We start from the raw sequence: 95,081 nt of genomic DNA on the forward strand, positions 1-95,081 counted from the left end.
TGGACACCGGAGAGCTGGTGACGGTGCTGCCGCAGTTCACGGCACCGGCGATGGGCATTTCAATCCTGTATGCGCGGCAACGGCATTTGCCGCTGCGGGTGCGGGTGTTCATGGAGTGGTTGGGGGAGGTGATTCGTTCGACGCTCTGACCGACTTCACCTGTAGGAGCTGCGGCACGCTGCGATCTTTTGATTTTGCTTGTAAAAAACAAGATCAAAAGATCGCAGCGTGCCGCAGCTCCTACAGAGGATTTGTGGGGATCAGAAGATCTGGGTGAACAGCCAGTACAGGCTGCCCGACAGCAGAATCGCCGCCGGCAAGGTCAGCACCCACGCCATCAGCAGATTGCGGATGGTCTTCATCTGCAAGCCACCGCCATTGGCGACCATGGTCCCGGCCACGCCCGATGACAGCACATGGGTGGTCGAGACCGGCAACCCGAACATGTCCGCCGCGCCAATGGTCAGCATCGCCACGGTTTCCGCCGAGGCGCCCTGGGCGTAGGTCAGGTGGGTCTTGCCGATCTTTTCGCCGACCGTCACCACAATCCGTTTCCAGCCGACCATGGTCCCCAGCCCCAAGGCGATGGCCACGGCGATCTTCACCCACAGTGGAATGAAGCGTGTGGCGTTGTCGATCTGCTGCTTGAACAGCTGCAGTTTGTCCGTGGTGTCGGCGTCGAAGTTGCCGACCTTGCTCTTCTCCATCAAGCGAATGCTTTCGCTGGCCAGGTACATGTCGTTGCGCACGTTGCCCATGGCTTCGGCCGGGACTTTCGACAGCGAACCATAGCCTTTGACCTCTTCGCCAATGTGCCCGGTCAGGGCGGCGAGGGCGGGGATCAGTTGCGGCGTGGCTTGCTTGCTGCGCACGTAATCCGACAGCACCGGACGCGGATCGACCGGGGCTGGCAGCGGGGTGTTTTTCACCAGCGCTTGCTGGGTGACTTCGGCGACAGCGGCAAACTGCAGCGCCTGATCGGCGGGCATGGTGCGGTTCAACGCGTAAGCCATGGGCAGGGTGCCGACCAGAATCAGCATGATCAGGCCCATGCCTTTCTGCCCGTCGTTGGAGCCGTGGGCGAAAGACACACCGGTGCAGGTGGCGATCAACAAACCGCGAATCCACCACGGTGGCGGGTTGTTGCCTTGCGGTGCCTTGTACAGCGCGCGGTTCTTGATGAAGGCGCGCATGGCCAGCAGCAACAGCGCCGCGCAGCCGAAGCCCACCAGTGGCGACAGCAACAGCGCGTAACCAATCTTGGTTGCCTGCGCCCAGTCCACGCCGCTGGTGCCGTCGCGCCCGTGCATCAGGGCATTGGCCACGCCGACGCCGATGATCGAGCCGATCAGCGTGTGGGAAGAGGAGGCCGGCAGGCCCAGCCACCAGGTGCCGAGGTTCCACAGAATTGCCGCGATCAGCAGGGCAAAGATCATCGCGAAACCGGCGGACGAACCGACCTGCAGAATCAGCTCCACCGGCAGCAGGGCGATGATGCCGAACGCCACCGCGCCGCTGGACAGCAGCACCCCGAGGAAATTGAAGAAGCCCGACCAGACCACCGCCACGTTCGGCGGCAGCGAGTGGGTGTAGATCACCGTCGCGACGGCGTTGGCGGTGTCGTGGAAGCCGTTGACGAACTCGAAGCCCAGCGCAATCAGCAACGCCACGCCGAGCAACAGGAACGGGGTCCAGGTGGTGACGGTGGTGCCCAGCTCATGCATGTCGTGCATCAGGCTGTAAGCGGTGAACAACATGCCCATGGCCAGAACCGCGAAGAACACCACGTAAGTAAACGGACCGGGTTTCTTATCAAGTGCCGGCCGGCCGCCGTGGGCGGACGCGGGGCGGGCGGCGGTCAGGGAGGGAGTAGCCATGAGCGGACAATCCTGAGCGAGGGAAGGTTTGTTCGTCATGATCGTTGCTAAATATTACAGAGAGACTGCGATAGATCAGTGTTTGGCTGAATAACCAGACCACCGATCTGAAGTTCAATGAGGTCCCCTGTGGGAGCGAGCCTGCTCGCGAAGACGGCGTGTCAGTCACCATCATTGTTGAATGACAGATCGCTTTCGCGAGCAGGCTCGCTCCCACAGGGGATCTGTGCTGGACATCAGGTTCGGTGGTCAGTAATCCCCACGCTTGCGAAACGCCCAGCGCCCGGCAATCACGGTAAACGTCGCCACCAGCGCCACCAGAATCCAGAACCCCTCGGGATCCGTCGCCAGCGGCACGCCGCCGACGTTCATGCCGAAGAAGCCGGCGATGATGTTGATCGGCAGCGCCAGCACCGTGACCACGGTCAGGGTGAAGAGCGTGCGGTTGCTCTGTTCGTTGAGGTTGGCGGCGATTTCTTCCTGGAGCAGTTTGATCCGCTCGCCGAGGGCGGTGAGGTCGTTGATGATCAGCGCAAATTCCTCGGTGGACTTGCGCAGCTCCTTGACGTCCTCCTTCTGCAGCCACGCCGGCGGCCGGTTGAGCAAGCGCAGCAAGGAGCCCGGCTCCAGCGCCAACAGGCGTTGCAGGCGCACCAGCACCCGACGGTTGGCACCGAGTTCGGCGCGGTTGGTCGACAGGCGCGAGGAGAGTAATTCGTCTTCGACCTGATCGACGCTCATGCTGGTCTTGCGCACGATCTGCGTCAGCACTTCGCCCTGATCGCGCAGCAGGTGCACCAGCAGTTCCGACGGTGAGCGAAAGCATTCGCCGGCCTTCACCGACGAACGCAGTTTGTCCACCGAGTGCAGCGGTTGCAGGCGTGCGCTGACGATCAGTTTGCTGCGCACGCAGACCCACAGCGTCGACACGTCCGAGGACACCATGCTGCTGAGGTTGAACACCACGTCGTTGACCACCGCCAGCAACGCCGAGTCCACGTGCTCGATGCGCGTCGAGCGCGAACCTTCGTGCAGCGCCTCGAAGAATTCTTCGGGCAATTGCAGATGACTTTTCATCCAGCGCTCACACGCGGCGTGCGCCAGGTTCAGGTGCAGCCAGAGGAATTCATCACGGTCGCTGTCGTCTTGCAAGCAACGCAGGGCGGTCGCCGAATCGACTTCGCGGCCACGCTCACCAGGACGAAAACGGAAGCCGTAAAGCAGACCGAACAAATCAGGATCGCGATGACTGAGGTCGAGGCTGTGGTTCATGGAGGCTCGCTGCGAGGAGGGCGTCTGGCGTGGAGTTTCAGATTCACCTGAGCCGCATCATCGCAACCGGATATGACACTTGTGTGACGACAAAATGACGCCAGATCAATGTCTTGCCGGTGGTCGGATGCTCTTCAAGAAGCGCTCTGGTGCGCCGATCACGCTTGGGTTACGTTGCGCGCGCTTGGCCATGAGCCAAGGCTCGCCGACACGGATGTCCGGCAAAATTCCACGCCTTATCGGGCGTGCCTCATCCCTGTCCTGAGTATCTCGCGATGCTGCAAAAATCCCTGAGAGCACAAATTCTCGCCCTGCTGAGCGGCAGCCTGCTGGCGATGCTGTTGATCGCACTGGCCTGCTTTCATTTCCTGTCCAATGGCGTGCAGAACTACAGCCAGTTGATCGCCGGCCCCTTGCACACCTCACAATTGATCGATGAGGCCAACCTGCAATTCAAGGTGCAGGTGCAGGAGTGGAAAAACGTCTTGCTGCGCGGCAAGCAACCGGCGGACCTGGCCAAATACTGGAGCCAGTTCGAAGATCGTCAGCGCGATGTGCAGAGCATTCTCGGTGAACTGGCCGGCCAGAAAGGCCTTGAGCCGGCGCTGAAAACCCGCATCGAACGCCTGCGTGAAGAGCACCGCCAACTCGGCAGCGCCTACCAGAAAGGTCGCGATGCCTACGTTGCTGCCGGTGCCGATCCAGCGGCTGGCGACAGTGCGGTCAAGGGCGTGGACCGCGCCACCAGCGATCAGATGAGCGAACTGGTCGCCGAGCTGCGCAAGCAGGGCACCGAACAGTCGGCGCAGATCAGCGCCAGTGCTGACAGCACCGTGCTGCTGGGGATTGTGGTGATGCTCGGTTCGGGTCTGCTGATCGGCTTGCTCAGCCTGTGGCTGGTCAACCGCAACCTGATCGAACCGATCCGCAAACTGATCGATTACGTCACCCAGTTGAGCCGTGGGCGCCTTGCCGAACGCGTCGCCAACGCCCGCCAGGACGAGTTGGGCAACCTTGCCTCGGCCGCCAATACCCTGCGCGATTTCCTCGCTGAAACCTTCACTCACCTGCAACGCAGTGCCAGTGATCTGGACAGCGCCAGCGGCGAACTGAATGCGATCGCCACGACCATGGCCGGCGGCACCAACGAGCAGTTCAACCGCACTGATCAGGTGGCCACGGCGATGAACGAAATGTCCGCCACCGCCCAGGAAGTCGCCCGGCATGCGGCGGATGCGGCGCGGGCTGCGGACGATGCCGACCAGTCCGCCCAGCAGGGTGAAAAGGTCATGCAGGGCACCATCCACACCATCACCCGGATGCGTGGCGAAATCGCCAACACCGCTGAAGTGATTCGTCGCCTGGAAAGCGACAGCGGGCGCATCGGCAAGGTGCTGGAAGTGATTCGCGGCATCGCCGAACAGACCAACCTGCTGGCGCTCAACGCAGCGATTGAAGCGGCACGGGCCGGGGAAGCCGGGCGTGGTTTTGCAGTGGTCGCCGACGAGGTGCGTAACCTTGCGCAGCGTACGGCCGAGTCGATCATTGAAATCAACCAGATCATTCAGAACGTGCAGACCGGCGCCGTGGATGCTGCGCAAGCGATCGAAAGCGGTCAGGCGCGCAGCGACGAAAGCGTCGAACAAGTGACTCAGGCCGGTGCGATGCTGGAGCGCATCACCCATGCGGTGGAAGCGATCCGCGACATGAACCGCCAGATCGCCACCGCCGCCGAAGAGCAGACCTCGGTGGCCGAAGACATCTCGCGCAACCTGACCGAGATCACGTCCATCGCCAGCACCAACCTCAACAGCGTGCAGCGCACCGAAAGTGCCAGCCAGAATCTGCATCGCCTGTCCGGGCAACTCAATGAGGTCACCGCGCGCCTGAGCGCCTGACGTCCGCCGACGTGTACCGGTTCGGTTACCGAGTCGGTACACAGTCGATCTCAAATCCGTGCGAGTGCGGCCGATGGCCGGTTATCTATAACCGGCATTGGAGCCAGCCCATGGTCAGCATCACCTCTGTTTCAATCAATCAGACCGTCAGCACCGCCACCAGCAAAACCAAAATCAGCGACGCCAGTGACGACACCTCGGCCACTGCAACCAGCAGCGCAAGCGTCAGCGCCGATACCAGCAAAGTGGCGGCCGGCGGGGGCGCGGCTCCGGCAGGCGACAGCAGTTCCGACAGCAGCGGTGAGTCGGATTCGGTGAAAGAATTGCGCAAGCAGATCGCCGAGCTGCAAAAGCAATTGCAGGAACAGCAGCAGGCGCTGCAAGCGGCTCAGGCCAAGCAGGAAGACGCTGATGCCAAGGCTGCCGACGTGGCGTCCGCCGAGTCGCAAATCTCCAGCACCTCGGCTTCGTTGCAGACCGCGACGGCGGCGTTGTTGCAGGCGTTGCAGGATTCCGGGTCGAGCAGCTCGGGCTCGTTGGTCAGCACGTCGGCCTGATTTCTCAAGAGCACTGAAGGTCCAATGTGGGAGCGAGCCTGCTCGCGAAGGCGCAGTGCCAGTCGCCTCAGATGTGGCAGACAGACCGCTTTCGCGAGCAGGCTCGCTCCCACAGGGATCTGTGGTGGATTTGAGTTTGTGGTGTTTCAGGCAGTGGGCAGGCTGAAGGTGAACAGCGTGCCGCTCTGCGCGGTCGACGCCACATGCAAATGCCCGCCATGGGACTGGGCGATCTGGCTGGCGATATACAGCCCCAGACCGAGCCCGGCCTGTGGCGTGCTGGCGCTTGGGCGCGAGTAAGGCTGGAACAGATGCGGCAAAACCGCCTCGGGAATATGCCCCTGATTCTTCACCGCCAGCATCAACACGTCGTGCTCGACTTGCGCAATGACCTCAATGTCACCCGCCGGGTCGCCATGGGCCACCGCATTGGCCAGCAGGTTCGACAGCAATTGAGCGATCCGCGCGCGGTCACAGGGCAAGCCCTGCAAGTCGCCGATGGACGCGTGAATGGTGCGTTGCGGATGCACGTTGCGAATCTCCGTCACCACTTGCTGCACGGCTTCGGTCAAATCTGCGCAGGGCTGGATATCCACCGGAATGCCCTTGCCCAAGCGTCCGCGAGCAAAGTCGAGTACGTCATCCACCAGCCGGGTTGCCCGTTGCGCACTGCCGAGGATATTGCGTACCCGAACGTCGATGGCCGGATCCGGATGCTTGCGCAGGAGCATCTCGGCGCCGGCGCTGATCGCGAACAACGGGTTACGCAAGTCGTGGCCGAGCACGGCAATGAACTGTTCGCGCAACTCGGCGGTTTCGCGCTCCTGCAACAACGCGGTTTCGGTGAGCTGCGCGTTTTCCTCGGCTTCGATCTGCAACGCAAGCATCCGCGCGAACGACTCCATGGTGCTCTGGATGCTGCTGGACTTGAGCTGTGCCGGGTTCGGATCGAGGGCGCAGATTGTGCCGAAAAAGCGCCCGTCGGTGCGGAACACCGGCACCGAGATATAACTCTCGAATTTGTACAGGCGCGGGGTGTGATGGTCGCGGTAGAGCGGGTCTTCGCTGGCCTTGTCGATCACCACCGAAGTGTGGGCAGCGCGGATTTCGTGGCACAGCGTGGTGACCACATCCAGTTCGCCACCGACCTGCAGGCCGAAATCCAGTTGGTCGAGGACGGCGCAGGCTGTCCACGACTCCTCGGTAACCCGCGCCACGGCGGCGAAGCGCAGGCCGGTCAGTTCGCGAATCACCTGAAGTATCGCCGGAACCGCGCTGATCCGTTTGATCGTTGCGATGTCTGCTGCCGCTGTCTGCCCCATGCCCATCGCTCTCGGCTGCAATCGTTTATCTGATGGTCGCCATACTAGCGGTCTGATGGCGGTTTTGGCATCCCTTCAGGCGGCATCCGCGTGATTCGCCGGGCAACGGACGCAAAAAAGCCGCAGGATCCGGGATCGTGCGGCTTTGCGTTGGCGGTGTATCAGGTGTCTTGCTTGTTGCTCAGCACCTTGCCGGTGGTGGCATCGAAGTCGACGTCATACTCTCTGCCGTCGGCGGTTTTCAGCTCGACTTCGTACTCGTAACCGTTGAAGTGGTTATCCAGATCGGTGTCGGTGATGGTCGCACCCGGGTGCAGTTTCAGCGCTTCGGCATTCATCGATTCCAGCGACTTGATCTTGCCGGATTTGACCAGCTCAGGGATCTGGTCGACACGCACATCGGCTTGGGCCAAGCCAGCAGTCAGGGTCAGGGCAGCGGCGGTAAACAGGGCAGTCAAAGTTTTCATCGGGTCATTCCTTGGGTTGTTCGTTGAAGTGGGTTCAGGTTAACCACCACAACTTAATTCACCCTTAAAACCCCACATCGCGTGCAGCGCTCTTGTGGGAGCGAGCCTGCTCGCGATGCGGACAACCCGGTCTGCTGATCAGAACCCGTTGTTCTTCAACACCTGATCGACACTGGCGCTGGCTGGACGCTTGTAGAACTTCAACAGTTCGCTGGCGCGGTTGGTGAAAATGCCATCAACCCCGGCCGCCATGACTTTCTCGAAGTCCACCGGCTCATCGACGGTGTACACGTGCACCAGCATGCCCTGATCGTGGGTGTATTGATTCATCCACGGTTGCACCAGATCCGAGTAGCTCTGATCGCCACCCTGGGTCAGTTTGGCCGAAGGGCCGGTGCCGATGGCGCCGTGAGCCTTGGCGAAATCCACCCATTGCTTGAATTCGGCTTCGGACTTCGGCTCCTGCTTGCCGTAGAACACGTTCTTGTCCTTCTCGCCGGACTCGGCAAAGGTCACCTTGGATTTTGGCTCGATGCTGCCTTCACCGACCCACAGAAGCAGGATCTTCGGTACTTGCGGCATTTCCTTTTGCAGCAGTTCGAGGCTGTTCTTCTCGAAAGTCTGCAGGATCACTTTGCCTTTGCCCTGGCCGACGCCCAGTTCGCTCTTGGCCAGTTTCGAACCGGCCGGGCTCAGCCAGCCGCGATCCTGCAGTTTCTCTTTGAGGTCATGCTCGATGCCGGGGAACAGTTGCGGTTCCTTGGTTTCGATGTACAGGCCCGGCTTGTGTTTCGGGTTGGCTTGGGCAATGTCGATGATTTCATCGAGGGTGAGGATTTTCAGCCCGGCGTAGGTCGGACGCGCGCGATCCGGGTAAGCCTTGTTGTACCAGCTGCCGGCGTCGAGGGTTTTCAGTTCGGCCATGGTGAAGGCGGTGGCCGGGCTGTCTTTGCGCTCCGGGAATTTGGTGGCGACGTCGGTGGTGCGTTGCAGGTTGTTGTCGTGCAGGGCGAACAGCACGCCGTCCTTGCTGCGCTGCAAGTCCATTTCCAGGTAGTCGGCGCCGAGGTCGCGGGCCAGTTTGTAGGAGGCGGCGGTGGATTCCGGAGCATCGAAGGACGCGCCACGGTGCGCGATCACGGCTGGATGCGGGATGCCATGGGCGGCGGCCAGCGCGTTGACGTCAGTCGCGGCGGCGTGGGCCTGGCCGAGACCGAGCATCAGGCTCAGCATGAGGGCGCTTTTGGTGAAAGTGGCGGGCATGTTCGAGTTCCTTTCGCAGGGCATTTTCAAAGACGTACCTTTTAACAACTGAATCGGTTGCGTGCTATCGCCAGACCGACATAAACGTATTAAAAGCGATTTTTCCTGCACTTTTGTGGCGCGGTTTGCAGTACGCTTGCCCTCGGCAGACGCTCCGGCAGAGGGCGCGCCGAGTCTGTTGCCCTGCGTGTAAACCATCGATGATTTTTCGTGAGGTTTACCATGCGCATCACTTCCCAACTCATCTGTCAGGCCGCCGATGACCTCAAGGGTTTTGTCGGCCTCAACCGCAAGACCGGTCAGTACATCGTGCGTTTCAGCGAGGATTCGTTCGGCATGGACGTGGCCGATGACGGCATCATTCCCACCAGCGAATTTGTCTGGGCGCCGGTTTCGGATACCACCATGACCTTGAAGCGCGAGCTGATTCAGTTGCTGCTGGATCAGAACATCGACGAGCGGATCAACATCAGCGAGCCGTTGCGGGTGTACATGAGCAAGGTTGAGGTGCCGGAGATTGTGGCGGTGCGCAGTCTGGTAAAGGCTGAAGTTTTGTAGTGGCTGTTGCGGCCTCTTCGCGAGCAGGCTCGCTCCCACAGTTGATCGCATTTTCCCTGTGGGAGCGAGCCTGCTCGCGAAAGGGGCAGTTCATGCGCCGCAATGGTCACTGCCCAAACCGATACTCGCGCTCCACCCGACACACCCGCGTCTGAAACTTCGAATACCACTGCGCCCGCCCACGCGCCTGAATCACCTGGTGCTCCGGATGCTCGCGCCAGGCCAGAATCGCCGCCTCGCTCTGCCAGTAGGAAATGGTGATGCCGACGCCATCTTCGCCGCGAATCGAATCAATCCCGAGAAACCCCGGTTGCTGGCTGACCAGCTCCATCATGCGCTCGGAGGCCGCGGCATAACCGTTGTCACCCTCGGTGCGGGTCGAGGTGAAAATCACCGCGAAGCAGGATTCGTTCGGCTTCATGGACGTTGCTCCGCACACGCTTCGACAAACGCCCGCACCAGCGGCGGGACATAGCCCCTGAGCGCCGCACGTTCCGGTTGAAACAACGTGGCGACAAAAAACACATGGTCAGTCAATTCGATTGCGCGCAAGTCGCCTGCCGAATCGTGCCCCACGGCACGTAGCGGAGGGGTCAGTAATTCCTTTTCGAACTGTGGGTTCACACCGAATCGGCAGCGATAACCTTCATGAATTTCAGACGTTTCGTACGCCTTGGCGATCAACGAACCGGCGACCAGATGAATGCTGTCTACCGCCTCCACCAACGAACAGGTCAGCGGTGTCAGTACCGCTCGCGGCGAATCCGGTGACGTTTCGCCATGTTCGGCATCGGCCCAGCCCAGCACATTGCGGGAAAATTCCAGCAGCGCATGCTGAAAACCGCCGCAGGTACCAAGGAACGGGCGCTGTTGTTCGCGGGCAAAGCGAATGGCCCTGAGTGCACCGGCCTCACTGTTGTAGGGACTGCCCGGCACGCACCAGAAGCCGTCGTAGTGATCCAGTGCAGCGTCGGCGTGAATCTGCTCGGTGGGCAGCCAGTCGAATTGCACATTGTGGCCGGACTGCTCGGCGATCATGCCGAGGGCAACGGGGATCGCCTGGTGGGCGGTGACTTGCGGGTCGTAATCGCCGATCAGGGCGATGGAAATGGCGTCCATGGGATTTCCTTGATTTGAGTAAGTGATGAACCTCTGTGGTGAGGGTGTGCAGTTGTCGATCACCGGGGCTCACTATAGATTGGCGTTCACGCACTCAATATTGGCGTTTTCCCAAGTGATCAATGCAGCGACGCACTATCGACTCGACTACCCGGATCTGGCGCTGATCCTTGCGTTGGTGCGCGGCGGCTCTCTGGCCCGGGCGTCGCAGTTGCTCAGGGTCGACGTGTCGACGGTGTTTCGCGCGGTACGTCGTCTGGAGTCGGCACTGGGCCAGCAGTTGTTCGAAAAGAGCCGCACCGGTTATTTGCCCACCACCCTCGCGCAGACGCTGGCCGAGCAGGCCGAGCGCGCCGAGCAGGCGCTGGAAGCGGCGCGAATCGGTGTCGAGCAGGGCGGGGAAGTGATCAGCGGTACGGTGCGCCTGACCTGTACCGATTCGGTGCTGCAAGGCCTGCTGTTGCCGGCGCTGGCGCAGTTCATGCCGAACTACCCGGCGTTGACTCTCGAGCTGAGCACCTCCAACGATTTCGCCAACCTCAGCCGGCGTGATGCCGACATCGCCCTGCGCCTGACGCGTACACCGCCGGAGCATCTGGTCGGACGGCAACTGGCGAAGGTTTCCTACCGGGTCTGCGCCAGTGCGCGGTATCTGCAGAATGTGGATGCGACGGATCTGGCAGCGCTGACCTGGATCGCCCCGGACGAGTTTCTGCCGGATCACCCGACCGTCGCCTGGCGCCGCCAACAGTTGCCCGGCGTGATCCCGAGTTATCGCTGTAACAGCATGCTCTCGGTGACGGAGCTGGTGCGCGGCGGTCTCGGCGTGGCGGCGTTGCCGGACTTTCTGATCACGGAAGGTTTGCAGCCCCTCAGCGCACCGCTGCACGGCTATGACACCGCGCTGTGGCTGCTGACCCGCGCGGACTGCCGCGCATTGCGCGCGGTGGTCACGCTGTTCGATGAACTGGGGCGGGCGCTGCGTCTGCCGTGATCAGCGTTTCGGGTCCTGGCAGATGTGCGCATGCAGTTCGCGGGTCAGGCCTTCGATGCGTTCAGTCAGGCTCTTGGTCATCTCGGTGAGTCGGGTGTTCTGTTCCAGCAATTCGAGCAGTTGCGCGGTGGTCTGTGCGGCCTGCGCCTGGCGCTCGCTGTTGGCCACCGCCAGCGCTTCACGGTGTTGCGCGTCGGCGTCCGACTGCGCCTTGTCCCGCGCGGCCTGTCGGGTCTGTGCCAGCAGAATCAACGGCGCGGCGTAGGCGGCTTGCAGGCTGAACGCGAGATTGAGCAGGATGAACGGGTAGACGTCGAACTGCGTCACGCCCGAGACGTTGAGGCCGATCCACACTGCGACGATCAGGGTTTGCGCGCCGAGAAACAGCGGCGTGCCGAAGAACCGCGCGAAGGCCTCGGCACGCAGGGCGAACGCGTCGTTGCCGAAGGTGGTGTTGAGGTGAGCGTGGGGGCGGTGGAAGCGCAGGTGATCGACCGGGGCGGGCGCGGGGAGGTCGGGTTTTTCTGTGGTCATGGTGGGCTCGGCAGGACTTGGGACTGGAGGTCACTATAGTCCTGCATCGAGGCTGATGGCCCTTTCGCGAGCAGGCTCGCTCCCACAGGTACTGGCTTGATCACAAGTCAAGTGATCGACTCAATCCCTGTGGGAGCGAGCCTGCTCGCGAAAGCCGCGACGCGGTCTCTTAGCCCGGCGCCCGCTCATTGGCAAACATGCTCACCGCCTGCACCGCTTCACTGGCGCCATCGCGGATCTGCAGAATCACACTGCCGGCCTGATCCGCCAGTTCAACGCCTTGCGCCGCCCGCCCGCGGGTGCCTTCCATGCTCTTGATCGCCTGACGGGTTTCGCTCTGGATCAGGCCGATCATGTTGGAAATCTCCGCCGTCGAGCCGCTGGTGCGCGCCGCCAGTTGCCGCACCTCGTCCGCCACCACGGCAAAACCGCGGCCCTGATCCCCGGCGCGCGCCGCTTCAATTGCCGCGTTGAGCGCCAGCAGATTGGTCTGGTCGGCAATCGCGCGGATGGTATTGACGATCGCGGTGATCTGCTCCGAGCGCTCGCCAAGTTGCGCGATCAGCGTTGATGACTGCGCGATGTCGTCAGCAATTTCACGCATTTCGCTGGCCGCCTGCTGGATCACCTGAGTGCCTTGCTCGGCGACTTTCCGGGTTTCCACGGAGATGTGATAAGCGGCGCTGGCGCTACGGGCATCGTGCTCGTGCTGCTCGACGCGGGCGGTGACGTCCGTGGCGAATTTCACCACTTTGCACAAACGCCCCGCAGCGTCGTACACCGGGTTGTAGTTGGCCTCCAGCCAAATACTCTGGCCGCGCTTGTCGACGCGTTCGAACTGGCCCTGGAACAGTTCACCCTGATTCAAGCGTCGCCAGAAGTCCTCGTAGGCACTGCTGTTGACCAGTTCCGCGCGGCAGAACAAACGGTGATGTTTACCCTTGAGTTCAGCGAGGGTGTAACCCATGCGTGTCAGAAAATTCTGATTGGCCGTGAGAATGCCACCGTCGAGGTCGAATTCGATCACCGCCATCGCCCGGTCGATTGCCTGCAGTTTGGCGTTGGCCTCGCTTTCCTGCTGCACCTTGGTCGTCACGTTCATGGCGAACTTGACCACTTTGACCACGCGTCCCGACGCATCCTTGATCGGGTTGTAATTGGCTTCCAGCCAGACCGGCTGGCCCTGGCTGTTGATCCGCTCGAAGGTGCCGGACTGGAACTGGCCGTCTTTCAGGCGCGACCACAATTCGGTGTATTGCGCGCTGCGGCCAAACTCCGGAGTGCAGAACAAGCGATGAGGCTGGCCGATCACCTGTTCGGCGCGGTAACCCATGGTTTTGAGGAAGTTGTCATTGGCCTTTAACACCACGCCTTCAAGATCGAACTCGATCACCGCCATGGAGCGATTGATCGCTTCAAGCAGGCCGTTCTGTTCGGTGATGGTGTGTTGAAGGTCGTTGAGTTCGGCCTGATGGCGTTTGAAAAACATAGAGGCAGTACCTGGAAGTAGGGAAAGACGAGGTTTGTGTCCCTGTTTCCGCGCTGGCAGAGCAAGTGCCGGGTCGGCATTTGTCATTGACTGCAAAGTGCCAGCATCCAGGCTGACGAGCCGATCTTATACAAACTGAGTTGAGTTGTACAAGAAATTGCGAATCAACCTGTTTGCAGTTTTTCAAGGCTGAGAGTGAGGGGCGTCTTCTTAGCCCGGACTGCTCAGCGCCACGCTGATGGTGTTACGTCCCGTGTGTTTGGCGGTGTACAGCGCTTTGTCGGCGTCATCCAGCCAGGCAACCGCGTCGCTGTACGACGGCTGAAACCGGGCCAGACCAATACTCAGGCTGACGCGCAGCTCTGGCACATCCGGGTGCCGATATTGATCCATCGCCTGACGCAATCGTTCCATTTGCGCCTCGGCTTTATTGAGGGGCTGGTCGGGCAGGATCAGGCAAAACTCGTCGCCGCCATAACGACCGGCCCGTTCACCTTCGGCCAGCAGCCCTTTGAGTGCCTGGCTCAACTCGCGCAGCACGGCGTCGCCAACGATGTGCCCATAGTTGTCGTTGATGGTCTTGAAATGATCGATGTCGATCAGCGCCAGAATGTCCTGGGTGTGGTTTTGCTGACATAGCGTGAAATGCGTGTGCAGCAGATCCTTCCAGGCGCCGTGATTGAGCAGCCCGGTGAGGCTGTCGGTGCGGCTCAGGTCTCGGAGGGCACGCTTGTGCTGCGCGAGTTTGATCGCCAGTTGGTAACAGACCATGCCCAGGGCCAAAGGGTACAAGGTCAGCATCGGCAGGCAGGCCCAAACCTCGACTTGCGTCATCGTCAGGCTGAACTTGAAGCCGAACAGTAACCAGCCCAGCGTCACGCCGGCGATTTGGGCGAGGGCGCCGAGCAGGAACAGACGTCGTCCACCGGCGGCAACATTGTTCATGGTCATCATCGACAGGATGGTTACCGTGGTCAGCGGATTGAACTGAAAGCACGCGGTCCAGAAGCCCCCGCACAACGAGTCGTACAACAGGTTGCGGCGTTCGGCGTGGTAGGGGAAGGTCGAGCGGGTCGAAACCTGATAGGCCAGATGCGGCCAGATAAAACCGTTGAACACCAGCAGCGCCCAGAGCCAGTTCGGCATCTGCAACGGATACAGCGCGGCCGCGACGCTGAAAAAGCCGACACCCAGACCGATGATCCTGGGCAGATAAATGCGTCTGGCGAATGACAAGCCTTTGCCGCGTTGATTTTCCATGATGTCCTGCGCCAGATTCATCCTGAAATACTTTGCAGTATCTTTTTCAGGCCGACCGTTCGTCGGTCTTTGTCGGACATTGTCATTTATTCCAACGGGAATAATCAGTGTCCTTTCGAGCCATTTAATCGTGGTGGGCGCAGGAGAGTAGCGGTCTAGAGCTGGTATCGGGCCAGAAACATCTCAAGTGCCGACTCGGCCACGGCTTTTTGCGTGTCTGCATCCAGCGGCGGCAAACCCATGGAAATCTGCGGCCAGAAACCGAACGACTTCAACAGTCCCTGCACCTGTTGCGCGGCGAAATCGGCATCCACGGTTTTCAACCGACCATCGGCCAGTGCGGCGCGAATCCACACTGTCAGGCCTTCTTCCCGCTCACCCATGCGCGCCACCATGTCTTGCGCGCGCTCCGGGGAATGGATGGTGGCAGCAATCGCCACCCGCGCCAGCCCGAGAAAATTGTCATCGGCCATCATCTGCAGTTTGGCCAGCAACATGGGCAGCAGTTGCTCGCGCAGCGGCTGATCGGCGCGGTAGCTCACCGTCTGCTCTTCGGTAATTCGTGCCCAGAGTTGGTTGAGAATTTCGGCGAACAGCTCTTCCTTGCTGGGGAAATGGTTGTACACCGTGCGCTTCGACACCCCGGCGGTAGCCGCGATCTTGTCCATGCTGGTGATCTCGAACCCGGTGGCCCGGAATTCGGCAATCGCCGCCTGGATGATGGCTTCGCGTTTGCGGTCGGTAAGGCGCTGTGCAGCTGTCATAAGTAAGCTTCGGCAGAGAAAGAGGGAAATTACACTTGGCAGTTTACTTGTCATTGGGTTTGATGCAACCTAGAAACTACACCGCCTAGTGTAATGTTGCGTTAATCCGCGCAACCTAAAAACCAGACAGTTCGGCTGATGCGTGCGTGCCTTGGCCATTTATCGTCCCACCGTGAAAAACCGTGAATTGCGCGGTTTTTCTGGAGTCTCTCAGTCATGGCCAATTCAGATATTTCTGCGGATCAAATTTCCACGCCTGAAGCCTCTCGCCAGGATCAAGGGCTATTCCGTAACCATGCGCCGGTGCAACGCGAAGGTGGGCGCAAGATGCTGCGGATCATGTGGAACATGATTTTCAATAAGCCGCGCAATACCCGTCCCGCCGCTGCGATCCCGGTGCAGTCGCTGACAACTGAAGACCTGCTGGCCGCGCCTGACCACAGCGTCTATCGCCTCGGCCACTCGACCCTGCTGCTGAAAATGCGCGGCAAATTCTGGGTCACCGACCCGGTCTTCGCCGAGCGCGCCTCGCCCGTGCAATGGGCCGGCCCGAAACGCTTTCATCAGCCGCCGATCAGTATCGACCAGTTGCCGCCGATCGAAGCGGTGATCCTGTCGCACAACCACTACGACCACCTCGATTACCAGGCGGTGCTGAAACTGGCTGCCAAGACCACTTACTTCCTGACCCCGCTGGGCGTCGGCGATACCTTGGTCAAATGGGGCATCGATGCCAGCAAAGTCCGCCAGTACGACTGGTGGCAGGGCACCGAAATCGCCGGCATCCGCTTCGTCGCCACGCCCTCGCAGCACTTCTCCGGCCGCGGCCTGTTCGACAGCAACAGCACGCTGTGGGCCTCGTGGGTGATGATCAATGGCGACACCCGCATCTTCTTCAGCGGAGACAGCGGCTACTTCGACGGCTTCAAACGCATCGGCGAACAGTACGGCCCGTTCGACCTGACCCTGATGGAAACCGGCGCCTACAACGTCGAATGGCCGCACGTGCACATGCAACCCGAAGAAACCCTGCAAGCGCACATCGACCTCAAGGGCCGCTGGCTGTTTCCGATCCACAACGGCACCTTCGACCTGGCCATGCACGCCTGGCACGAACCGTTTGATCGCATCCTGTCACTGGCCTGGGAGCGCAGTGTGGCGATCACCACGCCGCAAATGGGCGAGGCGTTCAACCTGATGCAGCCGCAGCGCGGGCGTGCGTGGTGGTTGGAGGTTGAAGGGGAGAGTGAGGGCGTGGTTCAGAACGCCTGACCCCCGTTAGTGAATGCTGATGTTTTGTGGTGAGGGGATTTAGCGAATGTCGCACCGCCCGGTGGGGCAGCGATGTTGCGCTAAATCCCTCACCACAAATGTTCATTCAGCCATCGCATAATCCCCACGCCCCACGGCTTCCGAAGGTGCGCCCATACTCGCACTGCGCCCCGGCGCAAACCCCGGAAAAAATACCAACCCCTGCGCCTCAAACCGGTAAGCCAACGCCAGCCGCGCTGCGTCCGCCACGTCCTGCTGCGCTTCAAACCGCTGAATGTCGTCCACCGCAACCTCCGCCTCGCGCGACAGTTGTTCCACGCTCCAGCCCAGCATCGCTCGGGCCTGGACGCAGTGCGTCGGGGTGAACTGGAAAAGGGCAATGCGTTCGAGGATGTGGTTCATCGCAAGAGAGGCCATGGTGTGCTCCGGGCTCAAGAGTGCTGATTGAAAATGTACTGGGTTTTTGTACAGTTGTTTTCGGCCAGGATCAAACGCATTTTTTGATTTGCCCTAGTTCGCCGCCTCCAACCAGACGGACGGTGCCTGGCCGAGGACGCGCCGGAACATCGTCGAGAACGCCGCCGGGCTTTCATAACCGAAGTCCAGAGCGATCCGCGTCACCGCATCACCGGCCGCCAGCCGCGCCAGTGCCAGCACCACGCAGGCCTGTTGCCGCCATTGACTGAAGCTCAACCCGGTCTGCTGCCGAAACAGTCTGTTGAAGGTGCGCAAGCTTATGTGCAACTGCTCGGCCCAGTGTTGCGGTGACTGACGGGCGTTCGGCTGATGCAGAAAGTTCTGACACAAAGCCAGGAGCTTTCCGTCAGTCGGCAGCGGAATGTGCAAGGGCAGGGGCGCACTGCGCGCCAGTTCATGCAGCAGCAAGTCGATCAGTACGCCATCGCGTCCTTCGAGGTCATAGGCCAGCGGCACTTCCACCGCCTCCATCAACAAGTGCCGCATCAACGGCGAAACGCTGATCACCTGGCAGCGCTGCCCCAAATCCACCGACCCCGGCTCGATGTACAGGCTGCGCGTGCTCACGCCCAGCATCAGCACCTCATGTGCCACTCCCGGCGGAATCCACACTGCCCGTTGCGGCGGCACCACCCAGTTGCCGTCATGGGTACGAACCTGCATTACCCCGGTCGCGCCGTACAACAACTGCGCCCGCCGATGCGTATGAAATGGCAACAGATGGCCGTGGGAATAATCCGTACCGACCGCCACCACCGGGCGCGGTGTGTCATCCAGCAGATTGATCGAAACATTCCGCATCGAGCGTTTCCCGGTAGTTGGCGTAAACGCAAACATTATTGGCTGAGTTGCTGAAGCAGGCCAAGCCGCGTCGCTCTATCGTTGTCCGCTCCCCATTACCGGAAGACGCGCCATGTTCTACCTCCTGCTGACCCTCTTCGGCTGTATGACCGGCATCACCGCCGTGCTCTTCGGCTTCGGCGGCGGCTTCGTCGTCGTGCCGCTGCTCTATCGCATGCTCAGCGCCAGTCACGACGCCATCGGCCAATCGGCCATGCACATCGCCGTCGCCACCTCGACCTGCGTGATGATCGTCAACGCCCTGATCGCCACCGATAAACACCGCCGCGCCGGCAACCTGATCCGCCACTACCTGTGGCCCCTCGGCGGCTTCATCGCCCTGGGCGCGATCATCGGCGCGATCGCCGCGGTGTGGGTCAGCGGCGAGGTCATCCGCTACGCCTTCATCGCCTACCTCGGCGTGACCATCATCGACTGCCTGCTCAGACGCGGCTTCCTCATCCGTGACGAAAGCGTCATCCCACGCCGATTAGATCGCAAGGAAATATCCGCCGGCGGTGTAGGCATCGGCGCCATCGCCACGTTCCTCGGCGTAGGAGGAAGCGTCATGACCGTGCCGCTCCTGCGCCGTTGCGGACTGAGCATGTCCCAGGCCACGTCCATGGCGAACCCGTTGAGCGTGCCGGTGGCGGTGGCCGGGACGCTGACCTACATGGCACTGGCCGGTTTCAGCAAGATGGATCTGGGCGCGTGGTTTGTCGGGTATGTGGATTTGCTGGCGTTTACGGTGCTGACGCTGGGGTCGTTGGTCGGGATTCGGCTGGCCACGCCGTGGATCGGGCGGATACCGGATCGGGTGCATGCGTGGGTATACATTGCACTGCTGATCGTCGTGATGCTGGGCATGTTGCTCAAGTAGAGCCTCGATTCCTGCACGCATCCTCTGCATACTTCGCAGCCTCATTCATTCAGGGATTGATCCATGCTCAAGGGACTGCTGCGCCTGGCGCCATACGCTGCGGCGCTGTTCACACTGATTTCCACCGCCCATGCCGAAGAGGGCCGGCGCGTGTTCACCGGCACGCTGGGCAAGATGCCGATTGTGGTGGAGCTCAACACCACGCAGCAGGACGAAGTTACCGGCCGCTACTTCTACGAGAAGTATCACCGCGACCTGGAGCTGAGCGGCTCGCTTCAAGACAGCACTTTGAATCTGGTTGAGGGTAACAACCGCTATGGCGACGACAAACCGCTACCAACCTTGAAGCTGGAAGAAACTGCCAATGGCTGGCAGGGTGAATGGCAAAGTCCGCAGGGAAAGAAACTGCCGGTTAAACTTGCAGAGGCCAGACTTCCCGCGCCAACGTCAGCAACTTTGCCGTTCATTGCCGCGCTGCCATACGACGAGCCTTACGAGTATCTGCGCCTGCAGGGAATCAAACTGAAACCGGCGAAGAAAGAAAACTTCATGGGCTACGACCTGCAATGGTGGACGGAGCCTGAGACAAAAATCTCGCTGTTCAGCGTGGAGTCCGGACTGTCGAAAGATGATCAGCAACGGGTAAACCAGCAGTTGCTCGGGCGACTCTGGAATGAGGTCATCAGTTACCACCGCTGCCAGCTGCGGGGCGGAGAAAACGTCGAATTCATGCAGCAGGCAGAACCGAAAATGATCTCGCCAGCCGTGGTCAGCCTGAACATCTCCACCAGCTACTACTGCGGCGGCGCGCATCCGGATTTCGGTGATTCCCCGCTCAACATCGACGTGAAAACCGGCCACCCACTGTCGCTTGAAGATGTGCTGTGGGTCGGTGAAGGCAAACCATTGCTACACGCCGAGCGCGACAGCCTGGGCGACAAACCGCTGAGCGAGGCCGAGAGTGACGCGCGTTATCGGTATGTCAGCAAAGAGCTGGTGCCTTGGGTCATCCAGCAATTCACCGCCCTGTACCCCACGGAAATGAAGAAACCGGCGCAAGATGACGACTGTGATTTCACAGATGAAAGCATCTGGGGAACTACGCCGTGGTACTTCACTGATAAGGGCCTCTACTTGGGCGCCTACTTCGCTCGAGTACAACGCTCTTGCGACAGGCCAGACTGGTCGATCCTGCCGTACTCCGTCGTCAACCAACACCCAGGCGCGGTCGAGCTTCAACTGCCCAAAGGCTAACCATCACGCCAACCCCGGCGCCTCCCGCACAATAAAGTGATCCAGGTTCTCGATGTTGGCACTGAACACCCCGAACGTCTGTTCGGGGTTCTTCTTGCTCGGCACCTGCTTCAACTCCGGCGTCACGCCATAGAAGAAACAGAACAACGCCTTGTCGCTGTCGATCGCGTGCTTGATCTCTTCCAGAAACGCCTTGCGCTTACGGTAGTTGTCGATCAACTTCTTGCTCAAGTAAACGTTCACCGAATACGGCTTCTTCTTCGCCTCATCCGCCTGCTTGAACCAGATCTTCTGCTCGAAATCGATGCGAAAACTCTGGGTGTAATCCTTGATCTCCTTGATCTTGCCCCAGTAAATCAGCCCCTTGTTGTCCGTCAGATACTCAATCTTCTTGAAGAACGAGCCATAAGGCGCCGTGTGCTCGCCGATCTTCAACGGCATGCGCTTGAGCAACTCCTTGTCGGCGAAGTTCGACACAAAACACTCCACCGGATGCGCAAACACACTGGTCTTGTCCGGCGCGGTCTCACGCCCCGGCGACTCCTTGGAACTCACCTGCGCCACCCGCACCGGATCATCCCGCAACACATCCGCCGCCCCCGCAGGCGCAGCTGGCTTGCGCACATACTCACGCCGCGTCAGCAACAACTCCGACGGAAAGTGCTCCTCCCGCCCGTCATCCACCTCACCCTCCGCCGCCTCAACTCCCGACGTCGACGCCTTCAAACTCACATACGGACAACCCGCTACATGCTGCGTACCGGGCAAGTTCTTGAAGTGCGGCGTGCGCACGTAATTCACGTTCTTGGCGTTGAACGTGCCCAGCTCGCTGGAGGCATCAAACGCCAAACGACAGGCATCGTTGGGGCACTGAAAGTGTTCCTTCGCGGAGTCAAACGCCACCGTCTCATCGAAATTGAGATCGCGAACGTCATAGATCGACAACTTGTCGTCGAGGCTGAGGCAGTAGGCGAGATCGAATTTCATGGCAGGGCTCGGGTCCTTGAGTGGGGGAGGGGTATTAATAGCGGGAGGCGCGGCGGGTTGCACTGATTGTTTTCAGGATGATGCGGAATCTGTGGGGGGCAGCCTGCTGGCGATTCCAGGCATCAACCAGATTTCAATCCTCACCCCGCCACTGCGGGCAGCACATCACCCCTGTGGCGAGGGAGCTTGCTCCCGCTGGGCTGCGAAGCAGCCCCAAGATCAGCCAATACGGTTAGTCAGATAAACCGCGATTATTCCTTTTCGAGTCTTCCAACGTTTTCATACAGCCAAGCAGTGAAAGCCTCTCTGTCGTCAGAATGGTGGCAACGTTGGTGACAGTTGGGACATAACGCCACAACATTCGTGTCAAGGTCCGAACCCTTTTGCGACAGGTGCTTGACGTGATGCACTTCTAAAAACGGTTTCCCATCCTTTTCAAATGGCGCTGCGTTGCCACAACCTTCGCACTTTCCGTTGGCCTGCTGACGAACCCAGCCCCTCAATTCAGGATCGCGAACGTAAGTCTTTCTGGTGGTCTCGGTCCAAACAGGATTTTTTATCCCTTTTGGGATGTATAGGAATGGCTGCAGCTCAAATTTGGCCGCTCGCTGTTCTAGTTTTTCTTCGTCCGCCGTGGGATCAGAGTCCTCAGGAGTAACAACACTAGAAGCGTCGAGTGCTGTACGAATGCTTCGCGCAACATTAGCGCCGACATTCTTGGCAGGTTTGTAACCCTTGATAGGTTCACGGCCCAACTCGACCATGACGGAAGAAATGTTCTGCATCCGAAATTCGATAGAGCTCTTGGTTCGGTCAGCCAGTACACCCTCGCGAAGTACGCGATTCTCGTGTGCCTTGTTGTATGCCTGTTCTTTCTGTTCACACGACCACATCCGGAGATAGGCATCGACCGCCGCCTGAATCTCTACGTCACTCCAGTCGCTGTTACTTTTTTCCATAACCATACAGTCGCCGAGGGTTGAAAACCCTCGGACGATACTAAGTGGCCATCACAGCTGTCTACGAAAATTCCTACAAAAAATAGCGTCGGATCTCGCATGTGATCCTACAAGCGCATCGCTTACCCCATCGAATGCTTCGACGACTGAAAAGCCTGAGCCACCCTTCGCCACCAAGGCTTCGTCGCCATCGCTTTTCGTGGTGTCTGATCACTCAACAGATAAGGCATGTCCCGCAGCCGAATCCAACTTTCGTTCTGCCAATGCAACAGGCTCAGCGACATCTCCGGCCAATCCAACAAACTCAACAGCGGCCGATCTGAATGTCCCAAATGTTCCGCATCGCGCAAGGCCGGCACCACCTGATGAGTCAGCCACTCACGCAACAACCGATTCCCCGGAACGTAGTGATACACCAATAGCGCGTACACACCGGACTCGCTGAGCATCAATTGTTTTTCGGGTTGCCGGAAATACTCGATCCACAAAACGCGACGCTGATCCTTGTCAAGTTTGTTGACCATGCGCTCGCTCAGATGGATACCCATCAGGCGACCGATATCGCGCGCGCAGAACCATGGTTGGTTTTCAAGGAGGAGGGCGTGGAGAGAGAGGTTGTGGCGGGTGAATAGTGTGGGATTGTGTGAATCAGACATGATCTACCTCCTGATGCGGAAGCAGAATTTCAGCAGTGAAGCTGTAGGTGATTTCCTCCAATAAGAAGGGAAAAGTCTTAGGCATATCCTTTACCTCTACTTGATAGCTTTCTTAGGGCTAAGGCGCCGGGAGTTAAGAAACCCCAAGTAGAAGGCCGGACATATTCCCCTTACGGGTCTTGTATTAGCCCACTCCCGACATAGCAAAGGTTTTTCACGCCCACGAGAAATCCATAGGCACAAAAAAGCCGCATCTTTCGGGAGCGGTCAGGCCGCTACTTGAGGCGTTTCTTAGGCGCCGGAGACCCATACTATGTGTTTGTTGTGGATAGGTCAATTTTAATATTTATAGTGGCCATTAATTGTGATGGTAATAATGTTTAACATGCTTGAAGAAATCACGCGCCTTGAACTACTTGTTCCGTACTCGCAGACAAGAACTCGGAAATAGATGCGGCATTCAATATCATGTTTTTTATTTTTTCTTTTGTTGTGTGTACCGCTGTTTCGTAATTTGCGAAATCAATCGCCGATACACCGCTTCTCTGTGCTCCATGCGCAATAGCATTTCGCCTATTTACTAATCTAGAAAGTTCTCCCTCTTCGTTTTGAAAAGCTTCGGTGTCCAGGCCGGATCGGTATAGTATTTTTTTTAGCACGTGCGGCCAAAGGTTGGACTCAACATCTGTAACTTTTTCTACATCAAGTTTTACTACGATGTTGTTAAAGTTTTCTAGGGAGTCAATGAACTCTGTTCTTCGGCACAGTCGGTGTAAATTTGAATCGTCTGGAAGAGATTTTTTAAATATCTTACCTTTTCGATCAAGTTGGTCGTAAGCATCGAATACAGATTGCAGAGACGAGGCTCTGATAGGATTGTTGACTTGATGGCATTTAAGATTCAGGCTGTTAATGCCCTCGATATAAATGGCAAATACGCTTTTGCAAAAGCCTTCGTAGTTTGAATATAGTAATAGTAGTAGCGATTTGTTGAAGTTTTCAGTTTGAGCTTCGGATGTGCTTTGAGCGTATAACGCATTTCTGATTTGTGTATATTCTGTATCGCGCCACCTTCCTTCCAATTCAATTTGAGATGCAATTTCATTGATGTCGAGCTTGCGAATATTCATACCATGTCGGCCACGATTTTGTTTTTGACAAAGTTTATTCTCTCTCTCAACTGTTTGTTGTAGTTCTTACCTCCTCCTGTTGTTAGAGTCATGAAGGTCTGGTCAGATTTGACTTCGTTTAATATTTTGTCCAGCTTTTCAAGAGGTAGTGGATCTAAAGCTAGTTCTTGAATTGCATTCAATGTCCCGAGTGTAATGGCCTCGAAGTGTAATGATTGAAAGCGCGATATCCAACTGCCCTTGTCATTTTTGGGGGAGAATGAATACTGGCCTAAAGTGGTGGCAAGAGTTGAGAAAGTTTCTTCAAATAATCTTTTTTCTTCTTTGTAATCAAATGTCGTTGAAGTGTCTGGGTCGGATACAGATTCCATGTATTCAGTTAGAAAGTCACCGATATCATGATTGTAATTGTCTAAATCATTCTTGAAGGCGAAATAGCGTAGTACTAACTCTTGATCGTATTTCTCGTCTTTTTTCTCGGTTGTTACTAGCTCTATACATTTTTTATAGTCATCGTTGCGACTCATTTCAATGATGAAATCGTTAAATGTTGGCGATAGTAGGCGGATTGTGCAGTTTCTCAGTTCTTGGGCGGAAAGATTTTCGCCTCCAGTGTTTAGGCGCTTGAACATGTAGTAGCGGAGACGTTGGTCGCTTTCCTTTCTAATTACTTCTACTCTAATAAAGTTGCGTTTAAGTTTTATTTTTAAGGCAGAAGGTAGGTCTTCATAAGAAAATCCATTCAGTTCTTTCACTACATCGCACTCGGAGAGTTTCAATGCATTTTCACCTTCGGGGCGATCTTTTAATGCGCCTCTAAAGTGCAGATAACTGGAGATTCGCTGTAGGCCATCGATAAGTTCATAAACGTTATCATCTCGCTCGATAACGAAGATTGGCGGTATAGGTAGTTCTAATAATAGAGATTCTATTAAGCGAGATTGATTTCCCTCTGACCATCGGAACAGGCGCTGATACTCTGGAGAGATAACTAATTCATCGCTCTCATACATGTCTAGAATTTCATTGAAAGACAGGTCTAATGTTCTTGTTCGAACACTAGCAATCTTGTTGTCTACAGAGATTATGAGGTCTGATCCGTCTTTTTTCATGATTCTCTCCTGAGTGTTAATACGCTTTCAGTGGCGATTTTGTTGGACTGATATTTATTTGATTTAGTATTTATAGCAGCTTTATTCCGGGTTGCAATAAAGTCGTTTTGTTCCACTAGAGACCACTTGTTGGTTATAAACATATCTGTGGTGATGGCCGCTAAGTCAATGAATATTTCTTTATAGTAAGAGTCTTGGACGACTATGTAGCATATTCCCCCATTTTTCGTTACACGTGAGATTTCAATGATTGACTTATAAAGTGAGTCAAAGTACCGCAAAAAGCTTTTTATGTAATATCCATTCGATGCTTTGCTTGGGTGCGCTCTGATTTTGTTCAGTGTTTCGCAGCAAAGTGATCCCCACTCGTTTGTTTGTGAAATTCCATTTTCAACTAGTGTTGAACCTATCAATTCGTTTCTCAAGCTTAGAAATTCAGCTTCTGAGCAAGAAAGTACTGCTAGTTCAATTGAAGTTGCAATCGCATAATCAATTCTAGTGCAGTAGGGGGGGGATGTAATTATTAAGTCGACTACATTGTCTTTGAGCGGCAAGAAACGAGAGTCTGCAGTAATAATGGTCGAGGTTGCTTGTGAGTGCAGGTTTTCGTCGCTTTGAGCACGCTTTATACAATTTTCGAGTTCAAGCTTAATTGATTGTTTTGTAGGGCGAATTCTGCTTCTTGTTTCAGGCTTTTTTATCCATGTAGGATTACTCGAAACATATTTTTTCAGAAGGTTTTTAGTAAGATTGAAAAGAAGTACATATCCGAGAGACCTGTCTTGTTCGGTCGAAAGGTTTCGGATTTTTTTCTCTATTGATCGTAGTATGGCAACACCGCTTGGGGCAATCCACGCTAAAAGAGGATCATCCTTTGCTGGAGGCGTAGCAAGTTCTTCGCAGAGAAGATTTAGATACTCGAAATTTCGATTGCGAGCTTCTCTTGCTTTAGCCACTACAGCCATGACAGGGTTTCGATCAATCCCAATCGATGGGATTCCAAGTTTGCTGCACGTATTGGTAGTCGTACCACTCCCGTTCCACGGATCAAGGACAACAATTTTGTTGCAAATTTCCATGTCGGAAAGTGTTTTATGTACTGCGCTTTCTACAAAATCAACTGCAAAGCCTGCATAGTATTTAAACAATTTTGGGGCTTTGCTTGATTTTAATTTTGGATTTTTAGTTGGCATAAAAAAAAGGCGAGCATTAACTCGCCTTCACTACTCCAGAAAAATTTAGTCCCAGCTCAACGCACCACCAGTCTGATACTCAATAACCCGCGTCTCAAAGAAATTCTTCTCTTTCTTCAAGTCCATAATCTCGCTCATCCAAGGGAACGGGTTAGTCGTCCCTGGGTATTCCTCTTTCAAACCAATCTGCGACAAACGACGGTTAGCGATGAACTTGAGGTAGTCCTCCATCATCGCCGCGTTCATGCCCAGTACGCCGCGAGGCATGGTGTCGCGGGCGTATTCGATTTCCAGTTGCGTACCCTGCAGGATCATCTGGGTCGCTTCTTCCTTCATTTCGGCGTCCCACAGGTGTGGGTTTTCGATTTTGATCTGGTTGATCACGTCGATGCCGAAGTTCAGGTGCATGGATTCGTCGCGCAGGATGTATTGGAACTGCTCGGCGACGCCGGTCATTTTGTTGCGGCGGCCCATGGAGAGGATCTGGGTGAAGCCGCAGTAGAAGAAGATGCCTTCCAGAACGCAATAGTAGGCGATCAGGTTGCGCAGCAGTTCTTTGTCGGTGTCCGGGGTGCCGGTTTCGAACTTCGGATCGGAGATCGAACGGGTGTATTTCAGGCCCCAGGCTGCCTTTTTCGCGACCGACGGGATCTCGTGGTACATGTTGAAGATCTCGCCTTCATCCATGGCCAGCGATTCGATGCAGTACTGGTAGGCGTGGGTGTGGATCGCCTCTTCGAAGGCCTGGCGCAGGATGTACTGGCGGCATTCCGGGTTGGTGATCAGGCGGTACACGGCCAGCACCAGGTTGTTGGCAACCAGGGAGTCGGCGGTGGAGAAGAAGCCGAGGTTGCGCATCACGATGCGGCGCTCGTCGTCGGTCAGGCCTTCCGGGTTTTTCCAGAGGGCGATGTCGGCGGTCATGTTGACTTCTTGCGGCATCCAGTGGTTTGCGCAGCCGTCCAGGTACTTCTGCCAGGCCCAGTCGTACTTGAATGGTACGAGTTGGTTGAGGTCGGCGCGGCAGTTGATCATGCGCTTTTCGTCAACGGCGACACGGGCGGAGGCGCCTTCGAGTTCGGCGAGGCCTTCGGCGACGTCGAGGGAATCCAGTGCTGCCTTGGCGCGGGCCACGGCGGCCGAGTCGTCGGCGGTCACGGCGCGGGCTTCGAGCGCTGCGGCACCGCCGGCGCTGTCGAGGCGGTCCATGTTGGCTTCAGTAGCGTGGCCGGCGTTGGCGCCTTTCACGGTTGCTACTTCACTGTCTTCTTTGTCGAATTCGTCCCAGCTCAGCATGACGTGTCGTCTCCTGCGTGAGGGCCTGTCGCCCCGTGTGAAACCTGATTGGTGGGTTTTTCACACGGTCGTACAGACCGCGTTGGATCTTAAGGAATCGTTTTTTGCGGCAGCCAAGGCAGGCAATAAAACAGAATTTTGTACGGGTTTCCGAGAGCCTCTGACGGGCGCAGATCAGCGTTGACGCTGCTGCGGGGCTTCAGAATGGCTTTTGCTCCCTGTAAGGGAATATTGCTGACCCGATTAGGGCGGCATTATAGGGAAAAAAACACGGCTGTGCTGAGGCGAATCCGCGCATGGAGCGGTCGAGGAGGCTGGTTTTTCGATGAGAGTGCGGGTTTACAGGGCTTTGCCGGGGATAGATTTTTTTTCGTAAAAATCTCGCGATTGTGGATTTGCTCAAAAAACGAACAAAAAAACCGGTTTTTCACTACATCTAGTGTTTTGCAAGCATTTTTGACGACTCCAGACACAACTGAGCCCGACCGAAGCCGGGCTGGAATCGACCCTCAAATGAGGCGCTGAGCGGTCCGATTCGGTGCAGTCTCAATCATCAATTGGTGCAGCCGTTGCCCATGACGCTGTAACGCAGGATGTGGCGCTGACCCTTGGAGTCGTCGTACTCCATTTTGGCCGGTACCACTTCGCAGACATTCGGCACTTCGCTCATCGATACAACTTTGGCGATATCCAGGTGAGTGGAATAAGTGTATTCCTCGATCACCGGTTGTTGCTGTGCGACATCAGTCGGGACCTCGTCTGCCATGGCGGTTGCGCACAGACTGCTGAGGGCCAGAACCAATAAAGCTTTCATTTCAGATTTACCTTTTTGAGGTCGAGTGGGGTCACGCAACCTTTTTAGGGTTGCGTGTGGAACTTCATCGTTTGCAGTTATTACTTGAGAGCTGGATTAACGGCCTTCGTGGGGGCTGTAACGTTGTTAATCGCGTTTGCCTTGTCGGCGGAGTGGATTTTAGGCAGGTGGGGTGGGGGTAAACAGATGGGGTTTTGATAAACACTTTTGGCGGTTTTGGTAACAATCCCGACAAAACACCGCCCAACCCTTGTAGGCGCTGCCGAAGGCTGCGATCTTTCGCCTTTGATTTTTGCAAAGCAAGATCAAAAGATCGCAGCCTGCGGCAGCTCCTACAACCATCGTCGAATGGTTCTATGGGGCCGGCCCGGCTACAACGGGGTCATACAAAAACAACTATTCCACCGAGGTAAGAAAGATGAGTGCGGCTTCTCTGTATCCCGTTCGTCCCGAGGTTCTGGCCAATACGCTGACTGACGAGGCGACCTACAAAGCCATGTACCAGCAGTCGGTCGTCAACCCTGACGGTTTCTGGCGCGAGCAGGCCAAGCGTCTTGACTGGATCAAGCCTTTCACCACGGTGAAGCAGACTTCCTTCGACGATCACCATGTCGACATCAAATGGTTCGCCGACGGCACCCTGAACGTTTCCTACAACTGCCTCGACCGTCATCTGGCCGAGCGCGGCGATCAAGTCGCAATCATCTGGGAAGGCGACGATCCTTCCGAAAGCCGCAACATCACCTATCGCGAACTGCACGAACAAGTGTGCAAACTGGCCAACGCCCTGCGTGGTCAGGACGTACACCGCGGCGACGTGGTGACTATCTATATGCCGATGATCCCTGAAGCCGTGGTCGCCATGCTGGCCTGTACCCGGATCGGTGCGATTCACTCGGTGGTGTTCGGTGGCTTCTCGCCGGAAGCGCTGGCGGGGCGGATCATCGACTGCAAATCGAAAGTGGTGATCACCGCTGACGAAGGCATTCGTGCCGGCAAGAAGATCTCGCTGAAGGCCAATGTCGACGACGCGCTGACCAACCCGGAAACCAGCAGCATCCAGAAAGTCATCGTGTGCAAGCGCACCGGTGGCGACATCAAGTGGAACCAGCATCGCGACATCTGGTACGAAGACCTGATGAAAGTGGCGGGCACCGTCTGCGCGCCGAAAGAGATGGGCGCTGAAGAAGCGCTGTTCATCCTTTACACCTCGGGTTCGACCGGTAAGCCGAAGGGCGTGCAGCACACCACTGGCGGTTATCTGCTGTATGCGGCAATGACCCACGAGCGCGTGTTCGACTACCGTCCGGGCGAAATCTACTGGTGCACCGCCGACGTCGGCTGGGTCACCGGTCACAGTTACATCGTCTACGGCCCGCTGGCCAATGGCGCGACCACGCTGCTGTTCGAAGGCGTGCCGAACTATCCGGACATCACCCGGGTGGCGAAGATCGTCGACAAGCACAAGGTCAACATCCTCTACACCGCGCCGACGGCGATCCGCGCAATGATGGCGTCGGGTACCGCTGCTGTTGAGGGTGCGGATGGCAGCAGCCTGCGTCTGCTCGGTTCGGTGGGCGAGCCGATCAATCCGGAAGCCTGGGACTGGTACTACAAGAATGTCGGCAAGTCGCGCTGCCCGATCGTCGATACCTGGTGGCAGACCGAAACCGGCGGCAACATGATGAGCCCGCTGCCCGGTGCGCATGCTCTGAAGCCGGGTTCGGCGGCACGTCCGTTCTTTGGTGTGGTACCGGCGCTGGTCGACAACCTCGGCAACATCATCGAAGGCGAGGCCGAGGGCAATCTGGTGATTCTCGATTCGTGGCCGGGTCAGGCGCGTACGCTGTATGGCGATCATGACCGCTTTGTCGACACCTACTTCAAGACCTTCCGTGGCATGTACTTCACCGGTGACGGTGCGCGGCGTGACGCTGATGGTTACTACTGGATCACCGGGCGTGTCGACGACGTGCTCAACGTCTCCGGCCACCGTATGGGTACCGCCGAGATCGAAAGCGCAATGGTCGCCCACCCGAAAGTCGCCGAAGCGGCGGTGGTCGGTGTGCCGCACGACATCAAGGGGCAGGGCATTTATGTCTACGTCACCCTGAAGAATGGCGAAGAGCCGAGCGAGCAACTGCGCCTGGAACTGAAGAACTGGGTGCGCAAAGAGATCGGCCCGATTGCTTCGCCGGATGTGATCCAGTGGGCGCCGGGGCTGCCGAAGACTCGTTCGGGCAAGATCATGCGGCGGATTCTGCGCAAGATCGCCACGGCGGAGTACGAAGGGCTGGGCGATATCTCGACCCTGGCGGACCCGAGTGTGGTGCAGCATTTGATTGATACGCACAAGACGATGAATGTGGCTTAAGTAGAACGTCTGAAAAGAACAAAGCCCCGTCCGGTGTATGCCGGGTGGGGCTTTTTTGTATCTGGAGTTTTTGTGGGGGGGGCGGGCTGGCCTCTTCGCGAGCAGGCTCGCTCCCACAGTTTGACTGAGTACCTTCAGACAAAATGCAGAACCCTGTGGGAGCGAGCCTGCTCGCGAAGGCAACTTGGCTGACGCCCGTGTAGCCCGCTGTCGGAACGCAGGCCCCACCCACCAATAATTATCGATCTCCCCCGCAAGCCATTTCCCGCTGTTACCGCCTGCCTTCCACGTAACCGAATGTGTAACCGCCCGCGTCAAACCGGGGCGAAGGGAAACGCATCGCCCCGTTTTAGAGCCTCAAAATCCCCGGTGAAAAATAAGACCCAACGCTGCGCTTGCCGGATTAGAAGGGTTTGCGAATAATAGGCCCGCAATTTGCAGCATAGATCGGTTCACTGTCTTTCGCTCTTGCATGAATTTGCAAGGCTGTCAATGCGCTCAAGCGGGTTTCTCTGTGCATCTGTAATTAGTTGTCGCATTGAAGAAATATCGGCTTCGGGCCTGTCGTTAGAATGCCGATCACTCGCTCATCGTGGCTGACGTTGAAACCCCTGGTGGTTTCACCGGGAAATTTCCCACCGATGCTGCACCGCTTTCCCGATTCACCCATTCGCATATTGGGCTGTCGCTCACTCTGCCGTTTTTGCCCTTTACCGATGGAGTCCCAAGATGAAGAAACTTGTGCTGCTTGGCGCCCTGGCACTGTCCGTGCTGTCGCTGAATTCCTTCGCTGATGAAAAACCTCTGAAGATCGGTATCGAAGCGGCTTACCCTCCGTTCGCTTCCAAAGCGCCGGATGGCAGCATCGTTGGTTTCGACTACGACATCGGCAATGCCCTGTGTGAAGAAATGAAGGTCAAGTGCCAGTGGGTCGAGCAAGAGTTCGACGGTCTGATCCCGGCACTGAAAGTGCGCAAGATCGACGCGATCCTGTCGTCCATGTCGATCACCGAAGACCGCAAGAAGTCCGTGGACTTCACCAACAAGTACTACAACACCCCGGCCCGTCTGGTCATGAAGCAAGGTACTGTTGTCAGCGACAACCTGTCTGAGCTCAAGGGCAAGAACATCGGCGTGCAACGTGGTTCGATCCATGAGCGTTTCGCCCGCGAAGTCCTGGCCCCGCTGGGCGCCGAGATCAAGCCATACGGTTCGCAGAACGAAATCTACCTCGACGTGGCCGCCGGTCGCCTCGACGGTACCGTCGCGGACGCCACCCTGCTGCAGGACGGCTTCCTGAACACTGACTCCGGCAAAGGCTTCGCCTTCGTCGGCCCGCAGTTCACCGACGTCAAATACTTCGGCGACGGCGTAGGCATCGCGGTGCGCAAGGGCGACGCGCTGAAAGACAAGATCAACGCTGCGATCGCGGCTATCCGTGAAAACGGTAAATACAAAGCTATCCAGGACAAGTACTTCGCCTTCGATATCTACGGCAAGTAACACGTCTCTGCGACAAGTCAGAAATGGCGCAAGCAACAGGATCTCTGCGGTTTGCGCCATTTTTTCATCCCAACTTTCGAGGACCTGAATCATGTTGAAAGGCTACGGGGCTGTCATCCTCGATGGCGCATGGCTGACGCTTCAGCTCGCCTTGTCGTCCATGGCCCTAGCCATCGTTCTCGGGCTGATCGGGGTCGCATTGCGCCTGTCGCCGATTCGCTGGCTGGCGTGGCTGGGCGATCTGTATTCCACGGTGATTCGCGGGATTCCCGACCTGGTGCTGATCCTGCTGATCTTCTACGGCGGTCAGGACCTGCTCAACCGCGTCGCGCCGATGCTTGGCTATGACGACTACATCGACCTGAACCCGCTGGCCGCCGGTATCGGCACCCTCGGTTTCATCTTCGGCGCCTACCTGTCGGAAACCTTCCGTGGTGCGTTCATGGCGATCCCCAAGGGCCAGGCCGAAGCGGGCATGGCGTACGGCATGAGCAGTTTTCAGGTGTTTTTCCGGGTGATGGTGCCGCAGATGATTCGCCTGGCGATTCCCGGCTTCACCAACAACTGGCTGGTGCTGACCAAGGCCACCGCGCTGATTTCTGTGGTCGGTCTGCAAGACATGATGTTCAAGGCCAAGCAGGCGGCAGATGCCACCCGCGAGCCTTTCACCTTCTTCCTCGCAGTGGCGGCGATGTACCTGGTGATCACCAGTGTCTCGTTGCTGGCGCTGCGTCACCTTGAGAAGCGCTACTCGGTAGGCGTAAGGGCGGCTGATCTATGATCTTCGACTACAACGTCATTTGGGAGGCCATGCCGCTGTACCTCGGCGGCCTGCTGACCACCCTCAAACTGCTCGCGCTGTCGCTGTTGTTTGGTCTGCTGGCGGCACTGCCGCTGGGCCTGATGCGCGTTTCCAAGAACACCGCGGTCAACGGCATTGCGTGGCTTTATACCTACGTGATTCGCGGCACGCCGATGCTGGTGCAGCTGTTCTTGATCTACTACGGTCTGGCCCAGTTCGAAGCCGTACGTGAAAGCTTCATGTGGCCGTGGCTGTCCAGCGCGACGTTCTGTGCGTGCCTGGCCTTCGCGATCAACACCAGCGCCTACACCGCCGAAATCATCGCCGGCAGCCTCAAGGCCACGCCGAACGGCGAGATCGAAGCCGCCAAGGCGATGGGCATGTCGCGCTTCAAGATGTACAAGCGCATCCTGTTGCCATCGGCCTTGCGTCGGGCGCTGCCGCAATACAGCAACGAAGTGATCATGATGCTGCAGACCACCAGTCTGGCGTCCATCGTGACCCTGATCGACATCACCGGCGCGGCCCGTACCGTCAACGCGCAGTACTACCTGCCGTTCGAGGCGTACATCACCGCTGGCCTGTTCTACCTGTGCCTGACCTTCATTCTGGTGAAGCTGTTCAAGCTGGCCGAGCGTCGCTGGCTGAGCTACCTGGCCCCGCGGAAGCACTGATATGGAACGCATCGACCACGTATTGCCGTGGAGCCATCTGGGCAGCGAGCGCAAGATCTCGGTCTTCCGTTTTGGCCAGGGCGAGCGCAAGGCCTACATTCAGGCCAGCCTGCACGCTGATGAACTGCCGGGCATGCGCACCGCCTGGGAGCTGAAAAAGCGCCTTGGCGAACTCGAAGCCCAAGGCCTGCTCAACGGCGTGATCGAGCTGGTGCCGGTCGCCAACCCGCTGGGCCTCGGCCAATTGCTGCAAGGCAATCATCAGGGACGGTTCGAGGCGGGTAGCGGCAAGAATTTCAACCGCGATTTCGTCGAGCTGAGCGCGCCGGTTGCGGCGGCGCTGGCCGAGCGTCTCGGTGACGATCCGCACGCCAACATTCGCCTGATCCGTCAGGCCATGGCTGATCATCTGACAGCATTGCCCGAGGCGGGCAGCCAGTTGCAAGGCATGCAGCGCGTGTTGCTCAGCCATGCCTGCACCGCTGACGTGGTGCTGGACTTGCACTGCGATGCCGAAGCCGCGCTGCACATGTATGCACTGCCGCAACATTGGCCGCAGTGGCGTTCGCTGGCCGCGCACCTGAATGTGAAGGTCGGTCTGCTTGCGGAAGATTCCGGCGGCAGCTCCTTCGATGAAGCGTGCTCGTTGCCGTGGCTGCGCCTGTCGCGGCAGTTCCCGGACGCGCAGATTCCGCTGGCGTGCCTGGCGACGACTGTCGAGCTGGGCGGTCAGGCCAATACCGACCGCGTCGATGCGCTGGCCTGGGCCGAAGGCATTCTGGCGTTCCTCGCCGAGCAAGGCCTGATCACTGGCGAGTGGCCGAAGCCGGCCAGCGAACCGTGCGAAGGCATGCCGTTCGAAGGCACTGAATTACTGTTGGCGCCGCACCCCGGTGTGGTGAGCTTTCTGCGTAAACCCGGCGAGTGGGTTGAAGCCGGGGATGAGATTTTCGAAGTGATCGATCCTGTGTCCGATCGGGTCAGCACGGTGTGTGCTGGTACCTCCGGGGTGCTGTTTGCCATTGAACGGCTGCGCTATGCCCAACCCGGTTTCTGGCTGGCCAAGGTGGCGGGGCGCGAAGCGCTGCGTCACGGGCGCTTGCTCAACGACTGACTGACTGTTTTTGTGAGAACCGACCGCATGTACAAACTTGAAGTCCAAGACCTGCATAAACGCTATGGCAGTCACGAAGTGCTCAAGGGCGTGTCCCTGAAAGCGGCAGCCGGCGATGTGATCAGCATCATCGGCTCCAGTGGCTCCGGCAAAAGTACTTTCCTGCGCTGCATCAACCTGCTTGAGCAGCCGCACGCGGGCAAGATCCTGCTCAACAACGAAGAGCTGAAACTGGTGGCCAACAAGGACGGCGCGCTGAAAGCCGCTGATCCGAAACAGCTGCAGCGCATGCGTTCGCGCCTGTCGATGGTGTTCCAGCATTTCAACCTGTGGTCGCACATGACCGCGCTGGAAAACATCATGGAAGCGCCGGTCCACGTGCTGGGCGTATCCAAGGCCGAAGCGCGCGAGAAAGCCGAGCACTACCTGAACAAGGTTGGCGTGGCGCATCGCAAAGACGCATTCCCTGGGCACATGTCCGGTGGCGAGCAGCAGCGTGTGGCGATTGCCCGTGCGCTGGCGATGGAGCCGGAAGTGATGCTGTTCGACGAGCCGACGTCGGCGCTCGATCCGGAACTGGTCGGTGATGTTCTGAAGGTGATGCAGGCTCTGGCCCAGGAAGGCCGCACCATGGTCGTGGTCACGCACGAAATGGGCTTCGCCCGTGAAGTGTCGAACCAGTTGGTGTTCCTGCACAAAGGTGTCGTTGAAGAGAGCGGCAACCCGCGCGAAGTGCTGGTCAATCCGCAATCGGAGCGCTTGCAGCAGTTCCTCTCGGGCAGCTTGAAGTAATCAGAGCTGCCGATATGCACCGGAATAGTGCATGCTTCGCAGCCTGAAGGCTGGCTCCAATCCCCTGTAGGAGCTGCCGAAGGCTGCGATCTTTTGCCCTCGCTTTTGAAAATCAAAAGATCGCAGCCTCGTTTCACTCGACAGCTCCTACAGTGGGCGCTGTGCAGGTTTCGAGATTTGCGTTCATTTACGGGCTAGCATTGGCCCATGCCTTCATCACCGTTCTTCGTTTCGGATTGCCCGCCCATGACTGCCCATCGAATTGGTTTCCTGATTTGGCCCAGCACTAAAGCTCTGACGCTGGCGCTGGCGGAGGAGGCCTTGCGTGTTGCTCAGCGGGTGCATCCGGAGGTGGTTTACGAACTGTCGTTCCTGCAGGCCGAAGCCAGTCCTGAAGCGGCGGCCGGCGGAGCCTGGCAACTGCCCGGCGGAGCCTGGACCGGCAAGCTGGAAAACTTCCAGAAACTGTTCCTGCTCGCCGACGAGCCACCGACCACGCTGGCCCCGGCCCTTAGCAGCGCGCTCAAGCAACTGGTGCGTGCCGGCTGTGTGATCGGTGGTCTGTCGGCCGGTGTCTATCCGTTGGCGCAGCTCGGTCTGCTCGACGGTTATCGTGCAGCCGTGCACTGGCGCTGGCAGGACGATTTCGCTGAGCGTTTCCCGAAAGTCATCGCCACCAGTCACCTGTTCGACTGGGATCGCGATCGCCTGACCGCGTGTGGCGGCATGTCGGTGCTCGATCTGCTGCTGGCGGTGCTGGCCCGTGATCATGGGGCCGAGCTGGCCGGTGCGGTGTCCGAAGAACTGGTGGTCGAGCGCATCCGCGAGGGCGGCGAACGCCAGCGCATTCCGCTGCAGAACCGCCTTGGTTCCAGCCATCCGAAGCTCACCCAAGCGGTGTTGCTGATGGAAGCCAACATCGAAGAACCGCTGACCACCGACGAAATCGCCCAGCACGTGTGCGTGTCCCGTCGGCAACTGGAGCGGATCTTCAAGCAATACCTCAACCGCGTGCCGAGCCAGTACTACCTGGAATTGCGCCTGAACAAGGCCCGGCAGATGTTGATGCAGACCAGCAAGTCGATCATTCAGATCGGCCTGTCCTGCGGTTTCTCTTCCGGGCCGCATTTCTCCAGTGCCTACCGCAACTTCTTCGGCGCGACGCCACGGGAAGATCGCAATCAACGACGCAGCAGCAGTCCTTTCGAACTGTCGTCGGTGCCGCCAGAGCGCGGTTGATCCGCGTCCTGTTCAGGGGCGAGCCGAGTGTTTTGCAGCGTCGACCCTGGCCTCTTTCATCTCTCTTCGTGGGTGTATCGGGTTGCCCGGTTGTTTCGGCGCGTGGGCGGTTGCCTGCGCTGGAAAAGTCCGCCCGGTAAAAACGGCTCTTCAGGATGATGTGCGGTACATATATACCGCACTCGCCAATTCGTTCTCGGGTACAAATCAGCCAACTGCCGCAAACGGCTGCGGCCAGTTAAACTGCGCCTTTGCGACGCTATATGTCGCATTGCCGTAAACCCGGGAAAATCCGGGGTTTGCGCTATAAGAAGTTGTCGCTTGGCGACAAGGCCGGGCTGAAAACTGTCCTTACAATCCCCCCATCGCTCGCCAGTTTCAGGCGGGTGTTCCTCTTCAGGAGACTCCGATGTCCGTTGAGCACGCTGCGGTAGAACGCGCCGATTTCGACCAGGTAATGGTTCCCAACTACGCGCCCGCCGCTTTTATTCCGGTGCGTGGCGCCGGTTCCCGCGTCTGGGACCAGAGCGGCCGCGAGCTGATCGACTTCGCCGGCGGGATTGCCGTTAACGTATTGGGCCATGCGCATCCGGCGCTGGTCGGTGCGCTGACCGAACAGGCGAACAAGCTGTGGCACGTGTCCAACGTGTTCACCAACGAGCCGGCCCTGCGCCTTGCGCACAAGCTGATCGACGCCACGTTCGCCGAGCGCGTGTTCTTTTGCAACTCCGGCGCCGAAGCCAACGAGGCCGCCTTCAAGCTGGCCCGTCGCGTGGCGTTCGACCGTTTCGGCAGCGAGAAGTACGAGATCATCGCTGCGCTCAACAGCTTCCATGGCCGTACCCTGTTCACCGTCAACGTCGGTGGCCAGTCGAAGTACTCCGACGGTTTCGGTCCGAAAATCACCGGCATCACCCACGTCCCTTACAACGATCTGGCCGCGCTGAAAGCGGCGGTTTCCGACAAGACCTGTGCGGTCGTGCTGGAACCGATCCAGGGCGAGGGCGGTGTACTGCCGGCCGAACTGGCTTACCTGCAAGGTGCCCGTGAACTGTGCGACGCGCACAACGCGCTGCTGGTGTTCGACGAAGTGCAGACCGGCATGGGCCGTACCGGCCATCTGTTCGCTTACCAGCACTACGGCGTGACCCCGGATATCCTGACCAGCGCCAAGAGCCTGGGCGGTGGCTTCCCGATCGCCGCGATGCTGACCACCGAAGCGCTGGCCAAGCATCTGGTGGTCGGCACCCACGGCACCACCTACGGTGGCAACCCGCTGGCGTGTTCGGTAGCCGAAGCGGTGATCGACGTGATCAACACCCCTGAGGTGCTGAGCGGCGTCAACGCCAAGCACGACAAATTCAAGACCCGCCTGCAGCAGATTGGCGAGAAGTACGGCCTGTTCACTCAGGTGCGTGGCCTCGGTCTGTTGATCGGTTGCGTGCTGAGCGATGCCTGGAAAGGCAAAGCCAAGGACATCTTCAACGCCGCTGAAAAAGAAGGCCTGATGATTCTGCAGGCCGGCCCGGACGTGATTCGTTTTGCCCCGAGCCTAGTGGTGGAAGACGCCGATATCGACGCCGGTCTCGACCGCTTCGAACGCGCCGCCGCCGCACTGACGCAAGCCTGATAGACCCTTCGGCGCCCGGGGATATCGGGCGTCGAACCCAATTTTGATACCGGGCAATATCAAATGTGGGAGCGGGCTTGTGGTGAGGGGATTTATCCCCGATGGGCTGCGCAGCAGCCCCAAGCTTTTTGAGGGCCGCTACGCGCCCCATCGGGGATAAATCCCCTCACCACAAAAGCCCGCTCCCACAATGTCCGGTGTTTTTTCTGTGATTTTTATAAGAGAAAGGAGTGACACCATGCTGGTGATGCGCCCTGCGCAAATGGCTGATCTGGGCGAGGTACAGCGGCTGGCTGCGGATAGCCCGATTGGTGTCACTTCCTTGCCGGATGACGTGGAACGCCTGAGCGACAAGATCGCTGCAAGCGAAGCCTCGTTCGCTGCCGAAGTGAGTTTCAACGGTGAAGAGAGCTACTTCTTCGTTCTTGAAGACACCGCCACCGGCAAACTGGTCGGCTGCTCGGCCATTGTCGCCTCGGCCGGTTACTCCGAGCCGTTCTACAGCTTCCGCAACGAGACCTTCGTCCACGCCTCCCGTGAGCTGAAGATCCACAACAAGATCCACGTGCTCTCGCAATGCCACGACCTGACCGGCAACAGCTTGCTGACCAGTTTCTACGTGCAGCGTGAGCTGGTGGGGTCGCCGTGGGCCGAGCTCAATTCCCGTGGTCGCCTGCTGTTCGTCGCCAGCCACCCGGAGCGTTTCGCCGATTCGGTGGTGACCGAGATCGTCGGCTACAGCGACGAGAACGGCGACTCGCCATTCTGGGATGCAATCGGTCGCAACTTCTTCGACCTCAACTACGCCGAAGCTGAGCGCCTGTGCGGTCTGAAGAGCCGCACGTTCCTCGCCGAACTGATGCCGCATTACCCGATCTACGTGCCGCTGCTGCCGGATTCCGCTCAGGAAGCGATGGGCCAGGTGCACCCGCGTGCGCAGATCACCTTCGACATCCTGATGCGCGAAGGCTTCGAGACCGATCACTACATCGACATTTTCGACGGTGGCCCGACCCTGCATGCGCGTGTTTCGGGGATCCGTTCGATCGCCCAGAGCCGTGTGGTGCCGGTGAAGATCGGCGAGCCGGTCAAAGGTGCCGGGCGCCAGTATCTGGTGGCCAACGCGCAGTTGCAGGATTACCGCGCGGTGCTGCTGGAACTCGATTACGCGCCGGGCAAACCGGTGACCCTGGATCTGGAAGCAGCCGAAGCCCTGGGCGTCGGTGAAGGTGCCAGCGTGCGCCTGGTGGCGGTTTAACGCCTTAGCGAGTTTCACGGGTGGCGAAGGCGGCCCGTTTGAGGAGATAGCATGATTGTTCGTCCCGTACGCAGCAGCGATTTATCCGCGCTGATCGACCTGGCCCGCAGCACCGGCACCGGCCTGACCACTTTGCCGGCCAACGAAGAGCGCCTGACCCACCGGGTCGGCTGGGCCGAGAAGACCTTTCGCGGCGAAGCCGGCCGTGGCGATGCGGACTACCTGTTCGTGCTCGAAGACGACAACGGTCGCGTGGTGGGGATTTCCGCCATCGCCGGCGCGGTCGGTCTGCGTGAGCCGTGGTACAACTTCCGCGTCGGCCTGACCGTCAGCGCCTCGCAAGAACTGAACATTTATCGCGAGATTCCGACGCTGTTCCTGGCCAACGACCTGACCGGCAACTCCGAGCTGTGCTCGCTGTTCCTGCACGCCGATTACCGCACCGGCCTGAACGGCCGCATGCTGTCCAAGGCACGCATGCTGTTCATCGCCGAGTTTCCGGAACTGTTCGGCAACAAGATCATCGCCGAGATGCGCGGCGTCTCCGATGAGGCCGGTCGTTCGCCGTTCTGGGAAAGCCTCGGTCGGCACTTTTTCAAGATGGAATTCAGCCAGGCCGACTACCTGACCGGCGTCGGCAACAAGGCGTTCATCGCCGAACTGATGCCGAAATTCCCGCTGTACACCTGCTTCCTGTCGCCGGATGCGCGCAACGTCATCGGTCAGGTGCACCCGGACACCGAGCCGGCGCTGGCGATGCTCAAGAGCGAAGGTTTCAGCTATCAGGGCTACGTCGACATCTTCGATGCCGGCCCGGCCATCGAGTGCGAAACCAGCAAGATCCGCGCGGTGCGCGACAGCGAAGCGCTGGTGCTGGCGATCGGTACGCCGGGCGAAGACGCCACGCCGTTCATCATCCATAACCGCAAGCGCGAAGATTGCCGCATTACGGCTGCCCCGGCTCGTCTGGCTGCCGGCACGCTGGTGGTCGATCCGCTGACCGCCAAACGTCTTCAACTCAACGCCGGCGATCAAGTACGCGCCGTGGCGTTGTCTGCTGCTCGGGAGTCGAAATAATGAATTCGCTATACATCGCAGGTGAATGGCTGGCCGGTCAGGGCGAAGCCTTCCAGTCGCTGAACCCGGTGACCCAGCAAGTGCTGTGGTCGGGGGAGGGCGCCACCGCCGCTCAGGTCGAGTCCGCCGTGCAGGCGGCGCGTCAGGCCTTTCCGGGTTGGGCGCGGCGTTCGCTGGATGAGCGCATCAGCGTCCTCGAAGCCTTTGCCGCCGCCCTGAAAAACCACAGCGACGAACTGGCCCGCACCATCGGTGAGGAAACCGGCAAACCCCTGTGGGAAGCCGCGACCGAAGTCACCAGCATGGTCAACAAGATTGCGATCTCGGTGCAGAGCTACCGCGAACGTACCGGCGAGAAGAGCGGCCCGCTGGGCGACGCCACCGCCGTGTTGCGCCACAAGCCACACGGTGTGGTGGCGGTGTTCGGCCCTTACAACTTCCCTGGCCACTTGCCGAACGGCCACATCGTGCCGGCGCTGCTGGCCGGTAACAGTGTGCTGTTCAAGCCAAGCGAGCTGACGCCGAAAGTCGCCGAGCTGACGGTCAAGTGCTGGATTGAAGCCGGTCTGCCGGCCGGCGTGTTGAACCTGCTGCAAGGCGCTCGCGAAACCGGTATCGCCCTGGCGGCGAACCCGGGCATCGACGGTCTGTTCTTCACCGGTTCGAGCCGCACCGGCAATCACCTGCACCAGCAGTTTGCCGGGCGTCCGGACAAGATCCTCGCGCTGGAAATGGGCGGCAACAACCCGCTGGTGGTCGATCAGGTGGCTGATCTGGATGCTGCGGTGTACACGATCATTCAGTCGGCTTTCATCTCCGCCGGTCAGCGTTGCACCTGCGCCCGTCGTCTGCTGGTGCCGCAAGGCGCGTGGGGCGACAGCCTGCTCAAGCGTCTGGTGGAAGTCAGCGCGACGATCGAGGTCGGTGCGTTCGATCAGCAGCCGGCGCCGTTCATGGGCTCGGTGATTTCCCTTGGCGCGGCGAAAGCGCTGATGGATGCCCAGCAACACCTGCTGGCCAATGGCGCGGTGTCGCTGCTGGCGATGACTCAGCCGCAAGCGCAATCGGCCTTGCTGACCCCGGGCATTCTTGATGTGACCGCCGTGGCCGAGCGTCCGGACGAAGAATTGTTCGGCCCGTTGCTGCAAGTGATCCGCTACGCCGATTTCGCTGCGGCGATCGCTGAGGCCAACGACACCGCTTATGGCCTGGCGGCTGGCTTGCTGTCGGATTCCGAAGATCGTTATCAGCAGTTCTGGCTGGAAAGCCGCGCCGGTATCGTCAACTGGAACAAACAACTGACCGGTGCCGCGAGCAGCGCGCCGTTCGGCGGTGTCGGCGCTTCGGGCAACCATCGCGCCAGTGCCTATTACGCGGCGGATTACTGCGCGTACCCGGTGGCCTCGCTGGAAACCCCAAGTCTGGTGTTGCCGGCGGCCCTGACGCCTGGCGTGAAAATGGTGTGATGCCTATTCGCGAGCAGGCTCGCTCCCACATTGGAATGCATTTCCCTGTGGGAGCGAGCCTGCTCGCGAAAGCCGCGACGCGGTCGCACTGAACAGTTAGTTACTGAAGCCTATAACAACAGATTCTCGTGGAGCCTCGCTGATGAAATCCTATGAAGTCAATTTTGACGGTCTAGTGGGGCCGACCCATAACTACGGCGGTCTGTCCTACGGCAACGTCGCGTCCCAGAGCAACAGCCAGCAGTCCTCGAACCCGAAGGAAGCGGCGCTGCAAGGCCTGGCGAAAATGAAAGCGCTGATGGAAATGGGCTTTCAGCAAGGCGTGCTGGCGCCGCAGGAGCGTCCGGACGTGGCCGCATTGCGCCGCCTGGGTTTCAGCGGCAGCGACGCGCAAGTGATCGAGCGCGCCGCAAAAGAAGCCATGCCGTTGCTGGTTGCCAGTTGCTCGGCGTCGAGCATGTGGGTGGCGAATGCCGCCACCGTCAGCCCGAGTGCCGACACCGCTGACGGTCGCGTGCACTTCACCGCCGCCAACCTCAACTGCAAATACCACCGCAGTATCGAACACCCGACCACCAGCCGCGTGCTCGGCGCGATGTTCGCCGATCAGCAACACTTCGCCCACCACGCCGCGTTGCCGGCGGTGGCGCAATTCGGTGACGAAGGCGCGGCCAACCACACGCGTTTCTGCCGTGAGTACGGCGAGGCCGGTGTCGAGTTCTTCGTGTTCGGTCGCAGTGCCTTCGACACCCGTTACCCGGCGCCTCAGAAGTACCCGGCGCGCCAGACGCTGGAAGCCTCGCAAGCGGTGGCGCGTCTGCACGGTCTGCGTGACGAGGGCGTGGTTTACGCGCAGCAGAACCCGGCGGTGATCGACCAGGGCGTATTCCACAACGACGTGATCGCGGTGGGTAACGGCGAGGTGCTGTTCTATCACGAGGACGCGTTCCTCGACACCGAACAGATGCTGGCCGAGTTGCAGGGCAAACTGGCCAAGGTCGGCGGCCAGTTCCAGTCGGTCTGCGTGCCGCGTTCGGCGGTCACCGTGGACGATGCGGTGCGCTCCTACCTGTTCAACAGCCAGTTGCTGTCGCGTCCTGACGGCTCGATGCTGCTGATCGTGCCGGAAGAATGCCGTGGCAACGAACGCGTGTGGAACTACCTGCAAGGTCTGACCAGCTCCGGCGGCCTGATCCGCGAAGTCAAAGTCTTCGACCTCAAGCAGAGCATGCAGAACGGCGGTGGCCCGGCGTGCCTGCGACTGCGCGTCGCGCTCAACGAAACCGAGCTGGCGGCGGTCAACCCAGGGGTTATCATGACGGCCCCGTTGTACGGTTCGTTGACCGCATGGGTTGAAAAGCACTACCGCGACCGCCTGAGCGAAACCGATCTGGCGGACCCGCAATTGCTGCTTGAATGCCGGACGGCACTGGATGAACTGACGCAAATCCTTAAACTGGGCGCGGTTTATCCATTCCAGATCAATTGATGGCCGGCGCGTTGCCTGAACGCGGCGCGCGGCTTGTCTCCCCAAGAGAGTAAAAACATGAGCGATTCCCTGCAGCTGATCCTTGAAGACACCGACGGCACGCAACTGCAAACCTCGTGCACCCGCGTCGCGGTCATGTGGCAAGGCAAAGAGCTGTGGATCCAGCAGGACGGCCGTGGCCAGCTGCTGATCGGCGTGGACGTCGAGGAAGGTGACGAAGAGTACGCCAACCTGCTGCTGCGCCCATTGGCAACTAATCTGGTCAGTCTGCAACTGGAAATGGAACCGGCTGAAGTCGGTGACGAAGACCACGTGCACGGCCCGGATTGCAACCACGATCACTAAGGAAACCGCTCTATGCTCGCCCTCGGCAAACTGCTTGAACTGACCCTCGCCGGCCGCGAACCGGCGGAGAAGACTCAACTGACTGTCGAAGGCGTGCGCATGCGCTGGTTGAGCGAGGGTGCGCTGGAAGTCCGGCCGCCCGAAGCGCGCGACAATGGCCTGGACCTGCTGCTGTCGGCAGGTATCCACGGTAACGAAACAGCGCCGATCGAGTTGCTCGATCGGCTGCTGCATGACATCGCTCGCGGCGATCTGAAGCCGCGTGCACGCATTCTGTTCCTGTTCGGCAACCCGGAAGCGATCCGCAAGGGCGAGCGCTTCGTCGAGCAGGACGTCAATCGGCTGTTCAACGGCCGGCATGAACAAACCAGCGGTTCTGAAGCCATCCGCGCCTGCGAGCTGGAACGGCTGGCGGCGAGTTTCTTCAGCCTGCCGGACCGTCAGCGTCTGCACTACGACCTGCACACCGCGATTCGTGGTTCGAAGATCGAGCAGTTCGCCCTGTACCCGTGGAAAGAAGGACGTCAGCATTCGCGCCGCGAACTGGCGCGTCTGCGCGCCGCCGGGATGGACGCGGTGCTGCTGCAGAACAAGCCGTCGATCGTGTTCAGCTCCTACACCTACGACAAGCTCGGCGCCGAGGCTTTCACTCTTGAGCTGGGCAAGGCGCGGCCGTTCGGGCAGAACCAAGGGGTGGATGTGTCGCGGCTGGAAACCCGCCTGAAGCAGATCATCGAAGGCAAGGAGCCGGACCTGGCTGCAGAGGGACTGGAGGGTTTGCAGCTGTTCAGCGTCGCCCGGGAAATCATCAAGCACAGCGATGCGTTCCGCCTGAACCTGCCGGCGGACATCGAGAACTTTTCTGAATTGGATGTGGGTTATCTGCTGGCCGAAGATCTGGCCAATACCCGCTGGATCATCGAGGAAGAGGGCGCACGAATCATCTTCCCGAACCCCAAGGTCAAGAACGGTTTGCGAGCCGGCATTCTGATCGTGCCGGCCACCGACGAAAACCTCGCCTGATAGCGACATTTGAATCGGCACAAAACCAATGTGGGAGCGAGCCTGCTCGCGAAAGCGGTCTATCAATCAACTTATCGTCGACTGGCAGTCCCTCTTCGCGAGCAGGCTCGCTCCCACATTTGATATGAGTGAGGTCAAAACCTCACTCGGCGTCAGACCGCTACCGCACGCGGCTCACTGCGACGCAGCGCACGAACCTTCTGCAGCGTATCCGCGCAAGTCCGCGCCGCTTCCTGACCCTTGTGCACGAAGTGCTCGAAGAAGAATTTCTGATGCTCTTCACCGGCATGGAAGTGATGCGGGGTCAGGGATACCGAGAACACCGGCACTTCGGTTTCCAGCTGCACCTGCATCAGGCCGCTGACCACTGACTGGGCAACGAACTCGTGACGGTAGATGCCGCCGTCCACGACCAGAGCAGCCGCGACGATGCCGGCATAACGGCCGGTCTTGGCCAGCAACTTGGCGTGCAGAGGCATTTCAAAGGCGCCGCCGACTTCAAAGAAATCGATGTCCGATTCCTGATAACCCTGAACGAGCATTTCGGCGACGAAGCCCTTACGGCTCTGGTCGACGATTTCCTTGTGCCAGCAGGCCTGGATGAACGCAACGCGTTCGCCGTGGGGGTGTTTGCTTTTGCTGTCGATAGCGGTGGGTTGCATGTTCTGACTCCTGTTTGTGTGAAAAACAGGGCGTTATGAATCGAAAGGGATTCAAGGGTACGCACGAGCACACAAGCGCGCGGACGGCCCTTTGGCGTCAATCCCGTTCTCTCTTCATCCGGACTATGACCGTCGGCCCCGGAATCACACCGGGTCTGCTGACCTTGTCGCCGATCACAGCCTTTGCCGTGTTCGTCGCCAAGCGCTCGCGGGCTATGCGCGTTGCGCGCAATTACCGCCGGTGGGGAATTGCACCCCGCCCTGAGAACGTGTTTGCCGCCCGTTCTCGGGCGGCGCAGCGTTTTTATCACATATTTTCCGGCCTTGCACAGAACCATGTGGGAGCGAGCCTGCTCGCGAAAGCGGTCTGTCAGTGACACATCTGCTGACTGGCACACTGCTTTCGCGAGCAGGCTCGCTCCCACATGGATGGTGTGTTCTCAAGACGTAATCTGACCTTTTCTCATTCAAGGGTTGATTAATCGGCGCCATGACCGCAGTAATTCACCTTCGAAAAGGGATTTCCCCTGCTGACTCTGAGGCCAGGTTCATGAGCATTATCGATCTTCGCAGCGACACCGTTACCCAACCGACTCCTGCCATGCTCGACGCGATGACGGCGGCGGCCACCGGTGACGATGTCTACGGCGAAGATCCGACGGTCAATCGTCTGGAGGCGGAACTGGCGAAGCGCCTGGGGTTCGCCGCTGCGCTGTTCGTGCCGACCGGCACCATGAGCAATCTGCTGGGCCTGATGGCGCACTGCGAACGTGGCGACGAATACATCGTCGGCCAGCAGGCGCACACCTATAAGTACGAGGGCGGAGGCGCGGCAGTGCTCGGTTCGATCCAGCCGCAGCCGCTGGAGGTGCAGGCCGATGGTTCGCTGGATCTGGATCAGGTCGCGGCAGCAATCAAGCCGGATGACTTCCATTTCGCTCGAACTCGTTTGCTGGCGCTGGAAAACACCATGCAGGGCAAAGTGTTGCCGCTGGAGTATCTGGCCCGCGCCCGCCGCTTCACTCAGGATAAAGGCTTGCAACTGCATCTGGACGGCGCGCGGCTGTATAACGCGGCGGTCAAGCTTGGGGTGGATGCCCGCGAGATCACGCAACATTTCGATTCGGTATCGGTGTGTCTGTCCAAAGGCCTCGGCGCGCCGGTCGGTTCAGTCTTGTGCGGTTCGGCCGAGTTGATCGCCAAGGCGCGTCGCCTGCGCAAGATGGTCGGCGGCGGCATGCGTCAGGCCGGATTGCTGGCAGCGGCGGGCCTGTATGCACTGGATCACAACGTCGAGCGCCTGGCCGATGACCATGCCAACGCCCTGTTTTTGGCCGAAGGCCTGCGCGAGGCCGGGTTCAGCGTCGAGCCGGTGCAGACCAACATGGTCTACGTGCAAATGGGCGACCGTGCCGAAGCGCTCAAGGTGTTTGCCGCCGAACGCGGGATCAAGTTGAGCGCCGCCGCGCGCTTGCGCATGGTCACGCACATGGACGTCAGTCGCTCGCAAATCGAGCAAGTGATCGCGACATTCGTCGAGTTTTCGCGCAAGTGACAGGGTTAGCCGTCCAATTGACCGTTACTATCGTATAAACACGCTGTACCCCGCGCGAAGGGCCGATATAATGCGGCCCTTTGCCGTCGTTTCGTCTGTTGACGTTTCGTACAGGCCTTTGGCCGCAGCCTCCGTGGAAGAACCTAATGAAAAGCGCAGAAATCCGTGAAGCCTTCCTTCGCTTCTTCGAAGAGCAAGGCCACACCCGTGTAGCCTCCAGCTCTTTGATTCCGGGCAACGACCCAACCCTGCTGTTCACCAACGCGGGGATGAACCAGTTCAAGGACTGCTTCCTGGGCCAGGAAAAGCGCGCGTACACCCGCGCAACCAGCAGCCAGAAGTGCGTGCGTGCCGGTGGCAAGAACAGCGACCTGGAAAACGTCGGTTATACCGCTCGTCACCACACCTTCTTCGAAATGCTCGGTAACTTCAGCTTCGGTGACTATTTCAAGCACGACGCGATTACCTTCGCCTGGACCTTCCTGACCGGCGTTCTGAAACTGCCGAAGGAAAAACTCTGGGTCACCGTCTACGCGTCCGACGACGAAGCGTATGACATCTGGACCAAAGAAATCGGTGTGCCGGTCGAGCGCATGATTCGCATCGGCGACAACAAAGGCGCGCCTTACGCCTCCGACAACTTCTGGACCATGGGCGATACCGGCCCGTGCGGCCCCTGCACCGAGATTTTCTACGATCACGGCGACCACATCTGGGGCGGCCCACCGGGTTCGCCGGAAGAAGACGGCGACCGTTACATCGAGATCTGGAACAACGTGTTCATGCAGTTCAACCGCACCGCCGATGGCGTGTTGCATCCGTTGCCAGCGCCGTCGGTCGACACCGGCATGGGCCTGGAGCGGATCAGTGCGGTGATGCAGCACGTCAACTCCAACTACGACATCGACCTGTTCAAGAACCTGCTTAAAGCCTCGGCTGAAGCCATCGGCTGCGAGAATGGCGACCAGTCGTCGCTGAAAGTGGTGTCCGACCACATCCGTTCGTGCGGTTTCCTGATCGCCGACGGCGTGCTGCCGTCCAACGAGGGTCGCGGTTACGTGCTGCGCCGGATCATCCGTCGCGCCTGCCGTCACGGCAACAAGCTGGGCGCTACTGGCAGCTTCTTCTACAAGATCGTCGCGGCGCTGGTTGCCGAAATGGGCGAAGCCTTCCCGGAACTGCAGAAGCAGCAGAGCAACATCGAGCGCGTACTGAAGGCCGAGGAAGAACAGTTCTCCAAGACCCTGGAGCACGGTTTGAAGATCCTCGAACAGGATCTGCTGGAACTCAGAGGCACCGTGGTGCCGGGCGACGTGGTGTTCAAACTCTACGACACCTACGGTTTCCCGATGGACCTGACGGCTGACATCGCTCGCGAGCGCGGCCTGACTGTGGACGAAGTTGGCTTCGAGCGTGAAATGGAAGCCCAGCGTGTGCGTGCGCGTTCGGCCAGCTCGTTCGGTCTGGATTACAACACCCTGGTCAAGGTTGATGTGGCCACCGAGTTCACCGGCTACACCGACACCAGCGGCTCGGCAAAAATCGTTGCTATCTATAAAGATGGCCAGTCGGTCGACGTTTTGAGTGAAGGCGAAGAGGCGGTTATCGTCTTGAACCAGACGCCGTTCTACGCTGAGTCTGGCGGCCAGATCGGCGACTGCGGTTTCCTGCAGGCCGGTAACGCACGTTTCGACGTCCGTGACACCACCAAGACCGGCGGCGCGTTCCTGCACCACGGCGTGCTGGATTCCGGCAGCCTGACCATCGGCGCTCCAGTGGAAACCCACGTCGATGCCGAAGTGCGTCACGCGACCTCGCTGAACCACTCGGCCACCCACTTGCTGCACGCTGCGCTACGCCAGGTACTGGGCGAGCACGTTCAGCAAAAGGGTTCGTTAGTGGATAGCCAGCGTCTGCGCTTCGACTTCAGCCACTTTGAAGCGATCAAGCCTGAGCAGATCAAGGCGTTGGAAGACATCGTCAACGCCGAGATCCGCAAGAACTCCGCGGTTGAAACCGAAGAAACCGACATCGAAACCGCCAAGCAGAAAGGCGCGATGGCGCTGTTCGGCGAGAAGTACGGCGACAACGTGCGCGTGCTGAGCATGGGCGGCGATTTCTCCGTCGAGCTGTGTGGCGGTATCCACGCCAACCGTACCGGCGACATCGGCCTGCTGAAAATCATCAGCGAAGGCGGTGTGGCATCGGGCGTGCGTCGTATCGAGGCAGTCACCGGTGCTGCGGCACTGGCCTACTTGAACGCTGCAGAAGAACAACTCAAGGAAGCGGCCAACCTGGTCAAGGGCAGCCGCGACAATCTGATCGACAAGCTGTCGGCCGTGCTGGAGCGCAATCGCGCGCTGGAAAAGCAACTCGAGCAGTTGCAGGCCAAGGCTGCTAGCGCCGCGGGCGACGATCTGTCGAACTCGGCAGTCGACGTCAAAGGCGTGAAGGTACTGGCTGCACGTCTGGATGGTCAGGACGGCAAGGCGCTGCTGGCGCTGGTCGATCAGCTGAAAAACAAACTCGGCCGCGCAGTGATCCTGCTCGGCAGTGTCCATGAGGAAAAGGTCGTACTGGTTGCAGGCGTAACCAAGGACCTGACTGGCCAACTCAAAGCCGGTGATTTGATGAAGCAAGCTGCTGCGGCAGTGGGCGGGAAGGGCGGTGGTCGTCCGGACATGGCGCAGGGCGGCGGTGTCGACGCCGGCGCACTGGATGGCGCCCTGGCGCTGACCGTTCCATTCGTCGAGCAGGGTTTATAAGACGGCCCGCCGGGCCCGCAGTCTAGTGGCGGGTCCGGCGGCTGTTCGAGTGATTATTGGGCGCCCTTCATGGGCAGAGGCGGCTTTGAAATGGCTTTGATCGTACAGAAATTTGGAGGCACCTCGGTCGGCACTGTCGAGAGAATCGAGCAGGTCGCCGACAAGGTTAAGAAATTCCGCGATGCCGGCGATGACCTGGTGGTTGTGCTGTCTGCAATGAGCGGCGAAACCAACCGTCTGATCGATCTGGCCAAGCAAATCAGTGGCGACGTGCAACCGGTTCCGCGTGAGCTGGACGTGATCGTTTCCACCGGTGAGCAGGTGACGATTGCCCTGTTGGCCATGGCGCTGATCAAGCGCGGTGTGCCGGCGGTATCGTACACCGGTAATCAGGTGCGGATCCTGACGGACAGTGCGCACAATAAAGCGCGTATCTTGCAGATTGATGACCAGAAGATTCGCGGTGATCTGAAAGCAGGTCGCGTGGTGGTTGTCGCCGGTTTTCAGGGCGTCGACGAGCACGGCAACATCACCACCCTCGGCCGTGGCGGTTCCGATACCACAGGCGTGGCACTGGCGGCTGCATTGAAGGCTGACGAGTGCCAGATCTACACCGACGTCGATGGTGTCTACACCACTGACCCGCGCGTGGTGCCAGTCGCTCAGCGTCTGGACAAGATCACCTTCGAAGAGATGCTGGAAATGGCCAGCCTCGGTTCCAAGGTGCTGCAGATCCGTGCGGTGGAGTTCGCCGGCAAGTACAACGTTCCGCTGCGCGTACTGCACAGCTTCAAGGAGGGTCCGGGTACCCTCATTACTATTGATGAAGAGGAAACCATGGAACAGCCGATCATTTCCGGCATCGCTTTCAACCGCGATGAAGCCAAGCTGACCATCCGTGGCGTGCCAGACACCCCGGGCGTGGCGTTCAAGATTCTCGGCCCGATCAGTGCCGCGAACATCGAAGTCGACATGATCGTGCAGAACGTCGCGCACGATAACACCACCGACTTCACCTTCACCGTGCACCGCAACGACTACCAGGCCGCACAGACCGTGCTGGAAAACACCGCTCGCGAGATCGGTGCCCGTGAAGTCGTAGGCGATACCAAGATTGCCAAGGTCTCGATCGTCGGCGTCGGCATGCGTTCCCACGCAGGCGTGGCCAGCCGCATGTTCGAATCCCTGGCCAAGGAAAGCATCAACATCCAGATGATCTCGACGTCGGAAATCAAGGTTTCAGTGGTGATCGAAGAGAAGTACCTGGAACTGGCTGTGCGCGCCCTGCACACGGCTTTCGAACTGGACGCTCCGGCCCGTCAGGGCGAGTAATCCGGTCACTTGAAGGGCGCGGTCTGACCGCGCCCTTTATTTTTTGAATGGCGCGAGCCCCCTGAACTGTTCTTTTGCTCGCGCTGGTCAATACTCAGGCATGTAGGGCTACGATCGCTCCGGTTGTAGGTCGGGTGCCTTTTTTTTGCAGACTGTTGTCCCTGAAATGAAATGCGTGAGGAGAAAGGTATGCTGATTCTGACTCGTCGGTGCGCAGAAAGCCTGATTATCGGTGATGGCGAAATCACCGTGACCGTGCTCGGCGTCAAAGGAAATCAAGTGCGCATCGGCGTCAACGCCCCGAAAGAGGTTGCCGTGCACCGTGAGGAAATTTACCTGCGTATAAAGAAAGAGAAGGACGAAGAACCAAGCCATTAATTTTTATCGATTTTTATGTTTGCAAACGGGGAAGAAGGTGGTTAATATACGCCCCGTGTTGCGGAGAGCTGGCCGAGTGGCCGAAGGCGCTCCCCTGCTAAGGGAGTACACCTCAAAAGGGTGTCGGGGGTTCGAATCCCCCGTTCTCCGCCATTATTTGCTTAGTACGTTGTAATCTGGCTTTTTCTGTAAGTTGTTGAATTTATTAGAAAAAGTGGTTGGAATAGAGATTAGACGGGCTATAATGCGGCGCAACAAATGCACTCGTAGCTCAGCTGGATAGAGTACTCGGCTACGAACCGAGCGGTCACAGGTTCGAATCCTGTCGAGTGCACCATTTAAGAGTTGTTTATAGCGATATAAAGAACTCGGCTTCAGCCAGTTGTGGTCTGGTCAAAAAACACAAATGCACTCGTAGCTCAGCTGGATAGAGTACTCGGCTACGAACCGAGCGGTCACAGGTTCGAATCCTGTCGAGTGCACCATTTAAGAGTTAGTTGCAGTGATGCAGGTAACTTGGCTTCAGCCAGTTGTGGTCTGGTTTAAAAACACAAAATGCACTCGTAGCTCAGCTGGATAGAGTACTCGGCTACGAACCGAGCGGTCACAGGTTCGAATCCTGTCGAGTGCACCATATTCAAGAAGCCCGCGTTTAACGCGGGCTTTTTGTTGTCTGCGATTTGGTTTTTCCTTTCACGCATCCCCTCTCATCAAAATCGACTTGAGCACTACGGCCTCGTTTAAGGTCATAGCGATAGCTCGTTGTCGACGTTCGAATACTCACCTTGTCCGGTTTGCCGAGGGCGCTCTCGACATCCCGCTGGCTCATTCCGGCGATAACGCGGCGATTGATGATCGCTTCGCGACGCTGCCTGGCATCGATCAAGTTGCCGCATTTGTCCTCCAGGCGGCCAACGATGCCTGGTTCACGTCCCTTGATTGTCATACCGGATATTTCTTCGTGATTGTGTTCCGGCATGATCGGCACGACGGAGCCGGGCGTGTAGGGGTGAACCTGCTGCACCGAGAGCTGCTCATCGTTGGCGCAACTCAGGCTGGTGAAGGTGATGCCGCCGTCGGGCGCTTCGCATCGGTGAAGGGTGGTGGCGGCCCCGGCGGGCGGCAGGCAGAGCAGGCTGGCGATTACAAAACGGGATGTTCTGGATAGCATTCGACGTCCTCCATGACGGTCTACGCTCAAGGGTAGTCGCTACATTTTTCAACGTCGGTGTGTTTTCTTTTCAAGATGAGTCGTCGCATCTGCACGGGTCAGGACAGCACTCAGCTTTGTTGCGCAAGCGCTTGTTTCGACCGCGATTTTTTAGCGTTTAAAACCGTCAGGCGGTGTATCATTGCGCCCGTCAGCCCCGCCGGGGCTTATGGAAAACCTCCATGGACTTACCCAGTAGTTACTCAGTAGCCCGTTTCACCAATCATGAATTGACTGATTGATCCTTCCGGCGTGCCCCGCTGCTGGGAGTGGAGTTCGCCTATGTCCGAAATCGAAGTAAAGAAAACACAGGAAAGCCTGCAGGATCGCCTGGCTCAGGTGGTTGAGCTGCTGCAGCGCCAAAAGGTCGTCGAAGACCTGACTCATCGCCAGGAAGGCGCGCACCACGACCGGGTCGAGAACCTGGTTCACCGGCAGAACCTCGTCGAACTGCAACGCAAACTCGATGATCTGCACTCCGCCGACGTTGCCTACATCCTTGAAGCCCTGCCGCTGGACGACCGTCTGACGCTCTGGCAACTGGTCAAGGCTGATCGCGACGGCGACATTCTTCTCGAAGTATCCGATTCCGTTCGTGAAACGCTGATCGCCGACATGGACGATCACGAGCTCCTGGCTGCGGCCAAGGACATGGACGCCGACGAACTTGCTGACCTGGCCTCCGAGCTGCCGCGAGACGTCGTCCATGAGCTGATGGAAACGCTCGACCAGCAGCAACGCGAGCGCGTGCGTTCGGCCTTGTCCTATGACGAGGAGCAGGTAGGTGCGCTGATGGACTTCGAGATGGTGACCATCCGTGAGGACGTCAGCCTCGAAGTGGTTTTGCGTTACCTGCGTCGTCTCAAGGAGCTGCCGGGCCACACCGACAAATTGTTCGTGGTCGATTACGACGGCGTGCTCAAGGGCGTACTGCCGATCAAGCGTCTGCTGGTCAACGACCCCGAGAAACAGGTGGCTGAAGTCATGGCCAGCGATCCGGTGAGTTTTCACCCGGACGAGGACGCCTATGACGCTGCTCAGGCGTTCGAGCGTTACGACTTGATCTCGGCCCCGGTGGTCGACAAGAACGGCAAACTGATCGGCCGTCTGACCATCGACGAAATGGTCGACCTGATTCGTGAGGAAAGCGAAAGCGAAGTCCTCAACATGGCCGGTCTGCGCGAAGAAGAAGACATCTTCGCTTCCGTCTGGAAATCCCTGCGCAACCGTTGGGCGTGGCTGGCGATCAACCTGATCACTGCCTTTGTTGCGTCGCGGGTGATCGGTCTGTTCGAAGGCTCGATCGAGAAGTTGGTGGCGCTGGCGGCGCTGATGCCGATCGTGGCGGGTATCGGCGGTAACTCCGGTAACCAGACGATTACCATGATCGTGCGCGCCATGGCGCTGGACCAGGTCAGCACCGGCAACACCTCGCGCCTGATGCGCAAGGAGCTGGCGGTCGCGTTGATCAACGGTCTGGTCTGGGGCGGGGTGATCGGTGTGGTCGCCTACCTGCTTTACGGCAGTTGGTCGCTGGGCGTGGTGATGACGGCAGCGATGACCCTCAACCTGCTGCTCGCGGCGCTGATGGGGGTGTTGATCCCAATGACACTGGCCAAGATGGGCCGCGACCCGGCGATGGGCGCCAGCGTGATGATCACGGCCATGACCGACAGCGGTGGATTTTTCATCTTCCTGGGGTTGGCGACGATCTTTCTGCTCTGATTCGCCACCATGCAAAAGCCCGCCGAAATGGCGGGCTTTTTTGTGCCTGTATAGTTATCTGTGCTTGTGTATTGATCTGTGGCGAGGGGGCAGATTTCAGGCAAAAAAAAGCCAGCACTTAAGCTGGCTTGAGATGTTCAATATCACTCAGGACGCGTCTGCGGCCATCTCGGCGTCGTGAGCAATCAGCGACACCAGAGCGTTCTGTTGACGGTGCGACAGCTGACGGAAGCGTTGCAGCAGCTCACGCTCGTGCAGCGACAGCTCCGGACTGTCCAGACGCATGCTCAGTTCTTCGCCCAGTGCGCCTTCCTGAATAAGACTCTGCTCAAGACGCGCAATGATTTCGGAGTTCATGCTGCGATGATGATTGCGAGCCACCTCGGCAATGCGTTCACGCATTCCGTCTGGCAGACGTACGACAAACTTGTCAGCCGTACGGCTGGAATAAATTGCCTGTTTCAATGGGCGCATATATTTAACCGGTTAGTTCAGGGGAGCGGTTCTCGGGATTGGCCGCAGGATGTGTGATAGGACAAGCATCCGCGCCAAATGGTTCAACCTGAATTGTTAAGAGGCCCGCATCATGCCTCAAAATTGCCAGATCATTGGCGTCAATTCTGTGACAAATATTGAGCTGGGTAAAGGCGTAATGCCAGCACCAATTATCAGAAATGCGGACTGGTTTGAAAACTTTGCCTTGGCCCGCATCGCTGGCCGCTTCCTGTTGCACATCTATTGATGTCCGAAGACGTCAGAACGTGCATGCTATGCGGCTTTCAATCCTTGATCCCTACTTGTACAGGATAGTGGCAATTTGCCGATTTACTAGGGCAAACCCCCATTGGAGGGCGTTTTCAGGATGGATGGCAGGCTTATTTATTTGATGGGACCTTCCGGTTCAGGCAAGGACAGCCTGATCGAGGCCGCGCGTGAGCCATTGCGCCAGTTGAACTGCGAAATCATCCGCAGGGTGATTACCCGATCAGCGGAATCGGTGGGTGAGGATGCCATCGGTGTAACGCCCGAAGAATTCGAACGACGTCAGCAGGCCGGGGATTTCTCCCTTTCCTGGCACGCCAATGGGCTGGCTTATGGCATCCCGGCAGAAATGGACGAACGGTTACGCGCCGGGCGATTCGTGCTGGTAAATGGCTCACGGGCCAATTTGCGTCAGGCGCATGAGCGCTATCCGACATTGCTGCCGGTGCTGCTGACGGTCAAGGATGAGGTCTTGCGTGAACGCCTGCTCAGGCGTGGCCGGGAAACACCTGAGCAGATTGATGCGAGGCTGGCGCGCAATGCGCAGTTCAAGGATAGAAGGGCCACTGACTTGCCCGTGCATCTGATCGACAATTCGGGCGACCTGGCAGCCGCCGTCAAGCAACTACTGGACTTGATCCGGCTTAACGCAGCACCGGATCAAACTTGATCTTGCGCCCGGCCACCAGGGCCAGCACAAACAACACCGCAAACACGCCGCAGCCAATCAGCGGCAGGGTGACTTCGGTTTCCTCGAACAGCGAAAAATGCACAACGCCACTCAATAAGGCGAGGATCAGAAATCCTGCGGCTGGTTTGGACATGCTGTACTCCTGAAGATATTTCAAAAAACCAGACGTTCGGTGTCGCGCGTCGGCAGTGCTTGCTCAGGCTCATTGACGGCCTGCGCCGCGAAGTCGCCCTGATCGCTCAGCACCGCCAACTGCGGCGCTCTCTGCACCTGCAGGTAATGCGGCATACGCTGAGCCACCGGTTCAGCACGCTCTGGAACAAAATGAAAGCCAACCAAAACCGCCAGTGCGATTGCGTTTGCAAGCAAGAGAGTGCTGTTCATGGGGCGGACTCCGTTTGTTCTGTTATAAGAACAGACAAAGCACCCGGCGTGCCAACAGTCTAACCGCTGTGAAGTCCTTTAAAAACAAGCATTTGGAAGGGTTTTTACCAAGTGTTGGGTTGCAATCTGCAATGATGGCTTTTTGCGGTAGTGCAAATTGCACGGTAAATGTTCCCGCAGCATTGCAAGGCGCCTGCCTACACTTAAAAAACCCATGGACGACATGACAAACCAAGGGCTGGCCGTTAACATGCTCGCCGTCCGTCGCGCCGTGTCCGGCCGCGACAACTCAGTGTCTCAGTAGCTCAATTGGATAGAGCATCCCCCTCCTAAGGGGAAGGTTGGCAGTTCGAACCTGCCCTGGGACACCATATAAATCGTGCCTTTGAGGCTATTCTTCTTCCGGTATCATTTTCCCGTGACAGCAGGGTGGCAGCAGTCGGCCTGAAAAAGCCCCACTCAGAATCGATCTGGTGGGGCTTTTTTGATGCTGAGAAATGGATCTGCTTTTTCCGGCCGCAGAGCTGGCAGTGATTAGGTGGGAGCCTTCGCGTCAGTTTCGGGTGCGCTTGCGGGCTCTATCCTAACTTTCAAGTGACCTTGCCCGACCAAAACGCCAGCAATTCCTTCCTGTAACTTAAGCTGCGAATTTGTCATTTCCTCGCTGAAAGGGAAGCCGGTCACGTTCATGCTAATCGGTTGTTGCCCTGAAAGAACTTCAATTGCGTAATGTCTGAGCTTTTGCTGATCGAGCTCAAGATCTGTGTGGCCTTTTGGAATGTAGGCCCCGTTTCGTAAAAGGACCCGGTCATACCGAAGATTTAGATCCGCGGCCATTGCACTCAACATTAGGATTAGAAGCTCTTGCTGCTTCTCTACCCACCTTTCCGCGTTGCCCTCGTTTATCGTTGAGGTTAGGTGGTCCAGATAATCGCGCCAGGTATCCAAAACGTCTGTTTCTGAAGCCTTCCGGCGGTTTGAGCGGCCTCCGTTGAATGCGAGATCAATCATGTTCAATGCGCGAACATGATCGGGTGAGAGCCTTGCCCCTCGAGTTGCCATCAAGGTACTGAATATCCAGGTTTTTTGGTTCCTGGACTCGTTCACACGCTCAAGATATTTTTGTGCTTGAACCGCAAGAATCGGCCCAAGCAGTGTGGCAACGATGGTACCGATGCCGAAGACCCAGTTTGCTTCCATTCTTTTTTCCGCAGGGTTGGGAAATGTAGCTCGACAGCACTAGCCGAGTAGAGCTCTGAGAATATGTGCATTTTCCATCGCGCGCCAAGGCAAACCCAAAAGCGTTTATTTTTGATTTCCATTTTGCGCTTTTCAGGCTGAAACGATCTGGTCCCTGATTCTAAGAACGGTGGTGGTCGAGCAATTGGCGTGCCGAGCTGTCGCGCGAATGCCCAGGCCGGCGCTGAGGAGCTCGGTTACCCGCTTGTGCAGATCGGCGTCCACCGGCCGCCCTTGGTACTTGCCGGCGGCCTTGGCCTTCTCGATACCCTGGGCCTGGCGCTCGCGGCGTTGCTCATAATCCTTTCGCGCTATCGCTGCCATCATTTCCACCAGCATCGAGTTGATCGCTCCCAGCATTCGGCTAGTGAACTCGTCTCCCTTTGTGTCCTGCATTCCTTGATGGCTCGTCGGCAGATCGAGCGCAACGATGCGCAGGCCTTTGGAGTCGATCGCCGACTTCAGCTTCTGCCAGTCCTCCACGGGAAGACGCGAGAGGCGGTCTATCGACTCCACCAGCAAGACGTCACCCTTGCGCGCGTCTTTGAGCAGGCGCAGCAGCTCAGGCCGGTCTGCCGAGGCGCCGCTTGCGTTCTCCAGGTACACGCTCGCGATCACCTTGTTGTGGTCGGTAGCGAATTGCTCGAGCGATGCCCGGGCGCGGCCGGCGTCCTGCTCTTCGGTAGAGGCCCGGAGGTATGCGCGGATGAACATGATGTGCTGTCCGTATCAGTTAAGGTGTTCTACTAATACTGTTGTACTATAAGTGTCACTTATCAAGCAGAATGAGCAAATCAATACGAATTTGCGCGTATCAGCTCAGGCATACCCTTTCAGATGGCTCTAACCGAGCTTATTATCTGCGGCCCATTTTGGTGATGGCTTTTTGAGATGAAGAACCCGAACCCGTACGCGGCTGGATTCTATGCGTTGCTTTTGGCGTTGATAATTATTTGTATCAGCATCTTTTGGTCTATCTGGACTAAAGGCAAGGCAGGTAGCACGCAGGATGCTTTCACTTTTGTTAGCTCGTTTTCATCTCTGGCCCAGGCCCTCACAGCGTGTGTTTTAGCAATACTCGCTTATCAGGGCTTAACCAGTTGGAAGCAGCAGCTCATTCACGGCAAGGCTATCGTGGTTGTTTGGGACGCCAATCTAGCCTTCAGTACTGTTGAAGCCAGCATTCTCAGACTCTGTAATAAGTGGAGCTTGGGCGCGCCTGAGGCTAGATCAGAAGAGGTCATGAAGGTGTTGAAAAGTGACCCACTAGCAAAGCAGCTGGAAGCGTTTGGAGAGCAGTGTCTAATTCTTGATAGGGTGGTAATTAAGGGCAATGAGTGGGTAGCTCGCTCCGAGAAACTCATGTCTTTAATTGGTCAGCTTGCGGTCGAGGTCCACAAGTCACCGTATCACCCTAAGAAAGGTCTGTTGGGCTGTCTCACCAGCAGAGTGGATAAGACCGTAGATGAGGTCGCTCATCAGCTAGAGTCGTTGATGGAGCTCATAAAGTCAGATCTTCAGGTTCTTGACAGAAAGTATTCGTAGCGACCTTAGCCCTTGTCCTCTGCAAGAGGGCGTAGTGAAGATTCAGGACCTGCGCGACTTGAATCAATACATGAATGCAGGAATTACCAGCACTCAATGAGATTGAGATCTTTCGGCTAGTTGTCGCCGTTTTCCTCGAACTTGCCAATTGAGGTGCTGACCCCGCTCAGTTGGCGACGTCCCTTGACCTCATAGGTACGTCCGCCGTCTTCCGGGTCTGGCTTGCGCACGGTCATTTGCGCAAATAACCCATCCTTCTCGCTGTAGGCGCCGAACCAATTGTTCATCCGGCCGATAAAACACTCCTTGCCAATGATCACCGGGAAGTCGGCGACTGACTCGATGGCGTAATAGCCGGCTCCGTAGCTGTAATATCCCTCGGTGTCAGTGGCCGTTGGTGGAATCGGGCAGATCGGTGTTCTCTGCTCGCTGGCCTGGGTCTGATTTTCAGTCACATGTGTCAATGCTTGGTTGAGTGACTGGTGCAGTGCTGGCTCCAGTTTGAACGTCACGCTGTTGTCTTCATTGTGTTGAGTCCGAGGAACGCTAAGTTGGTAGCCGTAGCGAACCTCGACGATGGGTACGTCGTGGTTGATTTGCAGGGGACTGAGTAAATACACCCGATCAACTCCGTAGGCACCGGTGCGATAGGCCGCGTAGATCTTGCCGCGAAGGTTGATCCAGTTGACCAACTGGTTGGCGCCACGGTCATTGGTGGAGTAGAGCGAGCCGCCAATGGATTCGCCGTCGGACGACGGGGTCCTGCGGTTGAACTTGTCGCCGTCACGGCGAAACGTCTCGACGAACGTGTACAGGCCGGTGCCGCCGGTGTAGGTCTCGACAATCAGGTCACGTTGCCGGTCACCGTCTAGGTCAATCAAGGTAAACATAGTCCGGCCCAGGGCCGTATCAGCGTCGAACTCGGTGGCGCTCAAGGCCTTCCATTCGTCTTGGGAAACACCTTTGGGCCGCGTCTTGGGGAAGTGCGTTTTGTCTGAGAATTGATCGGCGTCCGGGTCAGCGGAAAACGTGGTTCCAGGGCTTTTCAACGACAGTGAGGCGAGTGTCCGTTCCAGGGCAAATTGCGGATCAGTTTTGCTGGCGGCCCGAATACTGTTTTGCAGGTCATCCAGCACTTGTTTATCAACGTCATCCGGTTGATGGGCGGCGGACTGTGTCCACTGCGCTTGCAAAAGTTGCAGGCGCTCGCGATAGCGCAAATCCAGGCAGGTAACATCCTCGACGCATTCATTGCGTGTTTTCAACCAGCTACGTTGCGTTTGCTTCAGGTCCGGTTGGGCTTGCGCGGAGGTGTTCATCAGTTGCCGATAGAGCATCCCCAACTGCGCATCCATGTCATGCAACCCTCTATTTGCGCAAATCGTCTTTTCGACGGTATTCGAAGCTTTCGCACAATCCATTCCAGCCGCCATCGCCTGCTGAAAAAACAGCAGCGCACAGGCGGACACGATGCAACGACCTTTGATGTACACGAGATAAACCCTGTAGTGAAAAGATGGCTCGGCGCGCAGGGTAATCGCTGCACAAGGAATCTTGAAGTGTCCGCTTCAGAGAACGTCACTTGTGGCCGATAACTCACTCGGTGACTTAAAAGTCGCGTGAAATCGCTTGATAGCATTTGGCCGGCAGCTATCATCTGCGCGCCTGAAATTGCCCTCACTTCAATTGCCTGGAAATCCTCGATGCTGTCGTATCACCAAAAGAGTTTTCTGATCGTCGATGATTTCTCGGATTTCCGCAGTTCCGTTCGCTCAATGCTGCGCGAGCTGGGGGTCAAGGATGTGGACACCGCTGATACTGGCGAGCAGGCGCTGAAGATGTGTGCGCAGAAGTCCTACGATTTCATCCTGCAGGATTTCCATCTCGGCGACGGCAAGAAGAACGGTCAGCAGGTGCTGGAAGATCTGATGTCGGAAAAGCTCATCAGCCATGAAGCGGTGTTTGTCATGGTCACGGCCGAGACCAGTCAGGCGATGGTGCTCAGTGCCTTGGAGCACGAGCCGGATGCTTACCTGACCAAGCCGTTCAACCGCTCCGGTCTCGCTCAGCGCCTGGAGCGTCTGGAGCAGCGCAAGACGTTGCTCAAACCGATTCTGCAAGCCCTTGATCGTGGTAAACCGGTCGAGGTGCTCAATGCCTGCATTGCGCTGTGCAAGCAGGACATCCGTTATTCGCCGCTGTGCCTGCGTTATCGGGCCGACGCGCTGCGCGACATGAACCAGAACGAAGCGCTGGAACGCCTCTACGACAGCATCATCGCTGACCGGCCGTTGCCGTGGGCGTTTGCCGGGCTGGGCAAGTTGCTGTTCAAGCGCGGGCAAGTGGCGCAGGCCAAAGATGTTTACGAAAAGGCGCTGAAAGTGTTCCCGATGATGCCGGCGCTGTACGACGGCATGGCCGATGTGCTGGTCGCCGAGGGCGATACCAAAGGCGCGCAGCGGGTGCTGGAGGAGGCGATTCGCTTGTCGCCGCTGGCGGTGCGCCGGCAGGCGTTACTCGGCAAACTGGCGATGGCCAACGAAGATTTCGACACTGCGTCCCGGGCCTATCGGCAGGCGGTGGCGCAGGGTGCCCAGTCGCGCTTCAAGGACCCGGAAAGCAATCTCGGCCTGGCCCATGCCTTGATCAGCAAGGGCAGTGAACGCGGTCTCGATACGCGCACGCGGCTGGAGATCAACACCACGCTCAGCGCCGTCGCCAAAGAGAACCCGTCGGACCCGGGCCTGCAGATCCGTGCGCGGTTGATGAAGGCCACCAGTCTGTTGCTCAACGATGCCGAGACCGCTGACAAGCTCACCGAGCAAGCGCTGATGCGCCTCGACGGCATGGAGCAGTTCATGAGCCCTGAAGCGGCGTTGCTGGTGGCCAAGCAGTTGCAGATGCTCGGTCAGGCCGAGGCGGGCACTTCGATGCTCAAGAGCTGCGCGGAGATTTACGGCGACGATCCGGCGGTGATGAAAGACATCGCCAAGCTCACCGACGACCCGACTATCCTCAGTTCGAGCAACGCCGCGGCCGACCTCAACCGTCAGGGCGTACGCGTGTACAAGACCGGCAACCTGGTGGAGGCCCGCGAGGTGTTCCGCAAGGCGCTGAAGATGCAACCGAAGAACATCAGTATCGCGCTGAACATGGCCCAGTCGCTGCTGCATGGCACCGACACCAGTGTGCCGTCGGCGGAGCTGGAAGAATGTCGGGCCTGCCTGAAAATGGTCGGTCTGATGCCCGACACCGACGCGCGTTATGCGCGTTATCAGAAGCTGAAAAGCAAGGCGTTTGGCGAATGAACCAATTTGATCCGGCTCTGGATTTTTCCACGGTGATCGCCTCCACCGTTCACGACATGAAGAACTCGCTGGCGATGCTGACGCAGGCCCATAGCCAGTGGTTGGCGCGTTTGCCCGAGGGGCAGCGTGGAGGGGCGGAGCAGGGCGTGATCGACTTCGAGTTTGCCCACCTCAACGGCATGCTGGTGCAGTTGCTTGGGCTGTACAAGCTCGGCGTCAACCAGTTGCCGCTGCAACCGGCGTATCACGAGCTGGATGATTTCATCGAGGCGCAACTGGCATCGCACCAAGAGGTGTTCGCCAGTCGCGGGATTATCGCCACCTATGAAGTCGATCCGCTGAGCCCGCTGGGTTTCTTCGATCGTGAGTTGGTTGCGTCGGTGTTGGGCAACTGCATCAACAACGCCATTCGTTATGCCCGCGAGTCGCTGCTGATTACCGTCAGCGACGAGGCTGGGCAACTGGTGTTGAGCATCAACGATGACGGCGACGGTTACCCGGCCGAGATGCTCGAGCGTCAGGCCGATTACGTGCAGGGCATCAATCACGGCAGCGGCAGCACGGGTCTGGGCCTGTATTTCGCCAACCGCATTGCTGCGTTGCATCAGCGCAATGGCGTGGTCGGGCACACCGAAATTCGTAATGGCGGGCCTTTGGGTGGCGGCATCTTCAGCCTCTATCTGCCCTGAAGGCATGCCCCTGTAGGAGCTGCCGCAGGCTGCGATCTTTTGACTTTTTTAAGATCAAAAGATCGCAGCCTGCGGCAGCTCCTACACGGAAATTCAGTGGTGGCCTTTTTTGTTTGACGCTGCTTGATATTCCGAACAGCCGGAGCCTATTTTGTACGGGTCGCCGTTCGCGGCTCGCACAATAACAAGGATTGCGTCATGACAACCGATGGCCAGCGTTCACTCGCGCAGCGACTGACCGGCATTGATGAGATTGAATGTGTCACGCCGGATTTGAACGGCGTGCCGCGCGGCAAGGTGATGACCGCCGAGGGATTCCTCGAGGGCCGGCGTTTGCAGATGGCGCGGGGGGTGCTGCTGCAATGCATCATGGGCGGTTATCCGCCGGCGCGGTTTTACGGCAGCGATGACGGCGATCTGGCGCTGGTCGCCGAGCCGAGCATGATTCATCCCTTGCCATGGAGCGACGAGCCACGTGCCCTGGCCATCTGCGATGCTGACGAACTGAGCGGCGAAAGCTCAAACCTGTCGACCCGTGGTCAACTGAAGAAAGTCATCGCCCGTTACGCCGCACGTGGCTTGGCGCCGGTGGTGGCGACCGAGCTGGAATTCTTTGTCTTCGCGCCGAACACCGATCCGACCCAGCCGTTCCGTCCGCCGGTAGGTCTTGATGGACGCCGCGAGGATGGGCAGTCGGCGTTCAGCGTCAGTTCCAATAACGGTCTGCGGCCGTTCTTCAGCGAAGTCTATAAATGCATGGCCGCCCTCGGTCTGCCACGCGATACCTTCATGCATGAAATGGGCGTCAGCCAGTTCGAGATCAATCTGCTGCACGGTGATCCGCTGTTGCTGGCGGATCAGACCTTCCTGTTCAAACACCTGCTCAAGGAAGTCGCGCTCAAGCATGGTCTGAGCGTGGTGTGCATGGCCAAGCCGTTGGCGCACACACCGGGCAGTTCGATGCACATTCACCAGAGCGTCGTCGAGATCGCGACCGGCAAGAATGTGTTCAGTGACGAGAATGGCCAGCCGACGGCGATGTTCCGCCACTTCATCGGCGGACAGCAGGCGGCCATGGCCGATTTCACCGCGCTGTTTGCGCCGAACGTGAACTCCTATCAGCGTCTGTGTCACCCGTATGCATCGCCCAACAATGCCTGCTGGTCCCACGACAACCGCGCCGCAGGGTTGCGCATTCCGGCCAGTTCGCCAGTGGCTCGACGCGTGGAAAACCGGTTGCCTGGCGCCGATGCCAACCCGTATCTGGCGATTGCCGCGAGTCTGGCCGCCGGTTTGCACGGGATCGAACATGAGCTGGAGCCGAGCGCGGCGATTCAGGGCGAATTCGAAGTGCCGGACAATCTTTCGCTGCCGTGTACCTTGCATGCCGCGCTCGAGCGTCTGAAACGTAGCCAATTGGCCAGGGAACTGTTCGGACAGGAGTTCATCGAAGGCTACATCGCTTCGAAGACCATGGAGTTGACCAGCTTCTTTGATGAAATCACTCCCTGGGAACGGCGTGTTCTAGCAGCCCAGGCCTGACTAACTGTCGCCGTCGGGCTATCGTCTTGATAGTCCGATACTCACTGCAAGGAGCCGCTCGGAACGCCGATGCGCCAAATCTGGAAATCCTTTCGAGCGCTGTATTTCGCCTCGCTGATGATGTTGATCGGCTCGGGCCTTCTTTCTACTTACCTGGCATTGCGCCTGGCCGCTGACCATGTCGATGGACTGTGGGTGGGTGCGCTGATGGCGGCCAACTATTTCGGCCTGGTGCTGGGCGGCAAGATCGGTCACCGCTTGATCGCCCGCGTCGGACACATTCGAGCGTATTCGGCGTGTGCCGGGATCGTCGGCGCGGCGGTGCTCGGGCATGGCCTGGTGGACTGGTTGCCGGCGTGGCTGGTGCTGCGGACCATCGTCGGTCTGGGCATGATGTGTCAGTACATGGTGATCGAGAGCTGGCTCAACGAACAGGCCGACGCCAATCAGCGCGGGCTGGTGTTCAGCGGCTACATGATCGCTTCGTACCTGGGGCTGGTGCTCGGTCAGTTGATTCTGGTCATGCACCCGGGCCTGGGGTTGGAGCTGCTGATGCTGGTCGCGCTGTGTTTTGCCCTGTGTCTGGTGCCGGTGGCGCTGACCCGGCGGATTCACCCGGCGCCGCTGCATCCGGCACCGATGGAGCCGCGCTTCTTTATCAAGCGCGTGCCGCAGTCGTTGAGCACGGTGCTCGGCGCTGGCCTGATCATCGGCTCGTTCTACGGTCTGGCGCCGCTGTATGCGTCGCAGCAGGGGCTGTCGACCGAGCAGGTCGGTCTGTTCATGGGTAGCTGCATTTTTGCCGGACTGCTGGTGCAGTGGCCGTTGGGCTGGTTGTCCGACCGTTATGACCGAGCGCTGCTGATTCGTTGTTTTGCCGGATTCCTCGCGGTGGCGGCGTTGCCGTTGGCGATCTTGCCGCAGGTGCCGCTTGAGGTGCTGTTTGTGGTCGGCTTCCTTTGTTCGCTGGTGCAGTTCTGCCTGTATCCGCTGGCGGTGGCGTTCTCCAACGACCATGTCGAGGGCGATCGCCGGGTGTCGCTGACGGCGATGCTGCTGGTGACCTACGGGGTCGGCGCGAGTATCGGTCCGCTGCTGGCGGGCGTGCTGATGAAGCTGTTCGGCAGTCAGAGTTTGTACGCGTTCTTCAGCTTCTTTGCGTTGGTGCTGGTGTGGCGCATCCGCCCGAAAGCGGTGACCAATCTGCATCAGGTCGACGACGCGCCGCTGCATCACGTGGCGATGCCCGACAGCATGTCCAGCTCGCCGCTGGTGGCCGCGCTCGATCCGCGGGTGGATGAGCAGGTGGTGCAGGAGCAGATGCAGACCACGGTTACGCCGGAGCCAGAACCGGAGCCAGAACCCGAAGTGCAGCCTGAAGTGGCGGTGGAAACTGATCCGGCTGATGAGGGCGATAAACCGACACCGGACATCAGTGGGGCCAGACCCTGAGTCGGGTGATGGCAACAATGTTCAAAGAGTGATTCTTTAACTGTGGTGAGGGGATTTATCCCCGATGGGTTGCGAAGCGGCCCTAAAGCCATTCAGTGCGGTGTGGCAGTGGAATCGAGGCGTCCGGTCTGGGGCTGCTGCGCAACCCATCGGGGATAAATCCCCTCGCCACAGGTATCTCCAGCCCAAGACGGGACAGTAGAAATAAGAAAGGGCAGTCCCGCCAGGGACTGCCCTTCCTATTTGCCTGTGCGAATCACAGATCGTCTTTGTCGAACCGGCGTGCTTCACGCTGCAGTTGATAAACGAAGCGCTCGACGTTGCGCGCCGCCTGACCACTGATGTTGTGGAAGCGCAAGCCGGCGAAGGTGATGTTGAGCTTTTCTTCGAAGTGCAGATAGCGCAGCTCGACCGAGATCGGTTGATTGCCGAACAGTGGGGTGGCGATCATGCGATCATAGACCTGGCCCAGTTGCAGGCGATCGGTGATGTCGCCTTCAAAGCGCAGCTTGCAACCGGTGGCGGAAATATCCAGCAGTTTGCCGTTGATCGGCGCCTTGAGTTTTTCGCCGCCAAGTTCGACGCTGACCAGATCGGTCAGCTTCAACGCAGCACGAAAGGCATTGCGGCGCTGGTGGTAGACCACTTCGGTTGGCAGTTGACCGGTGTAGAAGCGGTCACCGTCGGATTCTTCGATGTTCAGCGTGCCGGTGCATTCCCAGGCGATGCGCACGCCTTCGTGGAAGCCTTCGACCTTGAACGGTTCGCCCGCCTGCAGAAAACGCTCGCCATCGCGCGGGATCATCTCGTCCAGGGCAATCGTCGCAGTTTCCCGGTCAACCTTGATCAAGTAGCTCTGGAAGCGCTGGCTGCGCTCATGGAAGGTGATGATCAGCGGATCGTGGCTTTCCTGCAGCTGGCGCAGGTTGCTGGAGATTTCCAGGGGCGTGGTCAGCACCTTTGGTGGCTGCGGAGTATCATCCGCGCTTAGGGCGTTTGGCACGTTTTCTCAATCTCCAGACAAAATTTGACTACGACTAGCCAGCATTTTGCCAGCATGTTTCGCGGGTTGATAGTGCAGGCACATCGAATGGCTCACGCCTGGCTGAGCGTTCGCGGCTTGGTGGGTTTGGCGAAAGTGCCCGAGGCGTCATACAACGCGGGTGGCTCGCCCCCGGTGAGGATTTTCAGCTGATTGGCCGTAGCGGCCTGCTGGATCTGGATCGATTGGCCGTTCTTGACGTTGGCCGCCTGGCACTGGGCAATCAGGTCGGTGAGCACATCGCTTTGGGACAGCAACTGGTCGCCAATGCTCGACTGGCTGGCCAGTTGCTCCAGGCCCTGACGGTCGAGCGGCAGGTTGAGGCTGGCAAGGATTTCGCTGCGCTTGCGGCCATGCTGTTCAAGCAGAATGATCAATGCCTGCTTGCGCGCCAGAATATCTTCGAGCAGAGGCATGTCGCGACCGTGCAAAGCGAGGGACTCGGTTTGCAGCAACTCCAGCAATTGTTGAGCTGGAGCAAAGTCGTCGGTGATCAGTTGCAATAGATTAGTGTCGTGCATGGCTGGCCTTGGGTTCTAAGCGTCCAAAAGCCTGGCGCCGGCAAAAGCCTAGCGCTGGGCTTCGAAGTTGAGCAGTTTGCTGGCTACACGGTTGCTGTCGACCTTGTAGCTGCCATCGGCAATCGCTGCTTTCAACTCGGCCACACGGGCTTTGTCGACGGCAGGCTGATCGCGCAGCTTGTCAGTGACCTTCTGCAACTGTTGAGCCTCATTGCTGAGGTGTACCGATTCCCCGCTTTTTGCGGTACCGGCCGTTTCGGCCTGGGTATTCAGCGGCGCGGAGGTGCCGGTTTCGGCGGTTTCCTTGGCGTTGCTGGTACGCGTACTGCCCGTAAGTGACGAGGAGCTGTTCAAACGGCTGAAATCGATGACCATGTTAAAAACCTCTGGGAATTTGGACGCTTGCCATGTTCTCGGCCATTCCCTGGAAAACTTTAGGCTCACTTTGCAATGAGCTGCATGTGCCGAAGCGTGTCCTGCTGCGGCACAGTTTAGGGAAGCGTCGGGGCTGGCGCCAGTTTTCTGCTCGAGCGTTTTACATGGCGACTTCCACTTGGCCCGGCGCGATGACCTGCGCCTTGATTACCCGGTTGGAATTGAGGTTTTTTACCCGGATCTGTTCTTTCAAACCGCCATTGGCCAGGGCTTCACCGGGCATGCGCACGGCAAGTGTGCCGCTGCGGGCGATGATGACCACCTGATCGCCCTTGCGCACCACTTCTGCCTGTTCCAGATGCACCAGGGTAATCACCTGATCGGCTACCGTTGGTCGGGTTAATTTCTGCCCGATGGCTTCATCCACCGACGTCAGAAAACCCTGATTGATCTGGCTGATGTCGCGTTCACGCAAGGCCACGTCTTGCGGCTCGATAATGCCGGCGCGTTTGAGCGGTCGGGTGGTGGTGACAATCTCGCGAAACAGGCGGACTTGAGCGGGCACGAACACCGTCCACGGCGAGCTTCCTTCGCACCGGACCTTGACCGTCACCCGGCCCAGCGGACGTGCGGGACTCTCCAGCGACGCTGTCAATTCCTTGTCGCACATAGGCATGCGCATACGCGGGTCGAGCTGGTTGACCTCGATTTCGTAGCGGCCTTCCGTTTGACTGGTAGCCAGATAGTCTTCTACGGTGAACTCAAGAAAGCCCTGAGTGACGCCGATAAGCATGTCAGGCAAGGTAACCGTATCAGCACCGGCAGGGCTGCCAGCGAAAAACAAGCAGACGGCAGACGTCGCGCACAGCGCTTTGCGGGTGCGGGAGGTCAGGCGTCGGAAAAATGTCGTTTGAGCGTTCATACGAGTTAAAAAGCAAGCGCCGTGCCGTTTAGTAATGAATGTGCGTCGCAACAACACTTGGCGTTGGTGTAGGAGTCTGGGCATGGCTGGTGTAATGGATTCGGTGAACCAGCGCACGCAACTGGTAGGGCAGAATCGCCTGGAGCTGTTGTTGTTCCGTCTCGACGGTCAGCAGCTCTACGGCATTAACGTGTTCAAGGTGCGGGAAGTGCTGCAATGCCCGTCGCTGACGTTGATGCCCAAGTCCAGTCCTGTCGTGTGCGGGGTGGCGAATATCCGGGGGGCGACCATTCCGATCCTTGATCTGGCAATGGCGACCGGTTCCGGGGCGTTGAAAGACAAGAACAGTCCGTTCGTGATCATCACGGAGTACAACACCAAGACCCAGGGTTTCCTGGTTCGCTCGGTGGAGCGCATCGTCAACATGAACTGGGAAGAGATCCATCCGCCGCCCAAGGGCACGGGGCGCGATCATTACCTGACCGCTGTGACTCGAGTCGACAATCAGTTAGTCGAAATCATCGATGTCGAGAAGGTGCTGGCGGAAGTCGCGCCGACGCCGGAAGCTATTTCGGTCGGCGTGGTCGATGTCGAGACCCAGAGCAAGGCGTTGTCGCTGCGGGTGCTGACGGTCGATGACTCGTCGGTGGCGCGCAAGCAGGTCACGCGCTGCCTGCAGACGGTCGGGGTCGAAGTGGTGGCGCTGAACGATGGCAAGCAGGCGCTGGACTACCTGCGCAAGCTGGTCGATGAGGGCAAGAAGCCGGAAGAAGAGTTCCTGATGATGATTTCCGACATCGAGATGCCGGAGATGGACGGGTACACCCTGACGGCGGAAATCCGCAGCGATCCACGCATGCAAAAGCTTCATATCATCCTGCATACTTCGTTGTCGGGGGTATTCAATCAGGCGATGGTCAAGAAAGTCGGTGCCGATGACTTCCTGGCCAAATTCCGTCCTGATGACCTGGCATCCCGGGTAGTCGACCGGATCAAAGCAGCAGATATCAGCTAGGGGCCTTCTGCCCCTGGCGGTCAACACGATTTAAGAGGCGGCATCATTGTCTACGGGTAATTTGGATTTCGAACAGTTCCGGGTCTTCCTGGAAAAAGCCTGTGGCATTTTGCTCGGTGAAAACAAGCAGTACCTGGTCTCGAGCCGTCTCAACAAACTGATGGAGCAGCAAGGCATCAAGTCCCTGGGTGAGCTGGTACAGCGCATCCAGACCCAGCCGCGCAGCGGTTTGCGCGAGCAGGTGGTCGATGCCATGACGACCAACGAAACCCTGTGGTTTCGCGACACCTATCCGTTTGAAGTCTTGAAGAACAAGGTGCTGCCCGAGGCGATCAAGGCCAGCCCCAACCAGCGTCTGCGGATCTGGTCGGCGGCATGCTCGTCGGGTCAGGAACCGTATTCGCTGTCGATGTCGATCGACGAGTTCGAGCGCAGCAACCTTGGTCAGTTGAAGATGGGCGTGCAGATCGTTGCCACCGACCTGTCCGGCAGCATGCTGACCAACTGCAAGACCGGCGAGTACGACAGCCTGGCAATCGGTCGCGGTCTGTCCGCTGATCGCCTGCAGCGCTACTTCGACCCGAAAGGGCCGGGGCGCTGGGTGATCAAGGCGCCGATCAAGAACCGGGTGGAATTCCGTTCGTTCAACCTGCTCGACAGCTACGCCAGTCTGGGCAAGTTCGACATCGTTTTCTGCCGCAACGTGCTGATCTACTTCTCCGCCGAGGTGAAGAAAGACATCCTGTTGCGTATTCACAGCACGCTGAAGCCGGGCGGCTATCTGTTCCTTGGCGCGTCCGAAGCGCTGAACGGTTTACCGGATCATTACCAGATGGTTCAGTGCAGTCCGGGGATCATTTACCAGGCGAAGTGAAACAAAGCATCAGGCATACAAAATCGGGAGCCCCAAGGGCTCCCTTTTTTATGCCTGATGCTTTGTTTCATGTAGGAGCTGCCGAAGGCTGCGATCTTTTGATCCTGTTTTGAAGGATCAAGATCAAAAGATCGCAGCCTTCGGCAGCTCCTACAGGGAGAGGTGTTAACAGGACGAAGCGGCAGAAAAGCGGCAGGCAGCGGAAACCGGTTGCCGCTTTTCTGGCATTGCCGCTTTGCCGATTCCCCGCAAAGCCCCGGTTTACCTGGGTTTCTGTGTTTGGCACGAGGCTTGCTAAAGCTCAGGTACGAAAAACCGCTCACCCGAAGGTTCCCGACATGAGCATCAGCTTCGATAAAGCGCTCGGCATTCACGAAAAGGCATTGGGTTTCCGTGCCCAGCGCGCTGAAGTGCTGGCCAACAACATCGCCAACGCCGATACCCCGAACTACAAGGCTCGGGATCTGGACTTCTCCAAAGTGCTCGAAGCACAGAGCCAGAAAAACGCCAACGGCACCATCGCCCTGAACATGACCAACAGCCGTCACATCGAAGCTGAAGGCCTGGGCAATGGCGACGAGTCGCTGATGTATCGCACACCGATGCAGCCTTCGATTGACCAGAACACCGTGGATGCTCAGCTGGAACAGTCCAACTACGCGGAAAACGCCGTGGGCTTCCAGGCCAGCTTCACCCTGCTCAACAGCAAATTCAAAGGGCTGGTATCGGCCCTGCGCGGAGAGTAATCCATGTCCCTGTCCAGCGTTTTCAACATTGCCGGCAGCGGCATGAGCGCACAAACCACACGTCTGAACACCGTGGCGTCGAACATCGCCAACGCCGAAACCGTTTCGTCGAGCATCGACCAGACCTACCGCGCCCGTCACCCGGTGTTCGCCACCATGTTTCAGGGCGGCCAGAACAGCGGCAGCAACTCGCTGTTCCAGAGCCAGGACGCCGCAGGGCAGGGCGTGCAGGTACTTGGCGTGGTCGAAGACCAGAGCAACCTCGAAGCACGCTACGAGCCGAACCATCCGGCCGCTGACGCCAAGGGCTACGTGTACTACCCGAACGTCAACGTGGTGGAAGAAATGGCTGACATGATTTCCGCGAGCCGGTCGTTCCAGACCAACGCCGAAATGATGAACACCGCCAAAACCATGATGCAGAAGGTACTGACCCTCGGTCAGTAATAAGGGGCGACTGCCATGAGTGTTTCCGATACCACCAGCAGCCTGAGCATGAATGACATCCTGGCGAACTCCTCGAAAAAAACGAGCAGTACGACCACTGATGGCATTGCCTCGGCCACCAACAGCTCCACCGGCGGCCAAGCCCTGGGCAAGGATGCGTTCCTGCAATTGCTGGTCACCCAGCTGAAAAACCAGAACCCGCTCGATCCGCAGGACAACAGCGCCTTTGTTGCGCAGTTGGCGCAGTTCAGCAGCCTTGAGGGCATCACCACCCTCAACAGCACCGTCAGCTCGCTGGCCGGCAACTACAACTCCTCGCAAGCCTTGCAGGCGTCGTCGCTGGTCGGTCGCAACGTGATCGTGCAGACCAACACCGTTCAACTGGACGACCCGAGCAAAGGCATGACCGGTTCGGTCACCGTGCCGTCGTCGATTGCCGGCGGCACCGTCAGCATTACCGACAGCAGCGGCACGGTGGTTCGCACCATCGATCTGGGCAGTCGCGCCGCAGGCAGCGCGAGCTTCACCTGGGACGGCAAGGACAAGGACGGCAATCTGGTGAAGACCGGTACCTATACCGTCAAGGCCAACGCCTCGATCAATGGCACCTCGACCGATATGGCGACCTACCTGCCAGCCACGGTCAACAGCGTGACGATCAGCCAGACCGGTGGCGAGCTGATGCTCAACCTGTCCGGCAAGGGCACCGTCGCCCTGTCCAAAGTACAAACCATTGGTATATAGAGCCGACTAACCGGCACAAAGGAGTGGAATATGTCTTTCAATATCGGCCTTAGCGGTCTCTATGCAGCCAACAAACAACTGGACGTGACCGGCAACAACATCGCCAACGTCGCGACCGCCGGTTTCAAATCGTCCCGTGCAGAATTCGAAGACGTCTACTCGGCCACTCGCCTGGGTAGCGGCAGCAAGGTCATCGGCAACGGCGTGCGCCTGGCCAACGTGTCCCAGCAGTTCACCCAGGGTGACATCAACAACACCGGTAACGTGCTGGACATGGGTATCAATGGTTCCGGCTTCTTCACCATGAGCAACAACGGCTCGATCACCTACACCCGTGCCGGTACGTTCAAGGTCGACAATGCCGGTTTCATCACCAACACCGACTACACCTCGCGTCTGCAGGGTTACGGTGTGGACGCCAACGGCAAGATCATCAACGGCGTGTTGACCGACCTGAAGATCGACACCTCGAACCTGGCGCCGAAGTCGACTTCGTTGGTGACTTCGAGCATCAACCTGAACTCCTCGGCAACAAAAATCGTCGATACGGGCGCCAACGCTGTCGTGTTCGATCCGACCAAGCTTGCGACGTACACCAAGTCGTTCAGTACCCCGATCTATGACACTCAGGGCAACTCGCACGTCATGGATCAGTACTTTGTGAAGACTGATGACAATACCTGGAAGGTTTACACCCTGGTGGATGGGCGCAATCCGGACGCTACCGGTAGCGATCCAAGCGATCCTGCCACTCCTCCGGTTGCTTCGACACTGACCTTCGACAGCTCTGGCAATTTGACTCAGGTCAGCACGCCAGACCCGCTGGATCCCCTCAAACCGATCATCAGCAGTGACTTGAAGCTGACCGGCTGGGTACCGGGTACCGTGACCAACGGCAAATTCACGCCTAACGGCGCGGCTGCCAACGCCAATGGCGTGACCATTTCCATGGCCAAGACCACTCAGTTCAACGCGGATACCGCGCGTTCGATTCCGACTCAGGACGGTTACGCCACCGGCCAGATCACCAACCTGACCATCGACGGTACCGGTACGCTGTTCGCCAACTTCAGCAACAACCAGAGCAAGGCCATCGGCCAGGTTGCGCTGGCCAGCTTCACCAACGAACAAGGCCTGCAGGCAGTCGGCGGTACCAGCTGGAAAGAAACGTTCGCCTCGGGTATCCCGGGTTACGATGCACCGGAAACCGGTACGCTGGGTTCGATCGCGTCCAACTCGCTGGAAGAGTCCAACGTTAACCTGACCAACGAGCTGGTGGACCTGATCAAGGGCCAAAGCAACTATCAGGCGAACGCCAAGACCATTTCGACTCAGAGCACCATCATGCAGACCATCATTCAGATGACTTGATTGCTGGAGCCGGCTCTACTAAAAACCGACGCCCTGGTGCGTCGGTTTTTTTTTGCGTAAACGGAATTTAATTTTTCAATTCTCTACCGTTCGTCGGCTCGTCTGGTGTGGAACTTGCTGACGCCACGAGTAACAAGCGGTGTCCGTCAAATTTTCGTACGGTCTGCTTCACATTGCAGCGACAGGCTGCTTGGAAACGGATGTCATAAAAAACACTGCCTCGCCTGCTCAACCCCACAAATAATCAAACCCAGTACACCTTCAAGAGAGGGTCAACCCCGGAGTGTCTGGCGTTTCTGCGTAGTTTCGACACACAACACAAGGAAGATGTAATGGCAGTTATAAATGGCACCAACGCGGCAGATACCCTGGTGGGTACCGCGGGTGATGATCAGATACGTGGCTTTGCCGGTGATGACATTTTGAATGGTGGCGCCGGCAATGATGTGTTGATGGGCGGGGAGGGGGCCGACCAGATCAATGGAGGAGCGGGGATCGACATCGCCAGTTATGAAGATGTGACCAACGTCATCCCCGTGACGCTGAACCTCAAGACGGGTGTGCACACCGGTGCCGCCAAGGGTGATACGTTTACTGACATTGAAGTTTTCAGAGGTACGAATTGGGGGGATACCTTCGTCAGTGGCGCCGCCGCCGATAGCTTCGATGGCCTGCAGGGCGGCGACGTCCTTGACTACTCAACGTCGGCTCAGGCCATCAGTATCGTCTCGGCCGTTGCTGCAGCGGGCACTGGCACGGGTGGAGACGCTCAGGGCGACACGTTCACTAACGTGGAAACTGTCATCGGTTCGGCCTTCAACGATACATTCACCCTCACCGGTGGTGGATTGACCCTCAATGGCGGCGCGGGCAATGACGTCTACATCATCAATGGCAATACCAACGCCGGTATCATCGAAGCCTTCGGTGGCGGTGACGACGAAGTTCGCACGACACAGAACACCTCGTATCTGGCGGCCAACGTCGAGCGCCTGACCTTCACGGGTACGGGTAATTTCAAGGGTGTTGGTAACGCAGGTGACAACATCATCACCGGCGGTGCGGGTGACGACGTGTTGACGGGTGGTGCAGGCGCTGACCAGTTGATTGGCGGTGCCGGTTTCGATATCGCCAGCTATGAAGAAGTCGTGAATGGCATCGGCGTGACCCTGAACCTCAAGACCGGTGTAAACACAGGTATCGCCTTGGGCGACAGCTACTCCGGTATCGAACTCTACAAGGGCACCAACTACGGTGACACCTTCGTCAGCGGTGCAGCAATCGATAGTTTTGATGGCCTGCAGGGCGGCGATGTCCTCGATTACTCAACCTCGGCGCAGGCGATCAGTATTACTTCGTCCGTTGGCGCAGCGGGCACCGGTACTGCTGGTGACGCTCTGGGCGACACGTTCATCAACGTGGAAACTGTCATCGGTTCGGCCTTCAACGATACATTCACCCTCACCGGTGGTGGACTGACCCTCAATGGCGGCGCGGGCAATGACGTCTACATCATCAATGGCAATACCAATGCCGGCATCATCGAAGCCTTCGGCGGTGGTGATGACGAAGTTCGCACGACACAGAACACCTCGTATCTGGCGGCCAACGTCGAGCGCCTGATCTTCACGGGTACGGGTAACTTCAAGGGTGTTGGTAACGCAGGTGACAACATCATCACCGGCGGTGCGGGTGACGACGTGTTGACGGGTGGTGCAGGGGCTGACCAGTTGATTGGCGGTGCCGGTTTCGATATCGCCAGCTATGAAGAAGTCGTGAATGGCATCGGCGTGACCCTGAACCTCAAGACCGGTGTAAACACAGGTATCGCCTTGGGCGACAGCTACTCCGGTATCGAACTCTACAAGGGCACCAACTACGGCGATACTTTTGTCAGCGGCGCTGCTGCTGATAGCTTCGACGGTCTTCAGGGTGGCGATATTCTCGACTATTCGACCTCTGCCCAAGCCATCAGCATTCTGTCTTCCGCTGTGAATGCGGGCACAGGCAGTGGTGGTGACGCTCAAGGGGATTCGTTCATCAACGTGGAAACCGTGATCGGCTCTGCGTTCAACGATACCTTCACCCTCAATGGCGGTGGGCTGTCGTTGAATGGCGCGGCGGGTAATGACGTCTACATCATCAATGGCTATTTCAACGGCACCATTATCGAGGCTGCTGGCGGCGGTATTGACGAGCTTTTTACCAACCAGGCTGACATGACCCTGGCAGCCAACGTCGAACGCCTGACCTACACGGGCACGGGCAACTTCATCGGTCGTGGTAACGCGGGCGAAAACATCATTTCAGGTGGCGCTGGCAATGATGTGCTCATCGGCGGCGCAGGTGCTGACCAGCTCATTGGCGGCGCCGGTATGGACACCGCGAGTTATGAAGATGAAAGGACGGGTGCCGGTGTCACCATCAACCTGAAGACAGGTGTGCATACCGGTCTGGCTCAGGGCGATACCTTCGACAGCATCGAGGCCATTCGTGGTTCAGCCTATGGCGATACCTTCTTCGCCGGAACGGGCGCCGACATTCTGGATGGTGCGGGTGGTCTGGACAAACTGGACTATTCCCTATCCGATCAGGCAGTCAGCATCACCGTCGCCAATGGCGCCGGTACAGGCTTGGGAGGCGACGCTCAGGGTGATCAGTTCAGTAATATGGAGTGGGTTATCGGTTCGGCTTACGGCGATCGGTTCACTGTCAATGCAGGCCTCACGGTGGCGGTTGGTGGCGCTGGCAACGATGTCTACGTCGTCGACGGCACGGGCGGTTTCAATATCGTTGAAGTGGCAGGCGGCGGCGATGACGAGGTGCGTACCAGTCAGAACAGTGCCGGGTTACACGCAGAGGTCGAGCGCCTGACTTATACCGGTAGCGGCAATTTCACCGGGCGCGGTAATGCCAGCGACAACATCATCACCGGTGGTGCAGGCAATGATGTGCTGTCGGGTGGCGCAGGTGCTGACCAGCTCATCGGTGGTGCTGGTATCGATACCGTGAGTTATGAGGATGATGCCAGTGGTGCAGGGGTAACGCTCAATCTGAAAACGGGTGTGCACACTGGAATAGCGGCCGGGGATACCTTCTCCGGTATTGAAGCCTTCCGTGGGTCAGCCAATGGCGATACGTTCGTTGCCAGTTCTGCTGTTGATACCCTCGATGGTGCCGGCGGCGTCGACAAGCTGGATTATTCCGGTTCTGCGCAAGCCATCGTCATGTCTGTCGCCAATGGCGGCGGCGTTGGGAGTGGCGGTGATGCGCAGGGCGATGTGTTCAGCAACTTCGAGAACATCATCGGGACCGCCCAGGATGATCAGTTCACCCTTACTGCGGGCTCGATGACGTTCACCGGTGGTGCAGGCAACGATGTCTACATTGTCAACGGTAACTACACCCTGAATGTCATTGAGGGCGTCGACGGCGGGTATGACGAAGTACGTACCAGTCAGGCCGACGTGACACTGGCAAACAATGTCGAGCGCCTGACCTATACCGGTGTCGGCAATGGCACTTTCACCGGCCGGGGCAATGCGAGCGACAACGTCATCACTGGCGGCAGCGGCAATGATTTGCTTATGGGGGGTGGCGGTGCGGACCAGTTGATCGGCGGAGCCGGTACGGACACTGTCAGCTATCAGGACGATTACAGCGGTGCTGGCGTGACGCTGAACCTCAAGACCGGCGTACACACCGGGATTGCGGCCGGGGACACTTTTTCCGGAATCGAAACGTTCCGTGGCTCATCCTTCAACGATATCTTCGTTGCAAGTGCCCAGGCCGATGTCCTTGATGGTGCTGCTGGAACCGCCGACAAGCTGGATTACTCCAGTTCTGCCCAGGCTGTCGTCATGACGGTCGCCAATAACGCCGGCACGGGCGTCGGTGGCGATGCGCAGGGCGATGTGTTCAGCAATTTCGAGAACATTATCGGGACAGCCTTCGACGATCAGTTCACGGTTACGGCCGGAACCATGACATTCAGTGGTGGGCTGGGTAATGACGTCTATTTTGCCACCGGCACAGGTTCGGTACTGGTTAACGAACTGGCGGGAGAGGGAGACGATGAGGTCCGTACCAATCAGGTCAACTACACCCTGAACGCAGAGGTGGAGCGTCTGACCTATACCGGCACCGGTAACTTCATCGGTTTCGGTAACACCGGCGACAACATCATCACCGGCGGTGCAGGCAATGACACTCTGTATGGTGGTGCGGGTGCGGATCAACTGATTGGCGGGGCAGGTTTTGATATCGCCAGTTATGCCGACAGCGGTTCGGCGGTTATCAGCACCAAAACCGGCGTTGCCAATGGCGGATCGGCTGCCGGGGATACTTACAGCGGTATCGAGCAAATCAACGGTTCCAATACTGGCGATATCTTTATTGGCGGTGCTGGATTGGATCGGTTTGATGGTGGCTACGGTGTCGATTTCCTGAGTTTTGCATATGAAACCGAGGGCGTTACCTTCAATCTCAGTGCTCCTCTTGTGACGGGTGCTGGTGCGGGAGATGTGTACACCTCCATTGAAGCCTTCCAGGGCTCCAGTTATGCGGACACCTTCACTGGTAGTGCCGGCGCGGTTGAGAGCTTTGTTGGCGGCGGCGGTGCGGATGTGTTGACGGGCGTGGGGCGCGGTGATGCCGCGTGGTACGTCAACAGCGCTGCCGGTGTTCAGGTGAGCCTGTTGACCGGTGCTGGCACCGGGGGCGATGCCGAGGGAGATGTGTTGAGCAACATTGATAACCTGGTCGGTTCCGCGTTCAACGACACGCTGACGGGTAACGCATTGGCCAACATGATTGAGGGCGGAGACGGTAACGATATCATCGACGGTGGTGACGGCAATGACATCCTCTACGGCAACAGCTTTACCATTACTGGTGCATTGACGGGCGTGTCCTCGACCGACAATCAAGCAGATATCATCCACGGCGGCAATGGTAACGACTACATTTCGGGCTACGTGCGCGACGTTGGTTCGATCTATTACGGGGATGCCGGCAATGACAAGATCACCGTCGTTTCCGGTATCGCCGATGGTGGCGATGGCGATGACGAGCTGATAGCTATCGGTAATGGCTACGAGCTGCGTGGCGGAGCGGGTAACGACAAGTTGTACCTGAGTGCGTCGGGTGATGGCTATGGTGGTGAAGGAAGCGATCAGTACTTCGTGGCCTCAAAAACCATGGTGGCGATTTTTGATGAGGGCAGCTCGGGCAACGACACCGTTACCCTGAGGAATATTCAGACGTTCAGTGACGTCGTACTCAAGTCCAATGACCTGGGAGTCTATATCTTCAATAAAGCCGATTTCCAGAGCGGCAACCTGAATTCCGGTGTATTCCTCAAGGACTGGAATGCGGGCGCCAATACCATCGAGAAGTTCTACACCAATAACGGTGAATCCTTCACCATTCCTGTCGTAGGGCAGGCAATGTCCGAGTCATTCACAGTCTGACAAAAGGCGTTGTATGAATAAAAACGGCGAAGCCTAGGTTCAGGTTTCGCCGTTTTTTTTGCTTCGGTTTTTATTCCAGACAAAGAAAACCCCCGACACACCAGAAGTCTGTCGGGGGTTTTCTTTTGCCTGGAAGCATCAGGCGTCTCGCGACGCCTGACCCGGCTCAGCTTATTGGCAAGCTTCGCAATCCGGCTCGTCGATCGCGCAAGCCTTTGGCACTGGCGCCGGACCGGCTGGAGCTGCCAGAACCGAATCGTCGCCGTGGTTGCCGCCGCTGGAAACAGCGTTCAGCTTGCCGGTGTTGATGGTCGACTTCTCGGTGCTGGTCGCGGCCAGGGCACGGAGGTAGTAAGTGGTTTTCAGACCACGGTACCAAGCCATGCGGTAGGTCACGTCGAGCTTCTTGCCCGAGGCGCCGGCGATGTACAGGTTCAGCGACTGGGCCTGGTCGATCCACTTCTGACGACGGCTGGCGGCGTCAACGATCCACTTGGTGTCCACTTCGAATGCGGTCGCGTAGAGCTCTTTGAGTTCTTGCGGGATGCGCTCGATCTGCTGAACCGAACCGTCGTAGTACTTCAGGTCGTTGATCATGACCGAGTCCCACAGACCGCGAGCCTTGAGGTCGCGAACCAGGTACGGGTTGATCACGGTGAATTCGCCCGACAGGTTCGATTTCACATACAGGTTCTGGTAGGTCGGTTCGATCGACTGCGAGACGCCAGTGATGTTGGCGATGGTCGCGGTCGGTGCGATGGCCATGATGTTGGAGTTACGAATGCCTTTCTGTACACGGGCGCGAACCGGTGCCCAGTCCAGGGTTTCGTTCAGGTCAACGTCGATGTACTTCTGGCCGCGCTGTTCGATCAGGATCTGTTGCGAATCCAGCGGCAGGATGCCTTTGGACCACAGCGAACCGTTGAACGTCTCGTACGCGCCGCGCTCGTCGGCCAGGTCGCAGGACGCCTGGATCGCGTAATAGCTGACCGCTTCCATCGACTTGTCGGCGAACTCGACGGCCGCGTCGGAACCGTAAGGGATGTGCTGCAGGTACAAAGCGTCCTGGAAGCCCATGATGCCCAGACCGACCGGGCGGTGGCGGAAGTTGGAGTTCTTCGCTTGCGGCACCGAGTAGTAGTTGATGTCGATCACGTTGTCGAGCATGCGCACGGCGGTGTTCACGGTGCGTTGCAGCTTGGCGGTGTCCAGCTTGCCGTCGACGATGTGGTTCGGCAGGTTGATCGAGCCCAGGTTGCAAACGGCGATCTCGTCCTTGTTGGTGTTCAAGGTGATCTCGGTGCACAGGTTCGAGCTGTGAACCACGCCGACGTGCTGCTGCGGGCTGCGCAGGTTGCACGGGTCCTTGAAGGTCAGCCACGGGTGGCCGGTTTCAAACAGCATGGAGAGCATTTTGCGCCACAGGTCTTTGGCCTGGATGGTCTTGAACAGCTTGACCTTGCCCGGGTACTCGGTCAGGGCTTCGTAGTACTCGTAGCGCTCTTCGAAGGCTTTACCGGTCAGGTCGTGCAGATCCGGTACTTCGGAAGGCGAGAACAGGGTCCACTTGCCGTCATCGAAGACACGCTTCATGAACAGGTCAGGGATCCAGTTGGCGGTGTTCATGTCGTGGGTACGACGACGGTCATCACCGGTGTTCTTGCGCAGTTCGATGAACTCTTCGATGTCCATGTGCCAGGTTTCCAGGTAGGCACACACGGCGCCTTTGCGCTTGCCACCCTGGTTAACGGCTACGGCGGTGTCGTTCACTACTTTGAGGAACGGAACCACGCCTTGCGACTTGCCGTTGGTGCCCTTGATGTACGAACCCAGTGCACGCACCGGCGTCCAGTCGTTGCCCAGGCCGCCAGCGAATTTGGACAACATGGCGTTGTCGTGGATCGCGTGGTAGATGCCCGACAGGTCGTCCGGAACGGTGGTCAGGTAGCAGCTCGACAGCTGTGGACGCAGGGTACCGGCGTTGAACAGTGTTGGGGTCGAAGCCATGTAGTCAAAGGACGACAGCAGGTTGTAGAACTCGATCGCACGGTCTTCTTTCTGCTTCTCTTCGATCGCCAGGCCCATGGCCACGCGCATGAAGAAGATCTGCGGCAGTTCGAAACGCACGCCATCCTTGTGGATGAAGTAACGGTCGTACAGGGTCTGCAGGCCCAGGTAGGTGAATTGCTGGTCGCGCTCGTGGTTGATCGCCTTGCCCAGTTTTTCCAGGTCGAAGGAGGCCAGCACAGGGTTCAGCAGTTCGAACTCGATACCTTTGGCGATGTAAGCCGGCAGCGCCTTGGCGTACAGATCGGCCATTTCGTGGTGAGTGGCGCTCTCGGCCACGCCGAGGAAGCCCAGGCCTTCGGCACGCAGGGTGTCCATCAGCAGGCGGGCGGTGACGAACGAGTAGTTCGGCTCACGTTCAACCAGGGTACGCGCGGTCATCACCAATGCGGTGTTGACGTCGTTCAGGGCCACGCCGTCGTACAGGTTTTTCAGGGTTTCGCGCTGGATCAGGTCGCCATCGACTTCAGCCAGGCCTTCGCAGGCTTCGGTGACGATGGTGTTCAGGCGGCCCATGTCCAGCGGCGCGAGGCTGCCGTCGGCGCGGGTGATGCGGATCGACGGGTGCGCATCGACTGCGGCTTCGACCGGGGTATGGGCTGCGCGTTCTTTCGAGCGGGCGTCACGGTAGATCACGTAGTCGCGAGCAACTTTCTGCTCGCCGGCACGCATCAGGGCCAGTTCGACCTGGTCCTGGATTTCTTCGATGTGGATGGTGCCGCCCGACGGCATGCGACGCTTGAAGGTCGCGGTGACTTGTTCGGTCAGGCGGGCAACGGTGTCGTGGATTCGCGACGAAGCGGCAGCGGTGCCGCCCTCAACTGCGAGAAACGCTTTGGTGATAGCGACGGTGATCTTGTCATCGGTGTAAGGAACGACAGTGCCATTACGCTTGATCACGCGCAGTTGACCAGGCGCGGTGGCGGCCAGATCCGAATTCGAATCGGCGGCCTGCGGCAAGGTGCCCTGCGGGTTCTCGCGAGTTGTGTCGGTTTGCATGGGGGGTGATCTCCACATTCTCTATGTTTGTTTGGGCACCATCATGGTGCTCACCGTTCTGGTCCGAAGCACTACAACCGACGGGCGTCGGGCATAACAACTTCGGATCAGTAGGAAAAAGGCTAATGACGCCGCATCCTTGCCGAAGTTTTTGGCTGCGAGCCAGGGCTCGAGCCGGATTCCTTCCCGGATGACAGTAATGACTGCAACACCCGTACCGTTCCGGTCGTTTCCGACCTGAAAAACGGCGCCATCCGCAAGTGCGGTTTGGGCTTTGAAAAACTTGCTTGGTTCAACCGGAAACTGGCAATAAAGCGCTTGAGTTTCAGGCCCGAAATGTGGTTGGTCGCCTGAGCGGAAAACCCTATATGTAGGGTCTCTCCTCGCGCCGTGCTACAAGATAATGCGTTTCGAGAGGGCTTGCAACGTGCTAACTGTGGATAAACCTGTGCGTAAATTGTGTAAGAAACCAGGAATTCCCGTGTAGGCCGCGAACCTGCTGAGCTAGACCGTTTGTCACTGTTTTTCACTTGGGAAAAACGCTTCAGCGGATTTTTAAGGGCGCGAACCCTATCACAAAAAACCGCCGTGTCCGAACGCATTTGCCGACTTGTGTTCTGCCGGTACGCCGTTTATACAATCGGGCGGCGTTTACCCATTCTTATCCTCCTCAAACATGACAAAAGGTCGGGAGGATCTAAAACCGTGGGAGCGAGCCTGCTCGCGAATGCGTCGGCAGGTTCAGCATCAACGTTGACTGATCCAACGCTTTCGCGAGCAGGCTCGCTCCCACACGAATTGTGCTGCGTCGTACGGTTCTTCCTTTATTAATAACAATAGAAAGCAGAGGTCACCGGTGGAGCAAGAAGCCTGGCAGGTATTGATAGTCGAGGACGACCAGCGACTGGCCGAACTCACCCGCGAATACCTGCAAGCCAATGGATTGCGCGTGGAGATTGAAGGCAACGGTGCGCTGGCGGCGGCGCGGATCATCAAGGAGCAGCCGGACCTGGTGATCCTCGACCTGATGCTGCCCGGTGAAGACGGCCTGAGTATTTGCCGCAAGGTCCGCGACCGTTACGACGGGCCGATCCTGATGCTCACCGCGCGCACCGACGATGCCGACCAGATCCAGGGCCTCGACCTTGGTGCCGACGATTACGTGTGCAAACCGGTGCGCCCACGGCTGTTGCTGGCACGGATTCAGGCTTTGCTGCGGCGAAGTGACAGCGCCGAGCCGGTCACGGAAAAAAGCCGCCGCCTGCAATTCGGTCCGCTGGTGGTGGACAACGCCTTGCGCGAAGCCTGGCTCAGTGACAGCGGCATCGAACTGACCAGCGCCGAATTCGACCTGCTCTGGCTGCTGGTGTCGAATGCCGGGCGAATCCTCTCTCGCGAAGAAATTTTCACTGCGCTGCGTGGCATCGGCTATGACGGCCAGGACCGCTCGATCGATGTGCGCATCTCGCGCATCCGCCCGAAAATCGGCGATGACCCCGATCATCCGCGCCTGATCAAGACCATCCGCAGCAAAGGCTATCTGTTCGTTCCGGAAGCCTGTGTGGATCTGGCGCTGTGAACTCGATCTTCCTGCGCATCTATGGCGGCATGTGCGCGGCGCTGATTCTGGTGGCGGTGCTTGGGGTGCTGGCACTGCACCTGCTCAATCAGGTGCGCAGCGAGCAATACCGTGAGCGCCTGGCCCACGGCACGTTCTCGCTGATGGCCGACAACCTGCAACCGATGAACGCAACCGAGCGCCATCGGGCGTTGTTGGTCTGGGAGCGTCTGCTGGGGATTCCGCTGGCGCTGAAGAAGTTTTCCGAGACCGATCTGGATCTCTCTCAGCGCGCCCGGGTGCAGCGCGGTCAGGCCTTGGTGGAGCAGACCGGCCCGCATGCGGCGCGGGTCTATCGACTGGTCAGCGACAAGGAACAGTTGCTGCTGACCGGCGACGTCCAGCAGATCAGCGAACAACTGGCCCGTGCGACTATTTACCTGCTGGCCGATGAACTGGTGCGGGTGCCGGTTGGCGAACAGCCCAAGCGGCTGGCGCAGTTAAAGGAGGAGAAAGGTTTCGGTTTTGATTTGCGACTGGTCACGGTCAACGAGGCCGACATGGACGAAGACCAGAGCCGCCGTGTGTCCGAGGGCGATACGGTGATGGCGCTGGGCAAGGGCGGGGATTCGATCCGGGTGTTTGCCGGCATGGTCGGCACGCCGTGGGTACTGGAAATCGGTCCGCTGTATCAGATGAATCCGTATCCGCCGCAATGGCTGGTGTTGATCGCTGCCCTGGGCCTGACCTTGATCGGTCTGATCGTATATCTGCTGGTGCGTCAGCTCGAACGACGTCTGCGCGGACTCGAAGCCGCGGCCACGCGCATCGCCAAGGGCAGCCTGGAAACCCGCGTGCCGGCCCGTGGCGCTGACTCGGTGGGGCGGCTGGCGGCAGCGTTCAACGGCATGGCCGAGCACTTGCAGCAGTTGCTGGCGATCCAGCGCGAACTGGTGCGCGCGGTGTCCCATGAGTTGCGTACTCCCGTGGCGCGTCTGCGGTTCGGGTTGGAGATGATCGGCTCGGCCACCACCCCGCAGGCGCTGGAAAAGTACCGCGAGGGCATGGATCACGACATCGAGGATCTCGATAAGCTGGTGGACGAAATGCTCACCTACGCGCGGCTGGAGCAGGGGTCACCCGCGCTGACCTTTCAACGCATCGACCTCGATGCGCTGGTCAATCAAGTGATTGAAGAACTGGCGCCGTTGCGTGCCGAGGTCACGGTGCAGCGCGGGTTGTGCCTGTCCGCTGCCGATAATGACGGCGCCTGGGTCGAGGCCGAGCCGCGCTTTTTGCACCGCGCGTTGCAGAATCTGGTGAGCAACGCGATGCGCCATGCACACTCGAAAGTCACGGTGAGTTATCAGGTTGGACAGTTGCGCTGCCGGGTGGATGTCGAGGATGACGGGCCGGGTGTGCCGGAGTCGGCGTGGGAGCGCATCTTCACGCCTTTCCTGCGTCTGGATGACAGCCGCACACGGGCGTCGGGCGGGCATGGGCTGGGTCTGTCGATTGTGCGGCGGATCATTCACTGGCATGACGGGCGGGCGCTGATCAACAAGAGCAAGAGTCTGGGTGGTGCCTGTTTCAGTCTGAGCTGGCCGAGGAATCAGGAACGCCGCTGAGTTTTGTGCTGGTTTTGCCGGCCGCAATCGCTGGCAAGCCAGCTCCCACACTGTCCGGGGGCAGCACACGTTTTGGATACACCCCTGAAACCTGTGGGAGCTGGCTTGCCAGCGATGGGGCCCTCAGCGGCGCTGAAAAATCCTCAGGCAGGAATGCTGACCAGGCTCAACAACTGCCCATCCTGCACCCCGAACTGCGCGTCCAGCTCGGTGCCATGACGCCATTCACCTGAAAGATCGGTCAGCAAGCGCAAGCGAACCTGACCCTGCTCCGTCCACTCCAAGACCTCGGCATGCTCGAAGTAGAAGCGCTTCTGCACAATCGGGTACAGCGCTTTGAACAGGCTTTCCTTCACCGAAAACGTCAGCGTCACCCATAACCCCGGTTGCTCCCGCAACCCGGCGGCCATGCGCTGCAATTCCGCTGGCGTGAGGATCTCCCCGGCCAGGCGTTCGGCGCGCTCGGTCTCGAGCATGTTTTCCAGGTCCATGCCCAAGCCGCGCCAGTGCTGCTTGTTGGCGACAATCGCCGCGGCGCGTCCGGTGCTGTGGGTGATCGAGCCGCAGATGTGCGCCGGCCACACCGGCGCACGGTCTTCGCCAATCGCCGGAATCACGTTTGAGCCTTCCAGTTGCTGCAGCGCAGCCCGGGCACAAATCCGCCCGGCGAGAAACTCGGCCTGCCGTTTGGCCACCGAGCGCTGAATGCTCGGCGGCGGCTCGATGGCACTGCGCTGGAAGTCATCGCCGAGCAGTTGCTTCGGATCGAAACGGGTGCTGAGCAGGACGGTGTCGGGCAACACGTTGGGCAACGGCCAATGGGCGTCGAGCGGGGTGCAGCAGGCGGGGAGGGGCGGGCTGGAATTCATGGCGGGCATTTTGCCGGTTGGCGCGGATGCTGGGTAGAGCCAAATCCTGTATCTGGCGGCGCTAATCCTGTAGGAGCTGCCGAAGGCTGCGATCTTTTGATCTTCAAAACAAAATCAAAAGATCGCAGCCTTCGGCAGCTCCTACAGGGTGGAAGTGGATCAGCTGAAGATTTTCTGGAAGAACGCCTTCATGTCCGCCCAGGATTTTTCATCGGCCGCTTTGTTGTAGCCGATATCCGGGCCACCGTGATCGCCGTGGCTCAAGCGATCGGCATCCGGATTGGTGAAGCCGTGCTTGGCGCCGTCAAGGCTGACGAATCTGTAGTCGGCGCCGGCCTTGTCCATTTCGGATTTGAACGCGGTGACGTTGTCGGCAGTGACCATGCTGTCCAGCGCGCCATGCTCGACCAGAATTTTCGCTTTCACACTGCCGGGCGTCGCCGGAGTGGTGGTCGCCAGCGCACCGTGGAAACTGACCACGCCCGCCAGCGGCTCGCCCTGACGCGCGGCGTTGAGCACCACGCCACCGCCGAAGCAGTAACCGATGGCGGCGATTTTATTCACGTCGGTCTGCGGCTGCTTTTTCAGCAGGTTCAACCCGGCCTCGAAACGTTTGCTGGAGGCCGCGGCATCCTGGGTCGCGGCCTGCATGAACGCCATCGCATCTTTCGGGTGCTCGGTGTTCTTGCCCTCGCCATACATGTCGATTGCCAAGGCGCTGTAGCCCAGTTCGGCGAGGTCGCGGGCGCGGCGTTTGGCGTAATCGTTCAGGCCCCACCATTCATGCACCACCACCACACCCGGGCGTTTGCCCTTGATCGCGTCGTCGTAAGCGTAATAACCGATCAGTCGGGTGCCGTCGGCGCTCTGGTAAGGAATCTCCAGAGTCTTGATTGCAGCGTTGGCCAGGCTGCTGGCGGCGAGCAGGGCAAGGGCGAAAAACAGGCGCATGGTCGGTCTCCTTATCGAAAGTGGTCAGGACAGCCTAGTCGATTTGATTCAGCGCAGGTTCAGAGAGTGTTCAGGGCAGGTACAGGGGCAGGTCAGTAACCTTGCGCCATACCCAAACAGCACTGTGAAAGAGGAAACGCGATGAATCGTCTGAACAAACTGCTGCTGGCTTTTACCTTGTTGGGCTCCAGCCTTGCGGCACATGCCGATGACACCAGCAACTTCGCCGGCCTGACCTTTGGCCAGACCAGTGACAAGGTCAAAAAGTCCCACGCGCTGAACGACAACCTTGGCCACCCGGACGCCAGCGGCGCAATTGACGGCAACAACACCTACGGTGTGCGCCTCGGTCAGCAAAATTCGCAAGGTCGCTACTACGCCACTTACGACAACGTGTCCGGTTCGCACAATGGCATTAAACTGCGCCAGGAAAATCTGCTGGGCAGCTACGATCTGTTCTATCCAGTGGGCGGCAGCACCAAACTGTTCGGTGGTGCCACGGCCGGTTTGACCAAGCTGACCCAGGATTCGCCAGGCTACAGCCGTGACAGCGACATCGGTTACGCCGTTGGTGGCCAGTTCGGTGTGCTGCAACAAGTGGCGCAGAACATTTCGGTGGAACTCGGTTACCGTTACCTGATGAGCAATGCCAGCACCGAAATGAAAGAGAGCGGTGGCAGCAAGCAAGGCTCGCTGGACTTGACCAGCAGCGCCCAGACTTACCTGTCGGCGAACTACGCTTTCTAAAGCGCGGTTCGCTCTAGACCCTGTGGGAGCGAGCTTGCTCGCGAAAGCGGTCTATCAGTCGACAACACTGTTGGCTGATACATCGCCTTCGCGAGCAAGCCCGCTCCCACACATGCGTTGTTGGAGTTTTTGATTTGCCCGGGAGAGCGTTATGAAACTGTTGGTCGTCGAAGATGAAGCGCTGTTGCGCCATCACCTGCAAACCCGCCTGACGGAGAGTGGCCACGTGGTCGAGTCCGTGGCCAATGCCGAAGAGGCGCTGTACCAGACCGGACAGTTCAACTTCGATCTGGCGGTGATCGACCTCGGTCTGCCCGGCATGGGCGGTCTGGACCTGATTCGCCAGTTGCGCTCGAGCGGCAAGACCTTTCCGATCCTGATCCTCACCGCGCGCGGCAATTGGCAGGACAAGGTCGAAGGCCTCGCCGCCGGTGCCGACGACTACGTGGTCAAGCCGTTCCAGTTCGAAGAACTCGACGCGCGCCTCAACGCCTTGCTGCGCCGTTCCAGCGGTTTCACCCAGTCGACCATCGTTGCCGGGCCGCTGTTGCTTGATCTCAATCGCAAGCAGGCGTCACTGGATGAAGAGCCGCTGGCGCTGACCGCCTACGAATACCGCATCCTCGAATACCTGATGCGCCACCACCAGCAAGTGGTGCCCAAGGATCGCCTGATGGAACAGCTCTATCCGGACGACGACGAGCGTGATCCGAACGTGATCGAAGTGCTGGTCGGCCGTCTGCGCCGCAAGCTCGAAGGCCCAGGCGGGTTCAAGCCGATCGATACCGTGCGCGGTCTCGGCTACCTGTTCAATGAGCGCTGCACTTGATTCGTTCTCTGCGCGTTCGCTTGATGCTCGCCGCCACCACGTTGGCGGTGTTGTTCATGCTCGGCTTGTTGCCGGCCATGCAGGGCGCGTTCAGCCTGGCGTTGCAGGACTCGATCGAGCAGCGCCTGGCCTCGGACGTCACCACGCTGATCTCGGCGGCACGCGTCGACAGTGGCCATCTGGTGATGCCGGCGCAGCTGCCGGATGAGCGCTTCAACCTCACCGACAACCGCCTGCTCGGCTACATCTACGACCGCGAAGGCAAACTGGTCTGGCGCTCGAAAGGCACGCAGGAAGAGCAGATCAACTACAAGCCACGTTACGACGGCATGGGCAACGAGTTCGCGCGGATCCGCGAGAGCAATGGCCAGGAGTTCTTCGTCTACGACGTCGAAGTCAAACTGCTCGGCGGCAAGAGCGCGGCTTTCAGTATCGTTGCGCTGCAACCGGTGCGCGAATATGAAAACACCCTTGAAGGCCTGCGCGAGAACCTCTATCTGGGCTTCGGCGCTGCCTTGTTGGTGCTGCTGGCGCTGTTGTGGATCGGCCTGACCTGGGGCCTCAAGGCGCTGCGTCGGCTGAGTCAGGAACTCGACGAAATCGAAAGCGGCACCCGCGAAAGCCTCACCGAACAGCACCCGCGCGAACTGCTGCGCCTGACCGGCTCGCTCAACCGTTTGCTGCACAGTGAACGCCAGCAACGCAGCCGTTATCGCGACTCTCTCGATGACCTGGCGCACAGCCTGAAAACCCCGTTGGCGGTGTTGCAAGGGGTCAGTGAAGACATGGCCCAACGCCCGGAAGATCGCGATCAGGCCTGGGTCCTGCAAACCCAGATCGAACGCATGAGCCAGCAAATCAGCTATCAACTGCAACGGGCCAGCCTGCGCAAAAGCGGTCTGGTGCGCCATCAGGTGCGGCTGCGGCCGGTGCTCAAGAGTCTGTGCGACACGCTGGACAAGGTTTACCGCGACAAACATGTTCGAGTGGCGTTCGACCTGCCGGAGCAATGTTATGTGCCGATCGAACAGGGCGCGTTGCTGGAGATGATGGGCAACCTGCTGGAAAACGCTTATCGCCTGTGCCTGAGCGAAGTGCGCATCAGCGTGCGCGAGAGCCTGACCGGTATCGATTTGTGCATCGAAGACGACGGCCCCGGCGTGCCGCCGAATCAGCGCGCGCGAATCCTTGAGCGCGGCGAACGACTGGATCGCCAGCATCCGGGGCAGGGCATCGGGCTGGCGGTGGTCAAGGACATCATCGAAAGCTATAACGCCAAGCTGATGCTCGGAGATTCGCCGATGGGCGGGGCGGCATTCAGGATTCAGTTTCCTGCGGTTTAGGTGTTGGTCTTGCCGGCCTCTTCGCGAGCAGGCTCGCTCCCACAGAGGGTTCAATGTGGGAGCGAGCCTGCTCGCGAAGGCGCCAGTCAGTTCACCGCAGGTCTTACTGCTCCTGCGCCCGATACGCCCCCGGTGTCAGCCCCGTCCATTTCTTGAACGCCCGGTGAAACGCCGACGGTTCGGAAAACCCCAGTTGCTCGGCAATCTGCTGCAACGACAGATCCGCCCGGCCCAGGTGATAAATCGCGATGTCGCGGCGCAGCTGATCCTTCAATTCCTGAAAACTGGTGCCTTCCTCACGCAAATGCCGACGCAGGGTTTGCGGGCTGATGTGCAACTGCGCAGCCACCGCTTCCAGGTCCGGCCAGTGCGCACTGTCGCGGCTGAGCAAACGGCGCAGGCGGCTGCTGAGGCTGTCGCCGTCGTCCGGGCGCGACAACAGGTCGGCGGGGGAGCGTTCGAGGAAATGCTTCAAGGTGCGTTCGTCCTGCAACAGCGGCATGTGCAGGTAGCGACTGTGAAACAGCAGGCTGCTCTGCTCGGCGCAAAACACCAAAGGGCAGGGGAACAGCAGATCGTACTCGGCACCGTGCGCCGGTTTCGGGTAACTGAAGGTGGCCTGCTCCAGACGAATCCGCTGGCCGATCAGCCAACTGCCGAGGCGATGCCAGATTACCAGCAGGCTCTCGCTGAGAAAGTGATCCGGGTCCCATAACTGCGCATCATCGAGGCTCAGGCGCACCCATTCGTCTTCGCGGCTCAGGCTCAGGCGCGGGGCCTCGGGGAATAGGCTATAAAACAATAAACCGCGTTGCAGTGCCTTCTCCAGATTGCGGCAGTGGATCAAGGCGTGGCACATCATCGCGAAGCTGCCGGGTTTGCTCGGCGCGCTGCCAAAGCCCAGGTATTCGTCATCCAGCGCCAGCCACAGGCTCTGGATCAGTTGGGTGAATTGCTCCGGGGCGATGCGCGCCCGTGGCTCATCGAGCAACTCGGGGCTGATGCCCAGTTGTTGCAGCAGCGGCGCATAGTCGAATCCCGAACGGCGTGCGCCACCGAGAGCGGCGCGGGCGAAATGACTGGCGATGGTACGTTCGCGCATAAGCGGCTGATCCTTCCTCAGGCGCCGGATGGTAGCCGGGGCAAGCGCAGGGCAACAAGGCGGATTTCCGCCAAATTGTAGGACGAGATCCGCTGACTTGGCGGAAATCCGCCACACCTGCGTCACCGGGCAGTGACAAAAAATACCCTGCATACCCTGATATCAAAAGGCTTGCAGCGAATCGCACCAATGTGGCACGGCGTTTGCGATAAGAGCGACAGAAGTGTGCGTCTTTCCGCTGGAAAAGCGCTGCTCGACACAACAAATCCCTCCAGTGCAGGAGGGTTCGCAATTCAGGTTCTGCGCTCAACAGATGGATGTTGCCCGCGGGACGCTTGAGGACACTTGCAATGACGACTCGTCAGCCACTGTACAAATCCCTGTATTTCCAGGTGATCGTCGCGATCATCATCGGTATTGCCCTTGGTCACTACTACCCGCAGTTCGGTGTGGCGGTTAAGCCGCTGGGCGACGGGTTCATCAAGCTTATCAAAATGATCATCGCCCCGATCATTTTCTGCACCGTGGTCAGCGGTATTGCTGGCATGCAAAGCATGAAATCGGTCGGCAAGACCGGCGGTTACGCACTCCTGTACTTCGAAATCGTTTCGACCATCGCCCTGCTGGTCGGTCTGATCGTGGTCAACATCGTGCAGCCGGGCAACGGCATGCACATTGACGTCAGCACCCTGGACGCCTCGAAAGTCGCCACGTATGTGCAGCAAGGCGCAGACCAGAGCGTTGTCGGCTTCCTGCTCAACGTGATCCCGACCACCATCGTCGGCGCGTTTGCCACCGGTGACATCCTGCAAGTGCTGATGTTCTCGGTGATCTTCGGTTTCGCCCTGCACCGCCTGGGTGACTATGGCCGTCCGATCCTCGACTTCATCGATCGCTTCGCCCACGTGATGTTCAACATCATCAACATGATCATGAAGCTCGCGCCAATCGGTGCCTTCGGTGCGATGGCGTTCACCATCGGTGCCTACGGTGTCGGCTCGCTGGTGCAGTTGGGTCAACTGATGGCCTGCTTCTACATCACCTGCCTGGCGTTCATCCTGATCGTGCTTGGCGCCATTGCCCGTATGCACGGCTTCAGCGTGCTGAAGATGATCCGTTACATCCGTGAAGAGCTGCTGATCGTACTGGGCACTTCCTCGTCGGAATCGGTACTGCCACGCATGCTGATCAAGATGGAGCGTCTGGGCGCGAAGAAATCCGTCGTGGGTCTGGTGATCCCGACCGGTTACTCGTTCAACCTCGACGGTACCGCGATCTACCTGACCATGGCCGCCGTGTTCATTGCTCAGGCCACCGACACGCACATGGACATCACGCACCAGATCACCCTGCTGGTGGTACTGCTGCTGTCGTCCAAAGGCGCCGCCGGTGTGACCGGTTCGGGCTTCATCGTGCTGGCCGCCACCCTGTCGGCGGTAGGTCACCTGCCGGTGGCCGGTCTGGCGCTGATCCTCGGTATCGACCGCTTCATGTCCGAAGCCCGCGCCCTGACCAACCTGGTCGGTAACGCCGTGGCGACCATCGTTGTCGCCAAGTGGGTGAAAGAGCTGGACACCGACGTGCTGCAAACCGAGCTGGCTTCGGGTGGTCGCGGTATAGCTGACACCCGTCCGGAAGACGACCTGGGTGTGGCTGAAGGTGCTACCCCGAGCAACGTCAAGTAATCTGATTTGGCTCCAGTGTAATGCTGGAGCCTGATAACCCTTGTGGTGAGGGGATTTATCCCCGATGGGTCGCGAAGCGGCCCCTTCTTAGATAGAAGGGGACTGCTGCGCAGTCCATCGGGGATAAATCCCCTCGCTACAGGGGTTTTTTATTGCCTGCGATTTGAGCATTACGGTCACTGCCGCTGACACATCCGGTGATTGCCGTGCGCGGCATCGCTGCCTAGGCTGGGTGCATCGCTCAAGGAGTTCGCCCATGTCCGCACCGCTGGCCTCACTGAAGATTCTGGATTTCTCTACCTTGTTGCCAGGGCCATTCGCCTCGCTGTTGCTGGCCGACATGGGCGCCGAAGTGCTGCGCATCGAGTCGCCCACGCGCATGGACCTGCTGCGGGTGTTGCCGCCGCACGATCAAGGGGTGTCCGCCAGCCACGCTTACCTCAATCGCAACAAGCGCAGTCTGGCGCTGGATCTCAAGCAGCCAGAGGCGCTGGAGGTGATCAGGCAGTTGCTGGGCGAATACGACATCGTCCTCGAGCAGTTCCGCCCGGGCGTGATGGAGCGTCTGGGCCTGGGTTATGAGGCGCTGAAGGCGATCAACCCGAAGCTGATTTACGTGTCGATCACCGGCTACGGCCAGACCGGCCCGTACAAGGATCGCGCCGGGCATGACATCAATTATCTGGCGCTGACCGGGCTCTCCAGCTACACCGGACGCACCGACAGCGGGCCGTTGCCTTTGGGCATGCAGGTGGCGGATATCGCGGGCGGTTCGCTGCATGGGGTGATCGGCCTGCTGGCGGCGGTCATCGCCCGGCAGCAGAGCGGGCAGGGCACGCACCTGGATGTGAGCATGACCGATTGCGCCTTCAGCCTGAACGCCATGGCCGGTGCCGGGTATCTGGCCTGTGGCGAGGAGCCGCACTGGGAAGACCAGATGCTCAATGGCGGCAGCTTTTACGACTACTACCGCACTCGCGACGGGCGCTGGCTGTCGGTGGGCAGTCTGGAACCGGGGTTCATGCAGCAACTGTGCGCGGCGTTGGGCCGGCCGGAGCTGGCGGCGCAGGGCTTGTCGCCAAAACCCGAACAGCAACGGTTATTGAAGGATGCGCTGAAAGTTGAGTTCGAGAGGCACGACTTTGCCGAGCTGTGCGAATTGTTCGCCGGAGTCGATGCCTGCGTCGAGCCGGTCTTGAACGTGAGCGAGGCGGTGCAGCATCCGCAATTGCAGGCGCGGGAACTGGTGACCCAGGTGCCGCGTGGCGACGGTACGACTCAGGCGCAGATCGGCTGTCCGTTGAAGTTCTCCGAGGCGCTGCCGGCACCGCGGCATGTTGGCGCGGGATTGGGACAGCATACTGAGCAGGTGTTGGGGGAGTTGGGGTTTGATGCTGAGCGGATTGCTCAATTGCGGGCGGCCAAAGTAATTCTCTAGCGTCTGTACCGGCCTCTTCGCGAGCAGGCTCGCTCCCACATTTCCGTGTGGGAGCGAGCCTGGTCGCG

General features: G+C 58.6%; 84 protein-coding genes, 5 tRNA genes, 1 pseudogene and 1 riboswitch (1 of these 91 running past the window's edge). Of the genes and pseudogenes, 52 read left to right on the top strand and 38 right to left on the bottom strand.

Features of this window, described 5'->3' with window-relative positions; all coding sequences use genetic code 11:
• Positions 1–149 carry the final stretch of a LysR family transcriptional regulator gene (locus ACM6HV_RS18490; protein ID WP_414904948.1) on the top strand. It extends 748 nt beyond the left edge of the window, so only the last 149 of its 897 coding nucleotides appear in the window; its start codon lies beyond the left edge, outside the window; the stop codon is at positions 147–149.
• 111 nt (positions 150–260) lie between these two features.
• On the opposite strand, the gene ACM6HV_RS18495 is transcribed toward ACM6HV_RS18490, so the two are convergent.
• Positions 261–1,877, bottom strand: a complete 1,617-nt coding sequence (locus ACM6HV_RS18495; RefSeq protein WP_414904949.1) for an inorganic phosphate transporter — start codon at positions 1,875–1,877, stop codon at positions 261–263.
• A 249-nt stretch (positions 1,878–2,126) separates the two neighbouring features.
• The gene (locus ACM6HV_RS18500) at positions 2,127–3,149 is read right to left on the bottom strand and encodes a transporter (protein WP_041066447.1); all 1,023 of its coding nucleotides are present in this window, start codon (positions 3,147–3,149) and stop codon (positions 2,127–2,129) included.
• A 275-nt stretch (positions 3,150–3,424) separates the two neighbouring features.
• Between ACM6HV_RS18500 and ACM6HV_RS18505 the strand changes: the two genes are divergently transcribed.
• Entirely contained in the window at positions 3,425–5,047 is a 1,623-nt protein-coding gene (locus tag ACM6HV_RS18505; protein ID WP_414904950.1) for a methyl-accepting chemotaxis protein, read from the top strand.
• 110 nt (positions 5,048–5,157) lie between these two features.
• Positions 5,158–5,604: a hypothetical protein gene (locus tag ACM6HV_RS18510; protein WP_414904951.1), complete on the top strand. Its 447-nt coding sequence runs from the start codon at positions 5,158–5,160 to the stop codon at positions 5,602–5,604.
• A 146-nt stretch (positions 5,605–5,750) separates the two neighbouring features.
• Here ACM6HV_RS18510 and ACM6HV_RS18515 read toward each other — a convergent pair whose 3' ends face one another.
• The 3 genes from ACM6HV_RS18515 to ACM6HV_RS18525 form a co-directional block, all read right to left on the bottom strand.
• Entirely contained in the window at positions 5,751–6,926 is a 1,176-nt protein-coding gene (locus ACM6HV_RS18515; RefSeq protein ID WP_414904952.1) for an ATP-binding protein, read from the bottom strand.
• Positions 6,927–7,087: 161 nt separating this feature from the next.
• Positions 7,088–7,393, bottom strand: a complete 306-nt coding sequence (locus tag ACM6HV_RS18520) for a PepSY domain-containing protein (RefSeq protein ID WP_414904953.1) — start codon at positions 7,391–7,393, stop codon at positions 7,088–7,090.
• A 138-nt stretch (positions 7,394–7,531) separates the two neighbouring features.
• Positions 7,532–8,656, bottom strand: a complete 1,125-nt coding sequence (locus ACM6HV_RS18525; protein WP_086791922.1) for a glycerophosphodiester phosphodiesterase — start codon at positions 8,654–8,656, stop codon at positions 7,532–7,534.
• Between the two features lie 222 nt (positions 8,657–8,878).
• On the opposite strand from ACM6HV_RS18525, the gene ACM6HV_RS18530 reads away from it, so the two are divergent.
• Positions 8,879–9,214 carry a DUF2025 family protein gene (locus tag ACM6HV_RS18530; protein WP_414904954.1) on the top strand — a complete coding sequence of 112 codons (336 nt, stop codon included), beginning with the start codon at positions 8,879–8,881 and terminating at the stop codon, positions 9,212–9,214.
• A gap of 106 nt (positions 9,215–9,320) precedes the next feature.
• Here ACM6HV_RS18530 and ACM6HV_RS18535 read toward each other — a convergent pair whose 3' ends face one another.
• Together ACM6HV_RS18535 and ACM6HV_RS18540 are read right to left on the bottom strand one after the other, a co-directional pair.
• Positions 9,321–9,635, bottom strand: a complete 315-nt coding sequence (locus tag ACM6HV_RS18535) for an antibiotic biosynthesis monooxygenase family protein (RefSeq protein WP_414904955.1) — start codon at positions 9,633–9,635, stop codon at positions 9,321–9,323.
• Positions 9,632–10,333 (bottom strand): CTP synthase, encoded by a 702-nt coding sequence (locus ACM6HV_RS18540; RefSeq protein ID WP_414904956.1) that lies wholly within the window; start codon positions 10,331–10,333, stop codon positions 9,632–9,634. The genes ACM6HV_RS18535 and ACM6HV_RS18540 overlap by 4 nt, the downstream gene beginning before the upstream one ends.
• Before the next feature lie 52 nt (positions 10,334–10,385).
• Between ACM6HV_RS18540 and ACM6HV_RS18545 the strand changes: the two genes are divergently transcribed.
• Entirely contained in the window at positions 10,386–11,327 is a 942-nt protein-coding gene (locus ACM6HV_RS18545) for a LysR family transcriptional regulator (protein ID WP_414904999.1), read from the top strand.
• On the opposite strand, the gene ACM6HV_RS18550 is transcribed toward ACM6HV_RS18545, so the two are convergent.
• From ACM6HV_RS18550 to ACM6HV_RS18570, 5 genes and pseudogenes are all read right to left on the bottom strand, one after another.
• Positions 11,328–11,861: a DUF1003 domain-containing protein gene (locus ACM6HV_RS18550; protein WP_414904957.1), complete on the bottom strand. Its 534-nt coding sequence runs from the start codon at positions 11,859–11,861 to the stop codon at positions 11,328–11,330. It lies immediately after the preceding gene.
• Positions 11,862–12,030: 169 nt separating this feature from the next.
• Positions 12,031–12,525, bottom strand: a complete 495-nt coding sequence (locus tag ACM6HV_RS18555; protein ID WP_371260358.1) for a methyl-accepting chemotaxis protein — start codon at positions 12,523–12,525, stop codon at positions 12,031–12,033.
• 51 nt (positions 12,526–12,576) lie between these two features.
• A pseudogene (locus ACM6HV_RS18560) lies at positions 12,577–13,437 on the bottom strand (PAS domain-containing protein); the annotation flags it as partial.
• Positions 13,438–13,560: 123 nt separating this feature from the next.
• Positions 13,561–14,631, bottom strand: coding sequence for a diguanylate cyclase (locus ACM6HV_RS18565; protein ID WP_414904958.1), 1,071 nt, complete (start codon positions 14,629–14,631; stop codon positions 13,561–13,563).
• Positions 14,632–14,765: 134 nt separating this feature from the next.
• Positions 14,766–15,374 carry a TetR/AcrR family transcriptional regulator gene (locus ACM6HV_RS18570; protein ID WP_414904959.1) on the bottom strand — a complete coding sequence of 203 codons (609 nt, stop codon included), beginning with the start codon at positions 15,372–15,374 and terminating at the stop codon, positions 14,766–14,768.
• 216 nt (positions 15,375–15,590) lie between these two features.
• Here ACM6HV_RS18570 and ACM6HV_RS18575 point away from each other — a divergent pair, with 216 nt between their 5' ends.
• Positions 15,591–16,646: an MBL fold metallo-hydrolase gene (locus ACM6HV_RS18575; protein WP_414904960.1), complete on the top strand. Its 1,056-nt coding sequence runs from the start codon at positions 15,591–15,593 to the stop codon at positions 16,644–16,646.
• Between the two features lie 102 nt (positions 16,647–16,748).
• On the opposite strand, the gene ACM6HV_RS18580 is transcribed toward ACM6HV_RS18575, so the two are convergent.
• Positions 16,749–17,063 carry an XRE family transcriptional regulator gene (locus ACM6HV_RS18580; protein ID WP_182402105.1) on the bottom strand — a complete coding sequence of 105 codons (315 nt, stop codon included), beginning with the start codon at positions 17,061–17,063 and terminating at the stop codon, positions 16,749–16,751.
• A gap of 93 nt (positions 17,064–17,156) precedes the next feature.
• Complete coding sequence (locus tag ACM6HV_RS18585; protein WP_414904961.1) at positions 17,157–17,924, bottom strand: AraC family transcriptional regulator; 768 nt, start codon at positions 17,922–17,924, stop codon at positions 17,157–17,159.
• Between the two features lie 112 nt (positions 17,925–18,036).
• Here ACM6HV_RS18585 and ACM6HV_RS18590 point away from each other — a divergent pair, with 112 nt between their 5' ends.
• Both ACM6HV_RS18590 and ACM6HV_RS18595 read left to right on the top strand, forming a co-directional pair.
• Entirely contained in the window at positions 18,037–18,843 is an 807-nt protein-coding gene (locus ACM6HV_RS18590; protein ID WP_414904962.1) for a sulfite exporter TauE/SafE family protein, read from the top strand.
• A 63-nt stretch (positions 18,844–18,906) separates the two neighbouring features.
• Complete coding sequence (locus ACM6HV_RS18595; RefSeq protein WP_414904963.1) at positions 18,907–20,097, top strand: hypothetical protein; 1,191 nt, start codon at positions 18,907–18,909, stop codon at positions 20,095–20,097.
• A 3-nt stretch (positions 20,098–20,100) separates the two neighbouring features.
• Here ACM6HV_RS18595 and ACM6HV_RS18600 read toward each other — a convergent pair whose 3' ends face one another.
• From ACM6HV_RS18600 to ACM6HV_RS18635, 8 genes are all read right to left on the bottom strand, one after another.
• Complete coding sequence (locus tag ACM6HV_RS18600; RefSeq protein WP_414904964.1) at positions 20,101–21,084, bottom strand: hypothetical protein; 984 nt, start codon at positions 21,082–21,084, stop codon at positions 20,101–20,103.
• Positions 21,085–21,335: 251 nt separating this feature from the next.
• A complete protein-coding gene (locus tag ACM6HV_RS18605; RefSeq protein WP_414904965.1) occupies positions 21,336–22,049 on the bottom strand; it encodes an HNH endonuclease in 714 nt (237 codons plus the stop codon).
• 116 nt (positions 22,050–22,165) lie between these two features.
• The gene (locus tag ACM6HV_RS18610; RefSeq protein WP_414904966.1) at positions 22,166–22,699 is read right to left on the bottom strand and encodes a Bro-N domain-containing protein; all 534 of its coding nucleotides are present in this window, start codon (positions 22,697–22,699) and stop codon (positions 22,166–22,168) included.
• Between the two features lie 398 nt (positions 22,700–23,097).
• Positions 23,098–23,829 (bottom strand): MAE_28990/MAE_18760 family HEPN-like nuclease, encoded by a 732-nt coding sequence (locus tag ACM6HV_RS18615; RefSeq protein WP_414904967.1) that lies wholly within the window; start codon positions 23,827–23,829, stop codon positions 23,098–23,100.
• Positions 23,826–24,941: a DUF262 domain-containing protein gene (locus ACM6HV_RS18620; RefSeq protein WP_414904968.1), complete on the bottom strand. Its 1,116-nt coding sequence runs from the start codon at positions 24,939–24,941 to the stop codon at positions 23,826–23,828. The genes ACM6HV_RS18615 and ACM6HV_RS18620 overlap by 4 nt, the downstream gene beginning before the upstream one ends.
• Positions 24,938–26,134, bottom strand: a complete 1,197-nt coding sequence (locus tag ACM6HV_RS18625; RefSeq protein WP_414904969.1) for a DNA methyltransferase — start codon at positions 26,132–26,134, stop codon at positions 24,938–24,940. The genes ACM6HV_RS18620 and ACM6HV_RS18625 overlap by 4 nt, the downstream gene beginning before the upstream one ends.
• 45 nt (positions 26,135–26,179) lie before the next feature.
• Positions 26,180–27,430 carry a ribonucleotide-diphosphate reductase subunit beta gene (locus ACM6HV_RS18630; RefSeq protein WP_003227292.1) on the bottom strand — a complete coding sequence of 417 codons (1,251 nt, stop codon included), beginning with the start codon at positions 27,428–27,430 and terminating at the stop codon, positions 26,180–26,182.
• Between the two features lie 553 nt (positions 27,431–27,983).
• Entirely contained in the window at positions 27,984–28,244 is a 261-nt protein-coding gene (locus ACM6HV_RS18635) for a DUF2790 domain-containing protein (protein WP_027612631.1), read from the bottom strand.
• A gap of 418 nt (positions 28,245–28,662) precedes the next feature.
• On the opposite strand from ACM6HV_RS18635, the gene acs reads away from it, so the two are divergent.
• From acs to astE, 14 genes are all read left to right on the top strand, one after another.
• On the top strand, positions 28,663–30,618 hold the full coding sequence (gene acs / locus ACM6HV_RS18640) for an acetate--CoA ligase (RefSeq protein WP_145594406.1): 1,956 nt from the start codon (positions 28,663–28,665) through the stop codon (positions 30,616–30,618).
• A gap of 729 nt (positions 30,619–31,347) precedes the next feature.
• Entirely contained in the window at positions 31,348–32,121 is a 774-nt protein-coding gene (locus ACM6HV_RS18645) for an ABC transporter substrate-binding protein (protein WP_027612633.1), read from the top strand.
• A 91-nt stretch (positions 32,122–32,212) separates the two neighbouring features.
• Positions 32,213–32,902 (top strand): ABC transporter permease, encoded by a 690-nt coding sequence (locus tag ACM6HV_RS18650; protein WP_003227287.1) that lies wholly within the window; start codon positions 32,213–32,215, stop codon positions 32,900–32,902.
• Positions 32,899–33,597 carry an ABC transporter permease gene (locus ACM6HV_RS18655; RefSeq protein WP_095668533.1) on the top strand — a complete coding sequence of 233 codons (699 nt, stop codon included), beginning with the start codon at positions 32,899–32,901 and terminating at the stop codon, positions 33,595–33,597. Before ACM6HV_RS18650 ends, ACM6HV_RS18655 begins: the two co-directional genes overlap by 4 nt.
• 1 nt (position 33,598) lies before the next feature.
• Positions 33,599–34,711 carry a M14 family metallopeptidase gene (locus tag ACM6HV_RS18660; RefSeq protein ID WP_414904970.1) on the top strand — a complete coding sequence of 371 codons (1,113 nt, stop codon included), beginning with the start codon at positions 33,599–33,601 and terminating at the stop codon, positions 34,709–34,711.
• A gap of 27 nt (positions 34,712–34,738) precedes the next feature.
• Positions 34,739–35,503: an ABC transporter ATP-binding protein gene (locus tag ACM6HV_RS18665; protein WP_003227281.1), complete on the top strand. Its 765-nt coding sequence runs from the start codon at positions 34,739–34,741 to the stop codon at positions 35,501–35,503.
• Between the two features lie 246 nt (positions 35,504–35,749).
• On the top strand, positions 35,750–36,742 hold the full coding sequence (gene argR, locus ACM6HV_RS18670; RefSeq protein ID WP_414904971.1) for a transcriptional regulator ArgR: 993 nt from the start codon (positions 35,750–35,752) through the stop codon (positions 36,740–36,742).
• A 409-nt stretch (positions 36,743–37,151) separates the two neighbouring features.
• Positions 37,152–38,372: an aspartate aminotransferase family protein gene (locus tag ACM6HV_RS18675; RefSeq protein ID WP_414904972.1), complete on the top strand. Its 1,221-nt coding sequence runs from the start codon at positions 37,152–37,154 to the stop codon at positions 38,370–38,372.
• Between the two features lie 238 nt (positions 38,373–38,610).
• Positions 38,611–39,630: an arginine/ornithine succinyltransferase subunit alpha gene (aruF, locus tag ACM6HV_RS18680; RefSeq protein WP_025112905.1), complete on the top strand. Its 1,020-nt coding sequence runs from the start codon at positions 38,611–38,613 to the stop codon at positions 39,628–39,630.
• A gap of 51 nt (positions 39,631–39,681) precedes the next feature.
• Positions 39,682–40,707 (top strand): arginine N-succinyltransferase, encoded by a 1,026-nt coding sequence (astA, locus tag ACM6HV_RS18685; RefSeq protein WP_086794680.1) that lies wholly within the window; start codon positions 39,682–39,684, stop codon positions 40,705–40,707.
• Positions 40,704–42,173 (top strand): succinylglutamate-semialdehyde dehydrogenase, encoded by a 1,470-nt coding sequence (astD, locus tag ACM6HV_RS18690; RefSeq protein WP_186448460.1) that lies wholly within the window; start codon positions 40,704–40,706, stop codon positions 42,171–42,173. Before astA ends, astD begins: the two co-directional genes overlap by 4 nt.
• A gap of 142 nt (positions 42,174–42,315) precedes the next feature.
• Positions 42,316–43,662, top strand: a complete 1,347-nt coding sequence (gene astB, locus ACM6HV_RS18695) for an N-succinylarginine dihydrolase (RefSeq protein ID WP_247267110.1) — start codon at positions 42,316–42,318, stop codon at positions 43,660–43,662.
• Between the two features lie 57 nt (positions 43,663–43,719).
• Positions 43,720–44,007, top strand: coding sequence for a hypothetical protein (locus ACM6HV_RS18700; protein ID WP_007963090.1), 288 nt, complete (start codon positions 43,720–43,722; stop codon positions 44,005–44,007).
• A gap of 12 nt (positions 44,008–44,019) precedes the next feature.
• Positions 44,020–45,030 carry a succinylglutamate desuccinylase gene (astE, locus tag ACM6HV_RS18705; RefSeq protein WP_414904973.1) on the top strand — a complete coding sequence of 337 codons (1,011 nt, stop codon included), beginning with the start codon at positions 44,020–44,022 and terminating at the stop codon, positions 45,028–45,030.
• A 152-nt stretch (positions 45,031–45,182) separates the two neighbouring features.
• Here the strand turns inward: astE and ACM6HV_RS18710 are convergent, their stop codons facing one another.
• Positions 45,183–45,692 (bottom strand): 6,7-dimethyl-8-ribityllumazine synthase, encoded by a 510-nt coding sequence (locus ACM6HV_RS18710; RefSeq protein WP_041066540.1) that lies wholly within the window; start codon positions 45,690–45,692, stop codon positions 45,183–45,185.
• A 101-nt stretch (positions 45,693–45,793) separates the two neighbouring features.
• Positions 45,794–45,965: riboswitch (FMN riboswitch) on the bottom strand.
• 277 nt (positions 45,966–46,242) lie between these two features.
• On the opposite strand from ACM6HV_RS18710, the gene ltaE reads away from it, so the two are divergent.
• The 8 genes from ltaE to ACM6HV_RS18750 all read left to right on the top strand — a co-directional run bounded on the left by ltaE (position 46,243) and on the right by ACM6HV_RS18750 (position 52,356).
• Positions 46,243–47,247, top strand: coding sequence for a low-specificity L-threonine aldolase (gene ltaE, locus ACM6HV_RS18715; protein ID WP_414904974.1), 1,005 nt, complete (start codon positions 46,243–46,245; stop codon positions 47,245–47,247).
• A 146-nt stretch (positions 47,248–47,393) separates the two neighbouring features.
• The gene (gene alaS, locus ACM6HV_RS18720) at positions 47,394–50,012 is read left to right on the top strand and encodes an alanine--tRNA ligase (protein ID WP_414904975.1); all 2,619 of its coding nucleotides are present in this window, start codon (positions 47,394–47,396) and stop codon (positions 50,010–50,012) included.
• Between the two features lie 90 nt (positions 50,013–50,102).
• Positions 50,103–51,344, top strand: a complete 1,242-nt coding sequence (locus ACM6HV_RS18725; protein WP_025112914.1) for an aspartate kinase — start codon at positions 50,103–50,105, stop codon at positions 51,342–51,344.
• A 189-nt stretch (positions 51,345–51,533) separates the two neighbouring features.
• Positions 51,534–51,722: a carbon storage regulator CsrA gene (csrA, locus tag ACM6HV_RS18730; RefSeq protein ID WP_002554426.1), complete on the top strand. Its 189-nt coding sequence runs from the start codon at positions 51,534–51,536 to the stop codon at positions 51,720–51,722.
• A 62-nt stretch (positions 51,723–51,784) separates the two neighbouring features.
• A tRNA-Ser gene (locus ACM6HV_RS18735) sits at positions 51,785–51,875 on the top strand.
• Between the two features lie 107 nt (positions 51,876–51,982).
• Positions 51,983–52,059, top strand: a tRNA-Arg gene (locus ACM6HV_RS18740).
• Positions 52,060–52,130: 71 nt separating this feature from the next.
• A tRNA-Arg gene (locus ACM6HV_RS18745) sits at positions 52,131–52,207 on the top strand.
• Positions 52,208–52,279: 72 nt separating this feature from the next.
• Positions 52,280–52,356 (top strand) — tRNA-Arg (locus ACM6HV_RS18750).
• Positions 52,357–52,374: 18 nt separating this feature from the next.
• On the opposite strand, the gene ACM6HV_RS18755 is transcribed toward ACM6HV_RS18750, so the two are convergent.
• Positions 52,375–52,893, bottom strand: coding sequence for a cell envelope protein SmpA (locus tag ACM6HV_RS18755; protein WP_414904976.1), 519 nt, complete (start codon positions 52,891–52,893; stop codon positions 52,375–52,377).
• A gap of 321 nt (positions 52,894–53,214) precedes the next feature.
• Here ACM6HV_RS18755 and mgtE point away from each other — a divergent pair, with 321 nt between their 5' ends.
• Positions 53,215–54,657 (top strand): magnesium transporter, encoded by a 1,443-nt coding sequence (mgtE, locus tag ACM6HV_RS18760; RefSeq protein ID WP_007963078.1) that lies wholly within the window; start codon positions 53,215–53,217, stop codon positions 54,655–54,657.
• Between the two features lie 147 nt (positions 54,658–54,804).
• On the opposite strand, the gene ACM6HV_RS18765 is transcribed toward mgtE, so the two are convergent.
• On the bottom strand, positions 54,805–55,131 hold the full coding sequence (locus ACM6HV_RS18765) for an Arc family DNA-binding protein (protein WP_003178899.1): 327 nt from the start codon (positions 55,129–55,131) through the stop codon (positions 54,805–54,807).
• A 388-nt stretch (positions 55,132–55,519) separates the two neighbouring features.
• Here ACM6HV_RS18765 and phnN point away from each other — a divergent pair, with 388 nt between their 5' ends.
• A complete protein-coding gene (phnN, locus tag ACM6HV_RS18770; RefSeq protein ID WP_414904977.1) occupies positions 55,520–56,089 on the top strand; it encodes a phosphonate metabolism protein/1,5-bisphosphokinase (PRPP-forming) PhnN in 570 nt (189 codons plus the stop codon).
• Here phnN and ACM6HV_RS18775 read toward each other — a convergent pair.
• Positions 56,064–56,243, bottom strand: coding sequence for a PA3371 family protein (locus ACM6HV_RS18775; protein WP_414904978.1), 180 nt, complete (start codon positions 56,241–56,243; stop codon positions 56,064–56,066). The genes phnN and ACM6HV_RS18775 overlap by 26 nt on opposite strands.
• A gap of 20 nt (positions 56,244–56,263) precedes the next feature.
• Positions 56,264–56,494: a hypothetical protein gene (locus ACM6HV_RS18780; protein WP_041074282.1), complete on the bottom strand. Its 231-nt coding sequence runs from the start codon at positions 56,492–56,494 to the stop codon at positions 56,264–56,266.
• Positions 56,495–56,788: 294 nt separating this feature from the next.
• Here ACM6HV_RS18780 and ACM6HV_RS18785 point away from each other — a divergent pair.
• A tRNA-Arg gene (locus tag ACM6HV_RS18785) sits at positions 56,789–56,865 on the top strand.
• A gap of 163 nt (positions 56,866–57,028) precedes the next feature.
• Here the strand turns inward: ACM6HV_RS18785 and ACM6HV_RS18790 are convergent.
• On the bottom strand, positions 57,029–57,694 hold the full coding sequence (locus tag ACM6HV_RS18790) for a DUF6680 family protein (protein ID WP_414904979.1): 666 nt from the start codon (positions 57,692–57,694) through the stop codon (positions 57,029–57,031).
• Positions 57,695–57,826: 132 nt separating this feature from the next.
• The gene (locus ACM6HV_RS18795; RefSeq protein ID WP_414904980.1) at positions 57,827–58,447 is read right to left on the bottom strand and encodes a recombinase family protein; all 621 of its coding nucleotides are present in this window, start codon (positions 58,445–58,447) and stop codon (positions 57,827–57,829) included.
• A gap of 177 nt (positions 58,448–58,624) precedes the next feature.
• Here ACM6HV_RS18795 and ACM6HV_RS18800 point away from each other — a divergent pair, with 177 nt between their 5' ends.
• On the top strand, positions 58,625–59,278 hold the full coding sequence (locus ACM6HV_RS18800) for a hypothetical protein (RefSeq protein WP_414904981.1): 654 nt from the start codon (positions 58,625–58,627) through the stop codon (positions 59,276–59,278).
• Between the two features lie 116 nt (positions 59,279–59,394).
• On the opposite strand, the gene ACM6HV_RS18805 is transcribed toward ACM6HV_RS18800, so the two are convergent.
• Positions 59,395–60,771, bottom strand: a complete 1,377-nt coding sequence (locus ACM6HV_RS18805; RefSeq protein WP_414904982.1) for a lysozyme inhibitor LprI family protein — start codon at positions 60,769–60,771, stop codon at positions 59,395–59,397.
• A gap of 210 nt (positions 60,772–60,981) precedes the next feature.
• On the opposite strand from ACM6HV_RS18805, the gene ACM6HV_RS18810 reads away from it, so the two are divergent.
• The 4 genes from ACM6HV_RS18810 to ACM6HV_RS18825 all read left to right on the top strand — a co-directional run bounded on the left by ACM6HV_RS18810 (position 60,982) and on the right by ACM6HV_RS18825 (position 66,269).
• The gene (locus tag ACM6HV_RS18810; protein ID WP_047295822.1) at positions 60,982–62,586 is read left to right on the top strand and encodes a tetratricopeptide repeat-containing response regulator; all 1,605 of its coding nucleotides are present in this window, start codon (positions 60,982–60,984) and stop codon (positions 62,584–62,586) included.
• Positions 62,583–63,275, top strand: coding sequence for a sensor histidine kinase (locus tag ACM6HV_RS18815; protein WP_414904983.1), 693 nt, complete (start codon positions 62,583–62,585; stop codon positions 63,273–63,275). Before ACM6HV_RS18810 ends, ACM6HV_RS18815 begins: the two co-directional genes overlap by 4 nt.
• A 300-nt stretch (positions 63,276–63,575) precedes the next feature.
• On the top strand, positions 63,576–64,817 hold the full coding sequence (locus tag ACM6HV_RS18820) for a glutamine synthetase family protein (protein WP_414905000.1): 1,242 nt from the start codon (positions 63,576–63,578) through the stop codon (positions 64,815–64,817).
• Between the two features lie 69 nt (positions 64,818–64,886).
• Entirely contained in the window at positions 64,887–66,269 is a 1,383-nt protein-coding gene (locus ACM6HV_RS18825) for an MFS transporter (RefSeq protein ID WP_145594383.1), read from the top strand.
• Between the two features lie 256 nt (positions 66,270–66,525).
• On the opposite strand, the gene ACM6HV_RS18830 is transcribed toward ACM6HV_RS18825, so the two are convergent.
• The 4 genes from ACM6HV_RS18830 to flgA all read right to left on the bottom strand — a co-directional run bounded on the left by ACM6HV_RS18830 (position 66,526) and on the right by flgA (position 69,129).
• Positions 66,526–67,272 carry a flagellar brake protein gene (locus ACM6HV_RS18830; RefSeq protein ID WP_041074294.1) on the bottom strand — a complete coding sequence of 249 codons (747 nt, stop codon included), beginning with the start codon at positions 67,270–67,272 and terminating at the stop codon, positions 66,526–66,528.
• Positions 67,273–67,364: 92 nt separating this feature from the next.
• Positions 67,365–67,832: a flagella synthesis protein FlgN gene (locus ACM6HV_RS18835; RefSeq protein WP_027612275.1), complete on the bottom strand. Its 468-nt coding sequence runs from the start codon at positions 67,830–67,832 to the stop codon at positions 67,365–67,367.
• A gap of 48 nt (positions 67,833–67,880) precedes the next feature.
• On the bottom strand, positions 67,881–68,207 hold the full coding sequence (flgM, locus tag ACM6HV_RS18840; protein ID WP_041074296.1) for a flagellar biosynthesis anti-sigma factor FlgM: 327 nt from the start codon (positions 68,205–68,207) through the stop codon (positions 67,881–67,883).
• Between the two features lie 160 nt (positions 68,208–68,367).
• Complete coding sequence (flgA, locus tag ACM6HV_RS18845; RefSeq protein WP_145594814.1) at positions 68,368–69,129, bottom strand: flagellar basal body P-ring formation chaperone FlgA; 762 nt, start codon at positions 69,127–69,129, stop codon at positions 68,368–68,370.
• An 82-nt stretch (positions 69,130–69,211) separates the two neighbouring features.
• Here flgA and ACM6HV_RS18850 point away from each other — a divergent pair, with 82 nt between their 5' ends.
• The 7 genes from ACM6HV_RS18850 to ACM6HV_RS18880 all read left to right on the top strand — a co-directional run bounded on the left by ACM6HV_RS18850 (position 69,212) and on the right by ACM6HV_RS18880 (position 79,797).
• Positions 69,212–70,144, top strand: coding sequence for a chemotaxis protein CheV (locus ACM6HV_RS18850; protein ID WP_041074300.1), 933 nt, complete (start codon positions 69,212–69,214; stop codon positions 70,142–70,144).
• Between the two features lie 46 nt (positions 70,145–70,190).
• A complete protein-coding gene (gene cheR / locus ACM6HV_RS18855) occupies positions 70,191–71,018 on the top strand; it encodes a protein-glutamate O-methyltransferase CheR (RefSeq protein WP_007963053.1) in 828 nt (275 codons plus the stop codon).
• A gap of 338 nt (positions 71,019–71,356) precedes the next feature.
• Positions 71,357–71,764, top strand: a complete 408-nt coding sequence (flgB, locus tag ACM6HV_RS18860) for a flagellar basal body rod protein FlgB (protein WP_025112931.1) — start codon at positions 71,357–71,359, stop codon at positions 71,762–71,764.
• Positions 71,765–71,767: 3 nt separating this feature from the next.
• A complete protein-coding gene (flgC, locus tag ACM6HV_RS18865) occupies positions 71,768–72,211 on the top strand; it encodes a flagellar basal body rod protein FlgC (protein WP_003227217.1) in 444 nt (147 codons plus the stop codon).
• Between the two features lie 15 nt (positions 72,212–72,226).
• On the top strand, positions 72,227–72,955 hold the full coding sequence (flgD, locus tag ACM6HV_RS18870) for a flagellar hook assembly protein FlgD (RefSeq protein WP_414904984.1): 729 nt from the start codon (positions 72,227–72,229) through the stop codon (positions 72,953–72,955).
• Between the two features lie 30 nt (positions 72,956–72,985).
• On the top strand, positions 72,986–74,326 hold the full coding sequence (gene flgE / locus ACM6HV_RS18875; RefSeq protein ID WP_145594380.1) for a flagellar hook protein FlgE: 1,341 nt from the start codon (positions 72,986–72,988) through the stop codon (positions 74,324–74,326).
• 332 nt (positions 74,327–74,658) lie between these two features.
• On the top strand, positions 74,659–79,797 hold the full coding sequence (locus tag ACM6HV_RS18880) for a beta strand repeat-containing protein (RefSeq protein WP_414904985.1): 5,139 nt from the start codon (positions 74,659–74,661) through the stop codon (positions 79,795–79,797).
• 171 nt (positions 79,798–79,968) lie between these two features.
• Here ACM6HV_RS18880 and ACM6HV_RS18885 read toward each other — a convergent pair whose 3' ends face one another.
• Positions 79,969–82,863, bottom strand: coding sequence for a ribonucleoside-diphosphate reductase subunit alpha (locus ACM6HV_RS18885; RefSeq protein WP_041067575.1), 2,895 nt, complete (start codon positions 82,861–82,863; stop codon positions 79,969–79,971).
• A gap of 856 nt (positions 82,864–83,719) precedes the next feature.
• Between ACM6HV_RS18885 and ACM6HV_RS18890 the strand changes: the two genes are divergently transcribed.
• Together ACM6HV_RS18890 and ACM6HV_RS18895 are read left to right on the top strand one after the other, a co-directional pair.
• Positions 83,720–84,442: a response regulator gene (locus ACM6HV_RS18890; protein ID WP_047295809.1), complete on the top strand. Its 723-nt coding sequence runs from the start codon at positions 83,720–83,722 to the stop codon at positions 84,440–84,442.
• Positions 84,439–86,049 (top strand): ATP-binding protein, encoded by a 1,611-nt coding sequence (locus ACM6HV_RS18895; protein WP_414904986.1) that lies wholly within the window; start codon positions 84,439–84,441, stop codon positions 86,047–86,049. The genes ACM6HV_RS18890 and ACM6HV_RS18895 overlap by 4 nt, the downstream gene beginning before the upstream one ends.
• A gap of 143 nt (positions 86,050–86,192) precedes the next feature.
• Here the strand turns inward: ACM6HV_RS18895 and ACM6HV_RS18900 are convergent, their stop codons facing one another.
• Positions 86,193–86,918, bottom strand: a complete 726-nt coding sequence (locus ACM6HV_RS18900) for a 4'-phosphopantetheinyl transferase family protein (RefSeq protein ID WP_414904987.1) — start codon at positions 86,916–86,918, stop codon at positions 86,193–86,195.
• A gap of 159 nt (positions 86,919–87,077) precedes the next feature.
• The gene (locus tag ACM6HV_RS18905) at positions 87,078–87,869 is read right to left on the bottom strand and encodes a dienelactone hydrolase family protein (protein WP_414904988.1); all 792 of its coding nucleotides are present in this window, start codon (positions 87,867–87,869) and stop codon (positions 87,078–87,080) included.
• 141 nt (positions 87,870–88,010) lie between these two features.
• On the opposite strand from ACM6HV_RS18905, the gene ACM6HV_RS18910 reads away from it, so the two are divergent.
• The 3 genes from ACM6HV_RS18910 (at position 88,011) to ACM6HV_RS18920 (ending at position 90,788) form a co-directional block, all read left to right on the top strand.
• Positions 88,011–88,616, top strand: coding sequence for a membrane protein (locus tag ACM6HV_RS18910; protein ID WP_041067567.1), 606 nt, complete (start codon positions 88,011–88,013; stop codon positions 88,614–88,616).
• 151 nt (positions 88,617–88,767) lie between these two features.
• Positions 88,768–89,445, top strand: a complete 678-nt coding sequence (locus ACM6HV_RS18915) for a response regulator transcription factor (RefSeq protein ID WP_027612288.1) — start codon at positions 88,768–88,770, stop codon at positions 89,443–89,445.
• Positions 89,442–90,788 (top strand): ATP-binding protein, encoded by a 1,347-nt coding sequence (locus ACM6HV_RS18920; RefSeq protein ID WP_145594366.1) that lies wholly within the window; start codon positions 89,442–89,444, stop codon positions 90,786–90,788. Before ACM6HV_RS18915 ends, ACM6HV_RS18920 begins: the two co-directional genes overlap by 4 nt.
• 103 nt (positions 90,789–90,891) lie before the next feature.
• On the opposite strand, the gene ACM6HV_RS18925 is transcribed toward ACM6HV_RS18920, so the two are convergent.
• Positions 90,892–91,890: an AraC family transcriptional regulator gene (locus ACM6HV_RS18925; protein ID WP_414904989.1), complete on the bottom strand. Its 999-nt coding sequence runs from the start codon at positions 91,888–91,890 to the stop codon at positions 90,892–90,894.
• A gap of 350 nt (positions 91,891–92,240) precedes the next feature.
• Between ACM6HV_RS18925 and ACM6HV_RS18930 the strand changes: the two genes are divergently transcribed.
• Positions 92,241–93,575 (top strand): dicarboxylate/amino acid:cation symporter, encoded by a 1,335-nt coding sequence (locus ACM6HV_RS18930; RefSeq protein ID WP_414904990.1) that lies wholly within the window; start codon positions 92,241–92,243, stop codon positions 93,573–93,575.
• A gap of 256 nt (positions 93,576–93,831) precedes the next feature.
• A complete protein-coding gene (locus tag ACM6HV_RS18935) occupies positions 93,832–95,013 on the top strand; it encodes a CaiB/BaiF CoA transferase family protein (RefSeq protein WP_414904991.1) in 1,182 nt (393 codons plus the stop codon).
• The last annotated feature ends 68 nt before the right edge of the window (positions 95,014–95,081 follow it).

It is taken from the genome of Pseudomonas sp. IT-P260, from assembly GCF_949768395.1.
Classification (GTDB): domain Bacteria; phylum Pseudomonadota; class Gammaproteobacteria; order Pseudomonadales; family Pseudomonadaceae; genus Aquipseudomonas; species Aquipseudomonas parakoreensis.

What these genes read in the sequence shown, in the direction of transcription:
- ACM6HV_RS18495 (WP_414904949.1), bottom strand. Translation starts at nt 1,877, where the DNA reads ATGGCTACTCCCTCCCTGACCGCCGCCCGCCCCGCGTCCGCCCACGGC.
- ACM6HV_RS18500 (WP_041066447.1), bottom strand. Translation starts at nt 3,149, where the DNA reads ATGAACCACAGCCTCGACCTCAGTCATCGCGATCCTGATTTGTTCGGT.
- ACM6HV_RS18505 (WP_414904950.1), top strand. Translation starts at nt 3,425, where the DNA reads ATGCTGCAAAAATCCCTGAGAGCACAAATTCTCGCCCTGCTGAGCGGC.
- ACM6HV_RS18510 (WP_414904951.1), top strand. Translation starts at nt 5,158, where the DNA reads ATGGTCAGCATCACCTCTGTTTCAATCAATCAGACCGTCAGCACCGCC.
- ACM6HV_RS18515 (WP_414904952.1), bottom strand. Translation starts at nt 6,926, where the DNA reads ATGGGGCAGACAGCGGCAGCAGACATCGCAACGATCAAACGGATCAGC.
- ACM6HV_RS18520 (WP_414904953.1), bottom strand. Translation starts at nt 7,393, where the DNA reads ATGAAAACTTTGACTGCCCTGTTTACCGCCGCTGCCCTGACCCTGACT.
- ACM6HV_RS18525 (WP_086791922.1), bottom strand. Translation starts at nt 8,656, where the DNA reads ATGCCCGCCACTTTCACCAAAAGCGCCCTCATGCTGAGCCTGATGCTC.
- ACM6HV_RS18530 (WP_414904954.1), top strand. Translation starts at nt 8,879, where the DNA reads ATGCGCATCACTTCCCAACTCATCTGTCAGGCCGCCGATGACCTCAAG.
- ACM6HV_RS18535 (WP_414904955.1), bottom strand. Translation starts at nt 9,635, where the DNA reads ATGAAGCCGAACGAATCCTGCTTCGCGGTGATTTTCACCTCGACCCGC.
- ACM6HV_RS18540 (WP_414904956.1), bottom strand. Translation starts at nt 10,333, where the DNA reads ATGGACGCCATTTCCATCGCCCTGATCGGCGATTACGACCCGCAAGTC.
- ACM6HV_RS18550 (WP_414904957.1), bottom strand. Translation starts at nt 11,861, where the DNA reads ATGACCACAGAAAAACCCGACCTCCCCGCGCCCGCCCCGGTCGATCAC.
- ACM6HV_RS18565 (WP_414904958.1), bottom strand. Translation starts at nt 14,631, where the DNA reads ATGAATCTGGCGCAGGACATCATGGAAAATCAACGCGGCAAAGGCTTG.
- ACM6HV_RS18570 (WP_414904959.1), bottom strand. Translation starts at nt 15,374, where the DNA reads ATGACAGCTGCACAGCGCCTTACCGACCGCAAACGCGAAGCCATCATC.
- ACM6HV_RS18575 (WP_414904960.1), top strand. Translation starts at nt 15,591, where the DNA reads ATGGCCAATTCAGATATTTCTGCGGATCAAATTTCCACGCCTGAAGCC.
- ACM6HV_RS18580 (WP_182402105.1), bottom strand. Translation starts at nt 17,063, where the DNA reads ATGGCCTCTCTTGCGATGAACCACATCCTCGAACGCATTGCCCTTTTC.
- ACM6HV_RS18585 (WP_414904961.1), bottom strand. Translation starts at nt 17,924, where the DNA reads ATGCGGAATGTTTCGATCAATCTGCTGGATGACACACCGCGCCCGGTG.
- ACM6HV_RS18590 (WP_414904962.1), top strand. Translation starts at nt 18,037, where the DNA reads ATGTTCTACCTCCTGCTGACCCTCTTCGGCTGTATGACCGGCATCACC.
- ACM6HV_RS18595 (WP_414904963.1), top strand. Translation starts at nt 18,907, where the DNA reads ATGCTCAAGGGACTGCTGCGCCTGGCGCCATACGCTGCGGCGCTGTTC.
- ACM6HV_RS18600 (WP_414904964.1), bottom strand. Translation starts at nt 21,084, where the DNA reads ATGAAATTCGATCTCGCCTACTGCCTCAGCCTCGACGACAAGTTGTCG.
- ACM6HV_RS18605 (WP_414904965.1), bottom strand. Translation starts at nt 22,049, where the DNA reads ATGGTTATGGAAAAAAGTAACAGCGACTGGAGTGACGTAGAGATTCAG.
- ACM6HV_RS18610 (WP_414904966.1), bottom strand. Translation starts at nt 22,699, where the DNA reads ATGTCTGATTCACACAATCCCACACTATTCACCCGCCACAACCTCTCT.
- ACM6HV_RS18615 (WP_414904967.1), bottom strand. Translation starts at nt 23,829, where the DNA reads ATGAATATTCGCAAGCTCGACATCAATGAAATTGCATCTCAAATTGAA.
- ACM6HV_RS18620 (WP_414904968.1), bottom strand. Translation starts at nt 24,941, where the DNA reads ATGAAAAAAGACGGATCAGACCTCATAATCTCTGTAGACAACAAGATT.
- ACM6HV_RS18625 (WP_414904969.1), bottom strand. Translation starts at nt 26,134, where the DNA reads ATGCCAACTAAAAATCCAAAATTAAAATCAAGCAAAGCCCCAAAATTG.
- ACM6HV_RS18630 (WP_003227292.1), bottom strand. Translation starts at nt 27,430, where the DNA reads ATGCTGAGCTGGGACGAATTCGACAAAGAAGACAGTGAAGTAGCAACC.
- ACM6HV_RS18635 (WP_027612631.1), bottom strand. Translation starts at nt 28,244, where the DNA reads ATGAAAGCTTTATTGGTTCTGGCCCTCAGCAGTCTGTGCGCAACCGCC.
- acs (WP_145594406.1), top strand. Translation starts at nt 28,663, where the DNA reads ATGAGTGCGGCTTCTCTGTATCCCGTTCGTCCCGAGGTTCTGGCCAAT.
- ACM6HV_RS18645 (WP_027612633.1), top strand. Translation starts at nt 31,348, where the DNA reads ATGAAGAAACTTGTGCTGCTTGGCGCCCTGGCACTGTCCGTGCTGTCG.
- ACM6HV_RS18650 (WP_003227287.1), top strand. Translation starts at nt 32,213, where the DNA reads ATGTTGAAAGGCTACGGGGCTGTCATCCTCGATGGCGCATGGCTGACG.
- ACM6HV_RS18655 (WP_095668533.1), top strand. Translation starts at nt 32,899, where the DNA reads ATGATCTTCGACTACAACGTCATTTGGGAGGCCATGCCGCTGTACCTC.
- ACM6HV_RS18660 (WP_414904970.1), top strand. Translation starts at nt 33,599, where the DNA reads ATGGAACGCATCGACCACGTATTGCCGTGGAGCCATCTGGGCAGCGAG.
- ACM6HV_RS18665 (WP_003227281.1), top strand. Translation starts at nt 34,739, where the DNA reads ATGTACAAACTTGAAGTCCAAGACCTGCATAAACGCTATGGCAGTCAC.
- argR (WP_414904971.1), top strand. Translation starts at nt 35,750, where the DNA reads ATGACTGCCCATCGAATTGGTTTCCTGATTTGGCCCAGCACTAAAGCT.
- ACM6HV_RS18675 (WP_414904972.1), top strand. Translation starts at nt 37,152, where the DNA reads ATGTCCGTTGAGCACGCTGCGGTAGAACGCGCCGATTTCGACCAGGTA.
- aruF (WP_025112905.1), top strand. Translation starts at nt 38,611, where the DNA reads ATGCTGGTGATGCGCCCTGCGCAAATGGCTGATCTGGGCGAGGTACAG.
- astA (WP_086794680.1), top strand. Translation starts at nt 39,682, where the DNA reads ATGATTGTTCGTCCCGTACGCAGCAGCGATTTATCCGCGCTGATCGAC.
- astB (WP_247267110.1), top strand. Translation starts at nt 42,316, where the DNA reads ATGAAATCCTATGAAGTCAATTTTGACGGTCTAGTGGGGCCGACCCAT.
- ACM6HV_RS18700 (WP_007963090.1), top strand. Translation starts at nt 43,720, where the DNA reads ATGAGCGATTCCCTGCAGCTGATCCTTGAAGACACCGACGGCACGCAA.
- astE (WP_414904973.1), top strand. Translation starts at nt 44,020, where the DNA reads ATGCTCGCCCTCGGCAAACTGCTTGAACTGACCCTCGCCGGCCGCGAA.
- ACM6HV_RS18710 (WP_041066540.1), bottom strand. Translation starts at nt 45,692, where the DNA reads ATGCAACCCACCGCTATCGACAGCAAAAGCAAACACCCCCACGGCGAA.
- ltaE (WP_414904974.1), top strand. Translation starts at nt 46,243, where the DNA reads ATGAGCATTATCGATCTTCGCAGCGACACCGTTACCCAACCGACTCCT.
- alaS (WP_414904975.1), top strand. Translation starts at nt 47,394, where the DNA reads ATGAAAAGCGCAGAAATCCGTGAAGCCTTCCTTCGCTTCTTCGAAGAG.
- ACM6HV_RS18725 (WP_025112914.1), top strand. Translation starts at nt 50,103, where the DNA reads ATGGCTTTGATCGTACAGAAATTTGGAGGCACCTCGGTCGGCACTGTC.
- csrA (WP_002554426.1), top strand. Translation starts at nt 51,534, where the DNA reads ATGCTGATTCTGACTCGTCGGTGCGCAGAAAGCCTGATTATCGGTGAT.
- ACM6HV_RS18755 (WP_414904976.1), bottom strand. Translation starts at nt 52,893, where the DNA reads ATGCTATCCAGAACATCCCGTTTTGTAATCGCCAGCCTGCTCTGCCTG.
- mgtE (WP_007963078.1), top strand. Translation starts at nt 53,215, where the DNA reads ATGTCCGAAATCGAAGTAAAGAAAACACAGGAAAGCCTGCAGGATCGC.
- ACM6HV_RS18765 (WP_003178899.1), bottom strand. Translation starts at nt 55,131, where the DNA reads ATGCGCCCATTGAAACAGGCAATTTATTCCAGCCGTACGGCTGACAAG.
- phnN (WP_414904977.1), top strand. Translation starts at nt 55,520, where the DNA reads ATGGATGGCAGGCTTATTTATTTGATGGGACCTTCCGGTTCAGGCAAG.
- ACM6HV_RS18775 (WP_414904978.1), bottom strand. Translation starts at nt 56,243, where the DNA reads ATGTCCAAACCAGCCGCAGGATTTCTGATCCTCGCCTTATTGAGTGGC.
- ACM6HV_RS18780 (WP_041074282.1), bottom strand. Translation starts at nt 56,494, where the DNA reads ATGAACAGCACTCTCTTGCTTGCAAACGCAATCGCACTGGCGGTTTTG.
- ACM6HV_RS18790 (WP_414904979.1), bottom strand. Translation starts at nt 57,694, where the DNA reads ATGGAAGCAAACTGGGTCTTCGGCATCGGTACCATCGTTGCCACACTG.
- ACM6HV_RS18795 (WP_414904980.1), bottom strand. Translation starts at nt 58,447, where the DNA reads ATGTTCATCCGCGCATACCTCCGGGCCTCTACCGAAGAGCAGGACGCC.
- ACM6HV_RS18800 (WP_414904981.1), top strand. Translation starts at nt 58,625, where the DNA reads ATGAAGAACCCGAACCCGTACGCGGCTGGATTCTATGCGTTGCTTTTG.
- ACM6HV_RS18810 (WP_047295822.1), top strand. Translation starts at nt 60,982, where the DNA reads ATGCTGTCGTATCACCAAAAGAGTTTTCTGATCGTCGATGATTTCTCG.
- ACM6HV_RS18815 (WP_414904983.1), top strand. Translation starts at nt 62,583, where the DNA reads ATGAACCAATTTGATCCGGCTCTGGATTTTTCCACGGTGATCGCCTCC.
- ACM6HV_RS18820 (WP_414905000.1), top strand. Translation starts at nt 63,576, where the DNA reads ATGACCGCCGAGGGATTCCTCGAGGGCCGGCGTTTGCAGATGGCGCGG.
- ACM6HV_RS18825 (WP_145594383.1), top strand. Translation starts at nt 64,887, where the DNA reads ATGCGCCAAATCTGGAAATCCTTTCGAGCGCTGTATTTCGCCTCGCTG.
- ACM6HV_RS18835 (WP_027612275.1), bottom strand. Translation starts at nt 67,832, where the DNA reads ATGCACGACACTAATCTATTGCAACTGATCACCGACGACTTTGCTCCA.
- flgM (WP_041074296.1), bottom strand. Translation starts at nt 68,207, where the DNA reads ATGGTCATCGATTTCAGCCGTTTGAACAGCTCCTCGTCACTTACGGGC.
- flgA (WP_145594814.1), bottom strand. Translation starts at nt 69,129, where the DNA reads ATGAACGCTCAAACGACATTTTTCCGACGCCTGACCTCCCGCACCCGC.
- ACM6HV_RS18850 (WP_041074300.1), top strand. Translation starts at nt 69,212, where the DNA reads ATGGCTGGTGTAATGGATTCGGTGAACCAGCGCACGCAACTGGTAGGG.
- flgB (WP_025112931.1), top strand. Translation starts at nt 71,357, where the DNA reads ATGAGCATCAGCTTCGATAAAGCGCTCGGCATTCACGAAAAGGCATTG.
- flgC (WP_003227217.1), top strand. Translation starts at nt 71,768, where the DNA reads ATGTCCCTGTCCAGCGTTTTCAACATTGCCGGCAGCGGCATGAGCGCA.
- flgD (WP_414904984.1), top strand. Translation starts at nt 72,227, where the DNA reads ATGAGTGTTTCCGATACCACCAGCAGCCTGAGCATGAATGACATCCTG.
- flgE (WP_145594380.1), top strand. Translation starts at nt 72,986, where the DNA reads ATGTCTTTCAATATCGGCCTTAGCGGTCTCTATGCAGCCAACAAACAA.
- ACM6HV_RS18880 (WP_414904985.1), top strand. Translation starts at nt 74,659, where the DNA reads ATGGCAGTTATAAATGGCACCAACGCGGCAGATACCCTGGTGGGTACC.
- ACM6HV_RS18885 (WP_041067575.1), bottom strand. Translation starts at nt 82,863, where the DNA reads ATGCAAACCGACACAACTCGCGAGAACCCGCAGGGCACCTTGCCGCAG.
- ACM6HV_RS18900 (WP_414904987.1), bottom strand. Translation starts at nt 86,918, where the DNA reads ATGAATTCCAGCCCGCCCCTCCCCGCCTGCTGCACCCCGCTCGACGCC.
- ACM6HV_RS18905 (WP_414904988.1), bottom strand. Translation starts at nt 87,869, where the DNA reads ATGCGCCTGTTTTTCGCCCTTGCCCTGCTCGCCGCCAGCAGCCTGGCC.
- ACM6HV_RS18910 (WP_041067567.1), top strand. Translation starts at nt 88,011, where the DNA reads ATGAATCGTCTGAACAAACTGCTGCTGGCTTTTACCTTGTTGGGCTCC.
- ACM6HV_RS18915 (WP_027612288.1), top strand. Translation starts at nt 88,768, where the DNA reads ATGAAACTGTTGGTCGTCGAAGATGAAGCGCTGTTGCGCCATCACCTG.
- ACM6HV_RS18925 (WP_414904989.1), bottom strand. Translation starts at nt 91,890, where the DNA reads ATGCGCGAACGTACCATCGCCAGTCATTTCGCCCGCGCCGCTCTCGGT.
- ACM6HV_RS18930 (WP_414904990.1), top strand. Translation starts at nt 92,241, where the DNA reads ATGACGACTCGTCAGCCACTGTACAAATCCCTGTATTTCCAGGTGATC.
- ACM6HV_RS18935 (WP_414904991.1), top strand. Translation starts at nt 93,832, where the DNA reads ATGTCCGCACCGCTGGCCTCACTGAAGATTCTGGATTTCTCTACCTTG.